This is a genomic window from Mycolicibacterium neoaurum, assembly GCF_036946495.1.
GTDB lineage: Bacteria > Actinomycetota > Actinomycetes > Mycobacteriales > Mycobacteriaceae > Mycobacterium > Mycobacterium neoaurum_B.
In genome coordinates, this window is record NZ_JAQIIX010000002.1 from 3,668,115 (window position 1) to 3,780,289 (window position 112,175).

Here is a 112,175-nt window from a genome sequence, read left to right on the forward strand (position 1 = left end):
CAGTCCGGCTTGTCTTCCAGCAGTGCGTTGATCTGCTCGGTGGTCAACGCTTCGGTGACACCGCCGCGGGCCAACCCCGCAATGGACACACCCAGCTTGGCGGCCACCAAGTTTTTCGGGTGCGGCCCGTTCTTGCGAAGATCCTTCAGCCACTGTGGCGGGTCCTCTTGCAGAGCGGCGAGCTCGGCGCGGGTGATGGAGTTCTCGCGGAACTCCGCCGGGGTGGCGGGCAGATACACGTCCAGCTTCTTGGCCGCGGTGGCCGACTTCATGGACTGCGTATTCTGCCTACTCATGAAACCAGCGTATCGGTAGCCTGACCAGGTGACCCAGCCAAGCCTTGCCGTCGGGTACATCCCCGGTGCGACTCCGGCGAGATGGGCACGCGTTTGGGCCGAGCGCCACCCCGATATCGAATTGCGACTGAGCGCGGTGGAGGCGGCCGGCGCTGCCGACGCCGTGCGAACGGGCGCCGTCGACGTCGCCATATTGCGGCCGGACGCCGATTCCAGCGGGCTGGCCGTCATACCGCTCTACGCCGAGACCACGGTGGTGGTGGTACCTGCGGATCATCTGTTGACAGCCCTCGACGAGGTATCTGCAGCTGACCTCGCCGACGAACCCGTCGTCATACCCTTCGACGATGTCGTCGGCTGGTCGGCCGGTACCGCAGTGCAGCATCGGCCGGACACAACCAGGGACGCAACAGAACTCGTCGCCGCTGGTATGGCGTTGTTGATCGTCCCGCAATCACTGGCGCGGCTGCACCACCGCAAGGATCTCAGCTACCGACCGATATCGGACGCGCCCACCTGCCCCGTGGCGCTCGCTTTTCCCGATGGTGAACAGACCCCGCTGGTCGAGGAATTCATCGGCATCGTGCGTGGTCGCAAATCGAGCTCATCGAGGGGTCGCGTCGAACCGGCACCCAAGCGCACCGCGCGCGAGAAGACGCTGGCAAAACAAGCTGCGCGCGCCGCGGCAGGCAAGACCGCGCGTAAACCGGTCAAGCGGGGTCGCCGGTGAGTGCCGAACCGCTGGGCGCGGGTCAGGCCGAGTAGTAGTCGTTGCCTCGGGAGAACTCGACGAAGACACAGTCGTGCTCTCCGACGGTCCACGCGTCGTGGCCGGGCGGCAACAGCATCACATCGCCGGCGGCGAAGATTTCCTCCGTGCCGTCGGTCATGCGGACAGCGAGCTTGCCGGCCAGCACCAGGGCGACGTGCGGTAGTTCGCACAACTCGGTGCCCGCATAATCCTTGAGGTCGTTTGACCAACGCGCCCCTCGCGCGAAGGTCACTTCGGTGACCGAGACGCCGTCCAGCTCGGCGGTGCGCTTGGAGATCAAACCGTGAACGTCGCTCGGGATGTCGGCAAGTCGCGCCTTCTGCATCGCCGGGTTGGCAGCCACCATTGCATATCTCCATTCACCGAGGAAACGGTCGTGAGACCACCGTTTTTACCGCGCCGACGAGTGTACGTGGCGACACTGTCGTGACAGCTGCCCGGCACACCTCGTGACCCTGGGCCAAGGAGCAACTCAAATCGTCAGCGTGCCATCGTCATTGATGGTCCAGTCCGGGTTGAGAGCGACCTCCCAGACGTGGCCGTCCAGATCGGCGAAGTAGCCGGAGTAACCGCCCCAGAAGACCTTTTCGGCGGGCTTGAGGATGGTGCCGCCGGCAGCGGCGGCCTGCTCCAGCACGGCATCGACGTCGGCCTCGGATCGCTGATTGATGGCGATGGTGATGCCGGAGAACCGGCCGTCGACCTGATGCCGAGCGTCCGCGGCCAGCTCCGCGCGCCCGAACAGCGCCAGTGCAATGCCGGGGAGCTGGTAGAAGACCACCCCGCCAGGAGTGGCGGCGGGCTTCCAACCAAGCCCCTGCTCGTAGAACCCGCGGGCCCTTTCCAGATCGTCTACGCCGAGGGTGATCAGGCTGATGCGCTGTTCCATATGCCGAAGGCTACGCACGCGCACCGACACATCCGGTGTCACCGCTCGTCCGGTCGGCCCGGGGCGTAGGTGCCGACAGACCACTGGCGCCCCTCGTGGTCGAGGAGCTCGGTCCTAAAGTTGCCCCAGTCCGTCATCTCCGGCGCGATCAACACGGTCGTTCCCGCTCGCACTGCGTGCGCGTGCGCGGCGTCCACCGCGGCGGCATCATCGACCACCAGGTAGAGCCCGCTTCCGACACAGTCGCCCTTCGGCCGGGGCACGTCGTAGCCGCGGTCATCGTGCTGCAGGCACACCACCGCAGCACCGCGCCGCATCTCGACGTGGAAGAGCTGTCGGCCGTCACCGAAACTACGCACCACGGCGAACCCGAGAACATCGGATATCCACCGCTGCGCCGACTCGAGGTCGCGGTAACAAAGGAACGCGGTCAGCTGCGCGGAGTCCATTGCCCCGGTCTACCCGAGGCCACCGACATCTACTTGATGGAGTGCTGCGGACCCTGTGCCTTCTTGTACAGCGCCTTGAGCATCCGATCCCGGAACGCGGCATTGTCGATGAGCTTGATACCGGCATCGGCAAGCTTCGGGTAGCCGATCAGCTTGTGCATGTACCGGCCCCGGCGATACTCCTTACCCCACGCCGCCTCCATGCGCTGGGCGTAATTGGTGAAATCGTCGGGTCCGCCGTTGGTCAGCGCAGCGACCGCGCATTCGCCGGCGGCCAATCCCGATTCCAGGGCCTTGGAGATACCCGCACCCGAGGCCGGTTTGCCTGCGCCGAGCGAGTCGCCGGTGAACAGCACGCCCGGACGCCACGGCGGCCAGGCGGTGAAACCCATCGGCAGGCGCCAGGCCCGCACGCTCTTGTTCTTCTTGAGCTCTTCGATGGGCGGCGCTTCCCACTCCGCGGGCAGGCTACGCAGGAACTCGCCGAGGAACTGGGTGGCATTGATGGCCTGCCAGTTCTTGTAGCTGTTCACATAGCCCAGGCCGATGTTGAAGACGTTGTTGCCCATCGGGAACACCCATCCGTACCCGGGCAGCTGGTCGCCCTGGAACAACAGCTTCAGATAGATGTCGAGGCTGTCGTTGTCGGGCCGGTTCAGGTGCATCTCGGACCGGATCGCGATGGCGGAGTAACCGTTGTAATCCGAGTCGATCTTCAGCGCACGCTTGATGGGGGAGTAGGCGCCGTCGGCGGCGATCACGGCATCGCCGAGCACCTTCTCCCCACTTTTGAGCACGACGCCGACGACCCGGCCACTGGCGTCGATCTCGGGTCCGGCAACCTCGGCGCCCTGGCGGATCTCGGCACCGGCGGACTCGGCGTGCTTGAGCAGCACCGTGTCCAGGTGCTCGCGAGCCACGGTGTGGCCGTGGTCGGGCATCCCCGGACGGCGCGGGAAGGACAATTCCCAGGCGCTCGGGCTGTAGACCGTGACCTTGTTGACCCTGTGATAGGTCGCGACCTCGTCGGCCAGGCCCATCTTCTGCAGGTAGCTCACGGCGCGGGCGGTCAGCCCGTCACCGCAGGGTTTCGACCGCGGGAACTCTGCCTTGTCCAGCACCACCACGCGGGCGCCGGTCTGTGCGGCCTGCCACGCAGCGGCTGAGCCAGAAGGGCCGCCACCTGCGATCACTACGTCATATCGGGCTGTCATTCGCTCGTCTCGGTGAGTGTGGGCATGACATGGCGATGCTACTCGTATGCTTCGCCGACTGTCGCGCGAGCAAAGTTCCGGGCGGAATGGTCGGCGGCGCGAAGCGGGGCTGTCCGAGCAGGTCAGCGGACCCTCCCGGTACAGTAGTCGGGTGCGCAGACCATCCATTCCGCTCACCGGGCAGCCCGGGGTGAAGGTTGACGCGCGCAGCGAGCGATGGCGTGAGCACCGCAAGAAGGTCCGCGCGGAGATCGTCGAGGCGGCGTTCCGTGCCATCGATCGGCTCGGACCCAACGTCAGCGTGCGGGAGATCGCCGAAGAGGCGGGGACCGCGAAGCCGAAGATTTACCGGCACTTCACCGACAAGTCCGACATGTTCGCCCAGATCGGCGAGCGGATGCGGGACATGTTGTATGCGGCCGTCATCCCGTCGATCAACATCGAATCCGACTCGGCGCGCCAGGTGATCGGTCGCGCCGTCGAACACTATGTCGAGCTGGTCGACCAGCACCCCAATGTGGTGCGGTTCCTACTGCAGGGGCGGTTCGCCGACCAATCGGCGGCCGCCATGTCCACCGTCAACCGCGGGCGGGACATCACGCTGGCCATCGCCGAGATGGTCAGCGGTGAACTCAAGGATATGAACCTCAAGCCCGAGGTGTTCGAACTGGCGGCGTTCGCGCTCTTCGGCACCGCCGCCTCGGCCACCGACTGGTGGCTCGGGGGCAGCGAAGACAACGCCCGTCGGATGCCCGCCGAGGATTTCGTGGCGCACATGACGACGATCATGATGGGTGCGGTCAACGGGACTGCCGAGCTGATGGGCGTCGAGATCGACCCTGACCAGCCGATCCACGATGCGGTTCGGCGCCAGGACGGCGCCGAACCCGCGGCCGGCTGAGTCCGATCAACGACACGCCAGAACACAAGTTCTGGTGTTGGCGCGCGTTGTCGGCCCCCAGTTGTAGTGTCGTGGCAGCACTCACCACGTAGCGAATTGGGGTCCAAGGTGTCCGATGGAATCAAGCTGATCGACCGTGTCTCGGCCATCAACTGGAACCGCCTGCAAGACGACAAGGACGCCGAGGTCTGGGAGCGACTCACCGGCAATTTCTGGCTTCCCGAGAAGGTGCCGGTGTCCAACGACATCCCGTCCTGGGGCACGCTCAACGACCACGAGAAGCAGCTCACCATGCGGGTCTTCACCGGATTGACCCTGCTGGACACCATCCAGGGCACCGTCGGCGCGGTCAGCCTGATTCCCGATGCGCTCACCCCGCACGAAGAGGCGGTCTACACCAATATCGCGTTCATGGAGTCGGTGCACGCCAAGAGCTACAGCAACATCTTCTCCACGCTGTGCTCGACGGCCGAGATCGACGAGGCCTTCCGCTGGTCGGAGGAGAATCCGAACCTGCAGCGCAAGGCGCAGATCGTGATGGATTTCTACAAGGGTGACGACCCGCTCAAGCGCAAGGTCGCCTCCACTCTGCTGGAGAGCTTCCTGTTCTACTCCGGCTTCTACCTGCCGATGTACTGGTCCAGCCGGGCCAAGCTGACCAACACCGCCGACATGATCCGGCTGATCATCCGCGACGAGGCCGTGCACGGCTACTACATCGGCTACAAGTACCAGAAGGGTCTTGCCGCCGAGACCGAGACGCGTAAGCAGGAACTCAAGGATTACACCTACGAGTTGCTCTTCGAGCTCTACGACAACGAGACCGAGTACACCCAGGATCTCTACGACGGGGTCGGGCTCACCGAGGACGTCAAGAAGTTCTTGCGCTACAACGCCAACAAGGCCTTGATGAACCTGGGTTACGAGGCGCTGTTCCCCAAGGACGAGACCGATGTCAACCCGGCCATCCTGTCGGCTCTGAGCCCCAATGCCGACGAGAACCACGACTTCTTCTCGGGCTCGGGGTCGAGCTACGTGATCGGCAAGGCCGTGGTCACCGAGGACGAGGACTGGGACTTCTAAAGGCACTGTTCACAGCAATATTTGAGTGGAGGGCGGATCGGAAACGGTCCGCCCTCTTGCTTGTCTTGGTGCCGGTGTACAGAGCATCTGCCCACATTCTGCCCACATTTAATTACGCTGGTGGGCATGGCAGTCGTGGCGGCTTACGAGACCAAGCAGGGCAAGCGGTACCGGGTGGGCTACCGCCCCCAGTTCGCCGAGTAGGCGGACTCTCGGAGCGCAGCGGCGACTTTCTGATGCAATCTGATGAGCGCCGACAGCCGACGACTCTGAGGTTCTGAAAACAGTCGGAGTCTGCCGTTAGTATCCGGCAATGCCACTGACGATCGGCGACACCTTCGCCGGATACCGCCTACTGCGGCAACTGGGGTCGGGTGGGATGGGTGAGGTCTATCTGGTTCAGCACCCGAGGCTTCCGCGCCAGGAGGCGCTGAAAGTCCTGCGCCCGGAGTTTTCTCAGGATGAGTCTTTCCGTGAGCGGTTCATCCGTGAGGCAGACCTAGCGTCGGGGTTACGGCATCCTCATATCGTCGGCATCCACGACCGGGGAGAGCACGATGGCCAGCTGTGGATTGCGATGGACTATATCGAGGGCACTGACCTCAGTCGCTTCCTGGAGCAGCGTTACCCGCAGGGCATGCCCGTTGGTTATGTCCTACCGATCGTCACCGCCGTGGCCAACGCCCTGGACTACGCCCATAAGAAGGGCTTGCTGCACCGCGACGTTAAGCCTGCGAACATCATCGTTGCCGACCTCGATACCGACGACCCCAAGATCTTTCTTGCCGACTTCGGGATCGCTCGACCTCTAAACGACACCAGCAACATCACTACGACGAACATGACGGTCGGCACTGTCGCTTACGCTGCGCCCGAACAGCTCATGGGCGAACCGATGAGCGGTAGGGCTGACCAATACGCGCTCGCCGCGACGACCTTTCACCTGCTGACTGGGTCACAGCTCTTCCCAGACTCCAACCCAGCCGTCGTCATTAGTCGGCACCTCACCACGACACCACCTTTGCTCGGTGGTGAACGCCCCGACCTCGCCGTGCTCGACATGCCGCTCCGACGAGCACTCGAGAAGAACCCCGAAGGGCGTCACGCCACATGCGCAGCGTTCGCACAGGCTGTTAACGGCGCGAGTGCATCCGCAGCATCGCAGCAGGCGACCGCGCTGGCACCAGTTAACGTTCGCCCGCCTGTCGTGTCGGGTGCTCCTGGAACCCGTAAAGCGCCACCCATGACGAAGACGCTTTCGCCGCCAACCGCGCCTCTCCCACCAGCCCAACCGCAGGATGTAGGAGTACGCCGGATATGGCCGGTTGTTGTGGGCCTTATGGTTGCAGCAGCCCTCGTTGGCGGTGTAATTGTCGCCGCCTTGGTCGCGCGTCCGTGGGAGCGAAGCGGCCCGGCGACCGCCACCCCGACTGTCAGCAGCGCGACAGCTGGAACGTCGTCGACATCACCGAGTTCGACGGCGAGTGCTCCTAGCAGAACCGCCACTGCGGCACCTACGTCTGCCGCTTGGTCGTACGCAGGATTGTCTTGCCCCTACGTTCCGGCGCTGACGCTACAAACAGTTCAATCTTTGGTTGTCATTTGCGACGAGGGCGCTGGCATCTATACCTATAAGGGTCTACGCCTGAAGGACAATGCCCGCATTGATCTGCCTGGAGTGGTGGCCACTCCAACAGGGTTCTCGGTAACCAACAATGGCACCCGATACGACATCAGCAGAAATGGGCTGGTGATCTACACCGGCGGCGACGTTTATTCAGAACCAGCGATCTCATCGGGACCGTGAGGCCGCCGGTCCGTTTCTTGAGAGACTAGGCCGGATGCGGCCACTTTCACCGCGTCGGAGCGGGTCCGGGTCGTTGGGATTGATCAGCGTAAGAAGACACCCCGTGTTCTGGCCGGTGCGGGCGTGGATGAAGAAGAACCGTCCCGACGAGTACGCGGAGAGCCAACGCAAAAAGTAAGCGTTTGTGTGTCTTCTCACGTGGGCATTCTCACGAAGTTCACGGGTTTCGTTGAGGTCCCTCATCGGTTCGCAGCGGAATGTGGACGGTGACGGTCGGACACCGGCGCAAGGAGAACATCATGGCTGCGTCCAGCATCAGCGATAGCAACGTCGTCGAGCTTTCCCCCCGGCGCGCCCAGCGCAACCTGCGGGCATTGCGCGAAGCGCAACGTCGTCACCCGTCCTACCTGGGACAAGTGGCCCGGGAGCGGACCGCGATGCCGCCCTGTCGGGTATTGCAGTTCAGCCGTTGACCGGTGCGGGGACCACTGCGGTGACGGTGGTGCCGACGCCGCGTGGGCTGTCGATGTCCAGCTGACCCGACAGCGCCTCCACCCGGTCGCGCAATCCACCGAGCCCCGAGCCGGCACCCGCGACAGCGCCCCCGACGCCGTCGTCGCTGACCGACAGCGTCAACATTCCCTCGGCCGCGGCAACGCGAACCGTGACGACCTCCGCCTCGGCGTACTTGGCGGCATTGGTCAGTGCCTCGGCGACGACGTAGTACGCCGCGACCTCCACCGATTCCGGAAGCCGGGCATCGACGTCGATATCCAGCTCGACGGGAACGGTGCAGCGGCGCGCCAGTGCCCGCAGTGCAGGACGCAACCCGCCGCGCGAAAGAACCGCCGGATGCATACCACGAGAAAGCTCTTGCAGATCGGTGTGTAGTTCGGCGAGCCCACCGACGACCCGTGCCAGCTCGTCGCGTAGTGATGCGTCCGTGGTCGTCGCCTCGAGGGCGCGCAGTTCCAGACTCAACGACACAATCCGCTGTTGGGCGCCGTCGTGCAGGTCGCGTTCGAAACCGCGCCGGGCCTCGTCGGCGGCCGCGACCAAGCGAGCCCGGGATGCCGTCAATGCGGTGCGCGTCTCGGTATTGGCGATCGCGGTGGACACCAGGTCGGCGAAATCTCCGAGATGGTCCTCGCAACTGCGCGAGATCGATGCGGGCTGCCGAGCTCCGACCAGCAGCGCGCCGCGCACCGCGCCCGCGACCATCAGCGGCGCACCGGCGCCGCACCGGACCCCCAGTTCGTGCAAGCGCGCGGCGATGGGGCCGGCGGCACCCGCGTAATCGTCGATACGCGTCGGCGTTCCCGTGGCGAAGATCTGCCCGCTCATGTTGTCACCGGATAACGAAAACTCCTCACCCACGCCGAATCCCGGTACCTCGGGGAGATCGTGTGCGGCCACGACCAGGCAGCTGCGATCCGGCCGGAAACGCACCAGGGTGACATGATCGACGGCCAGACTGTGCGCAAGCTCGCGCACCGCGACCTGATAGATCTCGGACAGGTCGGCCGTTCGGGCCACGAGGGTTGCCAGCCGGCGCAACGCCGCCTGTTGCCCGGCGAGACGCAGGGCTTCCTTTCGGCGCTGTTCGGCCTCGGCCGCCCGCAGCCGCGCCTGTCCCACCAGCACGTTGGTCAGCAGCGCCAACGTCAGGAACACCGCCAACGCCGGAGCGAGCGAATCGCGTCCCTCCAGATGCAGGTATGCGTACACCGCCGCGCTGGCCAGTGATGTCGCGATGGCCAGCGGGAAATCCCAGCCGGCCGAGACCACGAGCACCCCCAGCAACAACAATGCTCCGAAGGCGTTCTCCGGAGCAACGATCCGAAGCGCCGCGACCAGGCCGACCTCGGCCGCCAGGAATCCCAGCCCCACGAGGATGCCGACCCACAACGGTCGGGCGGTCGGCCGCACGACTTGCGCCAACGCCCGGCTCGAGAGGGTTCGCCAGTTCACGCCGATGATCGTAGGAGTTCGCAGCCGCACTGGTGGTGGCGGAACCAGAAGTTTCCCGTTAACGGTAATGCCGGCGCGCCGTGGGCCTGCCACCCTGGAGTCATGGATGCCGCACGCTGTTTGATCGTCGACGATAGTGCCGCATTCTGTGCTGCCGCGCGCAGCATGTTGGAACGTGGGGGTTTCGAGGTCGTGGGTACCGCCGGCTGCGCGGACGAGGCAGTGCGTCTGACCGCTCAGTTGCGTCCCGATATCGCACTGGTGGATGTCGATCTGGGCACCGACAGTGGTTTCGACGTGGCCAGGCAACTCGACGGGGTAGCGGTGATCCTCACCTCGACCCACGACGAGCAGGATTTCGCCGACCTGATCGTGGCCAGTCCCGCCCTTGGGTTTCTGCCCAAGCTGACCCTTTCACCGGATCGGATCCGCGAACTGATCGATCGTTAACGCGATTCCAGGAACATGATCACGGCCCGCACGCGGCGATGATCGTCACCGGTTTCGGGTAGATCCAGTTTGGTGAGGATGCTGCGCACGTGCTTTTCGACGGTTCCCTCGGTGACCCACAACCGGCGGCCGATGCCGGCGTTGGACAACCCCTCGGCCATCAGCGTCAACACCTCGCGCTCGCGGGCACTCAGCGCGGCAAGCGGATCATCGCGCCGTCGTGCCGACACCAGTTCGGCGACCAGCGCCGGGTCGACGACGGATGCGCCGTTCGCTATGCGGCGCACCGTGTCCACGAAATCGGACACGTCGGTCACCCGGCTTTTCAGCAGATACCCGATGCTGCGACCACCGGCCAGGAGCTCCATGGCATGGTCGACGTCGACATGAGCCGACAGCACCAGGATCGCGGTATCCGGTGAGCGTTCCCGGATGGTGCGGGCCGCGTCCAAGCCTTCGGCATCATGGTTGGGCGGCATCCGGATGTCCACCAGTACGAGATGCGGTTGTTCCTTCTCGACCAGCGTCAACAACTCGGTGGCATCCCCAGCCTGGCCGGCGACCTCGAAACCCTCGCGTTGCAGCAGGCTGGCGAGCCCCTCCCGCAGTAGTACATCGTCGTCGGCGATGACTACTCGCAATGTGCTCATGCCGTCCCTTCTGCCTGGCCCGTTCGGCGCGGCGATATTGTCGCACTCGATGGCTCCCCGCACCGGCCGGACGACCGAACATGGGGGCTAACCGGTACTTCCGTGTCGGGAAATCCGTTGCCGCCAATGCAGGTCAACTTCGTCGACCGGGTGGCCGACGAGGAGCATGCTGACGTTCATGACCACCGCATCGCGTCCCGAAACCCACCGCATCTCGCTGCTCGACAGTGATGACGTCGAACGCAGTGAGCTCGGATCGATCCACCGCGTGACCGCCGACAGCTTTCCGATTCTGAAGAATCTCTCCATCAAGCGGCTCGTGCTCAACCCGGGTGTCATGCGCACGCCGCACTGGCATGCCAACGCCAACGAACTGACCTACTGTGTCGCCGGTACCGCGCTGGTGTCCGTGCTGGACAACGGCAGCCGATTCGCCAGCTTCGTCGTGACGGCCGGACAGATGTTCCACATCGATTCCGGCGCACTGCATCACATCGAGAACATCGGCGCCGAGCCGTGCGAATTCATCATCGCCTTCCGCAACGAGCGGCCGGAGGACTTCGGATTCGGGGCCACCATGGGTGCCTTCACTGACGCGGTGCTGGGCAACACCTACGATCTGCCGGCAGCGGATATGGCCAAGATCCACCGTGACACCCGGGACCGCACCCTGGCCGCGGTGGTGGGCGAGCCCAATGTCCCGCCGAGTACCTATTTCAAAGATCCGCACCGTTTCGACATCGAGGCCCAGCCGCCAGGGCTCACCTACGCCTACGGCAATGCCCGCTTTGCCAGGGACCAGTTCTGGCCTGCGCTGAAGGACATGTCGATGTATTCGCTTCGGGTCGGCGAGGATGGCATGCGTGAGCCGCACTGGCATCCCGTGACCGCCGAGATGGGATACGTCCAGAGTGGTGAGGCCCGGATGACGGTGATGAATCCCGATGGGACACTGGACACCTGGAACCTCACGGCCGGTGACGTCTACTTCATTCCGCGCGCATACCCACATCACATCGAGAACATCGGTGTCGACGAGTGGCACTTCCTGATCTTCTTCGATCAGCCGTTCCCCGCCGATATCGGGTACAAGGCCTCGGTGAGCGCGTACTCCCGATCCGTGCTGGCCGCCGCGTTCGACACCCACATCGACGATCTGCCGGACTTTCCCCGCACCACCGCCGACCCGCTGATCGTGCCGCGCAGCAATCCCCTGGACAGGTGACCGCGCAGATCGGTCGTCCCATCGACAGGGTCGAGGGGCGCGAAAAGGTCACCGGGACTGCGCGTTACACCGCCGATCACCAGATCCTCGGTCTGGTCCATGCCGTGCTGGTGCAATCGGACGTGGCGCACGCGACGGTGACGGCCGAGTCCGTGGCGGCCGCCGCGGCGCGTGCCGCCGCGGCACCCGGCGTGTTGCACGTCCTAACACCGTTGAACTGTCCGCCGCTGCACGTGTTACCAGAGGACCTCACCTGGGACCTCCCGCTGGAGCGGCGTCCGCCCTTGTCGGATCTGACCGTTCAACATGTCGGTCAGCACCTGGCGGTGGTGGTGGCCGAGACCTTGCAGGACGCCGTTGCGGCCGCGGCACTGATGGATTTCACCTACATCGAAGCCCCTGCCCAGCTCAACGCCGCGACAGTGATTGCGCAACCGGTGCCTCCCGACGAGAAGGACGGCCAGATCCGGCACGGCACATATCGTCCCGACCACTTCGTCAAACTCGATGAGGAGAAGTTGCAGGAACACCGAGGGCCGGTCGCGGAACCCTCCGGCGTCCGGGTGGCGGGCAGGTTCACCACCCCGGTCAACACCCACTATCCGATAGAGCTCGCCGCCACCATCGCGTCGTGGGACGGCGAGGACCTCACGGTGCACGACGCCACCCGCTGGATCACCGGTGAACGGCGGGTGCTGGCGGCCTACCTGGGCATCGACGAGGAACGGGTCCGCATCCTTTCGCCGTTGGTGGGCGGAGCGTTCGGTTCCAAGAGCTTTCTGTGGATGCACGTCGTGTTGTGCGCCGTCGCCGCCAAGGAGGTGAGCCGCCCGGTGAAGCTGGTTCTGACCCGCGGCCAGATGTTCACCTCCACCGGTCATCGCCCGCGCACCGAGCAGCGATTGACGCTGGTGGCCAGTGACGACGGCACCCTGCTGAGCACCGAACAACATACGGTCACCGAAACCTCCACGGTGGCCCATTTTTGTGAGCCGGTCGGTCTGTCGGCGCGTTTCCTCTACCATTCGCCACGCATGGCGGTATCGCACACCGTGGCCAGGATCAACGCCCCGACACCGTGTTTCATGCGTGGACCGGGCGAGGCACCCGGCCTGTTCGCGCTCGAAGTCGGCATGGACGAACTGGCGGACTCGCTCGGTGTCGACCCGGTGGCGTTGCGCATGGCCAACGATCCGGATACCGACCAGCCGACCGGGCGCCCGTGGTCGGGCAAGCATCTCCGCGATTGCTATCGACTGGGTGCCGAGCGTTTCGGCTGGGCGCAACGGTCACCCATCCCGAGGGCAATGCAGCGCAACGGTGTCCAGGTCGGTTGGGGGATGGCCACGGCAAGCTATCCGGGACGACGGATGCCCGCCGGCTGCCGCGTCACCACCACGGCCGATGGTCACGTCCGGTTTGCCTCAGCCACCCACGAGATCGGTACCGGAGTGCGCACGGTGATGACGCAGATCGCTGCCGATGCGACCGGGCTCCCACTGGACGCGGTGAGCTTCGACTCCGGGGATTCGGCTTTTGCCGATGCCCCCTACAGCGGTGCGTCCCAGACGACCGCCACCGTCGGTTCCGCGGTCGACCTTGCCGGGCGACAGTGGCGCCGACGACTCGGCCGTCCGGTCACATCCGCATCGGAGTTGTGCGCTGTTCTCGCGGCCACCCCGGGGCTGGTCGACCGACTGAACTTCACGGTCGCCAGCGAGGGGCCGGCCGGCACAGGCCCGCTGTCGCAGTCGTTCGGCGCCCATTTCTGCGAAGTCGAGGTCGACGAGGAGATCGGGCGAGCCAGCGTCACAAGGTGGACCGCGGTGATGGACTGTGGGCGGGTGCTCAATCCGAAGTTGGCCACCAATCAGGTGATGGGCGGCATCATCTTCGGGCTGGGTATGGCACTGCTGGAACAGGTGCCCTTCGACGAGAACTCGGGCGTTCCGCTCGGTGAGTACTACGTGCCCACCCATGCCGACATCCCCGATTTCGACATCGCCTTCGTCGACACCCCGGACTACGGCCTCGATCCGGTCGGGGTCCGTGGGATCGGTGAGATCGGGACCTGCGGGGTACCCGCCGCGATCGCCAACGCGATCCATCACGCCACCGGTAAACGGATACACGACCTGCCGATCACGGTGGAGTCGCTGCTGGAGGGACAGCCATGACCGAGCTCGAGCTGACGATCAACGCGACGCCGCGACAGCTAGATGTCGATGTCCGCACCACCCTGTTGGATCTGCTGCGGGAAGAATTGGGCCTGACCGGCACCAAGAAGGGGTGCGACCACGGGCTGTGCGGTGCCTGCACGGTGACCGTCGACGGTGAGCGGGTGCTGGGCTGCCTGACTCTGGCGGTCTCCATCAGCGGCTCAACCGTCGAGACCATCGAATCAGGTGATGAATTGGATTGTGTGCAGCGGGCTTTCGTCGCACATGACGGCTTCCAATGCGGTTACTGCACACCGGGTCAGATCATCTCGGCGCGTGCACTGCTGCGTGAGCATGCGCGCGGGGATCTGTCCGCGGCCAGCTTCGTCGGCGCACGATGCAACCTCACCCAAGGGCCGAAAGAACTGTCCGACGACGAGATCCGGGAACGCATGGCGGGCAACATCTGTCGCTGTGGTGCCTACGCCAACATTCTCGCCGCCATCAAGGAGGTCGCCCGGTGAGGACCTTCGACTTCGCCCACGCGCAGACCGTCGACGACGCGGTGCGCCGTGGTGCCGACGGTGGCCGCTACTACGCCGGTGGCACCAACCTGCTCGACCTGATGAAACTCGGTGTGGAGGCGCCGCCGGTGCTGGTCGACATCGGCCGGCTGGATCTGCGTTCGATCACCACCACGGCGGACGGCGGTGTCCTGATCGGTGCCGGGGCGACCAATAGTGCCGTTGCCAACCACCGGCACATCCGGCGTGAGTACCCGATGCTCGCGCAGGCCATCCTCTCCGGCGCCACGACCCAGATCCGCAATATGGCCACCGTCGGCGGCAATCTGATGCAGCGCACCCGCTGTCCGTATTTCATGGACACGTCGTCCACCCAGTGCAACAAGCGAATTGTCGGCAGCGGATGTGCGGCCCGTACGGGCTTCAATCGTGAGCATGCACTCTTCGGTGCCAGTGCAGCGTGTGTGGCTGTGCACCCCTCCGATATGGCGGTCGCGCTCGCGGCACTCGATGCGCACGTGCACGTGCAGGGTGCGGCCGGCCGGCGGACGATCGCGATCGCCGACTTCTTCGTGCTGCCCGGCGATCACCCTGAACGCGACAACGTGGTGGGCGAAGGTGAACTGATCACCGGTGTCGAGCTTCCGCCGTCACCGTACGCCCGGCACAGTTGGTACCTGAAGGTGCGCGACCGGCACAGCTATGCGTTCGCCCTGGTGTCGGTGGCCGCCGGAGTGCAGCTCGTCGACGGGAAGATCACCTCGGCCGCCGTGGCGCTCGGTGGGGTGGCCGCCACTCCTTGGCGGGTGGCAGCCGCGGAACGGCAGTTGATCGGCGTACTGCCCTCGGATACCGCGTTCGGCGCGGCGGCCGATGCGCTGGTTGTCGGTGCTGAGCCGCTGGCGCAGAACGGATTAAAGATCAGACTTGTCCGTAACAGTGTGGTGCGGGCGTTGCGGCGGGCCGTCGATACACTCGATCGATGAGTGTCTCATCGTTGATGGCGTCGGTGCTGAACTGGTTGCGTGCCGGTTATCCCGATGGCGTTCCCGGCCCCGACCGGGTGCCGTTGCTCGCGCTGTTGCGTAGCACGCCGCTGACCGATGAGGAGATCAAAGAGGTGGTGTTCAACATCGCCGAGGCTGCCGCCCCCGCCGACAACGACGATCCGATCACCCGCGAGGAGATCGAGATGTTCATCGCCGAAAAGACCCACCACGACCCCGGGCCCGAGAATGTCGCGCGGGTGGCGGCGCGACTGGCAGCGGCGGGCTGGCCACTGGCGGATTTCAGCCAGAGTCCTTCCGCGTAGTGGCGCAGCACAGCCGCAGACATCTGTGAGATTGTGCTTGCGCGCCTTCGATTTCCGGCGTAATGTCGAACACAAGTTCGACGCGAAGGTGCTCCCGCTTTTTCGGTGAGCCCGTCTCGGCGGTCATGAGCCGTCGGGAAGGTTCGACGACCCCTGACGAGGGTTGGCCTGAACCGTATAGCCCTATGGGCGTGTTTTGGCAACACTTTGAAAGGGTGGGTCCAGGGGTAGACGCCATCCATTCCAGTTTTCCCGCAGGCGCTGGTGCATGATCTCGCGCGCTTCACCGCCGGAAGAGGATGCATGCCCGGTCCAGTTTTCGTTGATGGGTGCCAGGTATGTCGTGACCGATCTGTCGTCTCCAGCGTGAGCAGTGCTGCGCTGCACCTTGACAACTGAACAGTGAGCCGGCTCCTCACGCGTTACGGGTGGGGTTGCCACGGTAGTTCGTTGGCCGCTACGCGCTGCCGCTCCTCGCTCTGCTCGTCGGCCCAGAAGTCATCGAACTTCTTGCCGGGGTGGACATTCGGGACACGATCGAGAAGGTTGCTCAGCCACGCGGGTGGCCGTGTGGGTTTCCATTGCGGCAGTGCGGAACTCAACTGTGCCATCGTCTTCAGGACGACGAACACCCCGAAGAAGGCGTCGGGTGCATCGCTGATGGCGATGGCCAGAAATCCGATCAACAGCGTCATGTGCACGACCATGACGCGACCGAGGACTTGACTGCCGATCTGCTCAAGCTGTCGGAACGGCCAGGCGCGCAGCTGGGTCAGATCCACCAGGAAGTCCACTGTCATGAAGGCGAACACCGACAGGCAGCCGAGGCCGACGCTGCGCCAATCGACCTGAACGAGGTGGCCGACACCGTTGTGGTTGAGCAACAGCAGCACCGCACCCAGGAAGACGCCGTGCACCGCGGAGAAGCTCAGGCTGATGACCGCGAAGCTCGACATGTAGGTCGACAACGGCTTGGCGCTGCGCCGCCGCCCGTTGACCGTGTAGCGATAACGTCCATCCTCGTGGCCGGGTGCGTTGTAGTCGAAGTGCCCGCGCTTGGGTGACCAGCGCTGGTGCAGTGCGATCCGGGCCAGGATGAAGAGCGCGGCGGCCACCGTCTCGAACCAGTACACCGCCAACGTGGTCGCACCGGACCAGTTCTGGGTGAACCACCCGAACACGGGCACTGCGATCACCCCCAGCATGGAGACCAGGTGTACGACGCGGATCACGTCGCAAATCGTCGCACGCAGGCAACCCAAAAGTGCGATTAGGCGGAACTGACGATCGATGCGACGGGGGAGCCGTCGACCGCGGGCGAACAGTTTCGGAGAAGTGTCTACACATGCGTCAAAAAGCGCTAGCTTGACGGTTGTCAAACCGGTCGTCCTTGGAGGCAGCGTGTCGCATATTTCGGCGTGGATGGGTGCTGGTGTGGTCGCAGCGGGGGTTTCCGCCGCGATGATCGCCGGAGCCGACGTGGCCAGCGCGGACACCGGCGCCGACTCCTCGTCAGACTCATCGACGAGCTCTTCCGATGGCGACCGGACACGTGCAGATAGTTCGCACGATGCGCCTGCACCTGCGTCCGAGAAGGCATCGGATAGTGACACGGACGCCAACGACGACACCGACGACACCGACGACGGTGCCGGGCTCGACGATGTCTTCAGCAACGACGTGGACGCCGACGATGAGCTCGATGACGGTGTCGAGTTGGGCAGCGGTGACGAACAGGGCGAAGACGAGGTATCCGCCGGTGTCGGCGGCGGCGCGCGCACCGAAGACGACGTACTCGTCGAGGACATGAAGAGTGTGCTCGAGACGTCGGGATCGGAGAGCGAGGTCGTCGAGCCGATCGTCGAGAACCTGGCAACTTCCGAGATCGGGGAGGACGCCTCCGCGGCCAACGAGGGTTCCGGCACCGAAGAGTCGGCCGCGGTCGAGTCCGCCGCCGTGACACCACATGGCGATGACACCAACGTCGCAACCCACGTGTGGACCCCGAACGTGGCGCCCGCCGCAGCATCGCCGGCGGCGGCCATCACCTCCGCGACGGTGAGTTCGGCAGTGGCGGCGCCGCAGCGGTCGCTGCTGGACATCATCGCGTCGTTCGTCTTCGACTTCGTCGGAGTGGCAGTGACATTCATCGCCGGACCGCCGGTCGTCCCGCGCGGCAGTACTGTGACGGTGCGGACATCGACCTTGGCGATCGACGGCCAGCACACGGTGCCCGCCCATTGGTATTACCCCGCGGGCGACGAGCCGCCGCAGCGGATCATCTACCTGCAGCACGGCTTTCTCGGTGTCGGAGCGATGTACAGCTACACGGCGGCGAACCTTGCCGAAAGCACCAACAGCATCGTCGTGGTGCCGACGCTGACCTCGAATCGCAACGTCGAGGACGGATTCTGGCTGGGCAGCGACGAGGCGCTGCGGGCCACGGCTGCACTGCTTCTCGGTGACCGGGAAGCCTTGACCGCCAGTGCAATTGCCGCCGGCTTCGCCGAGCGATACGGGGCCGAGGCCACTCTGCCGGACCGGTTCGCGTTGGTCGGGCATTCGCTGGGCGGCAATCTGGTGGCGGGTGCCGCGGGTTACTACGCCGACGCCATCACCGCAGGCGGGGAAACCAGCCACCTGGCCGGGGTGATCCTGCTCGACGCGGCACCGCAGGGCAGTGTGCTTTCCGATGCGCTGGTCAAACTGGACGGGGTCGGCAGCTACGTTCCCGTCATGGAACTCGGGGCCCCCAAGGAGCCTCGCCGGGTGGATGAGGCCCTCAACCAGCATCGGCCGGGGACCTTCAACGGCATCGTGCTGGAGAACGGCAAGCACCTGGACTCCATGGACGGCGGCTCCTGGCTCATCCAGTTCATCTCGCACCTCTACCAGGGCTTCCCGACGGCGCAGAACCAGGCGGCGGCGCAGGTGATCATCGACGGCTGGGCGAAGGACATCCTCGACGGCCGGATCGATCCGCTCACCGGCCGGTGCGCCGGTGCGGAGTGCGCCGGCATCTATGGCGACCCGGGCCAGGTGCTGGAGCTGCCGACCCCGGCCGGGCCCACACGTGGGTCGGTGATCGGCTCAGCCGTGCCCGTGCGGTCGGCCGAGTTCGAGCCGATGCCCGTGACGGCGACCGTGGCGGCGCGTGGGCCGGCAGCCCGAAATCTGATGTTGAGCATGTGATCTCGATCAGCCGGACCACATCGGAAACAGCAAGCACCCCGCCGACGTCGACATCGGCGGGGTGGCTCGGCGGAAGCACTAGATCGTGGCGGTGTCGATCACGAACCGGTACCGCACATCGCTGGAGATCACGCGGTCCCACGCCTCGTTGATGTAGGAGGCCTCGATGACCTCGATCTCCGGGGTGACGCCGTGCTCGGCGCAGAAATCGAGCATCTCCTGGGTCTCCGGGATACCGCCGATCATCGATCCGGAGATGCTGCGACGGCCACCGGCCAGCGGAAAGAACGGCACCTCGAGCGGATGCTCGGGCGCACCCAGCTCGACCAGGGTGCCATCGATCTTGAGCAGAGCCAGGTACTGACCGAGGTCGAGGTTGGCCGACACGGTATTGAGGATCAGGTCGAACTTGCCGGCCAGCTTGCTGAACGTGTCGGGGTCACTGGTGGCGTAGTACTCGTCGGCACCGAGTCGCAGGCCGTCTTCCATCTTCTTGAGCGACTGGCTGAGAACGGTCACCTTGGCGCCCATGGCGTGGGCCAGCTTGACGCCCATGTGGCCGAGGCCGCCGAGGCCGATGATGGCGACATTCTTGCCGGGGCCGGCGTTCCAGTGCTTGAGCGGGGAGAACAGCGTGATGCCCGCGCACAACAGGGGAGCGGCCTTGTCCAGCGGGATGCTGTCCGGGATGCGCAGGACGAACTTCTCGTCAACGACGATCGCCTGGCTGTAACCGCCCTGGGTGATGGTGCCGTCCCGGTCGGTGGCGCCGTAGGTGCCGATCATGCCGGTGCCGAGGCAGTACTGCTCCAGGCCCGCCGCACAGTTCTCGCAGTTCTGGCAGGAGTTCACCATGCAGCCGACGCCGACGTGGTCGCCGACCTTGTACTTGGTGACCTCCGAGCCGACCTCGGTGACCACTCCGGCGATCTCGTGACCGACGACGAGCGGGTAGCTGGGGGTGCCCCACTCGGCCTTGGCGGTGTGGATGTCGCTGTGACAGATGCCGGCGAACTTGATGTCGAACGCCACATCGTGCGGGCCGACGTCACGGCGCTCGATGGTGGTCTTGGTCAGCGGATCTGTCGCGGAGGTGGCGGCGTAGGCGGAAACAGTTGTGGTCATCGATTCATCCTCTTCACATGCGTCTTTTCATATGGTCACGTGCGAATTCGTGCATCTTCACCCGACAGTAGTGAACTCAGCACAAGCGGGCACCGAGAAGTGCCCTCGCAGGGTGACAACGACCCGGGTGCCTGGTCTAGTCCCGCCGGCAGCTGTGAATTCGGTCAAAGAATCCGGTCAAAGACCGGGCGCCCGGAATCCCGCGTTGAAACTGACCCGGTCATACCGGGCGACCCCGGCCAGGGTGTAGGGGTCGGCGGCGGCGATGGCGTCGGCCTCCTCGGCTGACATGTCCGCGGCGACCAGCACGGCGCCGTCCTGCGATTCCAGCCTGCCGGCCAGCAGGATCCGGCCGCCCTCGACCTCACCCCGCAACCACTCCAGGTGTGCCGGACGGCTTTGATCGATGACGTCGAGGGGTTGCAGATAGGCGATGTTGAGGACATGGAACACGTCGCAAAGACTAGTTGATGGGCGCGTTGAGCCAGCGTAGGTCGTCGATGATGCCGCGTGCGGCGACGACACCCTGCCCGGTCTGCCACACCTCGTTGTTGACCGCGAACACCCGGTCGTCTCGATTGGCCGACAACTTCCGCCAGGCCGCGCTGTCGAGAACCCGCGGCGCATGATCCTTGGCCGCCGGCGAGTCGAAGGACAGGTAGACGATATCGCCGTCCGCCGCCGACAGATCGGTGTCGTCGGAGAGATCGCTGATGTCGATCTCGATATAGGGGCGGTCGGTGAAGCGTTGTGCGGCAGGGCGATCCACACCGACCTCGGCCAACACCGACGCCGGGAAGTTGGCGGTGCCGTAGACACGGACGGTGTTCTCGGTGAACTGCACGATCGAGGCCTGGAAATGGGTGGCGTCGTTGCCTCGGCCCGCCTCCTCGGCCATGCGTCGGAAGTCGCCGAGGATCGCATCGGCCGCCCCGGAACGACCGGATGCCGCGGCAACAGTCCGCAGGGTCGCCTGCCAGTCCTGGGCGGGGCCGGTGAACACCGTCGGCGCGATCGCGCTGAGTGCGCCGAAACCCTCCAGGCCGTGGCCGGCCGAGGCGAGGATCAGATCGGGATTCGCGCCGCGCGCTGCCTGGATGTCGGCGATGGGCGGTGCATTGTGCAGAACGGTGCCCAGATAGGAGGGCTGGGGCACCGCGGTGCCGACCACGCGACCCTGCAGTCCGAGCGCGCACAAGGCGTCGAGCTGACCGGGAGCGAGGGCGACGAGTCGTTGTGGGTCCCCGCGCACCTCGGTGACCGCCGGTACGCCGGGGGCCGTGGCGTCCTGTGGCGCAGCGTTGCGCACCGGACGGACCGCCTCGACGGCACCGGGTCCGGTGGCGGCCGGCTCGGCAGCGCACGATTCGTCCGGTTTGCGCTGGTTACCGAGCACGCCGGCACTGGCGATCCGGGTGGTGCTCGTGATGGGGGCGTCTGGGCCGGGGGTGCGGGTTGCGTCGCCGCCTCCGCAGCCGGTCAGCAGGACCAATGTGGCGGCGGCACCCGCGGCGATCAGGCCTGTGCGCGCAGAGGGGAACAGCACGCCGCCGACGGTATCAATGTCGGCGACCGGCCCGGCGCGACCCGCGCTGCGAGGGCCTCGACAAGCGAATACGACACTTTGTAGGACACCCATGTCGCAGCCGACCGGGATGGGGATAAGATCACGGACATAACAGTGCCGGGATCTGACCCGTCGACTTTTTTGGAGGATCTGTTGGTAGCCGAAGCGCCCCCAATCGGAGAACTCGAGGCACGGCGTCCGTTCCCGGAGCGCATGGGGCCCAAGGGCAACCTGATCTACAAGCTGATCACGACGACCGATCACAAGCTGATCGGGATGATGTACTGCGTCGTCTGCTTCATGTTCTTCTTCGTCGGCGGCCTGATGGCGCTGCTGATGCGCACCGAACTCGCCATGCCGGGACTGCAGTTCCTGTCCAATGAGCAGTTCAACCAGCTGTTCACCATGCACGGCACGGTGATGCTGCTGTTCTACGCCACCCCGATCGTGTTCGGCTTCGCCAACCTGGTGCTGCCGCTGCAGATCGGCGCCCCCGACGTCGCCTTCCCGCGACTGAACGCCTTCTCGTTCTGGCTGTTCCTGTTCGGTGCGCTGATCGCCATGGGTGGTTTCATCACCCCCGGCGGTGCCGCCGACTTCGGCTGGACCGCGTACTCCCCGCTGACCGATGCCATCCATTCCCCGGGTGCCGGTGGCGACCTGTGGATCATGGGCCTGGCCGTCGGTGGTCTCGGCACCATCCTCGGTGGCGTCAACATGATCACCACCGTGGTCTGCATGCGCGCCCCCGGTATGACCATGTTCCGGATGCCGATCTTCACCTGGAACATCCTGGTGACCTCGATCCTGGTGCTGCTCGCCTTCCCGCTGCTGACCGCGGCGCTGTTCGGCCTCGCCGCCGATCGTCACCTCGGCGCGCACATCTACGACCCGGCCAACGGCGGTGTGCTGTTGTGGCAGCACCTGTTCTGGTTCTTCGGCCACCCCGAGGTGTACATCATCGCGCTGCCGTTCTTCGGCATCGTCTCGGAGATCTTCCCGGTGTTCAGCCGCAAGCCGATCTTCGGTTACACCACCCTGATCTACGCGACGCTGGGTATCGCGGCGCTGTCGGTCGCGGTGTGGGCGCACCACATGTACGCCACCGGCGCGGTGCTGCTCCCGTTTTTCTCCTTCATGACGTTCCTGATCGCCGTGCCGACGGGTATCAAGTTCTTCAACTGGATCGGCACCATGTGGAAGGGGCAGCTGACCTTCGAGACGCCGATGCTGTTCTCGGTGGGCTTCCTGATCACCTTCCTGCTCGGTGGTCTGTCCGGTGTGCTGCTGGCCAGCCCGCCGCTGGACTTCCACGTGACAGATTCCTACTTCGTCATCGCGCACTTCCACTACGTGCTCTTCGGCACCATCGTGTTCGCCACCTACGCGGGCATCTACTTCTGGTTCCCGAAGATGACGGGCCGCCTGCTCGACGAGCGACTCGGCAAGCTGCATTTCTGGCTGACCTTCATCGGCTTCCACCTGACCTTCCTGGTGCAGCACTGGGTCGGTGACGAGGGCATGCCGCGTCGCTACGCGGACTACCTGCCCAGCGACGGCTTCACGACGCTGAACGTCATCTCCACCATCGGTGCCTTCGTGCTCGGCATCTCGACGCTGCCGTTCGTCTGGAACGTCTTCAAGAGCTGGCGCTACGGTGAGCCCGTCGTGGTCGACGACCCGTGGGGTTACGGAAACTCGCTGGAGTGGGCCACCTCGTGCCCGCCGCCGCGGCACAACTTCACCGAGCTGCCGCGTATCCGGTCGGAGCGTCCCGCGTTCGAGCTGCACTACCCGCACATGGTCGAGCGGATGCGCGCCGAGGCGCACATCGGCCGGGCACACGGACCCGACGACGGCGATGTCACCCGGATCGACGACGTAGAAGTTCGCAGCTGACCCGATAGCCGACCCGCGGCATCTCAACGGAGGTAACTGTGCCGACGGCCTCGCAGTCAGTCGATGCTGCGCGCGGACGTTCCTCGCTGCTGATCACCGTCACCGGTGTCGATCAGCCGGGCGTGACGTCAGCATTGTTCGAGGTGCTCTCGCGGCACCGCGTCGAGTTGCTGAACGTCGAGCAGGTCGTGATTCGCAACCGGCTCACGCTGGGTGTCCTGGTGTCGGTGGACACCCCGGTCGCCGACGAGGCCCGGTTCGCCGACGAGATCCGCGCCGCGATCCACGGCGTGGGTCTCGATGTCACCATCGAGCGCAGTGACGACAAGCCGGTGATGGTGGAACCCTCCACCCACACCATCGTGGTGCTCGGGCGGCCGATCACCGCGGAGGCGTTCGGCGTGGTGGCACGCGAGGTTGCCGACCTCGGGGTCAACATCGATTTCATCCGCGGCGTATCGGACTACCCGGTGACCGGCCTGGAACTGCGTGTCTCGGTACCGCCGGGTGCGGTGTACGCCGAACTGCAGAGCGCGATGGCGCGCACCGCGGTCGACCTCGGTGTGGACATCGCGCTGGAGGACTACAGCCTGTCCCGGCGCACCAAGCGCCTCATCGTCTTCGACGTCGACTCGACCCTGATCCAGGGTGAGGTCATCGAGATGCTGGCCTCGCACGCCGGTGCGGAGGCCGCGGTCGCCGAGGTGACCGAGGCGGCCATGCGCGGGGAGCTCGATTTTGCCGAATCGCTGCACAAACGGGTGGCGACGCTGGCCGGATTGCCGGCCGAGGTGCTCGATGATGTCGCCGAACAGATCGAGCTGACCCCCGGCGCGCGGACCACCATCCGCACCCTGCGCAGGCTCGGGTATCACTGCGGCATCGTCTCCGGTGGTTTCCGCCAGGTCATCGACCCGCTGGCGCACGAGCTCAAACTCGACTTCGTGGCGGCCAACGAACTCGAGATCGTCGACGGCAAGCTCACCGGCCGCGTCGTCGGCACCGTGATCGATCGGCCAGGCAAGGCCAAGGCGCTGCGGGACTTCGCCGAACAGGCCGGCGTGCCGATGGCACAGACGGTGGCCGTCGGCGACGGCGCCAATGACATCGACATGCTGTCGGCGGCAGGCCTCGGGGTGGCGTTCAACGCCAAACCCGCACTGCGCGAGGTCGCCGATGCCTCGCTGAGTCACCCCTACCTGGACACGGTGTTGTTCCTGCTGGGGGTAACCCGCGGTGAGATCGAGGCCGCCGATGCCGTCGACGGGACGGTCCGGCGCGTGGACATTCCGAGCTAGGTCAGACGACCACCGCGTGGGTTTCCGGGGTCACGGAGACGCCGGTGATAGAACGCCAGGCCCGGGCCATCAGGTCGACGGCCGCCTCCAACTGTGTTTCGGGTAGCGCGTAGGGCACCCTGATGAAGCGCTCCAGGGTGCCGTCCACCCCGAAGCGCGGGCCCGCGGGCAGATCGAGACCGAGCCGGGACGCCGAGGCCGAGAGCGCGGTGCTCATCGGCGATGGCAGCTGCACCCACAGCGACATTCCGCCGCGGCCCGGGCCGGGCCGCCAGTCGGGAAGCTCGCGCGCCAACAGGTCTATCAAGAATTGCCTTCTCGTGGCGAGTATTTCGCGCCGTTCCGGCAGTATCTGGTCGCGGACCCGAAGCAGTCGCGCCGCCGCCAACTGCTCGAGGATGGGGGTGCCCAGGTCCACTGCCGCACGAGTGGCCGCGATGGTGGCCAAGGTGGCCGGTTCGGCGCGGATCCAGCCCACCCGCAGCCCGCCCCAGAATGATTTCGACATCGAGCCGATGGTGAGAAGCAATTCGCGGCGCTGGGTCATTGCTGCGGCCAGGGGCGCGGGCGGTTCCTCATCGAGCCACATGTCCATGATCGACTCGTCGACGATGGTGCGGGTGCGTGTCTCGGAAATGATGTGGCCCAGCCGTTTTCGTTCATCCTCCGACATCGTGAAACCGGTCGGATTGTGGCTGTCGGGGACGAAATAGGCCAGCACCGGGGCCAACTGGCGGATCGCGGCATGCACGGCGTCCAGTTCCCAGCCGCTGTCGTTGAGCGCGACCGGTACCGCGCGTGATCCGGCGGCCGCGATGGCCGCGAGTGCGCCATGATAGGTCGGCTGTTCGACGAGCACCCGGTCGCCGGGCTGGGCGAACGCCGCCAGGATCAGGCCGATGGCATGTTGGGCACCGGTGGTGATCATGATCTGTGTCGGATCGGTGGGAAGGCCACGGGCGGAGTAGCTTTCGGCCACCGCTTCACGCAGCGCGCACACTCCGGACAATTCGTGACCGACCTCGGCCAGGTAGGGGGTGATATCACGGGCGGCTTCGGAAAATGCCTCTCGCACCGCCGCGCTGGGCGCCGACAGTGCCGCGGCGGCCAGGCTCACCGTCGGTGTGCTCGGGTCGGTGGGGAGCGCGGGACGCGGCGGCAGGGCGGCGGTGCTGCGCGCGCCGCGCCGCGCGTGCAGATAACCGTCCTCGCGGAGCGCGGCGAAGGCGGCGGTGACCGTGGTGCGCGAGACGCGGAGTGCGTCGGCGAGGGCACGTTCGCTCGGTAAGCGGGAACCAACGGGGAGGCGGCCGTCGACGATGAGCAACCGGACCGCATCGGCAAGGCCCAGATATGCGGCACCTGTCGAACTGGATGTGCGCCAGTTGCCGAGTTCGCGCGCCAGAAGGTCCACATCGAGAACTCTGGACCCCATATCGATGGACATAAGAGCCAGTATTCGCCAACTGGCTATTGATCGGCAAGCCATTGCCGCCAGAAGATCGATCCATGAAAGAGAACTGGATGGTTCGGATGGCGGGGAAGTACCGACGCTCAGGCGTCCGCACTCCGCGCAGGTTCGGCGACGTCGACAACGCGGATGCCCGCCGGATGCGCACTGAACTCGACGCGATCCGCGCACGATTCCCCGACCACGCATGACCACGCGCCTCGCGCTGCTGTTGACGGGCCTGGCCGGTTACGGGTTGTCGATGGCCCTGATGGTGCAGGCCGGACTGGGCCTGGACCCGTGGGACGTCTTCCATCAGGGCCTCAGTAGGCACACCGGGTTGACCATCGGAACGATAACGGCCCTCGTCGGGATCATCGTGCTGCTGGCCTGGATCCCGTTGCGCAACCGCCCGGGCATCGGCACCGTCGCCAACGTGATCGTGATCGCGGTGACCGTCGATATCGGTATCGCGCTGCTGCCCGCGCCGACCGATCTTCGGGTGCGGGTCGCCATGATGCTCGCGGCGGTGGTGCTCAACGCCGTGAGCACGGTGCTCTATATCGGTGCCGGACTCGGACCCGGACCGCGCGATGGGCTGATGACCGGCTTGGTGGCGCGCACCGGACGGTCGGTGCGGTTGGTCCGCACGGCTATCGAGGTGACGGTATTGACCCTTGGCTTCCTACTCGGCGGCACGGTCGGTGTCGGTACGGTGATCTACGCCTTAGGTATCGGCCCGCTGGTCCAGCTGATGCTGAGATTCATGCCCAGGCGACTGCTGTTCCATGACTTCGGCGCGCCCGCCGGCGGTCAAGGGCGGTCCCGTGCCGTCGCGGACCCCGACACTACGATGAGCGGGTGCCAGCAGACGAGCCCATCGCAGCCGATGTCCCCGCCGAAGACCTGCTGATCGAATTCGCCAAGGTCACCCTGCGGCGCGGCGGTAAGACCCTTGTCGGGCCCGTCGACTGGGCTGTCGAACTGGACGAGCGCTGGGTCGTGATCGGGCCCAACGGGGCGGGGAAGACCTCACTGCTGCGCATCGCCGCGGCCATCGACCATCCCTCCTCGGGGGTGGCGTACGTGCTCGGTGAGCGGCTCGGGCGCACCGACATGGGGGAGCTGCGGTCCCGGGTGGGGTTGAGCAGTTCTGCTCTGAGCCAACGGATTCCCGATGACGAGATCGTGCGAGACCTGGTGGTATCGGCCGGCTACGCGGTGCTGGGGCGCTGGCGTGAAAAGTACGACGACGTGGACTACGAACAGGCCGTCGACATGTTGGAGAGCCTGGGGGCCGAGCATCTGGCCGAGCGCACCTACGGCACCCTGAGCGAGGGGGAGCGTAAACGGGTACTGATCGCCCGCTCGCTGATGACCGACCCGGAATTGCTGTTGCTCGACGAGCCTGCCGCAGGTCTGGACCTCGGTGGCCGTGAGGAACTGGTGGCCCGGCTGGCCGATCTGGCCGCCGACCCCGATGCTCCTGCCATCGTCCTGGTGACCCACCATGTGGAGGAGATCCCGCCAGGGTTCTCGCATTGCCTGTTGCTCTCGGAGGGCAGCGTGGTGGGGTCCGGTCTGCTGGCTGATGTGCTGACATCGGAGAATCTGTCCGCGGCGTTCGGACAGTCCATCACCCTGGACTACATCGACGGCCGGTACTTCGCGCGGCGTACACGTAGCCGCGCCGCACACAGGAGGCGCGCCACATGAGCGAAGCTCGCGAGCGAATCATCGGCATCGAATGCGCCGACCGAGCCTGCGAGGCCGGCGCATGAGTGAAGATCCGCTGGTTCCCCGGCCCGCCTCGACGGTGATGCTGCTGCGCGATCAGGGCACGGCCGAATCGCTGGAGGTCTTCCTGATGCGCAGGCATTCGGCGATGGACTTCGTGGCTGGGGTGATGGTGTTCCCCGGCGGGGGCGTCGACGAACGCGATCGGGGGACAGGTATCGCCTGGTACGGCCCGGAACCGTCCTGGTGGGCCGAGCGGATGAACGTCGACGTCGACCTGGCCGAGGCGCTGGTCTGCGCGGCGGCGCGCGAGACGTTCGAGGAGTCCGGGGTGCTGTTCGCCGGAGCCGCCGACGATTCCGACGTGCTCGTCGACGACGCGTCGGTCTACCGCGAGCAGCGGGCGGCATTGGCCGACAACTCCCTGTCCTTCGCCGACTTCCTCCGTGCCGAGAAGCTGGTGCTGCGGGCCGATCTGCTGCGGCCGTGGGCCAACTGGGTGACCCCGGTCGAGGAGCGGACCCGACGGTATGACACCTACTTCTTCGTAGGTGCCCTGCCGCACGGGCAGCGCGCGGACGGCGAGAACACCGAGAGCGACCGCGCATTCTGGTCCACCCCGCAGGCCGCGCTCGACGAGTTCGCCGAGGGCCACTCGTTCCTGCTGCCACCGACCTGGTCGCAGCTCGATTCGCTCAACGGGCGCACGGTCGCCGACGTGCTGGCCACCGAACGCGAAATCGTTGCGATGATGCCGAGCCTGTCCGCGGACCGAGGCACCGGCGACTGGGATATCGAATTCTTCGACGCGGCCCGCTACAACGAGGCGCGCAACCGGCGCTCCCCGCAGGGCTACAACAACCCGCCGAGCCCATGACCGAATTCGTCACCTCAGCAGTGCACGACGGCGTCGGCACCCTGGTGATGTCGCGGCCGCCCACCAACGCGCTGACCCGCCAGATGTACCGAGAGCTCGCCGACGTAGCCGGTGAGCTCGGACGCCATCCGCAGGTGCGTGCGGTGATCCTCTTCGGCGGTCACGAGGTGTTCAGCGCCGGTGACGACATCCCCGAGCTGAGGCGTCTGACCGCTACCGATGCGCGCAGCGTGACGACGGCATGCCGAACGGCCTTGGACGCGGTGGCCGCCATCCCACAGCCGACGGTGGCCGCGGTGACCGGTTACGCGCTGGGATCAGGGTTGTCGCTGGCGTTGGCCGCGGACTGGCGGGTGGCCGGTGACAACGTCAAGGTCGGCGCCACCGAGGTGCTCGCCGGGCTGCTTCCCGCCGCGGGGACCGATCGGCTGGTCGCGGCGATCGGCTCGGCGCGGACCAAAGACCTGGTGTTCAGCGGCCGGTTCGTAGGTGCCGAGGAGAGCCTGTCGCTCGGGCTGGTCGATGAGCTGGTGGCTCCCGACGGTGTCTACGATGCCGCGCTGAGCTGGGCGCGCCGCCACCTGGAGACCCCGGCACATGTGCTGGCCTGCGCCAAGGCGATGATCGATGGCGCTGGTGAGGGCGTCGAGCGCTACGTCGAGGTCTTCGGGGCGAGCACCGGCAGTTAGGCTGCCCATATGACGAGCACGGACCACACTCCCGATGTCGCCGCCGGGGCGGCTCCGGAGCCCAACCCGCACGCCACCGCCGAGCAGGTCGAGGCCGCCCTCAAGGACACCAAGCTGGCCCAGATCCTCTATCACGACTGGGAGGCCGAGACCTACGACGACAAGTGGTCGATCTCCTATGACCAGCGCTGCATCGACTATGCGCGCGGTCGCTTCGACGCCATCGTGCCCGAGCACGTTCAGCAGCAACTGCCCTACGACCGGGCCCTGGAACTGGGCTGCGGCACCGGATTCTTCCTGCTCAACCTCATCCAGGCCGGGGTGGCACGCCGTGGCTCGGTGACCGATCTGTCCCCGGGCATGGTCAAGGTCGCCACCCGCAACGGACAGGGTCTCGGCCTGGACATCGACGGTCGCGTCGCCGATGCCGAGGGCATCCCGTACGAGGACAACACCTTCGATCTGGTGGTAGGGCACGCCGTGCTGCACCACATCCCGGATGTGGAGAAGTCGCTGCGCGAGGTGGTCCGCATCCTCAAGCCCGGCGGGCGGTTCGTCTTCGCCGGTGAGCCGACCAGCGCGGGCAATGTCTACGCACGCAACCTCTCGACGCTGACCTGGCATCTGTCGACCAACATCACCAAACTGCCCGGGTTGGAGAACTGGCGTCGCCCGCAGGAGGAACTGGACGAGTCCTCCCGCGCCGCCGCACTCGAGGCGGTCGTGGATCTGCACACCTTCGATCCCGAGGATCTGGAGCGGATGGCCACCAATGCCGGTGCCGTCGAGGTGGCCACCGCCAGCGAGGAGTTCACCGCGGCGATGCTCGGCTGGCCGATCCGGACCTTCGAGGCGTCGGTGCCGCCGGGGCGACTGGGTTGGGGATGGGCGAAGTTCGCCTTCAACAGCTGGACGACGCTGAGCTGGGTGGACGCCAACGTCTGGCGCAAGGTCGTGCCCAAGGGCTGGTTCTACAACGTGATGGTCACGGGCACCAAGCCGTTGTGATGTGGCGGTAGTTTTCTCGCTCGATGATGTCGCCTACCTCGGTGGCGACGACGGACGTCGAGCACTGGCCCAGATCGCCGGGTTGTCGCTGAGCGATGCCGACCGGGTGGCCGATATCGGTGTGGTGCGTGGGCGTTTCGGTGACCGTACGGCGGTGCTGGTGGAGACCACCCTGCTTCGGCGGCGGGCACAGACCAAGTTCGCCGACGCGTCGTCATGGTTGTTCACCGATGACGCCATGCAGCAGGCGACCGCCGAGCCGGTGGCGCTGCACCGTGCCCAACGGCTGGCCGGCATGCGCGTCCACGATGTGACGTGCTCGGTGGGTGCCGAACTGGCCGCGCTCATACCGAGTGCCGAATCGGTCCTCGGCAGCGATCTGGATCGGGTGCGGCTTGCCATGGCGCACAGCAACGTTCCCGATGCGGCGTTGGTGCTCGCCGATGCGCTCGTCCCGGTGAGTCGCGATACCGTGGTCCTCGCCGATCCCGGCAGGCGTGCCGGCGGGCGCCGGCGGTTCGATCCACGGTCCTATCTACCGCCGTTGGACGAATTGCTGGAGGTCTACCGCGACCGGCACATCGTCGTGAAATGCGCCCCGGGAATCGATTTCGGCCAGCTCGATGAACTGGGGTTCTCCGGCGAGATCGCGGTGACGTCATGGGCAGGCAGCGTGCGCGAGGCGTGCCTGTGGTCGGCCGGTCTGACCGCTTCCGGGGTGCACCGGCGGGCGGTCGTGCTGGACAGGGCCGAGGAGCTGACCGATGCCGATCCCGATGACTGCACCGTCGCACCGGTCGGTAGGTGGATCATCGACCCTGACGGGGCGGTCGTGCGCGCCGGTCTGGTGCGCCAGTACGCCACCCGACACGGCCTGTGGCAATTGGATCCCGATATCGCCTATCTGTCCGGGGATGCGCTGCCCGAAGGCGTCCGCGGATTCGAGGTGCTCGCGGAGATCGGATTCGACGAGAAGCGGTTGCGCCGCGAACTGGTGGCCAGGGACTGCGGTGCGGTGGAGATCCTGGTCCGCGGCCTCGATGTCGACCCTGACGTCCTGCGTCGGCGGCTGAAGTTGCGGGGCACGTCTGCGCTGTCGGTGGTGCTCACCCGCATCGGTGCCGGGGCCGCCAGTCGCGCGGTGGCATTCATTTGTCGTCCGTCGCGATAGTGCCACAGGTAATCTTGGTACCAGCGGCGCCTGTGCCGCTCCAGTTCCCCGGAGGATCTCCCAGATGCGTGTACCCCCGCTGGCCGTCACCGTGCTGGCAGCAACCACCACGGCCCTGCTGGGCATCGCGGGTGCACCGGTCGCCGCAGCCGCGCCGCCGGGATGCAGCGATGTCGACGGCGTGCTCGGTCCCGACAATGTGTGCACCATCGCCCAGACCGACCCGGCCTACACGCTGAACATCAAGTTCCCGGCGAATTTTCCCGATCCCAAGCCGGTGATCGAGTACGTCAAGCAGACCCGCGATGGATTCCTCAACGTCGCGAAGTCCCCGGATTTCCGCGGGATGCCCTACGAATTGGACACCACCACCGTCCAGTACAGTTCTGCGGTCCCGCCGCGGGGGACCCAGTCGGTGGTGTTCACCACCTACCAGAATGTCGGTGGCGCCCACCCGCAGACGTTCTACAAATCGTTCAGCTGGGATCAGGCATACCGCAAGCCGATCACCTTCGAGAAGCTGTTCCGCGAGGGTGTCGACCCGCTGCCGGTGATCTTCCCGGTGGTGCAGGCCGATTTGGCCCGGCAGTCGGGCATCCCCGATCCGGTGTTGCCGGATGCGGGTCTGGACCCGGCCAACTATCAGAACTTCGCCATCACCGACGATGCGGTGATCTTCTTCTTCAGCCAGGGTGAATTGCTGCCCGAATCGGCGGGCGCCGTTCAGGTTTCGGTGCCGCGCGCAACGGTGGCCCCACTACTGGCCTGAATGTCCGGGCTAGGCCGGTGCGAAGCTGTAGACCTGACCTGCGCTGGTGGTGACGACGACTCGGCGGTCATGGCCCACCGAGATCCCCAGCGGCGCACCGTCGGCCTCCGGTAACGGGTACTGGTTGAGGGTGCGGCCGTCGGCGGTATCGAACACCAGCAGCGCCTGACCGGTGTCACCGTCGCGGATCACCGCGTAGCCGGTGCCGCCGCCGCTTTGCGTGGACGTCGTCAACGGTTCGACATCATCACGGCTCCAGGCGATCTCACCGCCGTCGGTGACGGAGACCAGACGCGAACCCGGTCCGCCGCCGGCGATGATGTGTCCATCCGGGGTCACCGACGGTGGAGTCCGCGGGGTGGAGTCCAGTGCCGCCGACCACTTCGCGCTGCCGTCGGCGGTGTCGATAGCCCACAGTCGGTTGTCGCGGCCGGTGACATAGGCGACGGTGCCGTCCGCCGAGAGCACCGGGCTGGCGATCGGTCCGCCGCCGACGGCGGTGCTGGTCCAGGCCGGGGTCACCATCGCGGTGGCCTCGGGGCGATACTTCAACCCGGTGAGGACCGGCGCCGGGGCGCCGGGTTGCCAGAGTCCGGCGACCAGCATTCCGGTGTCGGCGCTGAATGCCGGCGCCGCAGGCACGGGGCAACCACTGCGCTCGGTGACGCAGTCGTCGAGTCCGCGTTGCGAATCGGTCGGATCGACGCCGGCAACCAGATCAAGCGGTGTGCCGATGACGGTTCCGCGATGTGCGTCGAACACCAGCACCTGGCCCAGATGGGTGAACACCAGTAGGTGTCCTGGATCGAGCAGGCGCGGGGTCATCGGCATGCCGATCACCGGCTGCCGCCAGCGGATCCACTGCGTGGGCGGGAACGACATGATCGCGCCCGGTTGGCCGATGTAGAGGTTGTCGAAGCCGTCGAACAGCGGGCTGGACAAGCCGCCGCCCTGCCACAGTCTGGTGCACCACCGTTGCCGACCGTTGTTGTCGTTCTCCCACACCATGAGCGAGCAGCCGTCGGCGGTCTGGCCGTTCACCGCCAGGTAGGCACCTGAACCCAGCGCGGCCTGTGCGCCCAACGCACCCTTGACCGAGCGTTGCCAATCCAGGCTCAGTTGCCGGGCGCCGTCGACAGGGTTGTAGCTGCTGTTGGCCCCGTCGGCGTACTGCGCGGACCATCCGGTCGCGGGGTGGGCTTCGACCCAGGAATCGGTGTTCGCGCACGCCGAAGCCAGCAGTGTGGTCATCGACAGGACGGCAGCAAGCCGGCGCGCAGATTTTCGGAGTGCAGGCATCGAGTCCCGAGACTAGCCCGTGACGGTCTCGCGTAGGCTGACCGGCCATGACGACGATGTGGGGCGCGCCGTTGCACAAGAGGTGGCGAGGTTCGCGGCTGAGCGATCCGCGTCAGGCTCGGTTCCTGACCCGCGATTCGCTGCGCTGGGTGCTGGCCAACAAGGCCTACACGCCGTGGTACCTGGTGCGGTACTGGCGTCTGCTCAAGTTCAAGCTGCGCAACCCTCACATCATCACCCGGGGCATGGTGTTCCTCGGCAAGGGTGTGGAGATCGAGGCCACGCCGGAGCTGTCCACCATGGAGATCGGCCGCTGGGTTCACATCGGCGACAAGAACACCATCCGCTGCCACGAGGGTTCACTGCGCATCGGTGACAAGGTGGTCCTGGGCCGTGACAACGTCATCAACACCTACCTGGACATCGAACTGGGTGATTCCGTGCTGATGGCCGACTGGTGTTATGTCTGCGATTTCGACCACAAGATGGACAGTCTGGAGCTTCCGATCAAGGACCAGGGCATCATCAAGAGCCCGGTGCGGATCGGACCGGACACCTGGGTTGCCGCCAAGGTCAGTGTGTTGCGCGGGACGTCGGTGGGCCGCGGTTGCGTGCTCGGTGCGCATGCGGTGGTCAAGGGGGAGATCCCGGACTACTCGATCGCTGTCGGGTCGCCGGCCAAGGTGGTCAAGAATCGCAAGGTCGCCTGGGACGCATCGGCCGCCCAGCGTGCCGAGCTGGCCGCCAATCTGGCCGATATCGAGCGCAAGAAGGCCGCGCGCTAGTCCCCTCGGGGAGCCTGCGTGTCTGTTGCGAGACACGCGGTCGGGCCGGCCGAGTCCACGCATGCTCGTGCCTTCGATCGGATCAGTCGAAGGTGTGTTCCAGCAGCCGCTGCCACGCCGTGCGGGTCACCTCGGCATCGTCGGCAGCGTCGTCGCCGTAGAAGAACGCGTTGAGGCTCACCATCGCCTTCCCGCCCGGTGTGGACATGTCGAACAGCACGAGGCCGGGTAGCGGCTCGGCCAGACGCACCAGCACCTGGCGGTGCTGATCGTCCTGCTGGACCCGTTCCACCTGCCCGTTGATGTTGTCACTGGTGGCGCCGACCGTGCGCAGATCGCCCACGTCGACACCGTGCAGGTGCATGACCTCGGTGAACCGTTTCCAGGTCTCGTACGGCGAGTCCGGTGATGCCGCAGAGAGTCGATAGGTCACCGCGCGACGGCCGCCGAAATGCCGCAGATAGCTGCGCAGCACCGCGAAATGCCCGGCCCAGCCCGCTTCGAAGCCCTCGAGCTCGGTGTCCCAGTCGGGACGATCGGTCACCACGGAGTGCACCATCGCGATATCGCAGCGTCCATCGAGTCGGTCGGTCACGGTGATGTGGGTGGTCAGCGGCGGGGCGTCATCGCGTCCGGTCCAATCTCGTTCGATATAGCCGAAGCGGCGCGGCGGATTCCATTCGGTGACCTCACCGACCGAATCACCGGCGGGCCCGAAGTCGAATCGGATTGTCCCACCGATCTTTTCCTCGATCTCGCAGCGGGTGAACCAGGCCGAGTTGCCCGCGCCGGTGGCCAGTGCATGCCACACCTGTTCGGAGCCGGCATCGACGGTCAGCCACAGCTCGATCCAGCGCTTCTCGTCGTCGTGGTGCTCCGGCATCTCACCAGCCTACGACCGGAAACAGGACTTGGCGCCGGTTGATTTACTCCGGGGACCGAGGTGTTCGCTTGCGCGGATCAACCGTAGTCGGGCAGTGGACGCTCGACGATCAGCCGGCGCGGCTGCGGCTGGCGTTCGCCACGTTTGGCGGACAGATACACCTGCGCGGTGTGGTCGGCGACGTTCGGCCAGGAGAAGTCGCCGAGTCGGTCCCTGGCCGCCAATGCGCGCTGCTGTGCGGCGGTGGGATCGTCGAGCACCCGGCGCACCGCATCCGCGAGTGCGGGGACATCGCGCGGCGGGCAGGACACCCCGGTGACACCGTCGATGACGGCCTCGCCGAGCCCGCCGATGTTCGAGGTCACCAGGGGTGTACCGGTGGCAGCGGCCTCCAGGGCGACGATGCCGAACGGCTCGTAATGCGATGGCAGCACGGCGACATCGGCCCTGTGCAGCAACCGGACCAAGCCCTCGTGGTCGACGCGTCCGATGAACTTGGTCGCCTTGAGCACCTTGTGTTTGCGGGCTTGGGCGGTCAGGAAATCCAGCTGAGTGCCGTCACCGGCGATGGTCAGCGTGGTGCCCGGGTGCGTTCGGCGGATGCGCGGCAGGGCCGCGATGGCGTCATGCACACCCTTCTCGTATTCCAGCCGGCCGAAGAACAGCAACTCGGGTGCGCCGTCGTGCGGGCGACGGGTGGCGAAAGGCCAACCGTCGGTATCGATCCCGTTGGGGATGACCGTCGTCTCGGCCAGGCCCGGCCCGAAAAGTTCGGTGATCTCCTCGCGCATGGACGCCGAACAGGTGATCAGCGAATCGGATTCGTGCACGAGCCACGATTCCAGTGCGTGCACCTGTCGGCTGACCGCACCGGATACCCAACCGGAATGCCTGCCGGCCTCGGTGGCATGGATGGTGGAAACCAAAGGCACGTCGAAGAATTCGGCCAGTGCGATCGCCGGATGTGCGACCAGCCAGTCGTGGGCATGTACCAGATCTGGCTGCCAGTCCCGCAGGATCAGGCCGGACCGCACCATGGAATGTCCCATGGCCAGCGTCCACGCCATCATGTCGGTGCCGAAGGCGAATTCGTGCGGATCCTGGGCGGCGGCGATGACGCGCACACCTTCGGACATCTCGTCGGTCGACGGGTGGGTGCTCGGGTCGGTACCGGTAGGCCGGCGCGACAGCACCACGACCTCGTGGCCGGCGTCGACGAGTTCGGTGGCCAGGTGATGCACATGCCTGCCGAGCCCACCGATGATCACCGGCGGGTACTCCCAGGAGACCATCAAGATCTTCATCGGTGAATACCTCTGACGATGTGCGAGGGCGGGACGCGGCGTGTCGGGCAGCAGACACTCACACTCGCCGGGAATGTGGCGGTCATTGTGGCAGCCTCCGGGCGTCCAGCGCTCCGAACAGGCCGTCGGCGCGGTTCCAGTCCTCGGCCAGCCGCTGGGCCTGGGAGCGGCGCCCGGAGGCCAGGGCGGTGCTGATCTCGCGGGTGGCGTGTGCGTGCAGGTGTGCGCGATAGCGGGCGTACTCGGCGGCCGAGTCCTTGCTGACCATGAAGGGCCAGTCACTGGAGACCGTGAGCAGCGTTTCGCGCAGGATCTGGTCGGCGACCGTATCGCGTCCGCCCGCATCGGGGTGCATCATCGCCTTGTCGACCGCGGCCAGAGCGGTGTCGACGACCTCGGTGTTGAGCTGGACCAGATCGGTGACCTTGGGACCGTTCCACACCTGCCAGTCCTTGCCGGAACCCCATGAGCTGGGCGGCAATTCGACCGGGCCGCCGACGAACCCGTCGGCGATGGCATCGGTGAGGGTGCCGACGCGGATGCCCGCGGCCGGCAGTGCTCGCAGCAACCGCTCCAGCCATTGTGGGCCCTCATACCACCAATGCCCGAACAGTTCCGTGTCGAACGCGGCCACCACGTGGGCAGGGCGTCCGATGCGGTCGGACTCGTCGATCAGCCTGCGCCGCACCACCTCGACGAAATCGGCGACGTGCACGTCGATGGCGCGGTCGGCGCGCTCGGGGTCATACGGCGCCTTGGCCTCCGATGCCACGTTGCGCCCGGTGACCCGGGCCGGCTTGAGGCCGGTGAGGTGGTCATAGGTGTGGAAGTCGCGGTAGGCGGCGTGGCCGGGATAACCGGATTTGGGCGACCAGACCCGATAACTGACCTGGAGGTCGCGTCCGAATGCCACCACGTCGCTGTCGCCGACGGTGCGGCCCAGTGCGGTGTCGCCGTGCAGTGAGGGTCCGTCGACCATGAAATGACTGACACCGGCTGCCGCATAACCGCTTTCCATGCCCGGCGCGTAGGCGCACTCGGGAGCCCAGATGCCTGCCGGGGTGTGCCCGATGCGATGCCGGGCATCGGCCAGACCTTCGCGCAGAGCGAACTCGCGCAGCCGCGGGTTGAGCAACGGCTGGAACGGGTGGGCCAGCGGACCGCCGAGCAGTTCGATGGTGCCGGCCTCGACGAGCGGGCGCAGCTGCGGGCTACCGCCGTGACGCCACAGCGTGCTGAAGTCGTCCATCGCCGCGGTGGCGGTGTCGTATTCACGGATCCCGAACTGCCGCATGGCTTCCGGCGATGCGTAGCCGGTGTCGGGGCCGCTGGTGACCGTTGTCGCCTCCTGGGCGCGCAACTGCCAGTTGGCCAGCCAATGGTGCATGCCCGTCAGGCAGTACGGATCGTCGAGTTGGGCGGTGACCACCGGTGTCATGCCGAGGGAGAGCAGGTGGCCGCGGCCCTCGTCGGCCAGGGTGCGCAGGACCCGGAACAGCGGCAGATAGCACGCCGCCCAGGACTGATAGAGCCACTCTTCGCCCACCGGCCAGCGGCCGTGATGGGCCAGCCACGGCAGGTGTGTGTGCAGCACCAGCGTGAACATCCCCGGCGTGGGGCGGTGCTCAGTCACCGCGCACCGCGATCGCCACCAGGTCCAGGCTGTCGTCGATGGCACGGTTGTCGCGGCCGTCTTCGACCAGATCGAAGTGCTCGGTACGCACCGCGGCGACATCGGCGAGCAGGTCCGCAGGCCACGGGGCATCGGCCACCGCGCGCGCGATCTGCGCCTCGATGATGGAACCGCCGTGGCGTGCGTCGAGCTCGGCCAGCCCGGGACCGTGAAAAACGCCGTACATGCCTTCGATCTCGAAGCCGCCATCGACGAGGAGTTCGGTGAGTTCGGCGGCGTTGAGCTCACGGGTGTGGAACGGGTTCAGCGGGGTGTCGCGGCCGGGGGAGAAGGTGATCCGGTTCGGCGTCGACATCAGCAACAGCCCACCGGGTCGCAGCACGCGCGCGCATTCGGCGACGAACTGCCCCTGGTCCCAGAGATGCTCGATGACCTGGAAGTTGACCACCACGTCCACCGACCCGTCCGCCAGCGGAAGCTCGGCGAGATTGCCGAGGGTCATCTGGACCCGCGGATACTTGGCCCGGATGTGGGCGACGGCCTGTTCGTCGTAGTCGACGCCCACCACGGAGCGGGCCACCTGCGCGATCAGGTCGGCCCCGTACCCCTCGCCAGGGCCTGCCTCCAGCACGTCACGGCCGGCGCAGCGATCGGCAAGACGCTGGTAGACGACCTCGTGGCGGCGGAACCAGTAGTTCTCCTCGGCCAGGCCCGGAATGGTCCGTTCACCGGTCAGGGGCAGACAAGGGTCGACGTCGGTGCCCGCCTTGGCGGGACCACCGGAGTTCTCGACCGAACCGAATGTGCTCATTGGAAGGCAGGCTAACCCGTGACGGCCGGTTCGCGAACGGATGCCCGACCGACCGTGCGGTCGGTAGATGGCGATTGACCAGTTATGGTGTCCGTACGTGCCGCTCAAGTTACCGGCGAGTAACCTGGAGGCCGTTGCGTGAAACGTGATATTGCCAGGCCGGCAGACGGCCTCATCGAGGAGGACGAACCACACTCATGACGAACATCGTGGTCCTGATCAAGCAGGTCCCTGATACCTGGTCGGAACGCAAGCTCTCCGACGGTGACTACACGCTCGATCGCGAGGCGGCCGACGCCGTGCTCGACGAGATCAACGAGCGCGCCGTCGAAGAAGCGCTGCTCATCAAGGAACGTGAAGGTGGCGACAGCACGGTCACCGTGCTGACCGCAGGCCCCGAGCGTGCCACCGAGGCCATCCGCAAGGCACTGTCCATGGGCGCCGACAAGGCCGTCCACCTCAAGGACGACGGTCTGCACGGCTCCGACCTCATCCAGACGGGTTGGGCACTGGCCCGCGCGCTGGGCACCATCGAAGGCACCGAACTGGTGATCGCCGGTAACGAGGCCACCGACGGCGTCGGCGGCGCGGTTCCGGCCGTCATCGCCGAGTACCTCGGCCTGCCGCAGCTCACCCACGTGCGCAAGCTCAACGTCGAGGGCGGCAAGGTCACCGCCGAGCGCGAGACCGACGACGGCGTCTTCGGCCTGGAGGCCACACTGCCCGCCGTGGTGAGCGTCAACGAGAAGATCAACGAGCCGCGCTTCCCGTCCTTCAAGGGCATCATGGCCGCCAAGAAGAAGGAAGTCACCGTCCTGACCTTGGCCGAGATCGGTGTCGAGGCCGACGAGGTGGGCGTTGCCAATGCAGGCACCAAGGTGCTCTCGTCGACCCCCAAGCCCCCGAAGACCGCCGGCGAGAAGATCACCGACGAGGGCGAAGGCGGCACCAAGGTCGCCGAGTACCTGGTCGCCCAGAAGTTGATCTAGTAGCTGACCCCTCAGACACACACTCAAAGGACAGATTCATGGCTGAAGTACTCGTGCTCGTCGAGCACGCCGAAGGTGCACTGAAGAAGGTCAGCACCGAACTCATCACCGCCGCCCGCGTGCTGGGTGAGCCGTCCGCCGTCGTGGTGGGCGCCCCCGGCACCGCTGCCGGCCTCACCGACGGCCTCAAGGCCGCCGGTGCGGCCAAGATCTACGTCGCCGAGTCGGCCGATGTGGACAACTTCCTGGTCACCCCGAAGGTCGACGTGCTTGCGGCGCTCGCCGAGTCGGCATCGCCTGCCGGTGTGGTCATCGCCGCCAGCGCCGAGGGCAAAGAGGTCGCCGGCCGGTTGGCCGCACGCCTGGGCTCCGGCCTGCTGGTCGACGTCGTCGGTCTGAAGGACGGTGGCATCGGGGTCTACAGCATCTTCGGTGGCGCGTTCACCGTCGAGGCGCAGGCCACCGGCGAACTGCCCGTCATCACCGTTCGTCCGGGTGCCGTGGACGCCGAACCGGCCGATGGTGCCGGTGAGGTCGTCGAGGTCGAGGTCCCGGCCCAGGCCGAGAATGCGACGAAGATCACTTCGCGTGAGCCGGTCGTCGCCGGTGACCGCCCCGAGCTCACCGAGGCCAGCGTCGTGGTCGCCGGTGGTCGCGGTGTCGGCAGCGAGGAGAACTTCAAGGTCGTCGAAGAGCTGGCCGATTCGCTCGGCGGCGCCGTCGGTGCCTCGCGTGCCGCGGTGGACTCCGGCTACTACGCCGGTCAGTTCCAGGTCGGCCAGACCGGTAAGACCGTGTCGCCGCAGCTGTACATCGCCCTGGGCATCTCCGGTGCGATCCAGCACCGCGCCGGCATGCAGACGTCCAAGACGATCATCGCGGTCAACAAGGACGAAGAGGCGCCGATCTTCGAGATCGCCGATCTCGGCATCGTGGGCGACCTGTTCAAGGTCACCCCGCAGCTGACCGAGGCGGTCAAGGCCCGCAAGGGTTAGTTTCCCGCCGAACAGACGTAAATCCCCCCATTTCCACCTGGAAATGGGGGGATTTGCGTCTGCTCACGGTGTTCATTTTTCGTGCACGGACACGTCACGCTGCCGATGCCACCCGGAGACCCGGAGGCGCGAGCGTGCTGTACATGAGCGACGCTTGCGGAGCGAATCAACAGGTGACATGCGGGACCCGAGCCTGCGAGGGAATCGCATGAGCACCGCATCAGTACTCATACCCGCCGACGACACCGCGCACGCGACCTCGGGGACTCCGGCGCCGCGCTACACCCTGCTGCTGTCCACCGAGCCCGAGCACATCGAGGCGGCCCAGCGGCTGCGTCACGAGGTGTTCACCTCCGAGCCCGGCTTCGCGTTGACCGCGAGCCCCGACGGCCTGGACGCCGACCGCTTCGACCAGTACTGCGATCACCTGCTGGTCCGTGAGGACGGGTCCGGCGAGTTGGTCGGCTGCTACCGGATGCTGCCGCCACCGGGTGCTATCGCCGCTGGAAGTCTCTACACCGCAACCGAATTCGACGTCCGGTTGCTGGACACCCTGCGACCGTCGCTGGTCGAGATGGGCCGCGCCGTGGTGCGCGAAGACCACCGCAACGGCGGCGTGGTGCTGCTTATGTGGGCGGGCATCCTGGCCTACCTTGACCGCTGCGGTTACGACTACGTCACCGGCTGCGTGTCGGTGCCGACGCATCCTGCCGGGGAGACCCCCGGCAGTGGTCTGCGCGGGGTACGCGATTTCGTGTTGCGCCGCCACGGCGCGCCCACCGAGTACACGCTGCGCCCCTACCGCCCGGTGGTCATCGACGGTCGCGGCCTCGACGACATCGAGCCACCGGCCAGGGTCAGCGTGCCGGCCCTGATGCGCGGATATCTGCGCCTCGGCGCCCAGGTGTGCGGTGAGCCGGCCCACGATCCCGATTTCGGTGTCGGCGACTTCCCGGCGCTGCTGGACAAGCGGCGTGCCGACGTCCGCTACCTGAGGCGCCTGCGCTCGGTGTCGCAGGCCACCGAGGGGGAGGCACGGTCGTGACCGTCACCGGACATGCATGGTTGCCCAAGGCGACCTGCGATGAGGGCTGCATGCACGCCGGCGCCGCCGCGCCGGGCTCGCGACCGGCCGTGTGGACCCGCACCACGTTGCGGGTGACCGGTGCGGTGCTGTTGTTCCTCGCCGTGCCACTGCTGGCCATGCCGCTGCCCGGCCGCTCACACCTGCAACGCGCCTACTGCCGGCTGATGCTGCGCTGCGTCGGCGTCCGGATCACCGTGTCGGGCGGCCCGATCCGCAACCTGCGCGGTGTCCTGGTGGTCAGCGGGCACGTGTCCTGGCTGGACGTCTTCAGCATCGGTGCGGTCTTGCCGGGATCGTTCGTCGCCCGCGCCGACCTGATCGACTGGCCGGCGCTGGGCGTCGTCGCCAGGATCATGAAGGTGATCCCGATCGAGCGGGAAAACCTGCGCAGGCTGCCCGCGGTCGTCGGTGCGGTCGCGGCCCGGTTGCGCGGCGGGCATACCGTGGTCGCCTTCCCCGAGGGCACCACCTGGTGTGGCCTCGGCTACGGTCCGTTCCGGCCGGCGATGTTCCAGGCCGCGGTCGACGCGGGCCGCCCCGTGCAACCGCTGCGGCTGACATACCACCACCGCGACGGCACCCCGTCGACGGTGCCCGCCTATATCGGCGAGGACACCCTGCTTGCTTCCATCCGCCGCCTGGTCACCGCCCGGCGCACGGTCGTGCACGTGCAGGTGCAGTCCTTGGAGCTGCCTGGTGACGATCGCCGGGATCTGGCTGCCCGTTGCGAGGCCGCGGTGCGCGGACCCGGTGCGGTGGGGGTCCACCGACGCGCCGCCCATATCGGTGCCGCGGCCGGTGAGGTATTGGTGGCCTGACCGCGCTGGATCGGGTCAGCGCCCGTGGCGGCTATCCTGGACGGGCCATGAGCGCCGCTTACCTGGATCACGCCGCCACCACCCCGATGCACCCCGCTGCCATCGAGGCGATGACGTCGGTGCTGACCACGGTGGGCAATGCCTCCTCGCTGCACACCTCCGGGCGGGCCGCTCGGCGCCGAATGGAGGAGGCCCGCGAGACGCTGGCGCAGCTGCTGGGCGCGCGCCCGTCGGAAGTGATCTTCACCGCAGGCGGCACCGAATCGGACAATCTGGCCATCAAGGGCATCTTCTGGGCTCGCCGCGACGCCGACCCGCGCCGCCGCCGCATCGTCACGGCGCAGGTGGAGCACCACGCCGTGCTCGACGCCGTCGAGTGGCTCGTCGAGCACGAGGGTGCCGACGTCACCTGGTTGCCGGTGGACGCCGAGGGGGCGGTGTCGGCCGAGGATCTGCGCACGGTGCTGGCCGCACACGATGATGTGGCGCTGGTGTCGTTGATGTGGGCCAACAACGAGGTGGGCACGATCTCGCCGATCGCCGACCTGGCCGCTGTCGCCGCCGAGTTCGACGTGCCCATCCACAGCGATGCCATCCAGGCGGTGGGGCACATCCCCGTTGACTTCGCCGCCAGTGGTCTGTCGGCGATGAGCCTGGCCGCCCACAAGTTCGGCGGCCCGGCCGGTGTCGGCGCCCTGTTGCTGCGACGCGACACCGCCTGCGTACCCGTGTTGCACGGTGGTGGCCAGGAACGCGATGTCCGCTCCGGGACACCGGATGTCGCCGGTGCGGTCGGTATGGCCGCAGCCGCGAAGGCGGCTGTGGACGAGTTGGCCGATAACAGCACGCGCGTCGCGGCGTTGCGCGACCGGTTGATCGCCGGTGTCCAAGCCGGCATCGAGGATGTCGACGTCAACGGTGCCGATGGTGATCGGCGGTTACCGGGCAACGCGCACTTCACCTTTCGCGGCTGCGAGGGCGACGCGCTGCTGATGCTGCTGGACGCCAAGGGTGTCGAGTGCTCGACCGGCTCGGCATGTACCGCCGGGGTCGCCCAGCCCTCCCACGTGTTGATCGCAATGGGTGCCGATCCGGCGGCCGCACGCGGATCACTGCGACTGTCGCTGGGGCACACCAGCACCGAAGCCGATGTCGACGCCGCCCTCGCCGTGCTGCCCGCGGCGGTGCAGCGCGCCAGGGAGGCCGCGTTGGCCAGTGCGGGGACCCGCGCATGAGGGTATTGGTCGCAATGAGCGGCGGGGTGGACTCCTCGGTGGCTGCCGCGCGCATGGTCGACGCGGGACATGATGTGGTCGGAGTGCACCTGGCATTGTCGTCCGCGCCAGGAACCCTGCGCACCGGGTCGCGCGGATGCTGCTCCAAGGAGGATGCCGGCGATGCCCGGCGTGTCGCCGATATTCTCGAAATCCCATTCTATGTATGGGATTTCGCGGATCGCTTCAAGGAGGAGGTGATCGACGATTTTGTCGACGCCTACGCTCGCGGCGAGACGCCCAACCCGTGTGTGAAATGCAATGAGACGATCAAGTTCTCCGCGCTGTCCGCACGGGCGCTGGCTCTCGGCTTCGACGCGGTGGCCACCGGCCACTACGCCCGGCTGTCCGACGGACGGTTACGACGCGCGGTCGACGTCGACAAGGATCAGTCCTACGTGCTGGCGGTGCTGACCGCAGAACAGTTGCGCACCGCCGTCTTTCCGATCGGTGACACCCCCAAGTCGGAGATCCGTGCCGAGGCGGCCCGCCGTGGGCTCGCCGTCGCCGAGAAACCGGACAGCCACGACATCTGCTTCATCCCCTCCGGTGACACCCGCGCCTTCCTGGGTGCCAAGATCGGCATCCGCCCTGGCGCGGTGATCGACGCCGGGGGGACCGTGCTGGCCGAACACGACGGTGTGCACGGCTTCACCATCGGTCAGCGCAAGGGTCTGGGCATCGCCGGACCCGGTCCTGACGGTCAGCCGCGTTACGTCACGGGTATCGATGCCGCCACCGGCACGGTGCGCGTCGGCCCCGCCGAAGATCTCGACGTCCGCGAACTCGTCGGCGACAAACCGGTGTTCACCGCAGGCGTCGCGCCCGAGGGACCGGTCGAGGGTGTGGTCCAGGTGCGCGCCCACGGCGGACTCGCCGAGGCCGTCGTCGACGTCGCGGACGGCAGGCTGGTGGCAGATCTGCGCGAACCGCTGCGCGGGGTGGCACCGGGCCAGACGATGGTGCTCTATCGGCCAGACCCCGACGGTGACGAGGTCATCGCCAGCGCGACCGTCGCGCGCGCGTGAGCGCTTTTGCCGCCGCCACCGGGATCGGCTCCTGGCCGGGCGTCTCGGCGCATCAAGCCGCCGAGATCGTCGTCGGCGAACTGCACTCACTGGCACATCTGGTGGAACTCCCGGCCCGCGGTGTCGGCGCCGACATGATCGGTCGTACCGGCGCGCTGCTCGTCGACATCGGTATCGACACTGCGCCGCGGGCCTACCGCATCGCCGGTGGCCGCAGCGCCGTCCTGCGACGTGCGGTCAGCCTGCTCAACGAGGACCTCGACGCCCTCGAAGAGGCGTGGGAGAAGGCCGGACTGCGTGGGCAGGGCCGCACCGTCAAGGTGCAGGCCGCGGGGCCCATCACGCTGGCGGCCGAACTCGAGCTACCCAACGGCCATCGCGCCATCACCGACGCCGGAGCGCTGCGCGATCTGGCGGGATCGTTGTCCGAGGGCCTGGCTGCGCACCGCGCCGAGCTCGCCCGGCGACTGGATGCCGAGGTCGTCGTCCAGCTCGACGAACCATCCCTGCCCGCCGCGCTGGCGGGCCGGTTGACCGGAGTGACCAGCCTGTCGCCGGTGCACCCGGTCGACGAACAACTGGCCGCGGCCCTGCTCGACGCGGTGATCGGTGCCGTCGGGGGACCGGTCGCCCTGCACAGCTGCGCCGCTGACCTGCCGTGGATGTTGTTGCAGCGCAGCGCATTGGCCGCGATCGCGGTTGACGCCTCGAAGTTGCGGGCGGCCGATCTGGACGGCGTGGGGGAGTTCATCGAGTCGGGCCGCACCGTGCTGCTCGGTGTGATCCCGGGTACGGCCCCGGCGCAGCGGTGGGTACCCGAACACGCCGCCGCGGCGGCCGCGGCGGTGACCGACCGGCTCGGATTCGCCCGCACGATCCTGCGGGACCGCGTCGGCATCACCCCCGCGTGCGGCCTGGCCGGCGCCACCGAGACCTGGTCGCGCGCCGCCCTTTCGCTGGCGCAGAAGGCCGTCGACGGACTGGCGGCCGATCCCGAAGCGATCTGACCGTCAGCTGCCGCGTAGGTCCTTGCGCAGGATCTTCCCGGATGCCGATTTCGGGATGGCGTCGATGAAGGCGACCTGCCGCACCTTCTTGTACGCCGCAACCTGACCCGCGACATAGTCCATCACGGCCTCGGCGGTGAGATCGGCATCGGGCTGGCGTACCACGAACGCCTTGGGCACTTCCTCACCGGACTCCGTGTCGACGACACCGATGACCGCCGCGTCCGCGATCGAAGGATGTCCGAGCAGAACGGCCTCCAGCTCGGCAGGGGGAACCTGGTAGCCCTTGTATTTGATCAGCTCCTTGAGCCGATCGACGATGAACACGCAGCCGGTCGGGTCGACCCGGGCCAGATCGCCGGTGTGCAGGTAACCGTCGGCGTCGATGGTCTGCCGGGTGGCCTCCTCGTTGTTCAGGTAGCCGGCCATCACATTCGGCCCCTTGAACCACAGTTCACCGGTCTCGGACAAGCCCGACTCCGGAAGCCCGATCTCGTCGCCGGTTTCCGGGTCGATGAGCTTGCTCGACGAGTTGGGTACGGTCCACCCACACGAACTCATCGGTGCGCTCGTGCCGAGCGCCTCCTTACCGCCGTCGAATGGGGTCAGGTGACTCACCGGGCTGAGCTCGCTCATGCCGTAGCCCTGCACCAGCGGGGTGCCCAGCCGGGCGGTGACGGCCTTGCCCAGTTCCTCGTCCAGCGGTGCGGCCCCGGACATGATGCCGTGCAGCGAGGACAGGTCGTACTCGTCGACCAGCGGGTGCTTGGCCAAGGCCACCGCGACCGGCGGGGCGATGAAGGCGTGTGTGCACTTCTGCTCGGCGATGTTGGACAGGAACTCCGTCAGATCGAAGCTGGGCATGATGACCAGTTGCGCCCGTGCGTGCAGGGCGGCGTTGAGCAGCACCGTCATGCCGTAGATGTGGAAGAACGGCAGGACCGCCAGCACCCGATCGCCGGCGGTCATCTTCTGTAGTGGGCGGATCTGGGCGACATTGGCCACCAGGTTGCGATGGGTCAGCATCACGCCCTTGGGATTTCCGGTAGTACCCGAGCTGTAGGGGAGCACCGCCAGATGGGTGGCCGGATCGAACTCGACCGCGGGTGCGGCGTGGCCGGCGCCGAGTAGGTCCGCGGCATTGGGATGCCCGTCGGCATCGGCGCCTGGGCCGTCGAGCACGACGACCGCCGACGGGTCGAGGCCAGCACCCTGGGCGCCCTGTACCGCCTGCGGCTTGAGCGCCGAGATCGTCACCAGCAGTGCGGCTTTGGAGTCCTTGAGCTGTTTGGTGATGTCATTGGCGGTGAACAGCGCATTGATGGTGGTCGCGGTGGCGCCCGACCGGAGGATGCCGTGGAAGGCGACGGCGAAGGCCGCGCTGTTGGGGGCGAGCAGGCCGACGACGTCACCTGGCCCGAGGCCGCGGTGGGCAAGTGCACCGGCGAAGGCGTCGATGCGCCCGATCATCTCGCGGTAGGTGGTCGGGGTGTTCGATTTGGTGTCCAACAACGCGACCTCGTCGAGAACCGCCGGATCGATATCGGCGAAGAGGTAGTCGTAGACGCTTGACGTGGGAATCTGCACCTGGGGGAAGGGGCTGTCGATAGTCATGGTGTCGCCTATCTCATCATGACTCGCCCGCTCATGTGGGCGGCTCGCGCGGATGGTCATCAATCCACGCGATACCGGCGGTACCGCATAACGTACAGTGTCGTGATGCCCGTCGTCACAGACACCCCGCCCGCTCTTCCCGGCGTCGAACACCGCTTTGTCGACCTCGGCTCGGGCGTGACGATCCATGTCGCCGATGCCGGTCCCGCCGACGGCCGGCCGGTCATGTTCATCCACGGATTTCCGCAGAACTGGTGGGAATGGCGCGAAATGATCGCTCCGCTGGCGGCTGACGGCTATCGGGTGCTGTGTCCCGATCTTCGGGGTGCGGGCTGGAGTTCGGCACCGCGGGATCGCTATCTGAAGAACGACATGGCCGATGATCTGGCCGCGGTCTGCGACCGTCTCGGTGTCGGCCCGGTGCATCTCGTCGCCCACGACTGGGGAGGCCCGGTGGCCACCATCTTCATGCTGCGCCACCCGGACAAGGTGGCCGCGTTCATGGGGATGAACACCGCCGTGCCGTGGCTCAAGCACGACCGCGAGGCGATTCTCAACTTCTGGCGCATGTGGTACCAGGTTCCGATGATGCTGCCCGTGATCGGGCCACGGGTCATCGCCGATCGCAAGGCGCGCTATTTCAACCTGCTCGGACCGTGGGTGGGTGGGCAGTTCCAGACACCGCCCGCCGATATCGCCTTCTACGTCGACTGTATGCGGCGCCCCGGTTACGCCGAGGCGGGTTCACGCTGGTACCGCACCTTCCAGCGTCGCGAGGCAATCCGTTGGCTGCGAGGCGAATTCGATCATCACAAGGTGAACGTCCCGGTGCGGTGGCTGCACGGCACCTACGACAAGGTGCTGACACCGGAACTGCTGCGGGTTCTGCCCGAGCACTGTTCGGACTTCGAGCTCGAGCTGGTGCCCGGGGTCGGGCACTGGATCGTCGAGCAGTGTCCCGAACTGGTTCTCGACCGGCTACGGATGTTTCTGAAGACCACCTAGGATCGGGCGGATGAGGTTGTCCGCGCTGGATCTGGCGACGCGGAAGTTCTGGCGCGCGACCGGCCGGGTGGTCGATCTGGAGGGCGCCGAGTCCTGGCTGGCGGCCCCGATGGGCGTCGAGGGCTGGATGTCGGCGGAAGCGACGCGGCGCGGCGGAACTTTCGTCGACGACGACCCCGACGCGGGTTTGCAGCCATCGCTTTCGGTGCTGGCCGGTCCCGGCTTCGATCCCGCCTTGGTACACCCGGTGATCCACGATTTCTACACCCGCACCGCCCGCTGGCGGATGGAGGTGTGGAGCAGTTGGTCTCCGTTGTTCTGGCCGGCCGGCGAAGCGGTGTCACGAGTCTTCGGCAAGCGGGTCCAGCAACTGGCGCTGCCGATGCGCCCACTGGACGTGGCCCATGGGATGGATGGGCGGGTGTCGGTCATCAGCGACGCCGCCGGTGATCAGGCCGCCGCGGCGTGGGTGCGCACCCTGCGCCGCAGCGGTGACACGGTGTTCAGCGGGTGTTATTCGCGCGCAACGCTTCCCGGTGCCCGACGGCCGAGCGTGCATGTCGCCTTCCCGTTGGAGGACGGCAACCTCCAGGTCTTCCTACAGCCGCAGCTTCGGCCGGGTGGCGGCATGCGCCTGGTCTCACCGTCCGGACCGTGGGGCACCGACGGCGCGTACATCCTGGTGCGTGACCGCGGTCGGCATTTCGCCCGCCGCGTGCCGCTGCACGAGACGTTCGATCTCTACCTCGACGAGGAGGCGGTGTTGCGCACCGATCACGTGCTGCGGATCTGGAACATGCCCGCGGTCCGGTTGCACTACAAGCTGGAACGCCACGGGACGTAACCGGTCTGGCCGTTCCAATATCCGTGCTCGGACAGCGGCCGGAACCGGTAGGTGGCGAACTCCCGGTGGAAATCGCGGCGGCGCCGTTCGACCATCGCGTCGGCGTGGCGGCCGGGATGCTCGGTTCCGGCCGGTGCCCGCCCGTGAACCATCTCGGTCATCGACTGCACCGAACGCCAGATGGAGAAGGTCGATATCGACCGCGGCGGACGCATCGCGGCCAGTGCCAGCGTGGCATCGGGATGATCGCGCACCAACCGCTCGACCGGCCGGCCCCACGACAGGAAGCGTGGTAGTTCCGGCAATCGCATGCGCGCCAGCGTGACCGCCACGACAGGCTCGTCGTCGTCCCAGCGGGTGGTCTGCGGGGGCAGATCGGACAGCTCGCTCACCGTCGACCAGCGGCGTAGGAAGGTCATCCGGACATGCCATCCGGTGGCGAACCACCCGCCCTGATGTCCGGACAGAAAGGCGTCGACGGCGGCCTCGTTGTCCCAACGCGCGAACATGGCCATCCGGCGCACCTGCATCCGCTCTGGCGACAAAGCAGGCGCTCCGAGCCGCATCAGCGCCAGGCATTCGGCGTGCCGCAGACCGTCCACCACCGGTGGGCGCCGCAGCAGCGGCATGCTCACGCGCGCGGGCATCTGGGCCAGGTGAAAGGTGAAGATGTCGGTCATCGGGCGTCGAGCTCGCGGATCAGTCTCTTGGCCGCCACCAACCTGAACGACGCATCGACCAGCTCCCGCACCTCATCCCAATCCACCTCTGCCGCCGTCAGATCCAGGCCCAGCCAACCGAACGGGCCCATATATGCGGGGAAGAAGAACCGGGTGTCCTGTTCCAGCGAGCGCCGGTCGGATTCGTCGACCTTGACCAGCAGTGCGTACGGGTAGGCGATCATCGCACCATCGGCTTTGGCGCTGCCGCCGTACATGGCGAACATCTTCGGGGCGCAGAACACGGGTCGGCCCCAGGACACCTTCTCGAACGCCTCAGGGAAAGCGAGAGCCACGGTGCGCAGTTCGGCCAGCCCGAGATCATCGTCGGAGAACATCACCGGATGCGGCACAGGTCATGAGTTTAATCGCTCGCCGCCCCACCTCTGGCGCCCTTTTTGCTGGTGCGCCGGAGGTGTCGGTGCACTGGACTAACCTGACCAGAGTGAGCTCACCGGATGCAGAGGCGCGTGGTCGCTGGCAGGAACTTGCCGAGGAGGTGCGTGGGCACCAGTTCCGGTACTACGTCAAGGACGCCCCGGTCATCTCCGATGCGGATTTCGACGTGCTGCTGCGACAGCTGGAGGCGCTCGAGGAGCAGTACCCCGAACTGCGTACCCCGGATTCGCCGACGCAGTTGGTCGGGGGTGCCGGGTTCGCCACCGATTTCGCCGCCGCCGACCATCTGGAGCGGATGCTCTCGCTGGACAACGCCTTCGACACCGACGAACTGTCGGCGTGGGCCGCGCGGTTGGGTGCCGAGATCGGTACCGAGATCGATTACCTGTGCGAGCTGAAGATTGACGGTGTCGCGTTGGCGCTGGTGTACCGCGACGGTGTGTTGGTGCGCGCCGCCACCCGAGGTGACGGCCGCAGCGGTGAAGATGTCACCCTGAATGCGCGCACCATCGACGATATCCCCGAACGACTCACCGGCACAGATGAATTCCCCGTTCCCGCAGTACTCGAGGTGCGCGGGGAGGTGTTCTTCCGGGTCGCCGACTTCGAGGAACTCAACGCCGGTCTGGTCGCCGAGGGAAAGCCGCCGTTCGCCAATCCGCGCAACAGCGCGGCGGGATCGTTGCGCCAGAAGAATCCAGCGGTGACCGCACGGCGGCGGCTGCGGATGATCTGTCACGGTCTCGGTAAGGCCGAGGGGTTCAGCCCGACCTCGCTGCACGACGCCTACCGGGCGCTGGGCGCCTGGGGGCTGCCGGTGTCCACCCACACCACCCGGGTCCGCGGCATCGCCGCGGTCGCCGAACGCATCGCCTACTGGGGTGAGCACCGCCACGACGTCGAACACGAGATCGACGGCCTGGTGGTCAAGGTCGACGACGTGTCCCTACAGCGTCGTCTCGGTGCCACCTCGCGCGCCCCGCGTTGGGCGATCGCCTACAAGTACCCGCCCGAGGAGGTCACCACCAAACTCCTCGACATCCGGGTCAACGTCGGACGCACCGGTCGGGTCACCCCGTTCGCCTACATGGAGCCCGTGAAGGTCGCCGGGTCCACCGTCGGCCTGGCCACCCTGCACAACGCCTCCGAGGTCAAGCGCAAGGGTGTGCTGATCGGTGACACGGTGGTGATCCGCAAGGCCGGCGATGTCATCCCCGAGGTGCTCGCCCCGGTGGTGGATCTGCGCGACGGCAGCGAACGCGAATTCGTCATGCCGACCCACTGCCCGGAGTGCGGCACGGCGCTGGCGCCTGCCAAGGAGGGCGATGCCGACATCCGTTGCCCGAACACTCGAACCTGCCCGGCCCAGTTGCGTGAGCGCGTCTTCCACGTCGCGGGTCGGGGTGCGTTCGATATCGAGGGCCTCGGCTACGAGGCGGCGAGCGCGCTGCTGCAGGCGGGGGCCATCACCGACGAGGGTGACCTCTTCACGCTGACCGCCGACCAACTGCTGCAGACCGACCTGTTCACCACCAAGGCCGGCGCACTCTCGGCCAACGGCAAGCGGCTTCTGGCCAACCTGGACAAGGCGAAGTCCCAGCCGCTGTGGCGGGTGCTCGTCGCGCTGTCCATCCGCCATGTCGGACCCACCGCGGCCCGCGCACTGGCCGGTGAGTTCGGCAGCCTCGACGCCATCCGGGCGGCCTCGGAGGCGGAACTGGCCGCCGTCGAGGGGGTCGGGCCGACCATCGCGGCCGCCGTCATCGAATGGTTCGATGTCGACTGGCACCGCACCATCGTCGACAAATGGCAGGACGCCGGAGTCCGCATGGTCGACGAGCGTGACGCCGGTATCGAGCGCACGCTGGAGGGATTGTCCATCGTCGTCACCGGCTCACTGACCGGCTTCTCCCGCGACGAGGCCAAGGAGGCGATTCTGGTCCGCGGCGGCAAGGCCGCCGGATCGGTGTCGAAGAAGACCTCCTACGTCGTCGCCGGTGACGCGCCGGGATCCAAGTACGACAAGGCGATTGAGCTGGGTGTGCCGGTCCTCGACGAGGACGGATTCGTCAAACTGCTGACCGACGGGCCGGAACCGACGGACGAGTCCTAGCGATACCCCTGCCGCATGTCCTCGACGATGCGCGGGTTCTCCAACGTCGAGGGCGCCAGCACCTGCAGTGCGTTGTCCGGCGGGAACACCGTCGCCGCGCGCAACACCTCCGGTGTCATGAAGCGCAACGACGGCGCGTCGGCGGGCAGCGCGGGCTCCGGTGCCGATGCGCCGTGACGCGCCAACGCGAAACCCCAGTCGCCGAATGTCGGGACATGCACGTGGTAGGGCGTCACCGCAAAACCCGCCGCACCGAGGGTGGACACCGTCCGCCAGAAGGCGTTCGGCGTCGAGAAGGGGCTGCCCGACTGCACCACCACCAGCGCATCGGGGGCGAGCACCCTGGTGAGCATCGCGTAGAACTCGACCGAATAGAGCCGGCCCAGGACCGGATTGTCGGGATCGGGCAGATCGATGATGACCGAGTCGAAGCCGCCCGCCGGGCGTACGGTGGGTTCGCGTAGCCAGGTCATCGCGTCGTCGATGATGACCCGCACACGCGGATCGTCCAGCGCGCCGCCGTTCGTATCGCGCAGGGGGCCGCGGGCCAGCGCGATGACCGCCGGGTCCAGCTCCACCTGCACGATGGTTTCGATCCGCGGCATCCGCAGCAGTTCGCGAGCGGCAAGGCCGTCGCCGCCGCCGAGGATCAGCACCGAGCCGGCCTCCTCACCGACGGCGGGATACACCAGGCTCTCGGTGTAGCGATACTCGTCGCGGGTCGAGAATTGCAGTCCGCCATCGAGATACAGCCGGGTGTCGGTCCCGCGGCGGGTGACGACGATCTCCTGATATGCCGACTGCTGATAGGCGATGATCGGGTCGGCGTAGAGCCGCTGCCGGGTGGTGGTCTGGATACCGTCTGAGGAGATGATCAGGGCGGTCAAGGTGACCGCTGCGGCGGTCAGCACGGCCAGCGCCGCACCGAGCTGGCGCCGGCCGATGATGCCGCGCAGCAGGAACACCGAGACCACCGCCGCGGCAGCCAGATTGATCATCCCGGTGACTGCGGCGCCACGGATCATCCCGAGGTGCGGTAGCACCAGGAAGGGCCAGGCGAGTCCGCCGATCAGCGCGCCCAGATAATCCGCGGCGTTCAGGTTGGCCAGCACCCGACCGGCGTCGGCGGCGGCCGCGGTTCGGCCGCGCTGCAACAACGTCATCAACAGCGGGACCTCGGCGCCCACCAGGGTGCCGATCAGTGCCGTTCCCAGCACCAGGATCCACAACCCGTCGCCGATGAAGGAGAACGCCACATACATTGCTGCAGAAGATAATCCGCCGATGAGGCCGAGCAGGGTCTCCACCGCGATGAAGGTGATGGCGGCGTGGCCGAGGAACGGTTTGACCGCCAGTGCGCCGGCGCCGAGGGCGGCCACGAATCCCGCCACGATCAGCGAGGTGGCGACGATACCGCCGCCGTGCAGGCTGGTGGACAGCGTCAGCAGGGCCAGCTCGTAGATCAGGCCGCAGGCCGCGCAGGCCGCCACCGCGGCGAGCAACAGGGCGCGCCATCGGGTGCTGGTCATGACAGCGCGGCGGCGTTCACCCCTCCCACCGCGAGCAGGATCACCGCGGTGGCGATGGCACCGGGGTGCAGCTTCTCATCGGTGATCAGGTCGCGGAACCGCCCGGGTACCAGCGCCTCCAACACGAGCAGCGCGGCGGCCTGCAGCACCACGGCGACAAGTCCGTACACGAGCGCGTCGAGCAAGCCCTGTCCCAGCTGGGCCGAACTGCTCATGATCGCAACGGCCGTCACCAGCGACAAGGCCCCGTACATTCCGCACGCGACGGCGACCGCATTGGGGCGGTGGTGGACGAAGATGTGCTCGCGCAGGCTTCCCGGTGTCAACAGGTCGGTCAGCAGGAACCCGGCACCGAACACGATGATGCCGACGACGAAGTACAGCACCGCCGCGACGACGTTCTGTGTCAGCCCGGTCGCGTCGACGGAGCCGAACTCCACGGCAAGGATTGACGGCCCGGCCGTCGAAAGGTCTGACGTGACCATCGGTCCCATGGTTCTCCTACTTCGTTCCGCCGGGTCCGCCGGAGCTACCGCCCGCGCCGCCCGCTGGTGAGCCGGGGGTGAAGCCCGGTCCAAGGAAAATGAATCCGCCGCCGTTGTATCGGGCGTTGGTGTCTTCGACCCGGATGCTGCACGGGTACCGGCCCTCGGGACCGACGGTGACGATATCGTCGGTGTAGCGCAGATACTCGGTGCCGCGATCGGACGCTCGTGCCTCGGGTGCGTGGTAGGCGGCGATATCGTCGGCCACGGACTTGGGTGACCCGCTGCATTCATACCGTCCGTTGCCGCCGTCGGCCGAGTACTGTCGGTAGGTTTCTCGCACGTGGTTGCGAACATCTTTGTTCTGCAACGCGATTCCGCCGATGAGTAACACCACTCCGAGTGTGCCCAGCAGTGCGGACACGCCGAACAGAGTGTTGCGCGTCATGGCCGCCAACGGCTTTCGGTGTGCACGATCATGCCGCCGGCACCGCGTTCTGGGTAGAGATGCCAGGTCTGCCACCGCCACCCGGCGCCGTCGGGCTCGGCACACAGAGCCGTCAGCGCGGCGTCGTCACCGGGGAAACACCCACCCAGCCAACCGGTCTCGAACTCGCAGCGCGAGCGCAGCTCGGCGGCGATGCGTCGGAAGGACTGCTCGTCGTGCCCGACGGTATCCGAACTCATGCGGTAGCCCTTGCGCTCCGTGGCGGCAGGCAGCTGTGTGCTGTCGTCGACATGGTGGCAGGAGACCTGCTCGGAGAACGTTCCGACGGTGACGATATGGGAGGCCCCGAGCACTCCCAGTACCAGATCGGCGCCGGTGGGGTGGGCCAGCGTCGCGCTGGCCAGGACATGCCGCGCCGGCGTATTCAGTGCGAGTCGCAGATTCGCGCCGCTGACATCGGCGGGTGGCACGTGGAGTCGGTGCAACGGCAACGCAGTGCCTACGTTCCGGCCGCGGGGGCCGGGTAGACGGTCAATTCGCCGGCCCGCACCCTGGTGCCATAGGACACTTCCCACGGCATCTCCGGTGCCCACCGCTCATAGCCGAGCTTGGCACCGTCGGGTCCGGTGTAATCGACGTAATCCATGTCCCCGCCGGCGGGTAGGCCGGTGGTGCCCTCGGTGGTGTACGAGGCTCGCCCGTTCTCCTCGACGGTGAACGTCAGGCCGTCGACGGTCACGCTGCTGCCCGGTTCTGCGGGCAGCCCCACCCGCTTGTGCCACCACATCAGTTCCAGTCGGCCCTCGTCCTCTTCGACGCTGAACCACACCGGCGGTTCATCGGCCTTGCCTTCCAAAAGGTGTTCCCACCAGACGAACGGGCCCTCGCGCAGCGTCACCGAACCGCGCACCACATAGTCGGTGCCGCCGTGGCTGATGATGGCACCCGGGCCGAGCTGTCGCGGTCCGAACGTGTCGGTCTGGGAGGCGAAGCGCATCGGATCCTCGCGCGCGGCAGGCTTCTTCGGCGTCTTGGGCCGGCTTCGCGCGACGAGGAAGACGATGACGGCAGCGAGGATGAGGACGATGGCCAGGACGATCAGCAGTTCTCCCACGCAAGACCTTTCATCGGATCACCGGCAGTCGGGACGCAATTCCACCGTAACAGCCAGGTGCACAGCCGACTCTCAGCTTTGTGTCGGCCCGGGTCAGCGCAGGATGGTCGCCACGATGCCGGCCAGATAGCCCAACCGGGCGACCTCCGACGGGCGGAAATCGGGGCCGCCCGCGCGACCCAGGAGCACCGCGGTGTGCGGGTCGCCCAGGGGGGCGGCCGCCAGTGCCATGTCGATATCGCGCCATATCTGCGGCACCCAGTCCGCTGTCGCATCGAGTGCCTCGGCGTGCTGCAGCGGCAGCCAGGGCGCGCTGGCCGCCTGGGTTTCCGGCGCGCCGGAACTTCCGACGACGCGCTGCACACCCTCGCCGGAGCCGTCGGAGCGGACCACGGTGCACCAGCCCACGCGTAGCACCTTGGGGGCCTCGTCGGCGAGAACCTGCAGCTTGTCGTGACGGCTGGTGGCGGCGGCAATGTGGTCGACGAGCTCGAGCTCGCGGTGTGCTTCCAGCAGCCCGGTGTGCGGGCGCACGCTGTCGACGTACACGCCCTTGATGTGTTCGGCGGCAGTGATCAGGGCGTCGGGCATGGCGCCGGGCGGCAGCTCGACGACCAGATCGTCGATCGCGTAACCGGCCCCGCGCTCGACCACGTCGAGGGACAGGATGTCGGCGCCGACCGAACCGAGGGCCACGGCAAGGGACCCGAGGCTGCCCGGTCGGTCCTCCAGCTGGACCCGCAGCAGATAAGACGGCACGGCGAACACCCTGTCACAGGCATCGGGCCGCGGCGATTCGGCCCGAGGGCCACGACTAGGCTTGAGCGCCGTGTCCCAGATTTCCCGAGACGAGGTCGCCCACCTGGCGCGCCTGGCCCGGCTCGCCCTGACCGACGGTGAACTCGACAGTTTCGCCGGCCAACTCGATGCGATCCTGGCCCATGTCGGCCAGATCCAGTCCGTCGACGTCACCGGCGTCCAGGCCACGGACAACCCGCTGACGAGCGTCAATGTGACCCGCCCGGACGCCGTGGTGGCCGGTCTGAGTCAGGACGAGGCGCTGGCTGCGGCGCCGCGTGCCGAGGACGGCCGCTTCGCCGTGCCGCGCATTCTGGGGGAGGCCGAGTAATGGGTGCCGAGCTCATCCGCGAAGACGCCGCCACGCTGGCCGCCAAGATCGCCGCCAAGGAGGTGTCCTCGACCGAGGTCACCCAGGCTCATCTTGACCAGATCGCCGCCACCGACGAGCGATACCACGCGTTCCTGCACGTGGGCGCCGAGCAGGCGCTGGCCGCGGCCGCCGAGGTGGACGCCAAGGTGACCGCCGGCGAGCAACTACCGTCCGCGCTGGCCGGGGTCCCGCTGGCGCTCAAGGACGTGTTCACCACGACCGATATGCCGACCACCTGCGGATCGAAGATCCTGGAGGGGTGGAACTCGCCCTACGACGCGACCGTCACAGCGCGGCTGCGTGCGGCCGGTATCCCGATCCTGGGCAAGACCAACATGGACGAGTTCGCGATGGGCAGCTCGACGGAGAACTCGGCCTTCGGTCCGACCCGCAACCCGTGGGACACCGATCGGGTGCCCGGCGGTTCCGGCGGAGGCAGCGCGGCCGCATTGGCCGCGTTCCAGGCGCCGTTGGCCATCGGGACCGACACCGGCGGCTCGATCCGGCAGCCGGCCGCGCTCACCTCGACAGTGGGCGTGAAGCCCACCTATGGCACGGTGAGCCGCTTCGGTCTGATCGCGTGTGCATCCTCGCTGGATCAGGGCGGGCCGTGTGCGCGCACCGTCCTGGACACCGCGCTGCTGCACCAGGTGATCGCTGGGCACGACCCGCGCGACTCCACCTCGGTCGACGTCCCGGTGCCCGATGTGGTGGCCGCCGCCCGCGCCGGCGCATCCGGTGACCTCAAGGGTGTGCGCGTCGGTGTGGTCAAGCAACTGCGCGGGGATGGCTACCAACCCGGCGTGCTGGAGTCGTTCAATACCGCCGTCGATCAGCTGACCGCGCTGGGCGCCGAAGTGATCGAGGTGGACTGCCCGCACTTCGACCATGCGATGGCCGCCTACTATCTGATCCTGCCTTCGGAGGTGTCCTCCAACCTGGCCCGCTTCGATGCGATGCGCTTCGGCTTGCGGGTCGGCGATGACGGCACCCACAGCGCCGAAGAGGTCATGGCGTTGACCCGGGCCGCCGGATTCGGCCCAGAAGTCAAGCGGCGCATCATGATCGGCACGTACGCGCTGTCGGCGGGATACTACGACGCCTACTACAACCAGGCGCAGAAGGTTCGCACGCTGATCGCCCGTGACCTTGAGCAGGCCTACGAGAAGGTGGATGTGCTGGCCACCCCGACGACACCGTCGACGGCGTTCCGGTTGGGGGAGAAGGTCGACGACCCGCTGGCCATGTACCTGTTCGACCTGTGCACGCTGCCGCTGAATCTGGCCGGGCACTGCGGGATGTCGGTGCCCTCGGGGCTGGCGGCCGAGGACAATCTGCCGGTCGGCCTGCAGATCATGGCTCCTGCGCACGCCGATGATCGGCTCTACCGCGTCGGCGCGGCCTATGAACAGGCGCGGGGCGCGCTGCCCACCGCGCTCTAGAGGGTCAGTCCAGGATCCGGCGCGCCACATTCGTGCTGACGAGATCGAGCAACTCGTCGGACCGGCCGGCCATGATGGTGCGGATCGCGTAGAGCGAGAAGCCCTTGGCCTGTTCGACGGTGATCGCCGGCGGGATGGACAGTTCCTGGCGCGCCGTCACCACATCGACGAGCGCCGGTCCGTCATGGGCGAAGGCATCGGTGAGTGCGCCCTCCAGGTCGCCGGGCTGCTCGACACGGCGACCGAACAATCCGAGCGACCGGGCGACGGCGGCGAAGTCCGGGTTGTGCAGGTCGGTGCCGAAGGTGACGATCCCGGCCGCCTTCATCTCCAACTCCACGAAGTTCAACGACGAGTTGTTGAACACGATCACCTTGACCGGCAGCCGGTTCTGCGACAGCGTGATGAGCTCGCCGAAGAGCATGGTCAGGCCACCGTCACCGGCGAAGGCCACCACCTGCCTGTCACGATCGACGGTCTGGGCGCCGATGGCCAACGGCAGCGCGCACGCCATGGTGCCGTGGTTGAACGAACCCAGCAGCCGGCGGCGGCCGTTCATGGTGAGATAACGCGCCGCCCAGACCACCGGTGAACCCACGTCGACGGTGAACACCGCGTCCTCGGCGGCAAGCCGGTTGGCAAGGGCGGCAAGGTGTTCGGGGCGGATTGGGGTGCGATCACGATCATTGGCCGCCAGCTCGTCGAGCCGGCGCCGGGTCTTGGCGTAATGCCGCAGGGAACGGTCCAGATGGGTCCGGTCGGTCTTCGCCGTCAGCAGCGGCGTCAACGCGGGCAGGGTATCGGCGACGGAACCGACAAGGGGCAGGTCGACGTGCGTGCGCCGACCGATGTTGCGGCCGCGGATGTCCAGCTGGATCACGACGGCGTTCTCGGGATAGAACTGCCGGTAGGGGAAGTCGGTGCCCAGCATCAGCAGGACCTCGGCCTCCTTGATGGCCTTGTAGCCCGAGGCAAAGCCGAGCAGGCCGGTCATCCCGACGTCGTAGGGATTGTCGTACTCGACGAATTCCTTGCCACGCAAGGCGTGCACGACGGGAGCCTGCAGGGTGGCGGCCAATCGGACGAGATCGTCGTGGGCCCCTTCGGCGCCCGCGCCCGCCAGTACCGTGATCTTGTCGGACCCATTGAGAATTGTTGCCGCGCGCTGCAATTCGTCATCGGTCGGACGAGTGATCGAATGGGTCGCCAAGACCGCGGCGACCCGGGCGTCGGTCTTGTGTAGGAACACCTCACCGGGGACCACGATGACGGCGACCCCGTTCTCGGCGATGGCCGCACGCATAGCCATCTCAAGTACCCTGGGCGCCGATTCGGCCGTGGTGACCAGCTCGCAGTACACACTGCACTCGCGGAACAGCTCCTGCGGGTGGGTTTCTTGGAAGTATTCGGAGCCGATCTCGGATTGCGGGATGTGCGCGGCGATGGCGAGCACCGGAACCCTGGAGCGCTGCGCGTCGAACAACCCGTTGATCAGATGCAGGTTCCCCGGACCACAACTGCCTGCGCACACGGCCAGTCGACCCGTCAGCGCCGCGTCGGCGGCCGCGGCGAAACCGGCTGCCTCCTCATGGCGTACGTGTTCCCAGCTGAAACCCTCGGCGCGTCTGATCGCATCGGTGAGCCCGTTGAGGCTGTCTCCGGGAAGACCGTAGATCCGCGAGACACCGCTGGCGTACAGGGTGGAGATGACGTGTTCGGCGACAGTCGTCATGCCATCACCCTAGGACGCGACGCGACGTGCCGCCGCGAAGTCATCAGTTCGATATGTCGATCAGCAGGAAGACCGCGGCCGCGGCGAAGACCGCGATGAAAACGGCCAGCGCGATCATGCTGACCACGGCGGTCGGCGTGAGCTTGTGGCGCGGTCGCGGTTCGGGTTCACCCAGACCGGAGGTCTGCGCCGAGTCCGGCGGCGTGTCACCGGGTAGGACACCGCCGCCTTGCTCGAGGCCGGGCACCCGGCGAGGGTCGGGGTCGGGGGGAACAGCGGTCATGGCTACTTTCGGTCGGTTATGTGGTCGGGCCGGATACCCCGGTGCCGGAATCTCACACGTTGTGCGGTGGCCGCGCCGCGGTGCGACGAAGCTGGCAAGATCATGTGCATGCGGATCGGAGTGCTGACCGGTGGCGGCGACTGTCCAGGCTTGAACGCGGTGATCAGGGCGGTGGTGCGAACCAGCGATGCGCGTTACGGCTCGTCGGTCGTCGGGTTTCTCGACGGCTGGCGGGGGCTGCTGGAGGACCGTCGCATCCAGCTCAAGAACGATGACCGCAACGACCGCCTGCTCGCCAAGGGCGGCACGATGCTCGGTACGGCGCGCACCAATCCGGACACACTGCGTGCCGGCCTGCCCCAGATCAAGCAGACGTTGGAGGACAACGGCATCGATGTGCTGATCCCGATCGGCGGGGAGGGCACCCTCACTGCGGCCAGCTGGCTGTCCGAAGAGGGCGTGCCGGTCGTGGGCGTGCCCAAGACGATCGACAACGATATCGATTGCACCGACGTCACTTTCGGTCACGACACGGCGCTGACCATCGCCACCGAGGCCATCGACCGGCTGCACAGCACCGCGGAGTCACATCAGCGGGTGATGCTGGTGGAGGTGATGGGCCGCCACGCGGGTTGGATCGCACTGAACGCGGGGCTGGCCTCCGGTGCGCACATGACCCTGATCCCCGAGCAGCCCTTCGATGTCGAAGAGGTGTGCCGGCTGGTGAAACAGCGCTTCCAGCGCGGGGATTCGCATTTCATCTGCGTCGTGGCCGAAGGCGCCAAGCCCGCCGAGGGCACGATGCAGTTGCGCAAGGGCGGCATGGACGAATTCGGGCACGAGAAGTTCACCGGGGTGGCTCAGCAGCTCGCCCTGGAGGTGGAGAAGCGCATCAAGAAAGATGTTCGCGTGACGGTCCTCGGCCATGTGCAGCGCGGGGGCACCCCGACCGCTTATGACCGGGTGCTGGCCACGCGCTTCGGGGTCAACGCCGCCGACGCCGCACACGCGGGTGAGTACGGGATGATGGTGTCCCTGCGTGGCCAGGACATCGGTCGGGTCTCGCTGGCCGATGCCACCCGTCAGCTCAAGCTGGTGCCGCAGAGCCGCTACGACGACGCGGCGGAATTCTTCGGTTGAGACCCGGGCCGAGCCTCGCGGCAGGCCGACGCCGGGCTGACACTAAAATCAGCTGTCATGACCACTTCTGTTGCTGAACTCGTCGACTACGACGACGTCATCGCCGAGTTCGACCCCGTGATGGGTATGGAAGTGCACGTCGAGCTGTCGACGGCGACCAAAATGTTCTGCCCCTGCGCCAACAAGTTCGGTGCTGATCCCAACACCCAGGTCTGCCCGGTGTGCCTCGGTCTGCCCGGCGCATTGCCGGTGCTCAACCAGGCCGCCGTCGAGTCGGCCATCCGAATCGGGCTGGCGCTCAACTGTGACATCGCGCCGTGGGGCCGGTTCGCCCGGAAGAACTACTTTTACCCGGACCAGCCCAAGAACTACCAGATCAGCCAGTACGACGAGCCGATCGCCGTCGACGGCTACCTGGACGTCCCGTTGGAGGACGGCAGCACCTGGCGCATCGAGATCGAGCGTGCGCACATGGAAGAGGACACCGGCAAGCTGACCCACCTTGGCAGCGACACCGGCCGCATCGCGGGTGCGACCACCTCGCTGGCCGACTTCAACCGCGCAGGCGTGCCGCTGATCGAGATCGTCACCAGGCCCATCGAGGGCACCGGTGAGCGCGCCCCGGAGATCGCCCGTGCCTACGTCACCGCGCTGCGCGACCTGTTGCGCGGTCTGGACGTCTCCGACGTGCGGATGGACCAGGGTTCGATGCGTTGCGATTCGAATGTGTCGCTGAAACCCAAGGGCAGCAGCGAATTCGGAACGCGTACCGAGACCAAGAACGTCAACTCGCTCAAGAGCGTCGAGGTCGCCGTCCGCTATGAGATGCGCCGCCAGGCCGCGGTGCTGAAATCCGGCGGCACGGTGACCCAGGAGACCCGGCACTTCCACGAGGACGGGTACACCACGGCCGGTCGCAGCAAGGAGACCGCGCAGGATTACCGGTATTTCCCCGAGCCCGATCTGGAGCCGGTGGCTCCGCCTGCCGAACTCGTGGAACGGCTGCGCGGCACCATTCCCGAATTGCCGTGGTTGGCGCGCAAGCGTGTTCAGCAGGAGTGGGGCATCTCCGACGAGGTGATGCGCGACCTGGTGAACAATGGTGCCATCGATCTGGTGGCCGCCACCGTGGCCAAGGGTGCCTCCAGCGAAGCCGCCCGCGCCTGGTGGGGCAACTTCCTGGTGCAGAAGGCCAACGAAAGCGCAGTGTCGGTCTCCGATCTCCCGATCACCCCGGCCCAGGTGGCCGCGGTGGTGAAGCTCGTCGACGACGGCAAGCTCTCCAACAAGCTGGCCCGCCAGGTCGTCGAGGGTGTGCTGGCCGGCGAAGGTGAGCCCGAGCAGGTGATGAACGATCGCGGACTGGTTGTGGTCCGCGACGACTCACTGATCCAGTCCGCCATCGATGAGGCGCTCGCCGCCCAACCCGATATCGCCGAGAAGATCCGCGGCGGAAAGGTGCAGGCCGCCGGCGCCATCGTGGGTGCGGTGATGAAGGCCACGAAGGGTCAGGCCGACGCCGCACGGGTGCGCGAACTGGTGCTGGCCGCCTGCTCCTGAGCGTGATCTCGGTGAGGTCACGTGCGCCTGCCGCACGCAACCTCACCGAAATCGCTACGTCTTGTCCGCGTTCTGGCGGGGGAATCCGCCGCCGGACGGGAACAACGGGAACACGACGTCGTCGAGCTTCTCGGCGTCGCCGGATGTCTTGTTGACCGTGGCGCCCCAGATGTTGCCGTCGGGGGAGACCGCCAGCGCCCAGGCATGACCGTGCTGGTCTTGCCGGACGACCTCAGGTTCGCCGGTGACCGCACCGGTTTCGGGCGCCAGCCGCAGCGCGACGGTCTGCTTGGTGTTCACCAGGTTGACCAGCACCGTGCCATCCAGCGCGGCGCAACCGGCGACACCGGGTCGGTCCGGCCACGTCCAGACCGTCGACACCACCGAGTCCTTGGTGATCTTCTGCATCCGGTCGGCCGACGGGGTGCGGTCGGTGACATAGAGCGCCCCGTCCGACGGGTCGACACACATGCCGCCGCCGGAACCCATGCCCGACAGGGCGGTGGTCGTCGGGGCCTGGTTCACCGTCGTCGGCTGCTCGATGCGCAGGACCTTGCCGGCCAGCGATGCGGGATCCGCCGCCTGGGCGGGATTGCCTGCGTCACCGGTCAGCACCAACAGCGTGGTGGGGCTGGTGAATTTGAGCGCGCCGGCATTACCGACCGCGCCCTTGGGGATGCCCGTCAGGATCGGCTTGGGGATGTCACCGTCGGCGATACGGATCACCCGGTTGTCGGTCGGGGTGCTGACATAGGCGTACATCAGTCGGTCCTGGGCGTAGGTCGGCGACTTGATGATGTCGAGCAGCCCGCCGTCACCGGCCGGGTCGACCGGGATGGTCAGCTTGACCACCGGTTCGGCCTTCGTCGAGACCTCCTTGACCACGCCCGTGGTGCGCTCGGCGACCAGCGCCGATTGACTGTCGCCGCCCATGATCAGGCCGCTGGTGCTCTCCAGGCAGCCCTGCATCACACCGGGCGCGGGGCAGGCCTTGGGGAATGGGGTCCCCGGCAGCGGCGGTGGTGGCTCCGGCTTGGTCTGGGGTGGGGGCGCCATCTGCGGCTCGGTGGTGAACGGCTGGGACTGTGCGTTGTCGAACCGCGCGCATCCTGAACCCACGAGCAGCACCGCGCACAGCACCGCGGCAATCCGCGTCGGTCCGGCCAATGTCATGCTGGCCAGGTTACGGATCGTCGCGCGGTGCGCGCCACGAAGGTCGGTCCAATGCCAGCGTGTCCGCACTCCACCCGGCAGATCCCGCGAACTGGAGTATCACAACTCGGCAACAGTGCAGATAAGGTACGTGGCGGACCGCGCCAATCCGTGGTTCTGCAGCAACTTGCCCCTACGCTTGATTTCGTGACCGCTGAACCGCAGAACATGACCGACTGGCAACGGCCCGCGTCGGCGCAGTTGGTCGACCCCGAAGACGATCTTCCCTCGTCGACCTACGGGGGCGATTTCGAGACCACCGCCATACCGCGATATGACACCGACGGCGGGGCCAAGGCGGACCAGTCCGGCTTTGCGCTGCTCAACGATCCCGAGCCGCTTCCCTATGTGTCGCCGGCCGCCCCCAATCCCTATGCCACCGCCCCGGCGGTCCCGACCGAGATCGGCCCGCACGATGCCGAACACCAGATCCGCATCGCGGGTCGCCGCGGCACCCTCGACCTGGGGCTGCTGGTACTGCGATTGGGCCTCGGCGCGCTGATGATCGTGCACGGCCTGCAGAAGGCGTTCGGCTGGTGGGGCGGTTCGGGCCTCGGCGGCTTCGAGGGATCGCTTTCGGAGCTGGGGTACCAGCACGCCGGGGTGCTCACCTATGTCGGAGCCGGTGCGCAGATCGGTGCCGGCCTGCTGCTGGTGCTGGGACTGTTCACTCCGCTGGCCGCCGCCGCTGCCCTGGCCTACCTCGTCAACGCCCTGCTGGCATCGATCGCCGCGCAGCAGAACATCGGCTTCGCCGACTTCGTGACCGCGACCGGTCTGGAGCATCAGGTGGTGCTGGTGCTCCTCGCGGCCGCACTGACGCTGACCGGCCCGGGCCGCTACGGTTTCGACGCCGGTCGCGGCTGGGCCCGCCGCCCCTTCGTCGGGTCGTTCCTGGCGTTGTTGCTCGGCGTGGGGCTGGGCATCGGCATGTGGGTGCTGCTCAACGGTGCCAACCCGCTGGCCTGATCTTCGCCTCGCGAACAGACGCGTGTACCCCCGAAAGTGGATCTTTTCGGGGGTACACGCGTCTGTTCGCGAGGAGGTCGAGACCTACTGATAGGGGTTGGGCACGCGGCCGTCGCTGGCCGCGGTCAGCAGCGGCAGCGTCGCGAATGTGACGGCGGGCAGGGTGATTTCGCTGCCATCTGTCAGTCGCGCCTTGGCCCAGGACGAGCGCGTGAACCGCAGTCCTTCGATATCGGTCCACGGCACCGTGGTGCTGCCCAGCATGGTCCGGGCGGTCACCTTGTCACGGTCGGCCACGGTGCGGTAGCGCGCGATCACCGCCGAGGCGAGCACCGGAACCGCGATCAGCACCCAGCTCCAGCTGGGCAGGGCGTAGATCAGCGCGAAGATCCCCAGCGTCATGAAACCGACGGCGATATGGGCCATCGGAGAGATACGGATGACGAGCGGGGCGGGCTGATTCACGCCGCATATTCTCGCATCGCCTCCCGTACCGCCCGCGGGGCGCGGGGGCAATTTGACCTTTGAGCAGTGCGGGGACTACCGTCGCAGCTTATGTACAACCCGGACGAGCTCGTAGTAATTGGTTGGCGCGTTGATGCCGCGCTAGCTCTCTGCCGGGCTTAGCCAACAGCATCGACGCGCCAACCCTCGTACAGCGGACTCCGCTGACGGGGGTTTTTTGCTGTCACAGGACAAAACACCTTCCCACCATCAGCCGTATCAACCAGAACCACAGAGGAAAAAGTGAGCGCACCCACCACGCGACCGCCGGAGCAGACGCAGCGCACCAATGGCGTCAAGGCCTCGACCAAGGCGGAGCAGAAGGCCAATGTTGTTGCCCCCGAGCAGATGACCGGTGCGCAGTCGGTCGTGCGGTCGCTCGAGGAGATCGGTGTCGAGGTGATCTTCGGTATCCCCGGTGGTGCGGTGCTCCCGGTCTACGACCCGCTCTATGACTCGGTGAAGCTGCGCCATGTGCTGGTGCGCCACGAACAGGGCGCCGGGCATGCCGCCAGCGGCTACGCGCACGCCACCGGCAAGGTCGGCGTCATGATGGCGACCTCGGGCCCGGGCGCGACCAACCTGGTCACCCCGCTGGCCGACGCGCAGATGGACTCGATCCCGGTGGTGGCCATCACCGGTCAGGTCGGTCGTAGCCTGATCGGCACCGACGCCTTCCAGGAAGCCGATATCACCGGCATGACGATGCCGATCACCAAGCACAACTTCCTGGTGCGCGACGGTGACGAGATCCCGCGTGTCATCGCGGAGGCCTTCCACATCGCGCAGTCCGGCCGTCCCGGCGCGGTGCTCGTCGACGTGCCGAAGGACATCCTGCAGGGTCAGTGCACGTTTGCCTGGCCGCCGGTGATGGATCTTCCCGGTTACAAGCCGAACACCAAGCCGCACAGCCGCCAGGTGCGCGAGGCCGCCAAACTGATCGCCGAGGCGCGCAAGCCGGTGCTCTACGTCGGCGGCGGCGTGATCCGCGGCGAGGCGACCGACGAACTGCTGGAACTGGCCGAGCTGACCGGAATCCCGGTGGTCACCACGCTGATGGCGCGCGGGGCGTTCCCGGACAGCCACCCCCAGCACATGGGCATGCCGGGTATGCACGGGTCGGTGTCCGCGGTGGCGGCGCTGCAGAAGAGCGATCTGCTCATCGCGCTGGGCACCCGTTTCGATGACCGGGTGACCGGCAAGTTGGACTCGTTCGCGCCCGACGCCAAGGTGATCCATGCCGATATCGACCCGGCCGAGATCGGCAAGAACCGGCACGCGGATGTGCCGATCGTCGGCGACGTGCGCCATGTCATCAACGATCTGCTCGACGTGCTGCGCCGCGAGGGCACCAACGCCGCATCGCTCAAGCTGGACAACTGGTGGGAGTACCTGTCGAGCATCAAGGCGACCTACCCGCTGAGCTACGGTCCGCAGAGCGACGGCAGCCTGAGCCCCGAGTACGTCATCGAGAAGCTGGGCCAGCTCGCCGGGCCCGAGGCTGTTTACGTCGCCGGCGTCGGGCAGCACCAGATGTGGGCGGCGCAGTTCGTCAAGTACGAGAACCCGAAGACGTGGCTGAACTCCGGTGGCCTGGGCACCATGGGCTACTCGGTGCCCGCGGCCATGGGCGCCAAGTTCGGTCGTCCCGAGGCCGAGGTCTGGGCGATCGACGGTGACGGCTGCTTCCAGATGACCAACCAGGAGCTGGCGACGTGTGCCATCGAGGGTGCACCCATCAAGGTGGCGTTGATCAACAACGGCAACCTGGGCATGGTGCGGCAGTGGCAGACGCTCTTCTACGAGGAGCGATACAGCCAGACCGATCTGGCCACGCACTCGCGCCGCATCCCGGATTTCGTCAAGCTCGCCGAGGCGCTCGGATGCGTCGGATTGCGTTGTGAGCGAGCCGAAGACGTCGAGTCGGTGATCCAGCAGGCTCGTGAGATCAACGACCGCCCGGTGGTCATCGACTTCATCGTCGGAGCCGACGCCCAGGTGTGGCCGATGGTGGCCGCAGGCACCAGCAACGACGAGATCCAGGCCGCACGCGGCATCCGCCCGCTGTTCGATTCCGAAGAGGGACACGCATGACCACCTCCACCCACACCCTGTCGGTGCTCGTCGAGGACAAGCCCGGTGTGCTGGCGCGCGTCGCCTCGCTGTTCTCCCGGCGTGGTTTCAACATCCAGAGCCTGGCCGTCGGCGCGACCGAGCAGAAGCACCTGTCCCGGATGACGATCGTCGTCCAGGTCGAGGACTTCCCGCTCGAGCAGGTCACCAAGCAGCTGAACAAGCTGATCAACGTGATCAAGATCGTCGAGCAGGACGAGGAACAGTCGGTCTCGCGCGAGCTGGCGCTGATCAAGGTGCGCACCGACGCGGCCACCCGCAGCCAGGTTATCGAAGCGGTTAATCTATTCCGGGCCAAAGTGGTGGACGTGTCCACCGAGTCACTGACCATCGAGGCCACCGGTACCCCGGAGAAGCTCGAAGCGTTCCTGCGAGTGCTCGAACCGTACGGGATCCGGGAGATCGTGCAGTCCGGGATCGTGTCGCTGGCGCGTGGGCCGCGCGGCATCGGTACTGCCAAATAGCTTTCATACGAGAAACAAACAGAAGGAAAATCCAACGTGGCAATCGAACTGTTCTACGACGACGACGCGGATCTGTCGATCATCCAGGGCCGCAAGGTCGCGGTGATCGGCTATGGCAGCCAGGGCCATGCCCACTCGCTGTCGCTGCGCGACTCGGGCGTGCAGGTCAAGGTCGGCCTCAAGGAAGGCTCGAAGTCCCGCGCCAAGGTCGAAGAGCAGGGCCTGGAGGTCGACACCCCGGCCGAGGTCGCCAAGTGGGCCGACGTGATCATGGTGCTCGCCCCCGACACCGCGCAGGCCGAGATCTTCAAGAACGACATCGAGCCCAACCTGGAAGACGGCAACGCGCTGTTCTTCGGGCACGGCCTGAACATCCACTTCGGGCTGATCAAGCCTGCGGAGAACATCACCGTCGGCATGGTTGCCCCGAAGGGGCCCGGCCACCTGGTGCGTCGGCAGTTCGTCGACGGCAAGGGTGTGCCGGCGCTGATCGCCATCGCCCAGGATCCCAAGGGTGAGGGTCAGGCGCTGGCGCTGTCGTACGCCGCCGCCATCGGTGGTGCACGTGCCGGCGTCATCAAGACCACGTTCAAGGAAGAGACCGAGACCGACCTGTTCGGTGAGCAGGCCGTGCTGTGCGGCGGCACCGAGGAACTGATCAAGGCCGGTTTCGAGGTCATGGTCGAGGCCGGCTACGCCCCGGAGATGGCCTACTTCGAGGTGCTGCACGAGCTCAAGCTGATCGTCGACCTGATCTACGAAGGCGGCATCGCCCGGATGAACTACTCGGTGTCCGACACCGCCGAGTTCGGTGGCTACATCTCCGGCCCGCGCGTCATCGACGCCGATACCAAGGACCGGATGCGCGCCATCCTCAAGGACATCCAGGACGGTTCCTTCGTCAAGCGCCTGGTGGCCAATGTCGAGAACGGCAACACCGAGCTCGAGGGCCTGCGCAAGGAGAACGCCGAGCATCCCATCGAGGTCACCGGCAAGAAGCTGCGCGATCTGATGAGCTGGGTCGATCGGCCGATCACCGAAACCGCCTAGCCAAACGCCCACTGGCCAGTTATTGCACGCCGAGCACAAAATGGCGTGCAATAACTGGCCTTTCGGCACTCATGGGTGACCTGACTCGCAGGTCGCCGTCCGTCACGTCTTCTTCGGGTCGTGCCCCCAGTTCATCAGCGAGTATCGCCAGGCGCTGTCCTCGATATCACCCTTGGGACGCTGAGCCAGATGGCGGCGGCAGTAGCCGACCACCTTGCGCATGTGCTTGTAGTCGTCGTCGGACAGGTCGGACTTCTTCGATTTCAGTATCGAGACGATGTGGCGTCCGCTCTCGTGCCCGGTCGATTCGCCGCCATCCTTCTTCTGCCCGACATCCTTGGAGTCATCGGATTTCAGCCACTTCTCCAGCTCGGTGGCCGTCATGTTGACGACGTCCTCGAACTCCTTGTAGGTGCTCTCGTTGTCGTCGCTCATGGGGTGGCCTCGTGCCCTTTTCGCCCCTTGGTTCGCCGGTTCTCCTTCATCTCCGCCTCGAACACGTGGCGACGGCCGTCCATCAGCTCGTCCCTGACTCGTTTCTCGTGTTCGCGCAGCAGCGACCAGTAGTCGTCGTCGAATTCCTCCATGATCTGGAATGTCCACCGCCCCTGCAGGACATTCCGCCCGACCATGTCCTCGGCGAGGCGGTCGGCGATGTCGGCGTGTCCAGCATCGCGCAGGGCGTCGGCGGCTTCGCCGAGCAACAGGTCGGCATGGCCCATCAGTTGGTGGAACGAGTAGAGGTGCCCGCGCGCCCGCTCGACGTACTCCAGCGCCTCGGAGACCTTTCCGACGGCCTCGACGGTCTCATCGGAGGCACCCTCGGGGCGGGAGTGCGCGGCGTCGACCGATTTCACGACGACCGCTTCTTCAGCGATTCCGGCTTGTGCACGGCATCCTTACCGGTCTTGTCGCTGCGCACCTTGTACTGCGGTTCGTCCTTGCTGGCACGCACCGTCCGGCCGGCCGTCTCGGTGTCCGAGGTGATCTTCTTCTCCACGGTGCCCGGAACGGTGTTGCCGTGGCTCTGCCAGGACACCTTGTCACCCTTTTTCAACTCTTTGCTCATGCAGGGCGGTGTACCCGGGCGCGTGACGTCTCACTCACGGAGACAGCGGCGGAAGCTCCCGGATCCCGAACTCGCGCTTGAGCACCGTCCGTGCGGCGTAGTACCCGGCCATCCCGTGCACGCCACCACCCGGGGGAGCCGCCGACGAGCACAGGTATGCCTTGGGAATCGGGGTGGACCACGGATTCCAGCGTGGGGTCGGCCCGGCGATCGCGCTGCGCATGTTGTTGCCACCGACTCCGATGTCACCGCCGACCAGGTTCGCGTTGTGGTCGGCCAGCCGAGAAGCCGGCACGCTGCGCACCGCCACGATGATGTCGCGGAACCCCGGTGCGAAGCGCTCGAAGATGTCGGTGACGGCATCGGCCATGTCGACCGAGGACCCGGACGGCACATGCGCATACGCCCACAGGGGCCGGCGTCCCTGTGTATCGATCCGGCCCGGGTCGGCCAGGTGCGGCACGGCGGCCAGCACCATCGGCCATTGCGCATGACGTCCGGCGGCGATCTCCTTCTCGGCCAGTGCCATCTGTGCCCGGCCACCGCCGAGGTGCAGGGTGGGTGCCTTGGCTAATCGCGGATCGCGCCACGGGATCTCGCCGGAGAGGACGAAGTCCACCTTGGCCACACCGGGGCCGTAAGTGTAGTGCCGCAACGCCTTTGCATAACGCGGCGGCATCGCGGTGCCGTAGATCGACAACAAAGCCGTCGGCGCGGTGTCGTAGAGGACCACGCCGCCCGGTGGTGTGGTGACCTTCTCGCCGAGGATCAATTCCCCGCTGTGATCCAGCAGATCGGCGATCAGCGCGTCGGGGATGGCCTGAGATCCACCGACCGGGATCGGCCAGCCCACCGAGTGTCCGAGGGTGGCCAGCATCAGCCCGGCGCCCGCGGCGACCAATGAGGGCATCTGCGAAATCGTGTGCGCCGCAACGCCGGTGAACAATGCCCTGGCGTCTTCGCCCCGCAGGGTGTTCCACAGTGGGCCGCCCTGCAGCAGTAGCCGCGGCGCCACCTGCAGTGCGGCGGGAATCGAGGGCGGAAGGGAACGCTTGTCGCCGAGGATCAGCCCGACGACGTCCTTGCTGTCGGCGGCCAGCGGACCGAGCAGCTTCTTCCACGAGGCACCGTCGGACAGTTCGTCGGCGGTGCGGTCGATGTCGTGGTATCCGATCGCGGCGGGACCGTCCGGGAGTGGATTGGCATACGCGATCTCGGGCACCGCCAACCGGACGCCGCGCGCCGGGAGGTCATAGGCGGCGAAGAACGGTGATGCCAGCGCCAGTGGATGCACTGCCGAACAGATGTCGTGCGTGACGCCGGAGTACTCGGGGTCGGGCAGTGTGCGGGCGCCGCCGCCCGCGGTCGACTGTTCCTCGATGACCCGCACGGACAGGCCCGCGCGGGCCAGGATGACAGCTGCGGTCAGCCCGTTGGGGCCGCTTCCGACGACGGTGACGTCCACGCCACCAGTAGACAACATCGCCCGGTGTGTCTGCTCGTTTCGGTGCCCGCCATTCGGGACTGTGGTAGCGCCGGGCCACCGTGGCGTCCTCGGCGCCGAGGGGACGCACTAGGCTGTAGCGCCGTGAGTCTTCCCGTTGTACTGATCGCCGACAAGCTTGCCGAGTCGACCGTCGCCGCCCTGGGTGACCAGGTCGAGGTTCGATGGGTGGACGGTCCGGACCGGCCGAAGCTGCTGGCCGCCGTCGCCGATGCCGACGCGCTGCTGGTGCGCTCGGCCACCACCGTCGACGCCGAGGTCATGGCTGCCGCGCCCAAGCTCAAGATCGTCGCCCGCGCCGGCGTCGGCCTGGACAATGTCGACGTCGAGGCCGCCACCGCCCGCGGTGTGCTGGTCGTCAACGCCCCGACCTCCAATATCCACAGCGCCGCCGAGCACGCGCTGGCCTTGCTGCTCTCGGCGGCCCGCCAGATCCCGGCCGCCGATGCCACCCTGCGTGAGCACACCTGGAAGCGCTCCTCGTTCTCGGGCACCGAGATCTACGGCAAGACCGTCGGCGTCGTCGGACTCGGCCGCATCGGCCAGCTCGTCGCCGCCAGGCTGGCGGCCTTCGGAACCCATGTCATCGCCTATGACCCGTACGTCTCCACGGCTCGCGCCGCCCAGATCGGCATCGAGCTGGTCGGACTCGACGAGTTGCTGGGCCGCGCCGACTTCATCTCGGTGCACCTTCCCAAGACCAAGGAGACCGCCGGTCTGTTGGGCAAGGAGAACCTGGCCAAGACCAAGCCCGGCGTCATCATCGTCAACGCCGCCCGCGGTGGACTGATCGACGAGCAGGCCCTGGCCGACGCCATCACCAGCGGGCATGTGCGTGCCGCAGGACTGGACGTGTTCGCCACCGAGCCGTGCACCGACAGCCCGCTGTTCGAGCTGCCGCAGGTCGTCGTCACCCCGCACCTGGGTGCCTCCACCGCCGAGGCCCAGGACCGCGCCGGTACCGATGTCGCCGCCAGTGTGAAGTTGGCGCTGGCCGGTGAGTTCGTGCCCGATGCCGTCAACGTCGGCGGGGGAGCCGTCGGCGAGGAGGTCGCGCCCTGGCTGGACCTGGTGCGCAAGTTGGGCCTGTTGGTCGGCTCGCTCTCCGATGCCGCACCGGTATCGCTGTCGGTCCAGGTGCGCGGTGAGCTGGCATCCGAAGATGTTGAGATTCTTCGCCTGTCGGCGCTGCGCGGCCTGTTCTCCGCGGTCGTCGACGAGCAGGTCACCTTCGTCAACGCGCCTGCACTGGCCAAGGATCGCGGCGTCACCGCGGAGATCAGCACCGCCCCAGAAAGCCCCAACCACCGCAGCGTGGTCGATGTGCGCGCGGTGTATGCCGACGGCGCATCGCTGAACGTGGCGGGCACCCTGTCGGGTCCGCAGTTGGTCGAGAAGATCGTCCAGATCAACGGCCGCAACCTCGATCTGCGTGCCGAGGGCTACAACCTGATCGTCAACTACACCGATCAGCCCGGGGCGCTGGGCAAGATCGGCACCCTGCTGGGCGGCGCCGAGGTCAACATCCTGGCTGCGCAGATGAGCCAGGATGCCGGCGGCGACAGCGCCACCGTCATGCTGCGTGTGGACACCGATGTGCCCGAGGATGTGCGCGCCGCGATCGCTTCGGCGGTCGGCGCCACCACACTGGAAGTGGTCGACCTGACATGAGTTCGCTGAAAAATCTTGCGGTCATCGCCGGTGACGGCATCGGTCCCGAGGTCATCGACCAGGCGCTGCGGGTTCTGGACGCGGTGTTGCCAGGGGTACAGCGCACCGAGTACGACCTGGGCGCGCGCCGCTACCACGCGACCGGTGAGCTGCTCACCGAGGAGACCATCGAGGAGTTGCGCGGGTACGACGCGATCCTGCTCGGGGCGATCGGTGATCCGTCGGTGCCCAGCGGTGTCCTGGAGCGCGGTCTGCTGCTCAAATTGCGCTTCGCGCTCGACCATCACGTGAACCTGCGTCCCGGTCGGCTCTATCCCGGTGTGGACAGCCCACTCTCGGGTGTCACCGGTATCGACTTCGTCGTGGTCCGGGAGGGCACGGAGGGGCCCTACACCGGTAACGGTGGTGCGCTGCGCGTCGGTACCCCGCACGAGGTGGCCACCGAGGTCAGCGTCAACACCGCATTCGGCGTGGAGCGGGTGGTGCGCGACGCGTTCGCCCGTGCACAGACCCGTCGCAAGCATCTGACCCTGGTGCACAAGACCAACGTGTTGACCTTCGCGGGCAGCCTGTGGTCGCGGGTGGTCGCCGAGGTGGGCTCTGAGTACCCCGATGTCGAGGTGGCCTATCAGCACATCGACGCCGCAACCATCCATATGGTCACCGATCCCGGCCGCTTCGATGTCATCGTCACCGACAACCTCTTCGGTGACATCATCACCGACCTTTCGGCCGCGGTCTGCGGTGGTATCGGTTTGGCCGCCAGCGGCAACATCGATGCGACGCGCACCAATCCGTCCATGTTCGAGCCGGTGCACGGCAGTGCCCCCGATATCGCCGGGCAGGGCATCGCCGATCCGACGGCCGCGGTGATGAGTGTGGCGCTGCTGCTCGCGCACGTCGGCGAGGACGATGCCGCAACGCGCGTCGACAAGGCCGTCGCCGAGCATCTGGCCACCCGCGGTGCGGCCAGGTTGTCGACCGCCGAGGTCGGCGACCGTATCCTTTCGCTGCTCTAACCGCGCCGAAAGGCAGTCCGGGTGGCCGGTTTCGCGACACTGAGCCGGCAGTGCCGGTTGTTCGCGGTCGGTTCGACGTGCTTCGCCGTCGCCACCGTGCCCGGGTTCTCGACGCTGGCGGGTGCGGGCGCGTCGAATGTGTTGTGTTTCGTCGGATCCTGGTTCTTCACGACGGCGGCCTGGATGCAACTGCGCCTGTCCGACCCCGGGATCGGATGGTGGTCGGCGGCAATCCAGTTCATCGGGACCGTGCTGTTCAACCTAAGCACCGGAGCCGCGGTCGCGGTGCACACCATCCACGCCGAACGACACGATGTCTGGGCTCCGGATGCGGCCGGGTCGGCGGCCTTCCTGATCAGTGGGGTCCTGGCGGTCGTCACGGTCGGGTGGTGGGCCCCGAAATCCCTGGACTGGCAGGTGAGTTGGGTCAACCTGGTCGGCTGCGTCGCGTTCGGGGTTTCGGCGGCGGGGGCATTCGTCACGACGACCGGGGTGACCGCCGATGCCTGGCTTGCCAATCTGGGCACCTTCGTCGGCGCGTTGTGCTTTCTCACCGCGGCGTTGTTGCCGCCAGAAGCCCGGCGAGCAGACAGAAACTCCCCCTTTTCTGGCTGAAAAGAGGGAGTTTCCGTCTGCTCGCGCGCGGAGCGGCTTAAGAGACGCCGGCCAGGATGTCGGCCGTCGAGAGCGCTTGGGCGACGCCGGAGACGATCGAGGCCAACCGGATGGCCTCGAAGATGGCGGTGCGCTCGACGCCTGCGTCGCGCAGCACGGTCTCATGTGCCGACAGGCAGTGGCCACAGCCGTTGATCGCCGATACGGCCAACGACCACAGCTCGAAATCTTCCTTGGCCACACCGGGATTGGCGATGATGTTCATCCGCAGGCCCGCGCGCAGATCATCGTAGCGACCATCGAGCTGGCCCTTCGTGCGGTAGAAGACGTTGTTCATGCCCATCACCGCGGCCGCACCGAGTGCGGCGTTGTAGGCCTCCCCGGAAAGGATGTCGAGCGCGTCTTCGGCGATCTCGCGCAGCAGACGCTCCGATTTGGTTGCCGCCGCGGTGGCCACGAAGGCCCCCCAGAGCTGCTGCTCGGTGAGCTCGGTGGTCCGGGCGATGCTGCCCAGATTGAGCTTGAGATCCTTGGCGTATTCCGGAAGTGCTTCCTTGATGTTGTCCAGACTCATGCTCAGACCGCCTCTGCCAGGAGTTCGCCGGCATCGATCGTCGGGTCACCCTTGCGCCAGTTGCAGGCGCACAGCTCGTCGGACTGCAGGGCGTCGAGTACGCGCAGCACTTCGTCGACGTTGCGCCCCACCGAGCCTGCCGTCACCGACACGAACTGGATCTCGTTGTTGGGATCGACGATGAAGGTGGCCCGGTCGGCCACCCCGTCGGCGTTGAGCACGCCGGTGGCCGTGGACAGTTCACGCTTGAGGTCCGACACCATCGGGAACGGGAGCTTCTTGAGTTCGTCGTGCTGTGCGCGCCACTGGAAGTGCACGAACTCGTTGTCGACCGACACGCCGAGCACCTTGGCCTCGCGGTCCTCGAACTCGTCGTTGAGCTTGCCGAAGGCGGCAATCTCGGTCGGGCAGACGAAAGTGAAGTCCTTGGGCCAGAAGAACACGATTCGCCACTTACCCTCGTGGTCGGAGCTGGTGACCCGGGTGAAGTAGTCGTCGGGCTGCTTGGCATCCACCTTGCTCAGGTCGCCGCCGATGACCGCGGTCAGGTCGTATGCGGGGAATTGGTCGCCGATTGTCAGCAAGGGCATCGAACACTCCTTAATCTGGAATAATTCCAATGTGCACTGACCATTCTGGCCCGTAGCGACGCGGGACGACAAGTCCGCCATGGGTGATGGTCGACACAGCCAACAGGGCCAGGGGAGTGCCCAAACTTCTTTGTAGATGTGCTATTTCGCGAGGCTGGGCTTGTCGTTGGTGGTGGGGACCAACGGAAAGGCGGCCACGGGGAACAGCGCGCAGACAGCGAACGCCACCGGAAAGCCCGCCACCGCGATCAGCGCACCGAACACGGGGGAAGCCAGTGCGGTGGCCAGGTGCTGGCTGGTGTTCTGGGTGCCCAGGGCGCGGCCGCTCCAGAACGGGCCGGCAATCTCGGCGATCGCGGTGAACGCCAATCCGTTATCGGACACCGTCACCAATGAGGCGAACACCATGAGCGCAACGCTCAGCGGCGAACCCAGCGCGTCGGTCAGTGCCAGCAGTGCCATGGTCGCCGACGCCGCGGCGGCGATGTAGCGGATCGGTCGCAGCCGGGACCCGATGACGTCGGACCACCTGCCTGCCGCGATGCGCCCGCCCGCGCCGAGTATCTGGGCGACGGTCACCAGAGCACCCGCGGAGCCGGCCGACCAGTCGCGGTCGGTCATCAGCCAGACGAGCATGAATGTCCACACGAAACCCTGTGGAACGACCAGCAATACCGACACGGCGTGAATCCGCACCAGTACCGAGGACTTACGGTACGGGTTGGCCAGATGCTCCCGGGGCGCCTCCGACCGGGGCGGCCGGGGTGGATCGAGCACGCCGACCGCGCAGATCAGCGCCGACGCGACGCACACCACGGCGGGGAACAACAGTGCCGTCGACACCCCGTGGCTTTCGGCGATGCGCGGAATGACCAGGGCGCCCAGTCCGACCCCCAGTGGCGTCGCGGTCTGCCGGATCCCCATGGCCAATCCGCGCTGCTCCGGCGGAAACCATCCGACCACCACGCGTCCGCTCGCGGAATTGCTGCTCGCGGCGGCCATTCCGCCGAGCAGCAGGAATACCCCCATGGCCCATAGCGAATCTGCCGAGGCCGCACAGAAGGCGAAAATCGCCGTCAGTGCCGACCCGATCGTCAGCACGATTCGCTCGCCCACCCTGTCCACCAGCCAACCCCAGGCGATCAGGGTCAGCACCAGCCCGAAGCTGGGCATCGCGGACAACAGTCCGGCGGAGGCGAGGTCGAGCCCGCGTTGGTCGTGCAGCGTGGGAATCAGGAACGCCACGCCATTGATGAACACATTGGCGAACGTGGTGGCCAATAGTGCGATCACCAGCATCGACCATCGGCGGGCGGTGCTGATCGTCGTGGCCATGGTGATCATGCTGCCACGCCAATCCCATTATGTTGAACTTGTTTCTCATTATTTGAGACATGGGATGTGGGCCGTCCCGACTGGATGGGCATCGGGGCCGCTCATTAGGCTGGACACATGCGTCTAGGTCGAATTGCCAGTCCGGATGGGGTCGCCTTCGTGGTCATCGAAGGTGACTCGACACACAGTGCGGTGTGCAGAGAGGTCGCCGAGCAGTACCTCTCCCGCAATCCGACCTTCACCGGGCGCAGCTGGCCGCTGGCCGACGTCCGTCTGCTGGCGCCGATCCTGGCATCGAAGGTGGTCTGCATGGGCAAGAACTATGCGGCCCACGCCCGCGAGATGGGTGGTGAGGCGCCCGAGGATCCGGTGATCTTCCTCAAGCCCAACACGGCCATCATCGGTCCCAATGTGGCGATCCAGCTGCCCGCTGACGCGCATCCGGTCCACCATGAGGGTGAGCTGGTCATCGTCATCGAGCGGCCGTGCAAGGACGTCCCGGCCGCGAAGGCCGCCGACTACATCCTCGGCTACACCATCGCCAACGATGTGTCCGCGCGCGATCAGCAGAAGAAGGACGGCCAATGGATGCGGGCCAAGGGTCACGACACCTTCTGTCCGGTCGGGCCGTGGATCGAAACCGATGTCGATCCCTCTGGGCTGGACATCCGCACCGAGGTCAACGGCACCGTGCGGCAGGACAGCAACACCGCGCTGCTGCTGCATGATGTCGGCGCCATCGTCGAGTGGGTCTCCGCGGTCATGACGCTGCTGCCCGGTGACCTGATCCTGACCGGAACACCCGAGGGGGTCGGGCCGATCGAAGACGGCGACACCGTCAGCATCACCGTCGAGGGTATCGGCACCCTGACCAATCCCGTTGTCCGGAAAGGAAAGTAGCTGATGAACCAGCCCGTCCGGGTACGTTTCTGTCCGTCGCCGACCGGTACACCGCACGTCGGGTTGGTGCGGACCGCACTGTTCAACTGGGCCTACGCGCGCCACACCGGCGGCACATTCGTCTTCCGCATCGAGGACACCGATGCCGCGCGCGACAGCCAAGAGAGTTACGAGGCCATCCTCGACGCGCTGCGCTGGCTCGGCATGGACTGGGATGAAGGTCCCGAGGTGGGCGGACCGTACGGGCCGTATCGGCAGTCCGGACGGTCAGAGATCTACCGCGAGGTGATCGCCAAACTGCTCGACGCCGGCGAGGTGTACCCGGCCTATTCCACTCCCGAGGAGGTGGAGGCCCGCCATCTGGCCGCCGGTCGTAATCCCAAGCTCGGCTACGACAATCACGATCGCGACCTCACCGATGCCCAGCGAGCCGAGTTCGAGGCGCAGGGGCGTAAGCCGGTGCTGCGCCTGCGGATGCCCGACGCCGACCTGTCCTGGACCGACCTGGTGCGCGGCGAGACGACCTTCGCCGCCGGTGTGGTTCCCGATTTCGCGATCACGCGCGCCAGTGGGGATCCGTTGTACACCTTGGTCAACCCGGTCGACGATGCCCTGATGAAGATCACCCATGTGCTGCGGGGAGAGGATCTGCTGCCGTCAACGCCCCGGCAATTGGCGCTCTATCAGGCGCTGATCCGGGTCGGGGTGACCGACTTCGTACCCGAATTCGCGCATCTGCCAAGCGTTCTGGGTGACGGTAACAAGAAGCTGTCCAAGCGTGATCCGCAGTCCAATCTGTTCCTGCACCGGGATCGCGGATTCATCCCCGAGGGACTGCTGAACTATCTTGCGTTGCTGGGCTGGGGGATCGCCGACGACCGCGATCTGTTCAGCCTCGACGAGATGGTCGCCGCGTTCGACGTGGTGAATGTGAACTCCAACCCGGCCCGCTTCGACCAGAAGAAGGCCGACGCGATCAACGCCGAGCACATCCGGCTGCTGGCGCCGCAGGATTTCACCGCCCGGTTGCGCGCCTACCTCGCCGCCCACGGGCACGACACCGGCCTCACCGAGGCTGCCTTCGCCGAGGCCGCGGCGTTGGTGCAGACCCGCATCGTGGTGCTCGGCGATGCGTGGGAACTGTTGAAGTTCTTCGACGACGCGAGCTATGTCATCGACGAGAAGGCAGCGGCCAAGGAGCTCAAGCCGGAGGCTACCGCCGTGCTGGACGCCGCGGTGGCGGCGCTGGAGCCGTTGTCCGAATGGACCACCGCGGCGATCGAGGAAGCGCTCAAGGCATCGCTGCTGGAGCAACTGGAGCTCAAACCACGTAAGGCCTTCGGTCCGCTGCGGGTGGCGATCACCGGAGCCACCGTCAGCCCGCCGCTGTTCGAGTCCATGGAACTGCTCGGTCGTGAGCGCAGCATGGCTCGGTTGCGGGCCGTCAGGGACCGGGTGTGAAAAGTGGTCCGAAATCTTTGGTAGTCTGCTCGTCGGCCCGATAACCACAACGGAGCGATCCTCACGCGGTGGTCATCGATGCCGAAGATGTCCTGACCTGCAGGGATGGGCATCAAATGGGGTATGGTGTAATTGGCAACACAGCTGATTCTGGTTCAGCCATTCTAGGTTCGAGTCCTGGTACCCCAGCTGTCCGGGCGATTAGGTTGGTACAAGCTCCTGAGCTATGCTGACCGTCCGGAAGATGTTCTAGCCCCCGTCGTCTAGCGGCCTAGGACGCCGCCCTCTCACGGCGGTAGCGTGGGTTCGAATCCCATCGGGGGTACAGATGAAGTCCCAGGAGAAATCCTGGGACTTCTTTTGTTTCTGGCTCGCGTGCCCGGCGGCGATTGCGCACTCAGAGAAAGCCGATGGCCTTGCGGCCGGCCCCGACCGAGGGTTCTGGATCCGCACCGAGTGTCTTGTCGAGCAATTCGTGATACACGTCTCGGAAATCGGTGGTGGTCTTGAGGTCGCCGTCCTGGAGATCGGTCAGACTCGGCGCATCGCCGTAGAAACCGCCGCGCACGGGTTCACCAACGATCAGGACCGGACCCGAGGTGCCATGATCGGTGCCCTGGGTGGCGTTCGCGGCGACGCGCCGGCCGAACTCCGAATAGATCATCGTCACCACCCGACGGCCATAGGCACTGTTACGCATCTGTTTGAGGAACGGCACCAGGGCATCGTTGAGGGCGGCGAGGAGACGCTGCTGGTCGTTTCTCTCGTTGGCGTGGGTGTCGAATCCGCCAAGGGACACCATGTAGACCTTGGTCGGGACACCGGCGCGCACGCACTGGGCGACCAGCTCCAGATCGTCGGCGAGTTGCTTGCCGAGATCGGTGGCGGCCGTGGTGGGCAGCGGGCTGTCGGTGAAGCCGCGGAACGTCTCATCGGTGACCCGATAGGCCTGGTAGTCGGCGCGGACCGCGGCCATGGCCGCGGTGTCCTTGGTATCGGGGGCGCTCATCGCATCGAGGACGCTGGAGATATCGGTCGGCATCTTGGGGATGGTCGGGGAAAGCCCTGCTGCCGTGCGGTTCTGGCCGATCGCCATGGGCGGCAGCACGGTGCCGATATTGACCGCGCGCAGCGGATCATCGCCGGTGGTGTCCAGCCACCGTCCGATCCATCCGGTCGCGGTCGGGTCGTCGGGCGAGGCGGTCTGCCAGATATCCATCGAGCGGAAATGGCTGCGGTCCTGCTTGGGGTATCCGACGCCCCGGACGATCGCGAGATTGTTCGCGTTCCACGACTCGGCGAGTCCGCCGAGCGCGGGGTTGAGCCCGACCACGCCGTCGAGATCGATCGCGGTGCTCGGTGCAAAAGCCAACTCCGGTCTCGCGTCGTAGTACGCACCATCGGTGTAGGGGATGACCGTGTTGAGGCCGTCGTTGCCGCCGTAGAGGGTCAGGATCACCAGGATTCCGGTATCGGCGGGCATCGGCGCAACCTGTGCGCGCTCGAACATCTGCGGCAGGGTGACCGCCGCACCCGCCGCCGCGGCCAGTCCGGCTGCACCGGCACTGGCAAGGAGGAACTTGCGCCTGTTGATATCGCCCACCGTTGATCCTCCGAACTCCACTACACCGTCAGGTATTCGGGTGAGTTGACGGCCGCCACGACCAGTCGTTGCGGGTTACCGACCAGCGGCCGCAGGGCAGCGGCGGTGGTGTCGGACCATGCGCCGATACCGAGCAGATAGCCCACGGCGTCGATGCGATCGCCGGTGGGCGCATCCTGTACGGGGGAGTAGTCGCCCAACGGGACGAAACGGTCGGCCGCCCAGACCCGGGCGGCCGCACTCGTATTGGATAGCCACACCCGGCCCTGCGGCCACCCATCGACATCCGGTGGTGCGAACGGGCGTTGGCCCATCACCTTGAGGACCACATCGCAGGCGGTCAGGGTTTGTGGGCCATCCAGCGGTACCGACAGCGAGCGCAGCATGCCGATCAACCAATCGACCGGGGTCACCACGGCGGTGCCCGCCGCGTCGTAGAACTCGGGGTCGGAGAAGATGGCCTTGGTCAAGGCCTTGAGGTTGCGGCCGGGCCCGTAGGCGGCCACCAGTCGGTCAGATGTCGCGCGGCTGGGGTTGTCGTCGGAGGCCAGCAGCCGCCACAGTTTCGATGTGACGAATCGGGCCGAGGCGGGATGGCGCAGCACGATATCGCAGAACTCGGTGTCTCCGAGCGTCCCGGTGGTCCCCAGGACGGTCTTGGTCCCACTGTCGTGATGTTCGCTGACGAGCACCGTGCCATTGCCCAGGGTGTCGAAGCGACCGGTGAGTGCCCGAGACCCCTCGCGTACATCGCGTTCGGTGTAGCCACTGTCATGGCCGAGGGTGAACAGCTCCATGAATTCGCGGGAGAGGTTCTCGTTCGGCGCCTCTTTGGTGTTTCCCAGTCCGTCCAGCCACCGCAACATCGCCGAATCGGTCAGCATGGCGTAGGCGAGATCGCGGAAGTCGCCGAGCGTATGGGTACGCAACGTCTGGTTCTGGGCGGCCATGAATTCGGCGGCCACCACCTTCTCCGCGGAGGTGGCGAAATGGTTGTGCCAGACGAAGGTCAGCTTCTCGTGCACCGGCTCGCGCACCGCGACCATCCGACGGATCCACCAGCCGGACAGATCCTGCATCTGGGCCAGCATGCTGCTGACAAAGGAGGCGGTGGCTGCTTCGCTGGCCGGTAGCGCCGGGGTCGAGTACGAGCCCATCGGCGTCGCAACCGCCCCCGGGTCGGCAGCCGGATCCAACCCGAGTATCTCGTCGAGATACCGTGCCCGATCCTTGCCGACCACGGCGTCGACCGCCCGCCCGGTGGTGCCGAAACCCGACCGCCGCAACAGTCGCGCGGCAGCCTGCCATTGCAGTGATTGTGAACCCGTGGTCCAGACCTCCCCCGGCGCGGATATGCGCTACTGGGTAAACGATAAACGGACGGTGACGAGTTTGCTAGAGCCGGCGGGTGAGTGCCTCGGACGCGGCCACCAGGTCGGCCGCCCAGCGAGCGCCCGGGCGGCGGCCCATCCGGTCGATAGGGCCCGAGACGGAGATGGCGGCGATGACGGCACCGCGGCCGTCGCGCACCGGGGCCGACACGCTCGCGACACCGCTCTCGCGCTCGGCCGCGCTCTGCGCCCAGCCACGTTTGCGGACCTCGGCCAGGGTTCGCTCACTGAACTTGGCGGCGGGCAGGATCGCCTGTTGCGACGCCGGATCGCTGTAGGCCAGCAGTACTTTGGCGCCGGAGCCGGCCGTCATCGGCAGCCGGGTGCCGACGGGGACCGTGTCGCGTAATCCGACGGGCGGCTCAAGGGATGCCACGCAGACCCGTGAATTGCCTTCCCTGCGATACAACTGCACGCTCTCGCCGGTCAGTTCGCGCAGCCGGGGCAGCACGGCGGCGCCGGCGGCCAGCAAGGGATCGTTGACCTGTCCGGCAAGTTCGGTCAGTGCCGGGCCCAGCCGCCAGCGTCCCTCGTTGTCCCGGGCCAACAACCGGTGCACCTCCAGCCCGGCGGCCAGCCGGTGGGCGGTGGCCCGCGGCAGTCCGGTGCGTTCGCACAGTTCGGCCAGGCCGCAGGGAGACTCGGCCACGGTGTGCAGTACTCCCACCGCTTTGTCGAGCACGCCGATACCGCTATCCTGTCTCACAGGGAGATACTAGCGTTCCGCATCGTGAGATTGCCAGCCCGTCACGGCGGTACGCCCGAGCCGAATAGAGATATCCATGGAGCAGACGCAGTCGAGTTCGCGGCCTCGTACCCTGGCCGAAAAAGTCTGGGAAGACCACATCGTGGTCCACGGTGCCGGTGAGGGTGCGGCCAAGGAGCCGGACCTGATCTACATCGACCTGCACCTCGTGCACGAGGTGACCAGCCCACAGGCGTTCGACGGTCTGCGCCTGGCCGGGCGGCCGGTGCGCAGGCCCGACCTGACCATCGCCACCGAGGATCACAATGTTCCGACGGTCGACATCGACAAGCCGATCGCCGATCCGATCTCGCGCACCCAGGTCGAAACCTTGCGCCGGAACTGTGCGGAGTTCGGAATACGGTTGCACCCGATGGGCGATTCCGAGCAGGGCATCGTGCACATCATCGGCCCGCAGTTGGGCCTCACCCAACCGGGAATGACGATCGTCTGCGGTGACAGTCACACCTCGACCCATGGGGCATTCGGATCGATCGCGATGGGTATCGGCACCTCCGAGGTCGAACACGTCATGGCGACGCAGACATTGGCCCTCAAGCCGTTCAAGACGATGGCCGTCAATGTCGACGGCGAACTGCCCCCGGGTGTCAGCGCAAAGGACATCATCTTGGCGGTGATCGCCAAGATCGGAACCGGGGGCGGTCAGGGGCACGTCATCGAATACCGGGGGAGCGCCATCGAATCGCTGTCCATGGAAGGCCGGATGACGATCTGCAACATGAGTATCGAAGCAGGAGCGCGCGCCGGGATGGTGGCTCCGGACGACACCACATTCGAGTTCCTGAAGGGACGGCCGCACGCCCCGACCGGTGCGGACTGGGATGCCGCGGTGGCCGCCTGGCGGCAGTTGCGCACCGACGACGGAGCCGAGTTCGACACCGAGGTGTACCTGGACGCGAGTTCGTTGAGTCCGTTCGTCACCTGGGGCACCAACCCCGGACAGGGCGTCCCGCTGTCCGCCGACGTCCCGGATCCCGAGATGATGCTCAGCGACGATGAGCGTCAGGCCGCCGAGAAAGCCTTGGCCTATATGGACCTTCGGCCGGGCACACCGATGCGGGATATCCCGGTCGACGCCGTCTTCGTCGGCTCGTGCACCAATGGGCGCATCGAGGACCTGCGCGTGGTTGCCGAGATCCTGGACGGCCGCACGTTGGCCGATGGCGTGCGGATGCTCGTCGTTCCGGGCTCGATGCGCGTGCGGCAGCAGGCCGAATCCGAGGGCCTCGGTGAGATCTTCGTCGCAGCCGGCGCCGAATGGCGACAGGCCGGCTGCTCGATGTGTCTGGGGATGAACCCGGACACGCTCGCCCCGGGCGAGCGGTGTGCATCGACGTCCAACCGCAATTTCGAGGGCAGGCAAGGCAAGGGTGGTCGCACCCATCTGGTCTCACCCGCGGTGGCCGCCGCCACCGCGGTGCGTGGAACCCTGTCGTCGCCGGCCGATCTGGCCCCGATTTCCGCCAAGCGCTAGGAGTACCAGGACATGCAGGCATTCCAGACCCATACCGGCATCGGCGTCCCGTTGCGCCGGTCCAATGTGGACACCGACCAGATCATTCCTGCGGTCTATTTGAAGCGCGTCACCCGAACGGGTTTCGAGGACGGTTTGTTCGCCGCCTGGCGCAATGATCCGTCCTTCATCCTCAATCTCGCCCCATTCGACAAGGGTTCGGTCTTGGTCGCGGGTCCGGATTTCGGTACCGGCTCATCCCGCGAGCACGCCGTCTGGGCGCTGATGGATTACGGCTTCCGGGTCGTCATCTCGCCCCGGTTCGCCGATATCTTCCGGGGCAACTCCGGAAAAGCGGGACTGTTGGCGGCTCAGGTCTCTCAGGATGATGTCGAACTTCTGTGGAAGCTGATCGAGCAGAATCCGGGCCTGGAAATCACTGTGAATCTTCAAGATCGAACCATCACGGCTGGAACGGTCATGGTGCCGTTCACTATTGATGACTACACCGCATGGCGGCTGCTGGAAGGTCTCGACGATATAGGCCTTACGCTGCGGAAACAGGATGAAATCACGGCCTTCGAGCAGCGTCGGCCGAGCTTCAAACCCCGCACTCTGCCGGCCTGAATTCGCGGTTGCCGGGCCCTCAAATATGGCCCGGCAACCGCTTTCTCGAACGCCGGTACCACTACCCAAGTGGGCCAATCGGATTGCCGAATTTCTCTCAGCTACCGCTGAAACTGTGCGTGGCTCTTGGAAATATGCAGCAAATGGGTTTACCGTGTCCTCTAGTCGGTCCAAAGCGGACCACTGGACTTCGGAGGGTTTGCATGAACAAAGCAGAGCTCATCGACGCACTCACAACCAAGTTGGGCACCGATCGTCGACAGGCTACTGCCGCGGTTGAGAACATCGTCGACACCATCGTCCGTGCCGTGCACAAGGGCGAGAGCGTCACCATCACCGGTTTCGGTGTTTTCGAGCAGCGTCGTCGCGCTGCCCGTGTCGCTCGTAACCCGCGCACGGGTGAGACGGTGAAGGTCAAGCCGACGTCGGTTCCGGCCTTCCGTCCCGGAGCGCAGTTCAAGGCGGTTGTTTCTGGCGCGCAGCGTCTCCCGGCCGACGGCCCCGCCGTCAAGCGTGGTGTCGCGGCGGCTCCGGCCAAGCGCGGTGCCGCCAAGAAGGCCGCTCCGGCCAAGCGTGCCGCGGTGAAGAAGGCCGCACCTGCAGCCAAGAAGGCGGCTCCGGCCAAGAAGGCGGCTCCGGCCAAGAAGGCCACCGCGGTCAAGAAGGCGGCTCCGGCCAAGAAGGCCACCGCGGTCAAGAAGGCGGCACCGGCCAAGAAGACCACCGCCGCGAAGAAGGCTGCACCCGCTGCCAAGAAGGCGGCTCCGGCCAAGAAGGCGGCTCCGGCCAAGAAGGCCACCGCCGCCAAGGCTCCGGCCAAGAAGGCTCCGGCCAAGAAGGCTCCCGCGAAGCGCGGCCGCCGCTAAGTCGGAACTCTCGTACTGCAAAAGCGCCCCAAACCACGCGGTTTGGGGTGCTTTTGCCGTGCGCAGCGAATCTCAGTCGGGAATGCCCAGCGGACTCCCCAGATGGTCGGCCGCAATGGGCTTGCCCGCGACCGAGGACAACACCCATGTGCTGCCCTTTCGGTTTCGCGACTTGTCCGGACGCACGTCGCCACGGTCACACCACCAGCTGATGAGATCGGGTATGACCGCTCCCTGCGTGCAGATCACCGGAACACCTCCGGCGCCCGCGATATCGAGCAGTCGGTGCCGAGCCGCCTTGCGATCGTCGGCGTAGGCCTCCTCGGTGAAGGCGGGTTCCGACTCGATCCCGACGCCCAACTCCTGAGCCAGCGGTTCGACCGTCTGGCTGCAGCGCACCCGTGGCGCGGCATGCACCGCGGTGGCCCCGAATGCAAGAAGTTGCGCCACCAGCGATTCCGCCTGCGCGCGGCCGTGCTTGTCCAAGGGGCGCTTGCGGTCATCACCCTTGAACTTCGAGCGCGACCCCGCACGGCCGTGCCGCACGATCAGTACCGTCTCGGTATCGTGCGGCGCTTTGGTGAACCGGCGCAGCACTTTGCGATCGGCGGGGTACTGCAGGTGTTTGAGCGCCTGTTTGGGAGGTAACCAGAGCATCTCGTCGACTTCGTCGGCGGCGCGGAACTCGCCGTCGACGGCTTCGGCCGCCCAGTACACGACCCGCTTGGTGGCATCCCCGATCGGATAGGTGATCACCGACAGCCGCCGTCCTAGCCGTGCGGCGTAACCGGTCTCCTCACCGATCTCGCGCACCGCGGTGACCGGGTGGGTCTCACCGGGGTCGACCTTTCCCTTGGGCAGGGACCAATCGTCGTACCGCGGACGGTGTACCACCGCCACCTCGGTGTGCCCGGCGCGCTCCCGCCACAACACCGCGCCCGCCGCGTGGACTGTCTTCTTTGTGCGGCGGGTCGGGGCGTCCGACACATCAACTCCTATACGTGGTCATCATCGGGGGTTTCCTGTCACGGCGAACGATGTCTGGCCATGAGCTCCACCTGGTGATCCCGCACCGTCTGCCCGGGCAGCGGCAGCGCGATCCAGCGACCGTCGGCTTGGAGCTCCCAGCACCGGGTCGCCGGATCCATGGTGGACTCGAGCATGTCGTCCAACTGTGCGGTCAACCGCGGATCCTTCACCTGTGCCATCACTTCCACGCGACGGTCCAGATTACGATGCATCATGTCGGCACTGCCGATCCAGAACTCGTTGATGGCGCGGAAATGAATAATTCGCGAGTGCTCCAGGAACCGGCCCAGAATGGACCGCACCACGATGTTCTCCGAGAGGCCGGGCTGGCCGGGGCGCAGCGCGCAGATTCCGCGCACCACCACCTCGACCCGGACACCGGCCTGTGAGGCGCGGTACAGGGCATCGATCACCTGCTCGTCGACCAACGCGTTGGCCTTCAGCCGAATTTGGCCCCGGCTGTTCTCCTGATGTGCCGCTGTCTCCTGCTCGATTCGCCGGATGATTCCCTTGCGCACACTGTGCGGTGCCACCAACAGATTGCGATAAGCAACCTTGCGGGAGTAGCCGGTGAGCGAGTTGAACAGATCGGTCAGATCAGCACCGATATCGGGGGAGGCCGTCAGCAGCCCCACATCTTCATACAACCGTGCAGTTTTCGGGTTGTAGTTTCCGGTTCCGATATGGCAGTAGCGACGGATGGTCGAACCCTCTCGGCGCACCACAAGAGCTGTCTTGCAGTGTGTTTTCAGGCCGATCAAGCCATAGACCACGTGGACACCCGCCTGCTCCAAGGCACGGGCCCACTTGATGTTGGCCTGTTCGTCGAAGCGCGCCTTGATCTCCACCAGCGCCACGACCTGCTTGCCTGCCTCGGCCGCATCGATGAGGGCATTGACGATCGGTGAGTCGCCGGACGTCCGGTACAGCGTCTGCTTGATGGCCAGCACGTTCGGATCGGCCGCAGCCTGCTCGATGAATCGTTGCACCGTGGTGGAGAACGAGTCGTAGGGGTGGTGCACCATCACGTCACCGTCGCGCAGCGTCGAGAAGATGCTCTTGGGAGTCTCACGCTCGCCGAATGCCGCAGGCGTGGCAGGGACGAACGGACGGTCCTTCAGGTCGGGGCGGTCGACACCGTAGATCTGCCACAGTGACGAAAGGTCCAGCAGTCCCGGCACCTCGATCACGTCACCGGGATGCACGTCGAGCTCCCGCAGCAACAGCTCGAGCATGTTCTCGGTCATATCGTCGGCGACCTCGAGGCGGACCGGCGAACCGAAGCGCCTGCGCGCCAGCTCACGCTCCAACGCCTGCAACAGGTCTTCGTCCCGATCCTCGGCCACCTCGAAATCGGCGTTGCGGGTGATCCGGAACGCGTGCTGCTCCACGATGTCCAGGCCGGGGAACAGCACCGAGAGAAACGCGCCGATCAATTCCTCGAGAGGTAGGAACCGGATGGGCCCCTGCGCGCCGTCGGCATCGACATGCCGTGGTAATTCGACGAAGCGGTCGACGTTGTCGGGCACCTTGATTCGGGCGAAGTGCTGCGTGCCGTCATCGGGCTGGCGGACGGTGATCGCAAGATTGAGGCTCAGGCCGCTGACGAAGGGAAAGGGATGGGCCGGGTCGACGGCGAGCGGGGTGAGGACCGGGAACACCTGCTCGTGGAAGTACGTGGACAGCGTGGCCCGCTCATCCTCACCAAGGTCCGCCCAGCTGACGATGACTATTCCCTTCTCGGCCAGTGCCGGTCGCACCGCTTCGAGAAAGACCTGGGCGTGCCTGTTGGCGATCTGCTGGGTGCGTTCCCCGATCCGGCGCAACTGTTCGCGCGGGGACAGACCGTCGGCGGAGCGCACCGAGAGGCCCATCTCATCGCGTCGCTTCAACCCCGCGACCCGCACCATGTAGAACTCGTCGAGATTCGACGAGAAGATGGCCAGGAACTTGGCGCGTTCCAGCAGGGGCAGCGAGTTGTCGGCCGCCAGCGCAAGCACCCGAGCGTTGAAGTCCAGCCAGCTCAGCTCGCGATTGAGATAGCGGTCCTCGGGCAGGCTGTCGTCGATCGCTGCGGCCGACGCCGCCGGTGGCGCGTCGGGCGCCGAGTCGGGAGTTTCGGCGATCGTGCGATCGGCTGCTGATGTCTCGACTTCGGTCATTGTTCGATCATCGCCTATCCACATCGCTCATTCCAGTAGTGCGGTCAGCTCTGGCAACCGGTGGGGCACAGCCCGCCGACGACCAGTCTGGTGGCCGGGCCGACCCCGAGCGCCAGCGCCGCCGTCAGGTCGTCCGGGGTGTCGATATCGCACCGCAATCCCGGCCAGTCGCCGCGCAGTTCGTGGGCGCCCGAATCGGCATGGTGGCGCGTGGATTCCGCTCCGAAGCGCGGATCGAGCGGGACACCGAAGGCGAACAGGGCGGCCGTTCCGGTGCCGTGCCGGTCACCGACGAAACTCCGTCGGTGCCGGCGTGCCAGCTCGATCGCCTCGGACAGTTCGGCGGATCGCAGAGCGGGAAGATCGCCCTGAAGGACAACGATATTGGACGCCCCGATGGCCGCCTCAGCCGCGGCGAGCGCGTTGTTCAGCGGATCGGGATGGTCGGCCGGGGTCGGGTCGGCGACCGCGGCGGCACCCAGTTCACGCGCGGCAGCGGCGGCGGCGTGGTCGGGGGTGACGACGGTGACGAGGCTCACCGCGGGTACCGCGGCGGCGGCATGCACGGTGTCGGTCAGCATTGCCAGCACCAACTGTTCGCGAGCGTCGGCAGGCAGCACCGGAGCCAGGCGAGTCTTGGCCGCGGCCAGACGCTTCACCGCGATCACCACGGCGACCTGCGACCCCGCGCCGGCGACATTCATACCGCCATCCTGCCAGCTTCACATCAGCGACTAGGGTTGAGTCGTGGTCGAAGCCGCGGTGATGGGTGCCGGTGCATGGGGAACAGCGCTGGCCAAGGTGCTGGCAGACGCGGGCAACGGGGTTCGGTTGTGGACCAGGCGCCCTGAATTGGCCGCGCACATCAATGCGACGCATCGCAACCCGGACTATCTCGGGGATGTGGCTTTGCCCAGTTCGATCAGGGCCACCGGTGATCCGGCCGAAGCTCTCGACGGGGCGTGCACGGTGTTGCTCGGGGTGCCATCGCAGACATTGCGCACAAATCTCACCGACTGGAGACATCTGATCGGTGACGATGCGACGCTGGTGAGTCTGGCCAAGGGGATCGAGTTGGATTCCCTGATGCGGATGAGCCAGGTGATCATCGCGGTGACCGGCGCGGATCCCTCCCGCGTGGCGGTGGTGACCGGGCCGAACCTGGCCAAGGAGGTCGCCGACGAACAACCGGCCGCGACCGTGGTGGCGTGTGCCGATTCCGGTCGCGCGGTCGCTCTGCAGCGGGCCCTGTCGACGGCGTACTTCCGTCCCTACACCAACTCCGATGTGGTCGGTGCCGAGATCGGCGGCGCCTGCAAGAACGTCATCGCGCTCGCCTGTGGGATGGCTGCCGGTGCCGGGCTCGGCGAGAACACCTCCGCGGCGATCATCACAAGGGGATTGGCCGAGATCATGCGCCTGGGAATCGCGTTGGGCGCCAAAGATGCAACGCTGGCCGGATTGGCCGGCGTCGGCGATCTGGTGGCCACCTGCACCTCGCCGCAGTCCCGGAACCGAAGTTTCGGAGAGCGGTTGGGGCGGGGCGGTTCGACGGAGTCGGCACTGCAGGCAGTGCAAGGTCATGTCGCCGAGGGGGCGACCTCGTGCCAGTCGGTGCTCGCCCTGGCCTCCAGCTATGACGTCGAGATGCCATTGACCGACGCGGTCTACCGGGTGTGTCATCAGGGTCTGTCGGTGGAACAGGCCGTGATGTTGTTGTTGGGCCGCAGCACCAAACCCGAGTAGGACGGCAATGGATTACGGAGACTCCACTCGCAGCATCAAAGCCGTTGGGCACCAAGGGATTCCAGGTTCGCCAGTGGCCCCGGTGCCGGTACCGGCCTCGGCATACCACCTGTCGGTGGACGAGTCGGCACCCCTGGATACCTATGGACGGGCGTCGAATCCGACGTGGCGCGGCCTGGAATCGGGGCTCGCCGTGCTCGAAGGTGCGACCTGGGCGCTGACCTTCGGTTCCGGCATGGGAGCGATCAGCGCCGTCCTGCGGGTGCTCGCCATGCCCCAGACGACCCTGGTGGTACCGGCCGACGGCTACTACCAGGTGCGCCGCTACGCCGCGGAATACCTTGCCCCGCACGGGGTCACGGTCATCGAAGCCACCGCCGCGCAGATGTGCGATGCGGCGGACCGCGCCGATGTCGTGCTGGCCGAAACCCCGGTCAACCCGACGCTCGACGTTGTGGACCTGCATCGACTGGCGGCCATCTGCCGGGCCCGCGGCGCCACGCTGGTCGTCGACAACACCGCCGCCACACCGTTCGGGCTGCAGCCGTTGTCGCTGGGTGCCGACCTCGTCGTCGCCAGCGCCACCAAGGCGCTGTCCGGACACAGCGACCTGCTGGCCGGGTATGTCGCGGGCTGCCATCCCGAGCTGATGGCGAGGATCGAGCGTGACCGGTTGCTCGCCGGCCCGGTGCTCGGGGCCTTCGAGGCATGGTTGGCGTTGCGCAGTTTGGGCAGCGCGGGACTGCGCATCGACCGGCAGTGCCGCAATGCCCAGGCCGTCGCGCTGATGCTGCGCGATCATCCGGCGGTGCGTTCCGTGCGCTATCCGGGCCTGTCCGACGATCCGTCGCACGCCATCGCCGTCGAGCAGATGCGGCGATTCGGGTCTCTGGTGTCGGTGGAGTTGGCTGACGCTGCCGCCGTCCACGGTCTGGTCGACCGCAGCGAGCTTCTGGTGTCCGCGACGAGTTTCGGGGGACTGCACACCTGCGTGGATCGGCGGGCCCGCTGGGGCGATCCGGTCGGTGACGGCTTCGCCCGCATCTCGCTGGGCATCGAGGACACCGACGATATCGTCGCCGACATCGAGCGCGCGCTCACCTGAGACGCCGGGCCGGACCGGGAGCCGGTAGCCTCTGCAGGTTGTGAGTGCCCGTACCCGAGTCGCCGTCGTCTATGGCGGACGCAGCTCCGAGCACGGGATTTCCTGTGTTTCCGCAGGCAGCATCCTGCGTAATCTCGATCCCGAGCGTTTCGAGGTGGTCGCCGTCGGCATCACTCCGGATGGTTCGTGGGTGCTGACCGACGGCAGGCCCGAGACGTTGGCCATCACCGGTGGCCAGTTGCCCGCCGTTGCCGACGGTACTGCGCTCGCGTTGACCGCGGACCCGGTGCGCCGCGGTGAGCTGTTGTCCCTCGGCGAGGGGGCCGGTGCCGTGTTGGCCGCCGTCGACGTCGTCTTTCCGGTACTGCATGGCCCCTACGGCGAGGACGGCACCATCCAGGGCCTGCTCGAACTCGCCGGTGTGCCCTACGTCGGGGCCGGTGTGCTGGCCAGCGCCACCGGGATGGACAAGGAATTCACCAAGAAGCTTCTCGTCGCCGACGGCTTGCCGATCGGCGACCACGTCGTGCTGCGGCCGCATCATCAGACCGTCAGCCTCGATGATCGTGAGCGACTTGGCCTTCCGGTCTTCGTGAAGCCCGCCCGCGGAGGCTCGTCGATCGGGGTGAGCCGGGTGACGGCATGGGATCAATTGCCCGAGGCCATCGCCGAGGCGCGCCGTCACGATCCGAAGGTGATCGTCGAGGCGGCGATCATCGGCCGCGAGGTCGAATGCGGTGTACTCGAATTCCCCGACGGCCGCGTCGAGGCCAGTGAGATCGGTGAGATCCGGGTCGCCGGCGTGCGCGATCGTGAGGACACCTTCTACGACTTCGCCACCAAATATCTGGAGGATGCTGCCGAGCTCGACGTGCCGGCCAAGGTCGACGACGATGTGGCCGAGACCCTGCGCGCGCTGGCCATCAGAGCGTTTCGGGCCATCGACTGTCAGGGGCTGGCGCGAGTGGACTTCTTCCTCACCGAGGACGGTCCGGTGATCAACGAGATCAACACGATGCCGGGCTTCACCACCATCTCGATGTATCCGCGGATGTGGGCGGCCAGCGGGCTGGATTACCCGACACTGCTGGCGACCATGGTCGAGACCGCGGTCGCGCGCGGCACCGGCCTGCGCTGATCAGCGCGCCGGAGCCGGATCCGGCTGCTGGGCGGGCATGGTCCGCGCTATCGCCTTGGAGATGAGCTGGATCGGCGTCGGACCCGAGCCCGACGGCAGGGTCAACGCGACATAGGTGGCGCGATCGACGGCGAACCAGGTGCTGACCCCGTCCTGGCTGACCTCGAACCACTGCACCTCGTCGACCACCTGCACCGGTGTGCCGACCCGGAAGTCGACCGGTCGTTCCAGGCCGCACCGCATGATGACCGGATCCTCCGACGGTTCGGCACGCCATGCCGCCGCGCCTGCAGGCACCGGTTCGACGGCCTCGGCGCGCCGGTAGTCGCCGAGCTGTTCTGGCAACGCCTCCATCAGGGCGGTGCACTCGTCGGACTCGGCCTGCGGTGCCGGCGCCGCGGCGATCGCCACCGGCTTCTCCTCCGGCGCGGCCTGTCTGGTGGCCGCGAAGGTCAGCAGCACGATCACGGCGGCGACGGCGACACCCACGGCGGCGATGATCAGCGAGCGGGGCGGGCCGTCGTGGTCATCGGAGTCACTCACAGCGGTAACTCTATGGCTGTCCACCCGCGGCGATCGGACAGGTCAGCGTCCGGGTGATCCCGGCCACTTGTTGGACCCGGTCGACCACACCGCGCTGCAGCTCGTCGTGGCTGTCGGCGCCGATGCGCGCCACCACGTCATACGGACCGGTGACGTACTCGGCCGAGATCACCCCGCTCAGACCGATCAGCTGCTTGGCGACGACCTCGGCGCGACCCACCTCGGTCTGTATCAGCATGAACGCCTCCACCACGGCCGTGGCCCTCCGTTTCCCTAGACTCAAGCAGGCAACAAACGTACCGCAGGTGACGCCGTGGAACAGGGCGCTGAACTTCAGGCAGGACGGTGAGATGACCGACAACGGGCCGACTCTGGCACAGGTCGGCGAGTTCGGGGTGATCGACCGGCTGGTCGCCGACCGGCGCCAGCCACCCGCGGTCACGCTGGGTCCCGGCGACGATGCCGCTGTCTTACACGGCGCGACCGCGGTGAGCACCGACATGCTGGTGCAGGATCGGCACTTCCGGCTGGACTGGTCGCGGCCACACGACATCGGCCGCAAGGCGATCGCGCAGAACGCCGCCGATATCGAAGCGATGGGTGCAGTACCGACGGCGTTCGTGGTCGCGTTCGCCGCTCCGCCGGAGACGCCGGCCGCTGCCGCACAGGAACTCTCCGACGGCATGTGGGAGGAGGCGCAGCGGTGCGGTGGTGGTATCGCCGGTGGCGACCTGGTCAGCGCGCCGCTCTGGGTGATCTCGGTCACCGCACTGGGCGACCTCGACGGCCGGAAGCCGGTGCGACGAGATACCGCGAACCCGGGACAGGCGGTGGCGGTGATCGGCGATCTCGGCACCTCCGCGGCCGGATATGCGTTGTGGCGCAATGGTATCGATGACCATCGCGAGCTGAGGGGTGCGCATCTCGTGCCGCGGCCACCTTATGGACAGGGACGGGTGGCCGCCGAAGCGGGTGCCACCGCGATGACCGATGTCTCCGACGGGCTGTTGGCGGATCTGGGCCATATCGCCGCAGCATCCGGTGTGGGTATCGCGTTGTCGCGGGAGTTGCTGCGCACCGATCACGACCGGCTTGCGGCCGCGGCGGTGTCGGTCGGCCAGGACGGTTGGGAATGGGTGCTCGGCGGCGGTGAGGAACACGCCCTGGCCGCGATCTTCGACGGACCCGTGCCGGCGGGCTGGCGTGTCATCGGTGAGACGACAGACGGCCCGCCGACGCTGTCGGTCGACGGCCTGCCGTGGCATGCAAGTGCGGGCTGGCAGTCCTACTGAGGAACAGACCCGCTAGTTTTGGGCCTCGTGACACCGCGCCCGCTGACAGATCTGGTCGAACCCGGTTGGGCGCGTGCGCTCGAGCCGGTGGCCCCGAAGGTGACCGAACTCGGAGATTTCCTGCGTGCCGAACTGGCCGCCGGCCATCAGTACCTTCCGCCGGGGGAGAACGTCTTGCGGGCGTTCACCTTTCCGTTCGACGCGGTTCGGGTGCTCATCGTGGGCCAGGACCCGTACCCGACGCCGGGGCACGCCGTGGGCCTGAGTTTCTCGGTGGCACCCGATGTCCGACCGGTCCCGCGCAGCCTGGTGAACATCTTCACCGAGTACGGTGCTGATCTCGGTTATCCGGTACCCGCCACCGGGGATCTGAGCCCGTGGGCCGAACAAGGCGTGATGCTGCTGAACAGGGTGCTGACGGTGCGTCCCGGCGCACCGGCTTCTCATCGCGGGAAGGGCTGGGAGGCGGTCACCGAATGTGCCATCCGGGCGTTGGTGGCGCGGCCGCAGCCGCTGGTGGCGATTCTGTGGGGCCGTGACGCGGGCACGTTGAAGCCACTGCTCGTCGAGGGTGGCTGCGGGGTCATCGAATCGGTGCATCCGTCACCGCTGTCGGCGTCACGCGGGTTCTTCGGCTCGAAACCGTTCAGTCGCACCAACGAGCTGCTGACCCAACTGGGCGCCGATCCGGTGGACTGGCGACTTCCCTAGCGACGGTGTGGTGCAGACACGACATCGTCCCACCGCGTCGAGGACGCGATGGGACGATGGATCGACAGGGGGGGTGCGGAACTAGCCGCGGGTGACCTTGCCGGCCTTCAGGCAGGAGGTGCAGACGTTCACGCGCTGCTTGTTGCCACCCGGACGCGCCACGGCGCGCACCGACTGGATGTTCGGGTTCCACCGACGACTGGTCCGGCGATGGGAGTGTGAAACCGACTTACCGAAGCCGGGGCCCTTTCCGCAGACATCGCACACGGCAGCCATGTGTAGAACTCCTCGTAATCAGTACTTGATGGGTCAACGACCGGGAGGGTGACCCGACAACCTGACCAGGATACCGGCCTCGGGAACGGATCTCCAAAACGCTGTCCACAGCCTGTGCAGATCACCGGTCCTGTCAGCGGCGATGACTATTCTGGCCGGCACGGTTCGGTGGATGTTCGGGAGGTGTACATGGCGGCTGGGCGGGTCGACGCATCGGCGTTGCGGCGGTGGGCCCATACCGCCGTCGCGCACCTGATCACTCATACCGACGAGATCAACCGCCTCAATGTCTTCCCGGTGGCCGACTCCGATACCGGCACCAACATGCTGTTCACGATGCGCGCCGCGGTCGCAGGCATCGAGGGGCGCGAGGACCTGGACCTGGTGGGCCTGGCGGGCCTGCTCGCCGATGGCGCATTGCGGGGCGCTCGCGGGAACTCGGGGGTGATCCTGTCGCAGATCCTGCGTGGTCTGGCCGACGTGACGGCCGAGGGTGGTCTGACCGAGATCGATGGACCCGCCTTCGCGATGGCGCTGCGCCGCGCCGAGGCGCTGGTGGTCGAGTCGATGGGGCAGGCGGTGCCGGGGACCATCGTCTCGGTGCTGTCCGCCGCGGCGGAGGCCGCAGAACAGCGCACAGCGGCGGGCGCCGCCGAGGCACATGCCGCGTCGGAGATCGCCGATGTGGTTGCCGCCGGCGCCGCTGCGGCGAGCGTCGCGTTGGATCGCACCACCGATCAACTCGACGTGCTGGCCGAGGCGGGGGTGGTGGACGCCGGTGGTCGGGGGCTGCTGGTACTGCTGGACGCGATGACCGCCATCCTGTCGGGGACCGCCCCCGCTCGTGACACCTACCGACCCGCCACCATGGCCGAGCCGGCGCACACCGATCCGGCACCGCCACGGTTCGAGGTGATGTATCTGCTGACCGGTTCGACGGCCGAGGCCATCGACACGTTGCGTGCAGCGTTGGACGCGCTGGGGGATTCGGTGGCCATCACCGCCGGGCGCAACGGTGCGCACTCGGTGCATGTGCACACCGATGACGCAGGCGCAGCCGTGGAAGCGGGCCTGGTGGCCGGGATGCCCAGCGGTATCCAGGTGACGTTGCTGACCGGTGCTCGGCCGGTCGCCGCGGGAAGTCAGGACCGTGCGGTGCTCGCCGTCGTCGACGGCGATGGCGCGGCAACGCTGTTCGGCGGCGAGGGCGCCCGGGTGCTGCGGCCCGAGGACGGCCGACCGATCAGTGCCCAGCAATTGCTGCGCGCCCTCGTCGAGGCCGATGCCGCGCAGATCATGTTGTTGCCCAACGGGTTCATCGCCGCCGAAGAATTGGTTGCGGGTTGTACCGCGGCAACGGGGTGGGGGATCGACGTTGTCCCCGTCCCGACCGCGTCCATGGTGCAGGGCCTGGCGGCATTGGCGGTGCACGATATCGGCCGCCACGGCGTCGACGATGCCTACACCATGGCTCGCGCGGCTGCCGGCGCGCGGCACGGGTCGGTGCGGATCGCCACCGAAGACGCGCTGACGTGGGCCGGTTCCTGCAAGACCGGCGACGGCCTGGGCATCACCGGTGACGAGGTGTTGATCGTCGGCCGAGATGTGGTGGCTGCCGCGGCCGGGCTCATCGATCTGTTGTTGGCGTCCGGCGGCGAACTGGTGACCATACTGATCGGCGCCGGTGTCGACGACGGTGTGGGCGACAGGCTGCGGGAACACGTTCGCCGCCAGCACCTGGGCGCGGAATTGGTCAGCTACCGCACCGATCACGACGGTGACGCACTGTTGATCGGGGTGGAGTAACCATGGTCGCGCTGTCGGACCTGTTGTCCCACGTGCTCGGGACCAAGGCCGCCACCTCGCTGGAAGAGGCGTTCGGACTGCGCACCGTCAACGACCTGCTGCGGCATTATCCGCGCAAGTACAGCGACGGTATCAACGTCCGCGAGGAGGGGGAGCAGATCGAGCTCGAGGAGGGCACCCATGTGACCTTCGTCGACACCATCACCAAAACCGATGTGCGGCCGATGAAAGCGCAACACGGTAAGCGGCAGCGCAAGCTGCTGCGCGTCACCCTCGGCGACCGGAATCCGCCGATCACCGCGACGTTCTTCAATGCCGATTATCTGATCAACAGCCTGGTCGAGGGCACCCGGGTGATGCTGTCCGGCGAGATCGGCTACTTCCGCAACACCGTGCAGCTGTCGCATCCGGCGTTCTTGATCATCGATTCGCCCACCGGGCGCACCATCGGCACGCGGTCGTTCGCGAAGATCGCCGAGGCGTCGGGACAGTCCGGCGACGATGTGCTGGCGGCATTCGAGAAGGACTTCTTCCCTATCTACCCGGCCACCAAGAAACTTCAGAGCTGGGATATCTACGCCTGTATCAAACAGGTGCTCGCTGTCCTCGATCCCGTTCCCGAGGTGCTGCCCGAATCGATACTCGACAGGTGGGATCTGATCTCCGAGGACGCCGCGCTGCGAGCGGTGCACCTCGCCGAGAACGCGGCCGAACGTGCCGCCGCCCACGAGCGGCTGACCTATGACGAGGCCGTCGGGCTGCAGTGGGCTCTGGTGTCACGGCGCTACGGCGAACTCGGTGAGACCGGACCGTCGGCCCCGGTCCGCGGTGACGGTCTACTGGCTGCCCTGCACAAGCAGTTGCCCTTCGAACTCACCGGCGGGCAGCGCGAGGTCCTCGGCGTCATCTCCGATGAGTTGGCCGGGACGCGGCCGATGAACCGGATGCTGCAGGGTGAGGTCGGATCGGGTAAGACCATCGTCTCGGTCCTGGCCATGCTGCAGATGGTCGACGCGGGAATGCAGTGCGCATTGCTGGCGCCCACCGAAGTTCTTGCTGCGCAGCATTATCGGTCGATCCGTGATGTTCTCGGACCATTGGCCATGGCCGGTGAACTGGGTGCCGCCGACGACGCGACCGGGGTCGCCCTGCTGACCGGCTCGATGTCCACGCAGCAGAAGCGGCAGGCCCGTGATCAGATCGCGTCAGGAACGGCCGGGATCGTGATCGGCACCCACGCTCTGATCCAGGAGTCGGTCGAGTTCTCCCGGCTCGGCATGGTGGTGGTCGACGAACAACACAGGTTCGGTGTCGAGCAGCGAGATCGATTGCGGGCCAAGGCCACCGGAGGCATCACGCCGCACCTGTTGGTGATGACGGCCACCCCGATCCCGCGCACGATAGCGCTGACCGTATTCGGGGATCTGGAGACCTCCACCCTTCGGGAACTGCCGCGCGGCCGGCAGCCGATCGCCAGCAACGTCATCTTCGCCAGGGACAAACCGGCATGGCTGGACAGGGCATGGGCGCGGATCACCGAGGAGGTCGCGGCCGGCCGGCAGGCGTACGTGGTCGCCTCGCGAATCGACGAGGAGCCCGACAAGAAGAACGCCTATGAGCATGGTCCGCCGCCGATCACGGTGTTGCAGATGCTGGACCGGCTACGCAGTGGTCCGCTGGCCGGTCTGCGGCTGGGCCTCATGCACGGTCGGCTGTCCGGTGAGGAGAAGGACGCGGTGATGTCGGCGTTCCGCGCCGGCGAGATCGATGTACTGGTGTGCACGACGGTGATCGAGGTCGGCGTCGACGTGCCCAACTCCACCATGATGGTGATCATGGACGCCGATCGGTTCGGTATCAGCCAGTTGCATCAGCTGCGCGGTCGTATCGGGCGCGGCAAGCACCCGAGCCTGTGCCTGCTGGTGACCCGGATGCCGGAGAGCTCCAAGGCCGCCGAGCGGTTGCGTGCGGTCGCCGGAACCCTCGACGGTTTCGCGTTGGCCGATCTCGATCTGCAGGAGCGTCAGGAAGGTGACGTGCTGGGCCACAACCAGTCCGGCCGGCTCACCACACTGCGTTTCCTGTCGTTGGCCGAGCATCTCGACATCATCCAGGAGGCACGTAGCTTCTGCGAACAGGCGTATCTGGACAACCCCGACCAGGGTGGCCTGGCGGTGCTGGCGGCCCCGTTCTCCGACACCGATCGCGTTCAGTATCTGGACAAATCGTGAAGCGGGTGGCGTTGCTCGCCGCAGGCGTCGCGCTGACCGTGCTGGTCGCCGTGCAGGTCGGTACCGAACCGGGTGCGGGCTCTTCCCGTTTCGTCGCCGAGGCCGATACGCCGACGCTGGCGCTCGGCGCCGATGTCCTGGCGGGCGTCACCGAGATTCCATCCCGGGTGCGCGGACACGATTACCGCCGCGACGCCTTCGGTGAGTCCTGGGATGACGACAACGACGCACCCGGCGGTCGCAACGGTTGCGATACCCGCAACGACATCCTCGATCGCGATTTGATCGAGAAGTCCTACGTCTCGATCAAGCGTTGTCCGACCGCGGTGGCTACCGGTACGTTGGTCGATCCTTATACCAACGAGACCATCGCGTTCGTGCGTGGCAACCAGATCGGTGCCTCGGTGCAGATCGACCACATCGTGCCGTTGGCGTTGGCCTGGGATCTCGGTGCCAGGAATTGGCCGGATGATCTGCGACTGCGGTTCGCCAATGACCCCGCGAATCTGATCGCCGTCGCCGGTGGCGCCAATCAGGACAAGGGTGACAGTGAGCCGGCGGTGTGGATGCCGCCCAACCGCGCGTTCTGGTGCCAGTACGCGGTGCAGTTCGCCGAGGTTCTGCGTGGTTACCGGTTGCCCGTCGATATGTCCTCGGCGCGGGTGTTGCGCGAGGCGGCGGCGACCTGCCCGATCGGCTAGGACGCGCCGGTTTCGGGTCGCCGAAACACACCGTCAGGCGTCGCGACAAACATTCTCAGGAACCGCGCGTGTCCCGTTCGGCTGACCAAATTCAGTTGCGTGGGCTCCCAAAGTTGTTGTTGTAGAACACCTTTGAAAAGTCCCAGGTTGCACGCCGGGGCGGCCTGGGCTAACCTCGTCTGCAGCGAAGGGGAGTAGCCCCCAATCGGGTGATCGACATACTGGACCGCCGGCAATTGGCCGGACGTCCCGGTCATCTGGACCGACGACAGTCGGTGGACGAGACCTTCGGCCGTATGAAGCCAATTGATGGCTGCCGGCCGGAGTGCACTGCTCTCCACGGCAGCCTGTGATCTGGGAGGTTCGCGTGCTGTCCGCCTTGGTGCTCAGCTTTGCCGTCATCTTCATCGCCGAGCTCGGTGACAAAACCCAACTGGTGGCGATGACATTCGCGTTGCGATACCGGTGGTGGGTCGTGCTGGCCGCGATCACCGCGGCGACGACTGTCGTGCATGTGCTCTCGGTGGCGATCGGGCACTATCTGGGTGCGGCACTCCCCGGGCACCTGCTCGGCCTGATCGCGGGTGTGATGTTCATCTTCTTCGGTGCCTGGACGTTGCGCGGTGACAAGCTCAGCGATGAAGAGGCCAGCGTCGCGCAGCGGGCCACCGCGCCGGCGTTCTTCGTGGTGACGTCCGCCTTCTTCCTTGCCGAGCTCGGTGACAAGACGATGTTGGCGACGGTCACCTTGGCCGCGGACAACAACTGGGCGGGCGTGTGGATCGGGTCGACGCTGGGAATGGTGGTCGCCGATGGCCTGGCGATCATCGTCGGCGCGGTGTTGGGTAAGCACCTGCCGGAGCGGATCATCCAGATCGGAGCCGCAGCCCTGTTCCTGGTGTTCGGTTCCTTCATGGTGTTGGAGAACGCCTTCCCGGCGGCATCGGTGATCGTCGTCGCCGGCGGCACCGCAGCGATCCTGGTGGCCACCGTTCTCGCGCTGCGCGCATTGCCGGAGCGGCTGCGGCCCGCGGTGCTACGTCGTCCGGCCGAACCCGCCCGCGACGAGGACGAGACACCCACCAGCGCGCGCTGACCGCGTGCTGCGGCGCTTCACTCGGTGAGGTTCCGAATGAGTGTCCAATGGTTGCCGTTGTGGTCGCGACGATAGGACAGCTCATCGAGCACGCGGTGGGCGATCGCCAGGCCGCGACCATGTTCGGACATCTCGTCGGGCATCCGCGGCTGGTGCACGTCGATGGGCGCGGGGTGGCCGTCGTCGGTGAAGATCGTGCGTATCGCGCCCGAGGACAGCTCGACGGTCATCCGTAGATGAACCGGGCTGCCATCACCGGAGTGCTCGATGATGTTGGCCCCGATCTCCCCGGCGGCCAGATCCATGTGCAACCGCACCATGTCCGGGATGTCCGGGTGATCCGACCACAGCGCGTCCAGGGTCTGCTGGACGGCGGCCAGGGTGTCGGGCCCGGTGACGGTGTCCAGGACGAACTTCTCAGGTGTGGTCATCGAAGGCACTCTCGGCCTCTGCATGGGCGCGCAGCACGCGATTGAGGTTGGTCAGCTCCAAGACCGAGGTCACCTGCCGGGACGGCGCGGCGATGCGAAGATCGCCACCTGCCTGGCGGGCGACCTTCAGTCCGGATATCAATGCTCCGAGTCCGGAGGAGTCGATGAAATCGACGCCGCTGAGGTCGACGACCACGCGGGTGTGCCCGTCCTCGACCAGCGAGTGAAGCTGTTTGCGCAGACCTGGTGCGGCCACCATGTTGACGCGGCCGGTCGGGAGGCAGCCGGGACCCCAGTCGCGCACATCCGGATAGATTGGACCGAGGTAGCCATCCAGCAGTCGGATTGAGGTGGGCATGCAGCAGCGCGGTCTGGGAGATCTCGAAGCGACGGTCATGGACCGCGTCTGGGCGTCCGCTGACGGAGCCACCGTCCGCGACATCTTCGAACAGCTCGCCGATGCTCGCCAGATTGCCTACACGACAGTGCTGTCCACGATGGACAACCTCTACCGCAAGGGGTGGGTCCGCCGGGACCGCGAGGGTAAGGCATACCGGTACTGGCCGACCATGACGCGCGAGGAGCGTTCGGCGCAGTTGATGCGTGCGGCGTTCGACTCCGGCGGCAATGCCGAGGCGGTGCTGGCCTTCTTCGTCGACCAGATGTCGGCGGAGGAGTCGGCGCAACTAAGGGCCGCGCTACGACATGCGCCGAAGCGGCCGCGATGACGATTGCGGCGTATCTGCTGGCCTATGGCGCGGTACTGATCTGGGCGGCGCCGGCGTTGCTGCACAAGCTGACCGGCGCGGGACTCAATCCTCGACTCGGGGTGGCCGCCTGGCTCACCGCCATCGCGGCGGTGGTGTTGGCCTGGTCGGTCTCGGTGCTGGTGATCGTGAGCGCGGCGGTCAGCGGACTACCCGGCTCGGCGACGATCGTGTTGTGCCTGGAGATGATCGGTGTGCCGGAGCGGTCGCTGACCCCCGGGTCGACGAGTCTGGCTCTACTGATCGTTGCCGGTGCGGTGATCTCGACGATGGTGGGGATCAGGGTGGCTCGCGCGGTGGCAGGCTTTCGGGCGCGCAGCGCCGAACATGCCCGAGCCGCCCGCATCATCGGCACGCCGACCGACCGGCAGGACGTCTTCGTCATCGACGCCGACCGCGCCGCGGCGTACTGCGTCGCCGGCCGTCCGCACGCCATCGTGCTCACCACCGCCGCGGTGCACGCCCTGGATGAGGCTCAGCTGGGTGCCGTGCTCGCCCACGAGCAGGCGCATCTGGCCGGACGCCATCACCACCTGCTGATGGTCTTGCGGGCGCTGTCGCACAGTCTTTCCCGGCTCCCGCTGTTCACCCGTGGTGTCGGCGCGGTTGCCGCGCTGTTGGAGATGTGCGCCGACGACACCGCGGCGCGCAGGCACGGTCGCGGGGTTTTGATCGCCGGGATGGTCAAACTCGCCGGTCCCGCGCCGGTTGGCGGGTTGTCCGTCGGCTCCCACGCCGTCCACGCCAGGGTTGCCCGACTGCGCGAGCCCGCCGGAGCCCTGACTACCGGCTGCCACCAGATCCTCACGGTGGCGGTCATCGCGGCGACCGTGTGCGCGCCGGTGCTGATCAATCTGTTGTGTCAGCACTGATCACAGGTTGGCGTTGCCCGCCTTCCACTGCGGCCACGGAATGTTCCAGTCGCCGAGTCCGTCGGTACCCGACAGGGTCGGCCCGACAGTGTTGACCACCTCGACGATATCGCCGCGTTTGGTGTTGTCGTAGAACCACTTCGCGTTCTCTGTACTGGCGTTGAGGCACCCATGGCTGACGTTGGCGTACCCCTGGCTGCCCACCGACCACGGGGCCGCGTGCACGAAAATCCCGCTGTAGGACATCCGCGTGGCCCAGTTCACCTCCGTGCGATACCCGTCCGGTGAGTTGACCGGGACGCCGTAGGTCGACGAGTCCATCACCATGAACGGCAACCGTTCGGCGACGATGTACACCCCGTTGTCGGTGGGGGTGGCGTTCTTACCCATGGATATCGGGATCGTCTTGGCCACCGCACCGTTGATGCGCACGGTCAGCGACTTGGTGCTGTCGTCGGCGATGGCGATGACCTCATCGCCGATGGTGAACCGGCTACTGACATTGTCCTGCCCGAACAGCCCGTCACCCAGATCCACGCCATAGGTGCGCACCTGAACCTCGACCTCGGTACCGGGCTTCCAGTATTCGGCTGGGCGCCAGCGGACCTCGCGGGAGTTGAGCCAATAGAACGCGCCTTCCACCGGTGGGTTGGTGGTGACGGTGATGGCTTCCTGGGCGGCCAATCGATCCGGGATCGGTTCGTCGAAGCTGACCGCGACCGGCTGTCCCACCCCGACCACCTCACCGTTGCCAGGTATCACATACGGCATGGTGAGGTTCTGCGGGGAATGCGTCTCGAACTTCGCCGTGGTGGCGGTGCGACCGCCGAGGCCGAGCGCCTCGGCGTGCAGTGTGTACTGACGGTTGTAGCCGAGCGGCTCCGCCGAACGCCAGCTGACCCCGTCGGGACTCAGCTCACTCTTCACGACCCGGCCCTGTTCGTTGACCAAGGTCACGTTGTCCAGCACGCCGGCCTCGGCGCGCACCGTCACCGGTGTCTCGACCGGAACACCGATCGCGCCGTCGTTGACCGACATGCGTAGTTCGGGCACCAGCAGATCGCCGTAGGGAGTGCCCTTTTCGGCAATCGTCTCCGGTTGCGCCACCGGTGCCGGCCGGCTGCCGCAGCCGGTCATGCCGATGACCACAGCGCACAGCGTGAGCAGGCAGACAACCGCGCTCATGACGCTGCGCCGCCGCCCGGTGGCCTGGACTCGTCCCATGGCTCTAGTTCCCGTCCGCTCGTCTGGGGTTGCGTTACCATCCTACGGACTTGGTACGTAGATGCAGGTCCGGCGTGTGCGCCGGTGCCGGTGGGGGAGGTGTGGTGCTGAAGACCCCGATAGGCCGGACGCTGTTGACCGCTGCCGTGGTCATCATCGTCGCCGCCAGCGGCATCTCCATGTTGGTGCTGTGCACCGGCGAAGGGCCGGAACGGCTGCCGTCCGCCACCGGTGGTGTGGAGGTGGTCCGCCCCGACAGTCACCGTCTCGACGATCCACCCGACGCCACGGTGACGTTCGTCGAATTCCTGGATTTCGAATGCGAGGGATGCCGGGCCGCGTACCCGATCGTCGAGCGGTTGCGCACTGAGTACGGCGATCGGGTCGAATTCGTGTTGCGGTACTTCCCGCTTCCGGGCCACGTCAACGCCGAACGTGCGGCCCGCGCGGTCGAGGCGGCCGCACGTCAGGGTCGTCTGGAGGCCATGTATCGCATGATGTATGAGACCCAGCCGCAATGGGGCGAACGTCCGACGCCCGCCGATGACGTATTCCGCGGCTTCGCCGAGCAATTGGGCCTGGACATGGCCCGATTCGACAGTGACTATGTCGACCCCGAGACCGCCCGGCGGATCCGTCGGGATGTCGAGGATGGTGTGGCGCTCGGCGTGCACGGCACGCCGACGTTCTTCATCGACGGTCAGCAGATTCCTGTGTACCGGACCGAAGATCTCCGCGAAGCGCTGGAGCGTGCACTTGACTAGGGCGCCGCGCACCGTGTCTGTGTTGCGTCGTGTCGTGATCGTGCTGCTGTCGCTGATGTTGATGGCGTCGACCGAACGGGCGGTGGCGTCGGCGGACTGCCCGGCCGGGGAAGCGCAGTGTGCCCTGCGTGAGCGCCTGGTGGCCGCCGAGAACTATCTGGTCGACCGGCCCGGCACGGTCGGATTCGTGTTGCGAGACAGAGCCACCGGCGCCAAGTACCGCAACGCGAACGCCGCCACACCCATCTGGACGGCATCGACGATCAAGCTGGCGATGGTGGCCGACCTGTTGTCGCGAGAACAATCGGGAACGGTGCGCCTGACGGCCACCGATCGCGAGCAGATGGTCGCAATGCTCCGAAACTCTGACAATGCTGCCGCCGACGCACTGTGGTCGGAGTACGGCGGCGCCGCAAACGTCTTCAACGCCAACTTCCCGCGCTACGGCATGACCGGGGTCCGGCCGCAGCCGGGGTTCGGCGACGTCTACCCGTACTGGGGATTCCAAAAGAGCACGGCCGACGATTTCGACGCCCTGATGAATTACGTCCTCGACAAGCTGAGCCCGGCCAATTCCAGCGCCGTGGTGGCCGAGATGCAGCGTGTGGAGGGCGCTCAGCGGTGGGGTGTGTGGGGCGCCGGTCCGGCGATGGCGCCAGGAGCGAAGAACGGTTGGTCCCAGGAGCAGGGCGGCTGGGTGGTCAACAGTGTCGGCTTCGCCGGGCCACGGCAGCGCTACACACTGTCGATCATGAATGCCCTCGGCGGCGAGGGCGGCTACGACGACGGCGTCGAAACCACCACGAATCTGGCGCGAATTCTGCTGTCTCCGTAGCGCTTACGGCGGGTAGACCTGCTTGATGCTGCCGTCGGGGTTCAGCCTCAAGAAACCGGTGCCCGGCTCGGTCGAATGGATGATCAAGTCCAGGCCGCCGCCTTCGGCGCCTTCGATGATCAGGTAGCTGTCCGAGCCGACCGGCGCACCGGTGTGCTGCGGCGCATTCCCGAGGACATCGGCGACGGCGGCCGTATTGATCTGACCGAGGTCGACCAGGATGTCGAAGGCACTGGTCGACGTCGTCGGGCCCCATTCCTCCCAGCCGTCGCCGCGATAGGTGAAGCTGTCTTTGGCGTTCGCGTTCGTCGGGGTGGGCCTGTCGTACACCGCGTGGCCGGGATAGACCACCAGCGAGAAGCCCATGGTGTCACCGAACTTGCCCCGAATGGTCTGCAGCAGTCCGTCCAGTCCCTTGGCGTCCTGGAGTTTCGGCGTACTCGCCGCCGTCGAGGTTGTCGTGGATGGAAGAGTCGGTGGGACAAGCGTATTCGTCGGTGTGTTGCGCCTATCGGTTGTGGCAGGGGAACTCACCTGCTGGCTCGCGTTCGACGCGCTGTCACCCCGGGTTGCCAGCAGAACTGTCGCGGCGATGACGACGGCGGCGAGCAGCGCGACCGGGACCAGCACGGCCGGTCCGCGCCACCATGGTCGCGCAGCAGCGGCCGGTTGCCACGCCGGTGCGGCCGGCCACGATTGCGGGGGAGCGGGATGCGGTGGTGGCCAGTGGGTCGCCGCGGTAGGTCGGTAGGAGGCGGCCGGTGCGGCGATCGCGGCACGGGCGGCGCCGGCGAGTTCGATCGTGGTCGCGTAGCGATGTTCGGGACTCTTGGCCATCCCGGTCGCGATGACCTGATCCAACAAGGCCGGGACCCCGGGTTGCAGCATCGACGGTCGGGGTGGTGGCAACGTGAGATGACCGGTGATCTGACGTTCGGCGCTGTCACCGGGAAACGGTTGGCGCCCGGTCAGGCATTCATGCAGGACGCAGGTGAGTGCGTAGATGTCGGCACGGGCGTCGGCGCTGTCGGTCGACAGTCGCTCCGGCGCCATGTACGCCAGGGTGCCGATCGTGGAACCGGTGCTGGTCAGCTTCGTGCCATCGGCGGCTCTGGCGATGCCGAAATCGATGAGGTAGGCGAAATCTGCGGGGGTCACCAAAATGTTGGACGGTTTGACGTCGCGATGTACCAGCCCGACGGTGTGGGCGGCATGTAGTGCCGCGGCGATCTGTTCGGTGATGCCGACGGCCCGATGCGGCGGCAGCGGGCCCGCTTCGAGTAGTTCCTGTACCGTCCTGCCCTCGATCAGTCGCATCGTGACATACAGTCGCCCGTCGATCTCGCCGAAGTCGTGGATCGGGACGATGTGTGGTTCGTCCAACCCGGCCGCCACCTGTGCCTCGCGGCGGAACCGCCGTTGGTAGGTGTCGTCATCGGCGAGGTTGGGAGGCAGCACTTTCAGAGCGACCCATCTGTTCATCGCGGTGTCGTAGGCCCGCCACACTTCGCCCATGCCGCCGCGGCCCAGCATGGTCGCCAGGCGATACCGACCGAACGGGGTCCCTTCGTGCACGCGATAACCCTAGAGGACAGCGGCGCGGCTCAGTCCGGGCTCTGCGTCTGTTGAGCGGCGACCGCTCCACCGAGCCAGCGGCGCAGGAAGTTTCGTTGCTCCTGTGGTGTCCTGTCGGTATTCGGTGCGACGAAGAACGACAGCATGGTGCGCAGCGTGAACTCGACGAGTTCACCCAGGCTGGTGTCGTCGTATCCGTGTGCGGACCAGTCGACATCGAAGCGGTCGATCATCCGCATACCGATCGCGCGAGCTTCCGCGGAGGTGAGGGCGCCGCTGTGGTCGTGAGGATAGGACTCCGACAGCAGGATGCCCAGATGCGGTGTGCGGGTCACTTCGTCGAGGGTGAACACGGTGCCCTCGGTGATGGCCTCGGCCGGGTCGTGGATGCCCTCGACCGCTGCGGAGAGTCGATCCAGGAAGGCGTCCACCGAGGCCATGGCCACCGCGTGCATGAGCGCGTCGGAGGTGGGGAAGTAGCGGTACACGGTCTGGCGGATGATGCCCAACGAGTTCGCGACGTCGGCGAGGGAGATCGCCGTGCCGGTCGAGCTGACCAGTTCGACGGCGGCGGTGACGATTCGCCGGGTGGCCTCCTCGTCACTGTGCGGGGGATCGCCGCCCCAGCCGCGCCTGCGCGCCATCGGCACCTTCCTCTCGGCATGGCGACGCTAGCACGCCAGAGTCAACATACAGTCAGACGAAAGTGCGTATGATTGTGTGATAGCTTCACGCGGTGACCGATCTCCAGGTGCGCAAGATGCGCTTCGCCTTCGCCGACTACGACGTGCCGTTTCTGTGGAATGAGACCAATCCCGCCTTCTCGGCGATGGCCAACGCCGTCTCCTTCTTGGCCATCGCCTTCGAGAAGATGATCGTCAGCACCATGGCCGAGGCGAAACCGTTGCTCGCCGACTCACCGATCGCCGACGAGGCGGACGCGTTCGTCCGGCAAGAGGGTCAACACTCGATGGCGCACCGTCAGCACGCCCGGGGCCTGATCAAGGCCTACCCGGCGCTCAAGGAAACCCTCGACCAGGTCATCGCCGCCTTCGACGATCTCGTCGCGAACAAGCCGTTGAAGTACCGGTTGGCCTACACCGCCGATCTGGAGGCCACGTTCACCCCGGTGTTCAAGCTGATGCTCGACAACGACGACACCCTGTTCGCTCCCGGCGATGACCGGGTGGCCTCGCTGTTCCTGTGGCATTTCGTCGAGGAGGTCGAGCACCGCAGCTCGGCGCTGATCATCTACAACGATCTGGTCGGCGATCCGTGGTACCGCGCACGGGTGGCGCCGTCGATCTTCAAGCATGTGATGGACGTGGTGCGGATGGCGTGCGACGGTTTCAACCGGCATCTCCCGCTGGAGGTGCGCAAGGTCGATGCGGTGTCGACCTTCGCTCTTGAACGGCGAAAGAATGCTCTGCTCAGGCGCATCGGTCGCCGACCCGACTACGGTCCGCTGCAAGCGCCGTTCCCGCATCTGGGTTTCCGCGAACAGCTGGCTGCCCTGGTGGGTATCGTCCGCAGTCAGATTCCCGGCCACGATCCCACCCATGAGAAGTTGCCGGTGCTGGCCGACGAATGGTTCAGACGCTATGACGAGGGATACGACGTGACGCAGTGGTACACGAGTAAGAAGGCCTCCGCCGATGTCTGATCTGTGTCGACCGACCTTCGAGCAGCTCGCCGAGCGGTTGGGCTTCAGCTGCGCGGAGGCCGGGGGCCTCGCCGAGGTGCGTAACCCGCTGGCACTGGAGAATTGGACGCTGCCGGTACTGGAGCTGACGATCATCATCGGGGCCGTGCTGGCGCTGGCCTATGCGGTGATCCGGCTGCGTCGCCACGGTGATGCGACGAACCTCGTGTTGTGGTTCGGCGCCATCGCCTACCTGCTGATCATCGAACCGCCGCTGTACTTCCCGGCCGCATTCGGCATCGAGGAACACATCGACACGATGTTCGCGCACAACGTCTTCACGGTCGAATTCCTGTGGGGCAGGCTGCCCCTCTACATCGTGGCGATCTATCCGTTGATGGCCACCATCGCCTTCGAGATCGTGCGCAACCTCGGTGTCTTCCGCCGCTACGGAACCC

At 66.6% G+C, this 112,175-nt stretch carries 115 protein-coding genes and 2 tRNA genes (2 of these 117 cut by a window edge); 66 read left to right on the forward strand and 51 right to left on the reverse strand.

What is annotated here, in order from left to right; all coding sequences use genetic code 11:
- A protein-coding gene (locus PGN27_RS22985; RefSeq protein WP_335328187.1) for a DUF5997 family protein crosses the window boundary here: on the reverse strand, positions 1–296 show its 5' portion. The gene continues 82 nt to the left of window position 1, outside the view; 296 of the gene's 378 nt are visible here — the first part of the coding sequence; the start codon lies at positions 294–296; its stop codon lies beyond the left edge, outside the window.
- Positions 297–324: 28 nt separating this feature from the next.
- On the opposite strand from PGN27_RS22985, the gene PGN27_RS22990 reads away from it, so the two are divergent.
- The gene (locus PGN27_RS22990; RefSeq protein WP_335328188.1) at positions 325–1,026 is read left to right on the forward strand and encodes a LysR family substrate-binding domain-containing protein; all 702 of its coding nucleotides are present in this window, start codon (positions 325–327) and stop codon (positions 1,024–1,026) included.
- A gap of 22 nt (positions 1,027–1,048) precedes the next feature.
- Here the strand turns inward: PGN27_RS22990 and PGN27_RS22995 are convergent, their stop codons facing one another.
- The 4 genes from PGN27_RS22995 to PGN27_RS23010 all read right to left on the reverse strand — a co-directional run bounded on the left by PGN27_RS22995 (position 1,049) and on the right by PGN27_RS23010 (position 3,620).
- Complete coding sequence (locus PGN27_RS22995; protein ID WP_335328189.1) at positions 1,049–1,414, reverse strand: cupin domain-containing protein; 366 nt, start codon at positions 1,412–1,414, stop codon at positions 1,049–1,051.
- 126 nt (positions 1,415–1,540) lie between these two features.
- Entirely contained in the window at positions 1,541–1,957 is a 417-nt protein-coding gene (locus tag PGN27_RS23000; protein WP_335328190.1) for a VOC family protein, read from the reverse strand.
- Positions 1,958–1,995: 38 nt separating this feature from the next.
- Entirely contained in the window at positions 1,996–2,406 is a 411-nt protein-coding gene (locus PGN27_RS23005; RefSeq protein WP_335328191.1) for a VOC family protein, read from the reverse strand.
- A gap of 29 nt (positions 2,407–2,435) precedes the next feature.
- Positions 2,436–3,620: a geranylgeranyl reductase family protein gene (locus tag PGN27_RS23010; protein ID WP_335328192.1), complete on the reverse strand. Its 1,185-nt coding sequence runs from the start codon at positions 3,618–3,620 to the stop codon at positions 2,436–2,438.
- Between the two features lie 151 nt (positions 3,621–3,771).
- Between PGN27_RS23010 and PGN27_RS23015 the strand changes: the two genes are divergently transcribed.
- The 4 genes from PGN27_RS23015 to PGN27_RS23030 all read left to right on the forward strand — a co-directional run bounded on the left by PGN27_RS23015 (position 3,772) and on the right by PGN27_RS23030 (position 7,884).
- The gene (locus PGN27_RS23015; protein WP_335328193.1) at positions 3,772–4,521 is read left to right on the forward strand and encodes a TetR/AcrR family transcriptional regulator; all 750 of its coding nucleotides are present in this window, start codon (positions 3,772–3,774) and stop codon (positions 4,519–4,521) included.
- A 120-nt stretch (positions 4,522–4,641) separates the two neighbouring features.
- Entirely contained in the window at positions 4,642–5,604 is a 963-nt protein-coding gene (gene nrdF / locus PGN27_RS23020; RefSeq protein WP_031601419.1) for a class 1b ribonucleoside-diphosphate reductase subunit beta, read from the forward strand.
- 313 nt (positions 5,605–5,917) lie between these two features.
- Positions 5,918–7,411 (forward strand): serine/threonine-protein kinase, encoded by a 1,494-nt coding sequence (locus PGN27_RS23025; RefSeq protein ID WP_335328194.1) that lies wholly within the window; start codon positions 5,918–5,920, stop codon positions 7,409–7,411.
- Between the two features lie 299 nt (positions 7,412–7,710).
- Entirely contained in the window at positions 7,711–7,884 is a 174-nt protein-coding gene (locus PGN27_RS23030) for a hypothetical protein (RefSeq protein WP_335328195.1), read from the forward strand.
- Here PGN27_RS23030 and PGN27_RS23035 read toward each other — a convergent pair.
- Positions 7,874–9,382 (reverse strand): GAF domain-containing sensor histidine kinase, encoded by a 1,509-nt coding sequence (locus tag PGN27_RS23035; RefSeq protein ID WP_335328196.1) that lies wholly within the window; start codon positions 9,380–9,382, stop codon positions 7,874–7,876. The genes PGN27_RS23030 and PGN27_RS23035 overlap by 11 nt on opposite strands.
- Positions 9,383–9,484: 102 nt before the next feature.
- Between PGN27_RS23035 and PGN27_RS23040 the strand changes: the two genes are divergently transcribed.
- Positions 9,485–9,832 (forward strand): response regulator, encoded by a 348-nt coding sequence (locus PGN27_RS23040; RefSeq protein WP_335328197.1) that lies wholly within the window; start codon positions 9,485–9,487, stop codon positions 9,830–9,832.
- Here the strand turns inward: PGN27_RS23040 and PGN27_RS23045 are convergent.
- Entirely contained in the window at positions 9,829–10,482 is a 654-nt protein-coding gene (locus PGN27_RS23045) for a response regulator (protein ID WP_335328198.1), read from the reverse strand. The two genes, PGN27_RS23040 and PGN27_RS23045, sit on opposite strands and share 4 nt — an antisense overlap.
- A gap of 178 nt (positions 10,483–10,660) precedes the next feature.
- On the opposite strand from PGN27_RS23045, the gene PGN27_RS23050 reads away from it, so the two are divergent.
- The 5 genes from PGN27_RS23050 to PGN27_RS23070 are packed head-to-tail and all read left to right on the forward strand — an operon-like array spanning position 10,661 to position 15,702.
- Complete coding sequence (locus tag PGN27_RS23050) at positions 10,661–11,707, forward strand: cupin domain-containing protein (protein ID WP_335328199.1); 1,047 nt, start codon at positions 10,661–10,663, stop codon at positions 11,705–11,707.
- Positions 11,704–13,884, forward strand: coding sequence for a xanthine dehydrogenase family protein molybdopterin-binding subunit (locus PGN27_RS23055; protein ID WP_335328200.1), 2,181 nt, complete (start codon positions 11,704–11,706; stop codon positions 13,882–13,884). The genes PGN27_RS23050 and PGN27_RS23055 overlap by 4 nt, the downstream gene beginning before the upstream one ends.
- Positions 13,881–14,390 carry a (2Fe-2S)-binding protein gene (locus PGN27_RS23060; protein ID WP_335328201.1) on the forward strand — a complete coding sequence of 170 codons (510 nt, stop codon included), beginning with the start codon at positions 13,881–13,883 and terminating at the stop codon, positions 14,388–14,390. Before PGN27_RS23055 ends, PGN27_RS23060 begins: the two co-directional genes overlap by 4 nt.
- Entirely contained in the window at positions 14,387–15,376 is a 990-nt protein-coding gene (locus tag PGN27_RS23065; RefSeq protein ID WP_335328202.1) for an FAD binding domain-containing protein, read from the forward strand. Before PGN27_RS23060 ends, PGN27_RS23065 begins: the two co-directional genes overlap by 4 nt.
- Positions 15,373–15,702, forward strand: a complete 330-nt coding sequence (locus tag PGN27_RS23070) for a DUF3349 domain-containing protein (RefSeq protein WP_335328203.1) — start codon at positions 15,373–15,375, stop codon at positions 15,700–15,702. Before PGN27_RS23065 ends, PGN27_RS23070 begins: the two co-directional genes overlap by 4 nt.
- Positions 15,703–16,124: 422 nt before the next feature.
- Here PGN27_RS23070 and PGN27_RS23075 read toward each other — a convergent pair whose 3' ends face one another.
- A complete protein-coding gene (locus PGN27_RS23075) occupies positions 16,125–16,934 on the reverse strand; it encodes a DUF6498-containing protein (RefSeq protein ID WP_335328204.1) in 810 nt (269 codons plus the stop codon).
- Between the two features lie 169 nt (positions 16,935–17,103).
- Between PGN27_RS23075 and PGN27_RS23080 the strand changes: the two genes are divergently transcribed.
- Positions 17,104–18,894, forward strand: coding sequence for a hypothetical protein (locus PGN27_RS23080; RefSeq protein WP_335328205.1), 1,791 nt, complete (start codon positions 17,104–17,106; stop codon positions 18,892–18,894).
- Positions 18,895–18,972: 78 nt separating this feature from the next.
- On the opposite strand, the gene PGN27_RS23085 is transcribed toward PGN27_RS23080, so the two are convergent.
- The 3 genes from PGN27_RS23085 to PGN27_RS23095 all read right to left on the reverse strand — a co-directional run bounded on the left by PGN27_RS23085 (position 18,973) and on the right by PGN27_RS23095 (position 21,565).
- Entirely contained in the window at positions 18,973–20,019 is a 1,047-nt protein-coding gene (locus PGN27_RS23085; protein ID WP_335328206.1) for an NAD(P)-dependent alcohol dehydrogenase, read from the reverse strand.
- Between the two features lie 177 nt (positions 20,020–20,196).
- A complete protein-coding gene (locus PGN27_RS23090; RefSeq protein WP_335328208.1) occupies positions 20,197–20,472 on the reverse strand; it encodes a YciI family protein in 276 nt (91 codons plus the stop codon).
- A 10-nt stretch (positions 20,473–20,482) separates the two neighbouring features.
- Positions 20,483–21,565 (reverse strand): iron-siderophore ABC transporter substrate-binding protein, encoded by a 1,083-nt coding sequence (locus PGN27_RS23095; protein WP_335328209.1) that lies wholly within the window; start codon positions 21,563–21,565, stop codon positions 20,483–20,485.
- Positions 21,566–21,739: 174 nt separating this feature from the next.
- Here PGN27_RS23095 and ctaD point away from each other — a divergent pair, with 174 nt between their 5' ends.
- Both ctaD and serB read left to right on the forward strand, forming a co-directional pair.
- Positions 21,740–23,485, forward strand: a complete 1,746-nt coding sequence (ctaD, locus tag PGN27_RS23100; protein WP_335328830.1) for an aa3-type cytochrome oxidase subunit I — start codon at positions 21,740–21,742, stop codon at positions 23,483–23,485.
- Between the two features lie 38 nt (positions 23,486–23,523).
- Positions 23,524–24,783: a phosphoserine phosphatase SerB gene (gene serB / locus PGN27_RS23105; protein ID WP_335328211.1), complete on the forward strand. Its 1,260-nt coding sequence runs from the start codon at positions 23,524–23,526 to the stop codon at positions 24,781–24,783.
- 1 nt (position 24,784) lies between these two features.
- Here the strand turns inward: serB and yczR are convergent, their stop codons facing one another.
- Positions 24,785–26,230, reverse strand: coding sequence for a MocR-like transcription factor YczR (yczR, locus tag PGN27_RS23110; RefSeq protein WP_335328213.1), 1,446 nt, complete (start codon positions 26,228–26,230; stop codon positions 24,785–24,787).
- 62 nt (positions 26,231–26,292) lie between these two features.
- Between yczR and PGN27_RS23115 the strand changes: the two genes are divergently transcribed.
- The 8 genes from PGN27_RS23115 to PGN27_RS23150 all read left to right on the forward strand — a co-directional run bounded on the left by PGN27_RS23115 (position 26,293) and on the right by PGN27_RS23150 (position 32,484).
- The gene (locus tag PGN27_RS23115) at positions 26,293–26,445 is read left to right on the forward strand and encodes a hypothetical protein (RefSeq protein ID WP_335328214.1); all 153 of its coding nucleotides are present in this window, start codon (positions 26,293–26,295) and stop codon (positions 26,443–26,445) included.
- Complete coding sequence (yczE, locus tag PGN27_RS23120; RefSeq protein WP_335328215.1) at positions 26,442–27,146, forward strand: membrane protein YczE; 705 nt, start codon at positions 26,442–26,444, stop codon at positions 27,144–27,146. The genes PGN27_RS23115 and yczE overlap by 4 nt, the downstream gene beginning before the upstream one ends.
- The gene (locus tag PGN27_RS23125) at positions 27,095–27,949 is read left to right on the forward strand and encodes an ABC transporter ATP-binding protein (RefSeq protein WP_335328216.1); all 855 of its coding nucleotides are present in this window, start codon (positions 27,095–27,097) and stop codon (positions 27,947–27,949) included. Before yczE ends, PGN27_RS23125 begins: the two co-directional genes overlap by 52 nt.
- A 61-nt stretch (positions 27,950–28,010) precedes the next feature.
- A complete protein-coding gene (locus PGN27_RS23130) occupies positions 28,011–28,847 on the forward strand; it encodes an NUDIX hydrolase (RefSeq protein ID WP_335328217.1) in 837 nt (278 codons plus the stop codon).
- Positions 28,844–29,536 carry an enoyl-CoA hydratase gene (locus tag PGN27_RS23135; protein ID WP_335328218.1) on the forward strand — a complete coding sequence of 231 codons (693 nt, stop codon included), beginning with the start codon at positions 28,844–28,846 and terminating at the stop codon, positions 29,534–29,536. Before PGN27_RS23130 ends, PGN27_RS23135 begins: the two co-directional genes overlap by 4 nt.
- Positions 29,537–29,545: 9 nt before the next feature.
- Positions 29,546–30,544: a class I SAM-dependent methyltransferase gene (locus PGN27_RS23140; RefSeq protein ID WP_335328219.1), complete on the forward strand. Its 999-nt coding sequence runs from the start codon at positions 29,546–29,548 to the stop codon at positions 30,542–30,544.
- Position 30,545: 1 nt separating this feature from the next.
- On the forward strand, positions 30,546–31,715 hold the full coding sequence (locus PGN27_RS23145) for a THUMP-like domain-containing protein (RefSeq protein WP_335328220.1): 1,170 nt from the start codon (positions 30,546–30,548) through the stop codon (positions 31,713–31,715).
- A gap of 64 nt (positions 31,716–31,779) precedes the next feature.
- Positions 31,780–32,484: an esterase gene (locus PGN27_RS23150; protein ID WP_213447473.1), complete on the forward strand. Its 705-nt coding sequence runs from the start codon at positions 31,780–31,782 to the stop codon at positions 32,482–32,484.
- Between the two features lie 9 nt (positions 32,485–32,493).
- Here PGN27_RS23150 and PGN27_RS23155 read toward each other — a convergent pair whose 3' ends face one another.
- Positions 32,494–33,735: a BamB-related PQQ repeat family beta-propellar protein gene (locus tag PGN27_RS23155; RefSeq protein ID WP_335328221.1), complete on the reverse strand. Its 1,242-nt coding sequence runs from the start codon at positions 33,733–33,735 to the stop codon at positions 32,494–32,496.
- A 95-nt stretch (positions 33,736–33,830) separates the two neighbouring features.
- Here PGN27_RS23155 and PGN27_RS23160 point away from each other — a divergent pair, with 95 nt between their 5' ends.
- A complete protein-coding gene (locus PGN27_RS23160; RefSeq protein WP_241472605.1) occupies positions 33,831–34,568 on the forward strand; it encodes an acyltransferase in 738 nt (245 codons plus the stop codon).
- Positions 34,569–34,650: 82 nt separating this feature from the next.
- On the opposite strand, the gene PGN27_RS23165 is transcribed toward PGN27_RS23160, so the two are convergent.
- The 4 genes from PGN27_RS23165 to PGN27_RS23180 all read right to left on the reverse strand — a co-directional run bounded on the left by PGN27_RS23165 (position 34,651) and on the right by PGN27_RS23180 (position 39,199).
- On the reverse strand, positions 34,651–35,451 hold the full coding sequence (locus tag PGN27_RS23165) for an SRPBCC family protein (RefSeq protein ID WP_335328222.1): 801 nt from the start codon (positions 35,449–35,451) through the stop codon (positions 34,651–34,653).
- Between the two features lie 77 nt (positions 35,452–35,528).
- On the reverse strand, positions 35,529–36,755 hold the full coding sequence (locus PGN27_RS23170) for a glycosyltransferase family 4 protein (protein WP_335328223.1): 1,227 nt from the start codon (positions 36,753–36,755) through the stop codon (positions 35,529–35,531).
- Positions 36,756–36,837: 82 nt separating this feature from the next.
- Positions 36,838–38,361, reverse strand: a complete 1,524-nt coding sequence (locus tag PGN27_RS23175) for a 1,4-alpha-glucan branching protein domain-containing protein (protein ID WP_335328831.1) — start codon at positions 38,359–38,361, stop codon at positions 36,838–36,840.
- A gap of 19 nt (positions 38,362–38,380) precedes the next feature.
- The gene (locus PGN27_RS23180; protein WP_335328224.1) at positions 38,381–39,199 is read right to left on the reverse strand and encodes a class I SAM-dependent methyltransferase; all 819 of its coding nucleotides are present in this window, start codon (positions 39,197–39,199) and stop codon (positions 38,381–38,383) included.
- A gap of 197 nt (positions 39,200–39,396) precedes the next feature.
- On the opposite strand from PGN27_RS23180, the gene PGN27_RS23185 reads away from it, so the two are divergent.
- The 7 genes from PGN27_RS23185 (at position 39,397) to PGN27_RS23215 (ending at position 46,397) form a co-directional block, all read left to right on the forward strand.
- Positions 39,397–40,188: an electron transfer flavoprotein subunit beta/FixA family protein gene (locus PGN27_RS23185; RefSeq protein ID WP_335328225.1), complete on the forward strand. Its 792-nt coding sequence runs from the start codon at positions 39,397–39,399 to the stop codon at positions 40,186–40,188.
- A gap of 38 nt (positions 40,189–40,226) precedes the next feature.
- Positions 40,227–41,183 (forward strand): electron transfer flavoprotein subunit alpha/FixB family protein, encoded by a 957-nt coding sequence (locus PGN27_RS23190; protein ID WP_335328226.1) that lies wholly within the window; start codon positions 40,227–40,229, stop codon positions 41,181–41,183.
- A gap of 208 nt (positions 41,184–41,391) precedes the next feature.
- Entirely contained in the window at positions 41,392–42,228 is an 837-nt protein-coding gene (locus tag PGN27_RS23195; protein WP_335328227.1) for a GNAT family N-acetyltransferase, read from the forward strand.
- On the forward strand, positions 42,225–43,088 hold the full coding sequence (locus tag PGN27_RS23200) for a lysophospholipid acyltransferase family protein (protein ID WP_335328228.1): 864 nt from the start codon (positions 42,225–42,227) through the stop codon (positions 43,086–43,088). Before PGN27_RS23195 ends, PGN27_RS23200 begins: the two co-directional genes overlap by 4 nt.
- A 47-nt stretch (positions 43,089–43,135) precedes the next feature.
- Complete coding sequence (locus PGN27_RS23205) at positions 43,136–44,323, forward strand: cysteine desulfurase family protein (RefSeq protein WP_335328229.1); 1,188 nt, start codon at positions 43,136–43,138, stop codon at positions 44,321–44,323.
- Positions 44,320–45,390 carry a tRNA 2-thiouridine(34) synthase MnmA gene (gene mnmA / locus PGN27_RS23210; RefSeq protein WP_335328230.1) on the forward strand — a complete coding sequence of 357 codons (1,071 nt, stop codon included), beginning with the start codon at positions 44,320–44,322 and terminating at the stop codon, positions 45,388–45,390. The genes PGN27_RS23205 and mnmA overlap by 4 nt, the downstream gene beginning before the upstream one ends.
- Positions 45,387–46,397: a uroporphyrinogen decarboxylase/cobalamine-independent methonine synthase family protein gene (locus PGN27_RS23215; RefSeq protein ID WP_335328231.1), complete on the forward strand. Its 1,011-nt coding sequence runs from the start codon at positions 45,387–45,389 to the stop codon at positions 46,395–46,397. The genes mnmA and PGN27_RS23215 overlap by 4 nt, the downstream gene beginning before the upstream one ends.
- A 3-nt stretch (positions 46,398–46,400) precedes the next feature.
- Here the strand turns inward: PGN27_RS23215 and PGN27_RS23220 are convergent, their stop codons facing one another.
- Positions 46,401–48,011, reverse strand: a complete 1,611-nt coding sequence (locus tag PGN27_RS23220) for a 4-coumarate--CoA ligase family protein (protein WP_335328232.1) — start codon at positions 48,009–48,011, stop codon at positions 46,401–46,403.
- Positions 48,012–48,116: 105 nt separating this feature from the next.
- Here PGN27_RS23220 and PGN27_RS23225 point away from each other — a divergent pair, with 105 nt between their 5' ends.
- Together PGN27_RS23225 and PGN27_RS23230 are read left to right on the forward strand one after the other, a co-directional pair.
- Positions 48,117–49,016, forward strand: a complete 900-nt coding sequence (locus PGN27_RS23225) for an alpha/beta fold hydrolase (RefSeq protein ID WP_335328233.1) — start codon at positions 48,117–48,119, stop codon at positions 49,014–49,016.
- 10 nt (positions 49,017–49,026) lie between these two features.
- A complete protein-coding gene (locus tag PGN27_RS23230; RefSeq protein WP_335328234.1) occupies positions 49,027–49,860 on the forward strand; it encodes a hypothetical protein in 834 nt (277 codons plus the stop codon).
- Here PGN27_RS23230 and PGN27_RS23235 read toward each other — a convergent pair.
- Together PGN27_RS23235 and PGN27_RS23240 are read right to left on the reverse strand one after the other, a co-directional pair.
- On the reverse strand, positions 49,833–50,540 hold the full coding sequence (locus PGN27_RS23235; protein ID WP_335328235.1) for a hypothetical protein: 708 nt from the start codon (positions 50,538–50,540) through the stop codon (positions 49,833–49,835). The genes PGN27_RS23230 and PGN27_RS23235 overlap by 28 nt on opposite strands.
- Complete coding sequence (locus tag PGN27_RS23240) at positions 50,537–50,932, reverse strand: MmcQ/YjbR family DNA-binding protein (RefSeq protein WP_335328236.1); 396 nt, start codon at positions 50,930–50,932, stop codon at positions 50,537–50,539. Before PGN27_RS23240 ends, PGN27_RS23235 begins: the two co-directional genes overlap by 4 nt.
- Before the next feature lie 92 nt (positions 50,933–51,024).
- On the opposite strand from PGN27_RS23240, the gene ligA reads away from it, so the two are divergent.
- Positions 51,025–53,091, forward strand: a complete 2,067-nt coding sequence (gene ligA, locus PGN27_RS23245; protein ID WP_335328237.1) for an NAD-dependent DNA ligase LigA — start codon at positions 51,025–51,027, stop codon at positions 53,089–53,091.
- Here ligA and PGN27_RS23250 read toward each other — a convergent pair.
- The 6 genes from PGN27_RS23250 to PGN27_RS23275 all read right to left on the reverse strand — a co-directional run bounded on the left by PGN27_RS23250 (position 53,088) and on the right by PGN27_RS23275 (position 57,435).
- Complete coding sequence (locus PGN27_RS23250; RefSeq protein WP_335328238.1) at positions 53,088–54,620, reverse strand: polyamine aminopropyltransferase; 1,533 nt, start codon at positions 54,618–54,620, stop codon at positions 53,088–53,090. The genes ligA and PGN27_RS23250 overlap by 4 nt on opposite strands.
- Positions 54,617–55,105: a DUF350 domain-containing protein gene (locus tag PGN27_RS23255; RefSeq protein ID WP_335328239.1), complete on the reverse strand. Its 489-nt coding sequence runs from the start codon at positions 55,103–55,105 to the stop codon at positions 54,617–54,619. The genes PGN27_RS23250 and PGN27_RS23255 overlap by 4 nt, the downstream gene beginning before the upstream one ends.
- Positions 55,106–55,121: 16 nt before the next feature.
- The gene (locus PGN27_RS23260) at positions 55,122–55,553 is read right to left on the reverse strand and encodes a DUF4247 domain-containing protein (RefSeq protein ID WP_335328240.1); all 432 of its coding nucleotides are present in this window, start codon (positions 55,551–55,553) and stop codon (positions 55,122–55,124) included.
- A complete protein-coding gene (locus PGN27_RS23265) occupies positions 55,550–56,044 on the reverse strand; it encodes a DUF2617 family protein (protein ID WP_335328241.1) in 495 nt (164 codons plus the stop codon). Before PGN27_RS23265 ends, PGN27_RS23260 begins: the two co-directional genes overlap by 4 nt.
- An 8-nt stretch (positions 56,045–56,052) precedes the next feature.
- Complete coding sequence (locus PGN27_RS23270; protein WP_335328242.1) at positions 56,053–56,667, reverse strand: DUF4178 domain-containing protein; 615 nt, start codon at positions 56,665–56,667, stop codon at positions 56,053–56,055.
- A gap of 93 nt (positions 56,668–56,760) precedes the next feature.
- Entirely contained in the window at positions 56,761–57,435 is a 675-nt protein-coding gene (locus tag PGN27_RS23275) for an ACT domain-containing protein (RefSeq protein WP_335328243.1), read from the reverse strand.
- Positions 57,436–57,496: 61 nt separating this feature from the next.
- Between PGN27_RS23275 and gatC the strand changes: the two genes are divergently transcribed.
- Positions 57,497–57,796, forward strand: coding sequence for an Asp-tRNA(Asn)/Glu-tRNA(Gln) amidotransferase subunit GatC (gene gatC, locus PGN27_RS23280; RefSeq protein WP_241472592.1), 300 nt, complete (start codon positions 57,497–57,499; stop codon positions 57,794–57,796).
- Positions 57,796–59,280 carry an Asp-tRNA(Asn)/Glu-tRNA(Gln) amidotransferase subunit GatA gene (gatA, locus tag PGN27_RS23285; RefSeq protein ID WP_335328244.1) on the forward strand — a complete coding sequence of 495 codons (1,485 nt, stop codon included), beginning with the start codon at positions 57,796–57,798 and terminating at the stop codon, positions 59,278–59,280. The genes gatC and gatA overlap by 1 nt, the downstream gene beginning before the upstream one ends.
- Positions 59,281–59,284: 4 nt before the next feature.
- Here the strand turns inward: gatA and poxB are convergent, their stop codons facing one another.
- Positions 59,285–61,012 (reverse strand): ubiquinone-dependent pyruvate dehydrogenase, encoded by a 1,728-nt coding sequence (gene poxB / locus PGN27_RS23290; protein WP_335328245.1) that lies wholly within the window; start codon positions 61,010–61,012, stop codon positions 59,285–59,287.
- Positions 61,013–61,055: 43 nt separating this feature from the next.
- The gene (locus PGN27_RS23295; protein WP_335328246.1) at positions 61,056–61,295 is read right to left on the reverse strand and encodes a DUF6480 family protein; all 240 of its coding nucleotides are present in this window, start codon (positions 61,293–61,295) and stop codon (positions 61,056–61,058) included.
- A gap of 108 nt (positions 61,296–61,403) precedes the next feature.
- Between PGN27_RS23295 and PGN27_RS23300 the strand changes: the two genes are divergently transcribed.
- Both PGN27_RS23300 and gatB read left to right on the forward strand, forming a co-directional pair.
- Complete coding sequence (locus tag PGN27_RS23300) at positions 61,404–62,435, forward strand: ATP-dependent 6-phosphofructokinase (protein ID WP_335328247.1); 1,032 nt, start codon at positions 61,404–61,406, stop codon at positions 62,433–62,435.
- A 57-nt stretch (positions 62,436–62,492) separates the two neighbouring features.
- Complete coding sequence (gene gatB / locus PGN27_RS23305; protein ID WP_335328248.1) at positions 62,493–63,995, forward strand: Asp-tRNA(Asn)/Glu-tRNA(Gln) amidotransferase subunit GatB; 1,503 nt, start codon at positions 62,493–62,495, stop codon at positions 63,993–63,995.
- A 54-nt stretch (positions 63,996–64,049) separates the two neighbouring features.
- On the opposite strand, the gene PGN27_RS23310 is transcribed toward gatB, so the two are convergent.
- Positions 64,050–65,168 (reverse strand): PQQ-dependent sugar dehydrogenase, encoded by a 1,119-nt coding sequence (locus PGN27_RS23310; protein WP_335328249.1) that lies wholly within the window; start codon positions 65,166–65,168, stop codon positions 64,050–64,052.
- 186 nt (positions 65,169–65,354) lie between these two features.
- Between PGN27_RS23310 and PGN27_RS23315 the strand changes: the two genes are divergently transcribed.
- Positions 65,355–66,176, forward strand: a complete 822-nt coding sequence (locus PGN27_RS23315) for a DoxX family membrane protein (RefSeq protein ID WP_418888636.1) — start codon at positions 65,355–65,357, stop codon at positions 66,174–66,176.
- 84 nt (positions 66,177–66,260) lie between these two features.
- Here the strand turns inward: PGN27_RS23315 and PGN27_RS23320 are convergent, their stop codons facing one another.
- Positions 66,261–66,641: a PH domain-containing protein gene (locus PGN27_RS23320; protein WP_418888637.1), complete on the reverse strand. Its 381-nt coding sequence runs from the start codon at positions 66,639–66,641 to the stop codon at positions 66,261–66,263.
- A gap of 282 nt (positions 66,642–66,923) precedes the next feature.
- On the opposite strand from PGN27_RS23320, the gene PGN27_RS23325 reads away from it, so the two are divergent.
- Genes PGN27_RS23325 through ilvC form a run of 3 tightly spaced genes read left to right on the forward strand, consistent with a single transcriptional unit; the run spans position 66,924 to position 70,327 of the window.
- Positions 66,924–68,774 carry an acetolactate synthase large subunit gene (locus tag PGN27_RS23325; protein WP_030135748.1) on the forward strand — a complete coding sequence of 617 codons (1,851 nt, stop codon included), beginning with the start codon at positions 66,924–66,926 and terminating at the stop codon, positions 68,772–68,774.
- Positions 68,771–69,277: an acetolactate synthase small subunit gene (gene ilvN / locus PGN27_RS23330; RefSeq protein WP_030135747.1), complete on the forward strand. Its 507-nt coding sequence runs from the start codon at positions 68,771–68,773 to the stop codon at positions 69,275–69,277. The genes PGN27_RS23325 and ilvN overlap by 4 nt, the downstream gene beginning before the upstream one ends.
- Positions 69,278–69,313: 36 nt before the next feature.
- A complete protein-coding gene (gene ilvC, locus PGN27_RS23335; RefSeq protein ID WP_030135746.1) occupies positions 69,314–70,327 on the forward strand; it encodes a ketol-acid reductoisomerase in 1,014 nt (337 codons plus the stop codon).
- Between the two features lie 102 nt (positions 70,328–70,429).
- On the opposite strand, the gene PGN27_RS23340 is transcribed toward ilvC, so the two are convergent.
- The 4 genes from PGN27_RS23340 to PGN27_RS23355 are packed head-to-tail and all read right to left on the reverse strand — an operon-like array spanning position 70,430 to position 72,879.
- Complete coding sequence (locus PGN27_RS23340) at positions 70,430–70,762, reverse strand: DUF3140 domain-containing protein (protein WP_335328250.1); 333 nt, start codon at positions 70,760–70,762, stop codon at positions 70,430–70,432.
- Positions 70,759–71,184 carry a hypothetical protein gene (locus tag PGN27_RS23345; protein WP_335328251.1) on the reverse strand — a complete coding sequence of 142 codons (426 nt, stop codon included), beginning with the start codon at positions 71,182–71,184 and terminating at the stop codon, positions 70,759–70,761. The genes PGN27_RS23340 and PGN27_RS23345 overlap by 4 nt, the downstream gene beginning before the upstream one ends.
- Entirely contained in the window at positions 71,181–71,396 is a 216-nt protein-coding gene (locus tag PGN27_RS23350) for a hypervirulence associated TUDOR domain-containing protein (protein ID WP_030135743.1), read from the reverse strand. The genes PGN27_RS23345 and PGN27_RS23350 overlap by 4 nt, the downstream gene beginning before the upstream one ends.
- 34 nt (positions 71,397–71,430) lie before the next feature.
- On the reverse strand, positions 71,431–72,879 hold the full coding sequence (locus tag PGN27_RS23355) for a phytoene desaturase family protein (RefSeq protein WP_335328252.1): 1,449 nt from the start codon (positions 72,877–72,879) through the stop codon (positions 71,431–71,433).
- A 105-nt stretch (positions 72,880–72,984) separates the two neighbouring features.
- Here PGN27_RS23355 and serA point away from each other — a divergent pair, with 105 nt between their 5' ends.
- The 3 genes from serA to PGN27_RS23370 are packed head-to-tail and all read left to right on the forward strand — an operon-like array spanning position 72,985 to position 76,205.
- Positions 72,985–74,571 carry a phosphoglycerate dehydrogenase gene (gene serA, locus PGN27_RS23360; RefSeq protein ID WP_335328253.1) on the forward strand — a complete coding sequence of 529 codons (1,587 nt, stop codon included), beginning with the start codon at positions 72,985–72,987 and terminating at the stop codon, positions 74,569–74,571.
- A complete protein-coding gene (locus tag PGN27_RS23365) occupies positions 74,568–75,590 on the forward strand; it encodes a 3-isopropylmalate dehydrogenase (RefSeq protein WP_335328254.1) in 1,023 nt (340 codons plus the stop codon). The genes serA and PGN27_RS23365 overlap by 4 nt, the downstream gene beginning before the upstream one ends.
- Positions 75,591–75,611: 21 nt before the next feature.
- Entirely contained in the window at positions 75,612–76,205 is a 594-nt protein-coding gene (locus PGN27_RS23370) for a hypothetical protein (protein WP_335328255.1), read from the forward strand.
- A gap of 37 nt (positions 76,206–76,242) precedes the next feature.
- On the opposite strand, the gene ahpD is transcribed toward PGN27_RS23370, so the two are convergent.
- From ahpD to PGN27_RS23385, 3 genes are all read right to left on the reverse strand, one after another.
- Positions 76,243–76,779 (reverse strand): alkyl hydroperoxide reductase AhpD, encoded by a 537-nt coding sequence (gene ahpD, locus PGN27_RS23375; protein ID WP_335328256.1) that lies wholly within the window; start codon positions 76,777–76,779, stop codon positions 76,243–76,245.
- Between the two features lie 2 nt (positions 76,780–76,781).
- Entirely contained in the window at positions 76,782–77,369 is a 588-nt protein-coding gene (locus tag PGN27_RS23380; RefSeq protein WP_335328257.1) for a peroxiredoxin, read from the reverse strand.
- 141 nt (positions 77,370–77,510) lie between these two features.
- Positions 77,511–78,713 carry an MFS transporter gene (locus PGN27_RS23385; protein WP_418888638.1) on the reverse strand — a complete coding sequence of 401 codons (1,203 nt, stop codon included), beginning with the start codon at positions 78,711–78,713 and terminating at the stop codon, positions 77,511–77,513.
- A gap of 108 nt (positions 78,714–78,821) precedes the next feature.
- Between PGN27_RS23385 and PGN27_RS23390 the strand changes: the two genes are divergently transcribed.
- From PGN27_RS23390 to PGN27_RS23405, 4 genes are all read left to right on the forward strand, one after another.
- Positions 78,822–79,604 carry a fumarylacetoacetate hydrolase family protein gene (locus PGN27_RS23390; RefSeq protein ID WP_141869412.1) on the forward strand — a complete coding sequence of 261 codons (783 nt, stop codon included), beginning with the start codon at positions 78,822–78,824 and terminating at the stop codon, positions 79,602–79,604.
- Between the two features lie 3 nt (positions 79,605–79,607).
- On the forward strand, positions 79,608–81,065 hold the full coding sequence (gene gltX, locus PGN27_RS23395; protein WP_418888639.1) for a glutamate--tRNA ligase: 1,458 nt from the start codon (positions 79,608–79,610) through the stop codon (positions 81,063–81,065).
- 117 nt (positions 81,066–81,182) lie between these two features.
- Positions 81,183–81,254 (forward strand) — tRNA-Gln (locus tag PGN27_RS23400).
- A 63-nt stretch (positions 81,255–81,317) separates the two neighbouring features.
- A tRNA-Glu gene (locus tag PGN27_RS23405) sits at positions 81,318–81,390 on the forward strand.
- A gap of 72 nt (positions 81,391–81,462) precedes the next feature.
- Here PGN27_RS23405 and PGN27_RS23410 read toward each other — a convergent pair.
- The 3 genes from PGN27_RS23410 to PGN27_RS23420 form a co-directional block, all read right to left on the reverse strand.
- Positions 81,463–82,668, reverse strand: coding sequence for a DUF1501 domain-containing protein (locus PGN27_RS23410; RefSeq protein ID WP_335328259.1), 1,206 nt, complete (start codon positions 82,666–82,668; stop codon positions 81,463–81,465).
- Positions 82,669–82,688: 20 nt separating this feature from the next.
- Positions 82,689–83,957 (reverse strand): DUF1800 domain-containing protein, encoded by a 1,269-nt coding sequence (locus PGN27_RS23415; RefSeq protein WP_335328835.1) that lies wholly within the window; start codon positions 83,955–83,957, stop codon positions 82,689–82,691.
- A 106-nt stretch (positions 83,958–84,063) separates the two neighbouring features.
- Positions 84,064–84,765 carry an IclR family transcriptional regulator gene (locus PGN27_RS23420; RefSeq protein WP_335328260.1) on the reverse strand — a complete coding sequence of 234 codons (702 nt, stop codon included), beginning with the start codon at positions 84,763–84,765 and terminating at the stop codon, positions 84,064–84,066.
- Between the two features lie 76 nt (positions 84,766–84,841).
- On the opposite strand from PGN27_RS23420, the gene leuC reads away from it, so the two are divergent.
- The 3 genes from leuC to PGN27_RS23435 all read left to right on the forward strand — a co-directional run bounded on the left by leuC (position 84,842) and on the right by PGN27_RS23435 (position 87,771).
- Positions 84,842–86,299, forward strand: coding sequence for a 3-isopropylmalate dehydratase large subunit (leuC, locus tag PGN27_RS23425; RefSeq protein WP_335328261.1), 1,458 nt, complete (start codon positions 84,842–84,844; stop codon positions 86,297–86,299).
- Between the two features lie 12 nt (positions 86,300–86,311).
- On the forward strand, positions 86,312–86,905 hold the full coding sequence (gene leuD / locus PGN27_RS23430) for a 3-isopropylmalate dehydratase small subunit (protein ID WP_030135729.1): 594 nt from the start codon (positions 86,312–86,314) through the stop codon (positions 86,903–86,905).
- A gap of 203 nt (positions 86,906–87,108) precedes the next feature.
- The gene (locus tag PGN27_RS23435; protein ID WP_241472585.1) at positions 87,109–87,771 is read left to right on the forward strand and encodes an HU family DNA-binding protein; all 663 of its coding nucleotides are present in this window, start codon (positions 87,109–87,111) and stop codon (positions 87,769–87,771) included.
- 72 nt (positions 87,772–87,843) lie between these two features.
- Here PGN27_RS23435 and mutT1 read toward each other — a convergent pair whose 3' ends face one another.
- Genes mutT1 through cofC form a run of 3 tightly spaced genes read right to left on the reverse strand, consistent with a single transcriptional unit; the run spans position 87,844 to position 91,666 of the window.
- Entirely contained in the window at positions 87,844–88,758 is a 915-nt protein-coding gene (mutT1, locus tag PGN27_RS23440; protein WP_335328262.1) for an 8-oxo-(d)GTP phosphatase MutT1, read from the reverse strand.
- Between the two features lie 38 nt (positions 88,759–88,796).
- Positions 88,797–90,962, reverse strand: a complete 2,166-nt coding sequence (locus tag PGN27_RS23445; protein ID WP_335328263.1) for an RNA degradosome polyphosphate kinase — start codon at positions 90,960–90,962, stop codon at positions 88,797–88,799.
- A gap of 44 nt (positions 90,963–91,006) precedes the next feature.
- Positions 91,007–91,666 (reverse strand): 2-phospho-L-lactate guanylyltransferase, encoded by a 660-nt coding sequence (gene cofC / locus PGN27_RS23450; protein ID WP_335328264.1) that lies wholly within the window; start codon positions 91,664–91,666, stop codon positions 91,007–91,009.
- A gap of 43 nt (positions 91,667–91,709) precedes the next feature.
- Between cofC and PGN27_RS23455 the strand changes: the two genes are divergently transcribed.
- Genes PGN27_RS23455 through PGN27_RS23465 form a run of 3 tightly spaced genes read left to right on the forward strand, consistent with a single transcriptional unit; the run spans position 91,710 to position 94,951 of the window.
- Positions 91,710–92,708, forward strand: coding sequence for an NAD(P)H-dependent glycerol-3-phosphate dehydrogenase (locus PGN27_RS23455; RefSeq protein WP_335328265.1), 999 nt, complete (start codon positions 91,710–91,712; stop codon positions 92,706–92,708).
- A gap of 7 nt (positions 92,709–92,715) precedes the next feature.
- Positions 92,716–93,813: a cystathionine gamma-lyase gene (locus PGN27_RS23460; RefSeq protein ID WP_335328266.1), complete on the forward strand. Its 1,098-nt coding sequence runs from the start codon at positions 92,716–92,718 to the stop codon at positions 93,811–93,813.
- Between the two features lie 40 nt (positions 93,814–93,853).
- Complete coding sequence (locus PGN27_RS23465) at positions 93,854–94,951, forward strand: D-alanine--D-alanine ligase family protein (protein ID WP_335328267.1); 1,098 nt, start codon at positions 93,854–93,856, stop codon at positions 94,949–94,951.
- Here PGN27_RS23465 and PGN27_RS23470 read toward each other — a convergent pair whose 3' ends face one another.
- Together PGN27_RS23470 and PGN27_RS23475 are read right to left on the reverse strand one after the other, a co-directional pair.
- On the reverse strand, positions 94,952–95,494 hold the full coding sequence (locus PGN27_RS23470; protein WP_335328268.1) for a DUF3515 domain-containing protein: 543 nt from the start codon (positions 95,492–95,494) through the stop codon (positions 94,952–94,954).
- Positions 95,495–95,504: 10 nt separating this feature from the next.
- Positions 95,505–95,747 carry an Lrp/AsnC ligand binding domain-containing protein gene (locus PGN27_RS23475; RefSeq protein WP_335328269.1) on the reverse strand — a complete coding sequence of 81 codons (243 nt, stop codon included), beginning with the start codon at positions 95,745–95,747 and terminating at the stop codon, positions 95,505–95,507.
- 97 nt (positions 95,748–95,844) lie between these two features.
- Between PGN27_RS23475 and PGN27_RS23480 the strand changes: the two genes are divergently transcribed.
- Together PGN27_RS23480 and PGN27_RS23485 are read left to right on the forward strand one after the other, a co-directional pair.
- A complete protein-coding gene (locus PGN27_RS23480) occupies positions 95,845–96,786 on the forward strand; it encodes a thiamine-phosphate kinase (protein WP_335328270.1) in 942 nt (313 codons plus the stop codon).
- Between the two features lie 27 nt (positions 96,787–96,813).
- Positions 96,814–97,497: a uracil-DNA glycosylase gene (locus tag PGN27_RS23485; RefSeq protein WP_335328271.1), complete on the forward strand. Its 684-nt coding sequence runs from the start codon at positions 96,814–96,816 to the stop codon at positions 97,495–97,497.
- A gap of 81 nt (positions 97,498–97,578) precedes the next feature.
- Here PGN27_RS23485 and rpmB read toward each other — a convergent pair whose 3' ends face one another.
- Entirely contained in the window at positions 97,579–97,773 is a 195-nt protein-coding gene (gene rpmB / locus PGN27_RS23490) for a 50S ribosomal protein L28 (RefSeq protein ID WP_030135717.1), read from the reverse strand.
- A gap of 189 nt (positions 97,774–97,962) precedes the next feature.
- Here rpmB and PGN27_RS23495 point away from each other — a divergent pair, with 189 nt between their 5' ends.
- From PGN27_RS23495 to PGN27_RS23510, 4 genes are all read left to right on the forward strand, one after another.
- Complete coding sequence (locus PGN27_RS23495) at positions 97,963–99,579, forward strand: fatty acid kinase ATP-binding subunit FakA (protein ID WP_335328272.1); 1,617 nt, start codon at positions 97,963–97,965, stop codon at positions 99,577–99,579.
- 2 nt (positions 99,580–99,581) lie between these two features.
- Positions 99,582–101,810 (forward strand): ATP-dependent DNA helicase RecG, encoded by a 2,229-nt coding sequence (recG, locus tag PGN27_RS23500; RefSeq protein ID WP_335328273.1) that lies wholly within the window; start codon positions 99,582–99,584, stop codon positions 101,808–101,810.
- The gene (locus tag PGN27_RS23505) at positions 101,807–102,511 is read left to right on the forward strand and encodes an HNH endonuclease family protein (protein WP_335328274.1); all 705 of its coding nucleotides are present in this window, start codon (positions 101,807–101,809) and stop codon (positions 102,509–102,511) included. The genes recG and PGN27_RS23505 overlap by 4 nt, the downstream gene beginning before the upstream one ends.
- 367 nt (positions 102,512–102,878) lie before the next feature.
- A complete protein-coding gene (locus PGN27_RS23510) occupies positions 102,879–103,607 on the forward strand; it encodes a TMEM165/GDT1 family protein (RefSeq protein WP_335328275.1) in 729 nt (242 codons plus the stop codon).
- 17 nt (positions 103,608–103,624) lie between these two features.
- Here the strand turns inward: PGN27_RS23510 and PGN27_RS23515 are convergent, their stop codons facing one another.
- Both PGN27_RS23515 and PGN27_RS23520 read right to left on the reverse strand, forming a co-directional pair.
- Complete coding sequence (locus PGN27_RS23515; RefSeq protein ID WP_335328276.1) at positions 103,625–104,038, reverse strand: ATP-binding protein; 414 nt, start codon at positions 104,036–104,038, stop codon at positions 103,625–103,627.
- Positions 104,025–104,396, reverse strand: coding sequence for an STAS domain-containing protein (locus PGN27_RS23520; RefSeq protein WP_335328277.1), 372 nt, complete (start codon positions 104,394–104,396; stop codon positions 104,025–104,027). The genes PGN27_RS23515 and PGN27_RS23520 overlap by 14 nt, the downstream gene beginning before the upstream one ends.
- Between PGN27_RS23520 and PGN27_RS23525 the strand changes: the two genes are divergently transcribed.
- Entirely contained in the window at positions 104,395–104,766 is a 372-nt protein-coding gene (locus PGN27_RS23525) for a BlaI/MecI/CopY family transcriptional regulator (RefSeq protein WP_335328278.1), read from the forward strand. The two genes, PGN27_RS23520 and PGN27_RS23525, sit on opposite strands and share 2 nt — an antisense overlap.
- Positions 104,763–105,677 carry a M56 family metallopeptidase gene (locus tag PGN27_RS23530; protein ID WP_335328279.1) on the forward strand — a complete coding sequence of 305 codons (915 nt, stop codon included), beginning with the start codon at positions 104,763–104,765 and terminating at the stop codon, positions 105,675–105,677. Before PGN27_RS23525 ends, PGN27_RS23530 begins: the two co-directional genes overlap by 4 nt.
- Here the strand turns inward: PGN27_RS23530 and PGN27_RS23535 are convergent, their stop codons facing one another.
- The gene (locus PGN27_RS23535) at positions 105,678–106,901 is read right to left on the reverse strand and encodes a L,D-transpeptidase (RefSeq protein WP_335328280.1); all 1,224 of its coding nucleotides are present in this window, start codon (positions 106,899–106,901) and stop codon (positions 105,678–105,680) included. It abuts the gene before it with no gap.
- Positions 106,902–107,005: 104 nt separating this feature from the next.
- Here PGN27_RS23535 and PGN27_RS23540 point away from each other — a divergent pair, with 104 nt between their 5' ends.
- Both PGN27_RS23540 and PGN27_RS23545 read left to right on the forward strand, forming a co-directional pair.
- Complete coding sequence (locus tag PGN27_RS23540) at positions 107,006–107,665, forward strand: DsbA family protein (RefSeq protein WP_335328281.1); 660 nt, start codon at positions 107,006–107,008, stop codon at positions 107,663–107,665.
- 55 nt (positions 107,666–107,720) lie between these two features.
- Complete coding sequence (locus PGN27_RS23545; protein ID WP_335328836.1) at positions 107,721–108,500, forward strand: serine hydrolase; 780 nt, start codon at positions 107,721–107,723, stop codon at positions 108,498–108,500.
- Between the two features lie 3 nt (positions 108,501–108,503).
- Here PGN27_RS23545 and PGN27_RS23550 read toward each other — a convergent pair whose 3' ends face one another.
- Together PGN27_RS23550 and PGN27_RS23555 are read right to left on the reverse strand one after the other, a co-directional pair.
- Positions 108,504–110,075, reverse strand: coding sequence for a serine/threonine-protein kinase (locus tag PGN27_RS23550; RefSeq protein ID WP_472850856.1), 1,572 nt, complete (start codon positions 110,073–110,075; stop codon positions 108,504–108,506).
- 29 nt (positions 110,076–110,104) lie between these two features.
- Positions 110,105–110,719 (reverse strand): TetR/AcrR family transcriptional regulator, encoded by a 615-nt coding sequence (locus PGN27_RS23555; RefSeq protein ID WP_335328282.1) that lies wholly within the window; start codon positions 110,717–110,719, stop codon positions 110,105–110,107.
- Positions 110,720–110,811: 92 nt separating this feature from the next.
- Between PGN27_RS23555 and PGN27_RS23560 the strand changes: the two genes are divergently transcribed.
- Positions 110,812–111,738 carry a metal-dependent hydrolase gene (locus PGN27_RS23560; RefSeq protein WP_335328283.1) on the forward strand — a complete coding sequence of 309 codons (927 nt, stop codon included), beginning with the start codon at positions 110,812–110,814 and terminating at the stop codon, positions 111,736–111,738.
- Positions 111,731–112,175 carry the 5' end (the start) of a hypothetical protein gene (locus PGN27_RS23565; RefSeq protein ID WP_335328284.1) on the forward strand. It continues 701 nt past the right edge of the window, so 445 of the gene's 1,146 nt are visible here — the first part of the coding sequence; the start codon lies at positions 111,731–111,733; the stop codon falls past the right edge of the window. The genes PGN27_RS23560 and PGN27_RS23565 overlap by 8 nt, the downstream gene beginning before the upstream one ends.

What these genes read in the sequence shown, in the direction of transcription:
- PGN27_RS22995 (WP_335328189.1), bottom strand. Translation starts at nt 1,414, where the DNA reads ATGGTGGCTGCCAACCCGGCGATGCAGAAGGCGCGACTTGCCGACATC.
- PGN27_RS23000 (WP_335328190.1), bottom strand. Translation starts at nt 1,957, where the DNA reads ATGGAACAGCGCATCAGCCTGATCACCCTCGGCGTAGACGATCTGGAA.
- PGN27_RS23005 (WP_335328191.1), bottom strand. Translation starts at nt 2,406, where the DNA reads ATGGACTCCGCGCAGCTGACCGCGTTCCTTTGTTACCGCGACCTCGAG.
- PGN27_RS23010 (WP_335328192.1), bottom strand. Translation starts at nt 3,620, where the DNA reads ATGACAGCCCGATATGACGTAGTGATCGCAGGTGGCGGCCCTTCTGGC.
- PGN27_RS23025 (WP_335328194.1), top strand. Translation starts at nt 5,918, where the DNA reads ATGCCACTGACGATCGGCGACACCTTCGCCGGATACCGCCTACTGCGG.
- PGN27_RS23030 (WP_335328195.1), top strand. Translation starts at nt 7,711, where the DNA reads ATGGCTGCGTCCAGCATCAGCGATAGCAACGTCGTCGAGCTTTCCCCC.
- PGN27_RS23040 (WP_335328197.1), top strand. Translation starts at nt 9,485, where the DNA reads ATGGATGCCGCACGCTGTTTGATCGTCGACGATAGTGCCGCATTCTGT.
- PGN27_RS23045 (WP_335328198.1), bottom strand. Translation starts at nt 10,482, where the DNA reads ATGAGCACATTGCGAGTAGTCATCGCCGACGACGATGTACTACTGCGG.
- PGN27_RS23050 (WP_335328199.1), top strand. Translation starts at nt 10,661, where the DNA reads ATGACCACCGCATCGCGTCCCGAAACCCACCGCATCTCGCTGCTCGAC.
- PGN27_RS23060 (WP_335328201.1), top strand. Translation starts at nt 13,881, where the DNA reads ATGACCGAGCTCGAGCTGACGATCAACGCGACGCCGCGACAGCTAGAT.
- PGN27_RS23070 (WP_335328203.1), top strand. Translation starts at nt 15,373, where the DNA reads ATGAGTGTCTCATCGTTGATGGCGTCGGTGCTGAACTGGTTGCGTGCC.
- PGN27_RS23085 (WP_335328206.1), bottom strand. Translation starts at nt 20,019, where the DNA reads ATGACCACAACTGTTTCCGCCTACGCCGCCACCTCCGCGACAGATCCG.
- yczR (WP_335328213.1), bottom strand. Translation starts at nt 26,230, where the DNA reads ATGTCCATCGATATGGGGTCCAGAGTTCTCGATGTGGACCTTCTGGCG.
- PGN27_RS23115 (WP_335328214.1), top strand. Translation starts at nt 26,293, where the DNA reads ATGAAAGAGAACTGGATGGTTCGGATGGCGGGGAAGTACCGACGCTCA.
- yczE (WP_335328215.1), top strand. Translation starts at nt 26,442, where the DNA reads ATGACCACGCGCCTCGCGCTGCTGTTGACGGGCCTGGCCGGTTACGGG.
- PGN27_RS23130 (WP_335328217.1), top strand. Translation starts at nt 28,011, where the DNA reads ATGAGTGAAGATCCGCTGGTTCCCCGGCCCGCCTCGACGGTGATGCTG.
- PGN27_RS23135 (WP_335328218.1), top strand. Translation starts at nt 28,844, where the DNA reads ATGACCGAATTCGTCACCTCAGCAGTGCACGACGGCGTCGGCACCCTG.
- PGN27_RS23140 (WP_335328219.1), top strand. Translation starts at nt 29,546, where the DNA reads ATGACGAGCACGGACCACACTCCCGATGTCGCCGCCGGGGCGGCTCCG.
- PGN27_RS23150 (WP_213447473.1), top strand. Translation starts at nt 31,780, where the DNA reads ATGCGTGTACCCCCGCTGGCCGTCACCGTGCTGGCAGCAACCACCACG.
- PGN27_RS23155 (WP_335328221.1), bottom strand. Translation starts at nt 33,735, where the DNA reads ATGACCACACTGCTGGCTTCGGCGTGCGCGAACACCGATTCCTGGGTC.
- PGN27_RS23160 (WP_241472605.1), top strand. Translation starts at nt 33,831, where the DNA reads ATGACGACGATGTGGGGCGCGCCGTTGCACAAGAGGTGGCGAGGTTCG.
- PGN27_RS23165 (WP_335328222.1), bottom strand. Translation starts at nt 35,451, where the DNA reads ATGCCGGAGCACCACGACGACGAGAAGCGCTGGATCGAGCTGTGGCTG.
- PGN27_RS23170 (WP_335328223.1), bottom strand. Translation starts at nt 36,755, where the DNA reads ATGAAGATCTTGATGGTCTCCTGGGAGTACCCGCCGGTGATCATCGGT.
- PGN27_RS23175 (WP_335328831.1), bottom strand. Translation starts at nt 38,361, where the DNA reads ATGTTCACGCTGGTGCTGCACACACACCTGCCGTGGCTGGCCCATCAC.
- PGN27_RS23180 (WP_335328224.1), bottom strand. Translation starts at nt 39,199, where the DNA reads ATGAGCACATTCGGTTCGGTCGAGAACTCCGGTGGTCCCGCCAAGGCG.
- PGN27_RS23185 (WP_335328225.1), top strand. Translation starts at nt 39,397, where the DNA reads ATGACGAACATCGTGGTCCTGATCAAGCAGGTCCCTGATACCTGGTCG.
- PGN27_RS23190 (WP_335328226.1), top strand. Translation starts at nt 40,227, where the DNA reads ATGGCTGAAGTACTCGTGCTCGTCGAGCACGCCGAAGGTGCACTGAAG.
- PGN27_RS23195 (WP_335328227.1), top strand. Translation starts at nt 41,392, where the DNA reads ATGAGCACCGCATCAGTACTCATACCCGCCGACGACACCGCGCACGCG.
- PGN27_RS23205 (WP_335328229.1), top strand. Translation starts at nt 43,136, where the DNA reads ATGAGCGCCGCTTACCTGGATCACGCCGCCACCACCCCGATGCACCCC.
- mnmA (WP_335328230.1), top strand. Translation starts at nt 44,320, where the DNA reads ATGAGGGTATTGGTCGCAATGAGCGGCGGGGTGGACTCCTCGGTGGCT.
- PGN27_RS23220 (WP_335328232.1), bottom strand. Translation starts at nt 48,011, where the DNA reads ATGACTATCGACAGCCCCTTCCCCCAGGTGCAGATTCCCACGTCAAGC.
- PGN27_RS23225 (WP_335328233.1), top strand. Translation starts at nt 48,117, where the DNA reads ATGCCCGTCGTCACAGACACCCCGCCCGCTCTTCCCGGCGTCGAACAC.
- PGN27_RS23230 (WP_335328234.1), top strand. Translation starts at nt 49,027, where the DNA reads ATGAGGTTGTCCGCGCTGGATCTGGCGACGCGGAAGTTCTGGCGCGCG.
- PGN27_RS23235 (WP_335328235.1), bottom strand. Translation starts at nt 50,540, where the DNA reads ATGACCGACATCTTCACCTTTCACCTGGCCCAGATGCCCGCGCGCGTG.
- PGN27_RS23250 (WP_335328238.1), bottom strand. Translation starts at nt 54,620, where the DNA reads ATGACCAGCACCCGATGGCGCGCCCTGTTGCTCGCCGCGGTGGCGGCC.
- PGN27_RS23255 (WP_335328239.1), bottom strand. Translation starts at nt 55,105, where the DNA reads ATGGTCACGTCAGACCTTTCGACGGCCGGGCCGTCAATCCTTGCCGTG.
- PGN27_RS23260 (WP_335328240.1), bottom strand. Translation starts at nt 55,553, where the DNA reads ATGACGCGCAACACTCTGTTCGGCGTGTCCGCACTGCTGGGCACACTC.
- gatA (WP_335328244.1), top strand. Translation starts at nt 57,796, where the DNA reads ATGGGTGCCGAGCTCATCCGCGAAGACGCCGCCACGCTGGCCGCCAAG.
- poxB (WP_335328245.1), bottom strand. Translation starts at nt 61,012, where the DNA reads ATGACGACTGTCGCCGAACACGTCATCTCCACCCTGTACGCCAGCGGT.
- PGN27_RS23295 (WP_335328246.1), bottom strand. Translation starts at nt 61,295, where the DNA reads ATGACCGCTGTTCCCCCCGACCCCGACCCTCGCCGGGTGCCCGGCCTC.
- PGN27_RS23300 (WP_335328247.1), top strand. Translation starts at nt 61,404, where the DNA reads ATGCGGATCGGAGTGCTGACCGGTGGCGGCGACTGTCCAGGCTTGAAC.
- gatB (WP_335328248.1), top strand. Translation starts at nt 62,493, where the DNA reads ATGACCACTTCTGTTGCTGAACTCGTCGACTACGACGACGTCATCGCC.
- PGN27_RS23310 (WP_335328249.1), bottom strand. Translation starts at nt 65,168, where the DNA reads ATGACATTGGCCGGACCGACGCGGATTGCCGCGGTGCTGTGCGCGGTG.
- ilvN (WP_030135747.1), top strand. Translation starts at nt 68,771, where the DNA reads ATGACCACCTCCACCCACACCCTGTCGGTGCTCGTCGAGGACAAGCCC.
- PGN27_RS23340 (WP_335328250.1), bottom strand. Translation starts at nt 70,762, where the DNA reads ATGAGCGACGACAACGAGAGCACCTACAAGGAGTTCGAGGACGTCGTC.
- PGN27_RS23350 (WP_030135743.1), bottom strand. Translation starts at nt 71,396, where the DNA reads ATGAGCAAAGAGTTGAAAAAGGGTGACAAGGTGTCCTGGCAGAGCCAC.
- PGN27_RS23355 (WP_335328252.1), bottom strand. Translation starts at nt 72,879, where the DNA reads ATGTTGTCTACTGGTGGCGTGGACGTCACCGTCGTCGGAAGCGGCCCC.
- PGN27_RS23365 (WP_335328254.1), top strand. Translation starts at nt 74,568, where the DNA reads ATGAGTTCGCTGAAAAATCTTGCGGTCATCGCCGGTGACGGCATCGGT.
- ahpD (WP_335328256.1), bottom strand. Translation starts at nt 76,779, where the DNA reads ATGAGTCTGGACAACATCAAGGAAGCACTTCCGGAATACGCCAAGGAT.
- PGN27_RS23380 (WP_335328257.1), bottom strand. Translation starts at nt 77,369, where the DNA reads ATGCCCTTGCTGACAATCGGCGACCAATTCCCCGCATACGACCTGACC.
- PGN27_RS23385 (WP_418888638.1), bottom strand. Translation starts at nt 78,713, where the DNA reads ATGATCACCATGGCCACGACGATCAGCACCGCCCGCCGATGGTCGATG.
- PGN27_RS23390 (WP_141869412.1), top strand. Translation starts at nt 78,822, where the DNA reads ATGCGTCTAGGTCGAATTGCCAGTCCGGATGGGGTCGCCTTCGTGGTC.
- gltX (WP_418888639.1), top strand. Translation starts at nt 79,608, where the DNA reads ATGAACCAGCCCGTCCGGGTACGTTTCTGTCCGTCGCCGACCGGTACA.
- leuC (WP_335328261.1), top strand. Translation starts at nt 84,842, where the DNA reads ATGGAGCAGACGCAGTCGAGTTCGCGGCCTCGTACCCTGGCCGAAAAA.
- leuD (WP_030135729.1), top strand. Translation starts at nt 86,312, where the DNA reads ATGCAGGCATTCCAGACCCATACCGGCATCGGCGTCCCGTTGCGCCGG.
- PGN27_RS23435 (WP_241472585.1), top strand. Translation starts at nt 87,109, where the DNA reads ATGAACAAAGCAGAGCTCATCGACGCACTCACAACCAAGTTGGGCACC.
- PGN27_RS23445 (WP_335328263.1), bottom strand. Translation starts at nt 90,962, where the DNA reads ATGACCGAAGTCGAGACATCAGCAGCCGATCGCACGATCGCCGAAACT.
- cofC (WP_335328264.1), bottom strand. Translation starts at nt 91,666, where the DNA reads ATGAATGTCGCCGGCGCGGGGTCGCAGGTCGCCGTGGTGATCGCGGTG.
- PGN27_RS23460 (WP_335328266.1), top strand. Translation starts at nt 92,716, where the DNA reads ATGGATTACGGAGACTCCACTCGCAGCATCAAAGCCGTTGGGCACCAA.
- PGN27_RS23480 (WP_335328270.1), top strand. Translation starts at nt 95,845, where the DNA reads ATGACCGACAACGGGCCGACTCTGGCACAGGTCGGCGAGTTCGGGGTG.
- rpmB (WP_030135717.1), bottom strand. Translation starts at nt 97,773, where the DNA reads ATGGCTGCCGTGTGCGATGTCTGCGGAAAGGGCCCCGGCTTCGGTAAG.
- PGN27_RS23495 (WP_335328272.1), top strand. Translation starts at nt 97,963, where the DNA reads ATGGCGGCTGGGCGGGTCGACGCATCGGCGTTGCGGCGGTGGGCCCAT.
- recG (WP_335328273.1), top strand. Translation starts at nt 99,582, where the DNA reads ATGGTCGCGCTGTCGGACCTGTTGTCCCACGTGCTCGGGACCAAGGCC.
- PGN27_RS23515 (WP_335328276.1), bottom strand. Translation starts at nt 104,038, where the DNA reads ATGACCACACCTGAGAAGTTCGTCCTGGACACCGTCACCGGGCCCGAC.
- PGN27_RS23525 (WP_335328278.1), top strand. Translation starts at nt 104,395, where the DNA reads ATGCAGCAGCGCGGTCTGGGAGATCTCGAAGCGACGGTCATGGACCGC.
- PGN27_RS23520 (WP_335328277.1), bottom strand. Translation starts at nt 104,396, where the DNA reads ATGCCCACCTCAATCCGACTGCTGGATGGCTACCTCGGTCCAATCTAT.
- PGN27_RS23530 (WP_335328279.1), top strand. Translation starts at nt 104,763, where the DNA reads ATGACGATTGCGGCGTATCTGCTGGCCTATGGCGCGGTACTGATCTGG.
- PGN27_RS23535 (WP_335328280.1), bottom strand. Translation starts at nt 106,901, where the DNA reads ATGGGACGAGTCCAGGCCACCGGGCGGCGGCGCAGCGTCATGAGCGCG.
- PGN27_RS23545 (WP_335328836.1), top strand. Translation starts at nt 107,721, where the DNA reads ATGTTGATGGCGTCGACCGAACGGGCGGTGGCGTCGGCGGACTGCCCG.
- PGN27_RS23555 (WP_335328282.1), bottom strand. Translation starts at nt 110,719, where the DNA reads ATGGCGCGCAGGCGCGGCTGGGGCGGCGATCCCCCGCACAGTGACGAG.